103 protein-coding genes and 1 tRNA gene (2 of these 104 only partly in view) are annotated in these 115343 nt (G+C 45.1%); 61 read left to right on the top strand and 43 right to left on the bottom strand.

Annotation, left to right across the window (positions count from 1 at the left end; genetic code table 11):
* Positions 1–21, bottom strand: the 5' portion of a protein-coding gene (locus tag OZ660_RS17855) for a M13 family metallopeptidase (RefSeq protein ID WP_202262702.1). Its footprint begins 2046 nt before the window's first position; the window shows 21 of its 2067 coding nt (coding positions 1–21); it begins with the start codon at positions 19–21; its stop codon lies beyond the left edge, outside the window.
* A 226-nt stretch (positions 22–247) separates the two neighbouring features.
* On the opposite strand from OZ660_RS17855, the gene OZ660_RS17850 reads away from it, so the two are divergent.
* Positions 248–871, top strand: coding sequence for an RraA family protein (locus tag OZ660_RS17850; RefSeq protein WP_202262701.1), 624 nt, complete (start codon positions 248–250; stop codon positions 869–871).
* Positions 872–882: 11 nt separating this feature from the next.
* On the opposite strand, the gene OZ660_RS17845 is transcribed toward OZ660_RS17850, so the two are convergent.
* Positions 883–3348 carry a carbohydrate binding family 9 domain-containing protein gene (locus tag OZ660_RS17845; RefSeq protein ID WP_274741862.1) on the bottom strand — a complete coding sequence of 822 codons (2466 nt, stop codon included), beginning with the start codon at positions 3346–3348 and terminating at the stop codon, positions 883–885.
* Positions 3349–3710: 362 nt separating this feature from the next.
* On the opposite strand from OZ660_RS17845, the gene OZ660_RS17840 reads away from it, so the two are divergent.
* The 5 genes from OZ660_RS17840 (at position 3711) to OZ660_RS17820 (ending at position 9709) form a co-directional block, all read left to right on the top strand.
* Positions 3711–5552, top strand: coding sequence for an ABC transporter ATP-binding protein (locus OZ660_RS17840; protein WP_274741860.1), 1842 nt, complete (start codon positions 3711–3713; stop codon positions 5550–5552).
* A gap of 167 nt (positions 5553–5719) precedes the next feature.
* Positions 5720–5796, top strand: a tRNA-Trp gene (locus tag OZ660_RS17835).
* Between the two features lie 78 nt (positions 5797–5874).
* Complete coding sequence (gene secE / locus OZ660_RS17830) at positions 5875–6252, top strand: preprotein translocase subunit SecE (protein ID WP_159625690.1); 378 nt, start codon at positions 5875–5877, stop codon at positions 6250–6252.
* 3 nt (positions 6253–6255) lie between these two features.
* The gene (gene nusG / locus OZ660_RS17825; protein ID WP_014951044.1) at positions 6256–6807 is read left to right on the top strand and encodes a transcription termination/antitermination protein NusG; all 552 of its coding nucleotides are present in this window, start codon (positions 6256–6258) and stop codon (positions 6805–6807) included.
* 193 nt (positions 6808–7000) lie between these two features.
* Positions 7001–9709 carry an Ig-like domain-containing protein gene (locus OZ660_RS17820; protein ID WP_274741857.1) on the top strand — a complete coding sequence of 903 codons (2709 nt, stop codon included), beginning with the start codon at positions 7001–7003 and terminating at the stop codon, positions 9707–9709.
* A 124-nt stretch (positions 9710–9833) separates the two neighbouring features.
* On the opposite strand, the gene OZ660_RS17815 is transcribed toward OZ660_RS17820, so the two are convergent.
* Positions 9834–10025: a hypothetical protein gene (locus OZ660_RS17815; RefSeq protein ID WP_274741855.1), complete on the bottom strand. Its 192-nt coding sequence runs from the start codon at positions 10023–10025 to the stop codon at positions 9834–9836.
* A 257-nt stretch (positions 10026–10282) separates the two neighbouring features.
* On the opposite strand from OZ660_RS17815, the gene rplK reads away from it, so the two are divergent.
* From rplK to tuf, 10 genes are all read left to right on the top strand, one after another.
* Positions 10283–10711 (top strand): 50S ribosomal protein L11, encoded by a 429-nt coding sequence (gene rplK / locus OZ660_RS17810; protein WP_032097749.1) that lies wholly within the window; start codon positions 10283–10285, stop codon positions 10709–10711.
* A 4-nt stretch (positions 10712–10715) separates the two neighbouring features.
* Complete coding sequence (gene rplA / locus OZ660_RS17805; protein ID WP_159625692.1) at positions 10716–11411, top strand: 50S ribosomal protein L1; 696 nt, start codon at positions 10716–10718, stop codon at positions 11409–11411.
* A 305-nt stretch (positions 11412–11716) separates the two neighbouring features.
* Positions 11717–12235 carry a 50S ribosomal protein L10 gene (gene rplJ, locus OZ660_RS17800; RefSeq protein ID WP_274741852.1) on the top strand — a complete coding sequence of 173 codons (519 nt, stop codon included), beginning with the start codon at positions 11717–11719 and terminating at the stop codon, positions 12233–12235.
* A 57-nt stretch (positions 12236–12292) separates the two neighbouring features.
* Complete coding sequence (rplL, locus tag OZ660_RS17795) at positions 12293–12670, top strand: 50S ribosomal protein L7/L12 (RefSeq protein WP_015068303.1); 378 nt, start codon at positions 12293–12295, stop codon at positions 12668–12670.
* Between the two features lie 325 nt (positions 12671–12995).
* Positions 12996–17024 carry a DNA-directed RNA polymerase subunit beta gene (gene rpoB, locus OZ660_RS17790; RefSeq protein ID WP_274741851.1) on the top strand — a complete coding sequence of 1343 codons (4029 nt, stop codon included), beginning with the start codon at positions 12996–12998 and terminating at the stop codon, positions 17022–17024.
* Between the two features lie 81 nt (positions 17025–17105).
* On the top strand, positions 17106–21278 hold the full coding sequence (gene rpoC / locus OZ660_RS17785; protein WP_226432011.1) for a DNA-directed RNA polymerase subunit beta': 4173 nt from the start codon (positions 17106–17108) through the stop codon (positions 21276–21278).
* A gap of 310 nt (positions 21279–21588) precedes the next feature.
* Complete coding sequence (gene rpsL / locus OZ660_RS17780) at positions 21589–21963, top strand: 30S ribosomal protein S12 (protein ID WP_014951037.1); 375 nt, start codon at positions 21589–21591, stop codon at positions 21961–21963.
* Between the two features lie 75 nt (positions 21964–22038).
* Positions 22039–22509, top strand: coding sequence for a 30S ribosomal protein S7 (gene rpsG, locus OZ660_RS17775; protein WP_014951036.1), 471 nt, complete (start codon positions 22039–22041; stop codon positions 22507–22509).
* A 27-nt stretch (positions 22510–22536) separates the two neighbouring features.
* Entirely contained in the window at positions 22537–24639 is a 2103-nt protein-coding gene (gene fusA / locus OZ660_RS17770) for an elongation factor G (RefSeq protein WP_202262696.1), read from the top strand.
* Positions 24640–24702: 63 nt separating this feature from the next.
* Complete coding sequence (gene tuf / locus OZ660_RS17765; protein WP_202262561.1) at positions 24703–25887, top strand: elongation factor Tu; 1185 nt, start codon at positions 24703–24705, stop codon at positions 25885–25887.
* Between the two features lie 786 nt (positions 25888–26673).
* Here tuf and cadR read toward each other — a convergent pair.
* Positions 26674–27096, bottom strand: coding sequence for a Cd(II)/Pb(II)-responsive transcriptional regulator (cadR, locus tag OZ660_RS17760; protein ID WP_014951210.1), 423 nt, complete (start codon positions 27094–27096; stop codon positions 26674–26676).
* A 79-nt stretch (positions 27097–27175) separates the two neighbouring features.
* On the opposite strand from cadR, the gene OZ660_RS17755 reads away from it, so the two are divergent.
* The 7 genes from OZ660_RS17755 (at position 27176) to OZ660_RS17725 (ending at position 35007) form a co-directional block, all read left to right on the top strand.
* Positions 27176–27802: a cation transporter gene (locus OZ660_RS17755; RefSeq protein WP_274741850.1), complete on the top strand. Its 627-nt coding sequence runs from the start codon at positions 27176–27178 to the stop codon at positions 27800–27802.
* The gene (locus OZ660_RS17750; protein ID WP_014951212.1) at positions 27799–28164 is read left to right on the top strand and encodes a DUF3703 domain-containing protein; all 366 of its coding nucleotides are present in this window, start codon (positions 27799–27801) and stop codon (positions 28162–28164) included. The genes OZ660_RS17755 and OZ660_RS17750 overlap by 4 nt, the downstream gene beginning before the upstream one ends.
* The gene (locus tag OZ660_RS17745; RefSeq protein ID WP_014951213.1) at positions 28151–29050 is read left to right on the top strand and encodes a cation diffusion facilitator family transporter; all 900 of its coding nucleotides are present in this window, start codon (positions 28151–28153) and stop codon (positions 29048–29050) included. Before OZ660_RS17750 ends, OZ660_RS17745 begins: the two co-directional genes overlap by 14 nt.
* A gap of 19 nt (positions 29051–29069) precedes the next feature.
* The gene (locus OZ660_RS17740) at positions 29070–29447 is read left to right on the top strand and encodes a hypothetical protein (protein WP_014951214.1); all 378 of its coding nucleotides are present in this window, start codon (positions 29070–29072) and stop codon (positions 29445–29447) included.
* A gap of 72 nt (positions 29448–29519) precedes the next feature.
* Complete coding sequence (locus OZ660_RS17735) at positions 29520–30917, top strand: TolC family protein (RefSeq protein WP_274741849.1); 1398 nt, start codon at positions 29520–29522, stop codon at positions 30915–30917.
* A complete protein-coding gene (locus OZ660_RS17730; protein ID WP_014951216.1) occupies positions 30910–31839 on the top strand; it encodes an efflux RND transporter periplasmic adaptor subunit in 930 nt (309 codons plus the stop codon). The genes OZ660_RS17735 and OZ660_RS17730 overlap by 8 nt, the downstream gene beginning before the upstream one ends.
* Before the next feature lie 60 nt (positions 31840–31899).
* Positions 31900–35007, top strand: a complete 3108-nt coding sequence (locus tag OZ660_RS17725) for an efflux RND transporter permease subunit (RefSeq protein WP_032096159.1) — start codon at positions 31900–31902, stop codon at positions 35005–35007.
* Positions 35008–35445: 438 nt separating this feature from the next.
* On the opposite strand, the gene OZ660_RS17720 is transcribed toward OZ660_RS17725, so the two are convergent.
* Complete coding sequence (locus tag OZ660_RS17720) at positions 35446–36336, bottom strand: TraB/GumN family protein (RefSeq protein ID WP_274741848.1); 891 nt, start codon at positions 36334–36336, stop codon at positions 35446–35448.
* A 93-nt stretch (positions 36337–36429) separates the two neighbouring features.
* On the opposite strand from OZ660_RS17720, the gene OZ660_RS17715 reads away from it, so the two are divergent.
* From OZ660_RS17715 to OZ660_RS17665, 11 genes are all read left to right on the top strand, one after another.
* Positions 36430–37479 carry an alpha/beta hydrolase gene (locus tag OZ660_RS17715; protein WP_274741847.1) on the top strand — a complete coding sequence of 350 codons (1050 nt, stop codon included), beginning with the start codon at positions 36430–36432 and terminating at the stop codon, positions 37477–37479.
* Between the two features lie 125 nt (positions 37480–37604).
* Positions 37605–38375: a DUF3450 family protein gene (locus tag OZ660_RS17710; protein WP_274741846.1), complete on the top strand. Its 771-nt coding sequence runs from the start codon at positions 37605–37607 to the stop codon at positions 38373–38375.
* Positions 38372–39673 (top strand): MotA/TolQ/ExbB proton channel family protein, encoded by a 1302-nt coding sequence (locus OZ660_RS17705; RefSeq protein WP_274741845.1) that lies wholly within the window; start codon positions 38372–38374, stop codon positions 39671–39673. Before OZ660_RS17710 ends, OZ660_RS17705 begins: the two co-directional genes overlap by 4 nt.
* Positions 39670–40056 carry a MotA/TolQ/ExbB proton channel family protein gene (locus OZ660_RS17700; RefSeq protein ID WP_274741844.1) on the top strand — a complete coding sequence of 129 codons (387 nt, stop codon included), beginning with the start codon at positions 39670–39672 and terminating at the stop codon, positions 40054–40056. The genes OZ660_RS17705 and OZ660_RS17700 overlap by 4 nt, the downstream gene beginning before the upstream one ends.
* Positions 40057–40059: 3 nt before the next feature.
* Positions 40060–40467: an ExbD/TolR family protein gene (locus OZ660_RS17695; RefSeq protein ID WP_274741843.1), complete on the top strand. Its 408-nt coding sequence runs from the start codon at positions 40060–40062 to the stop codon at positions 40465–40467.
* Positions 40468–40484: 17 nt separating this feature from the next.
* Positions 40485–41105 (top strand): energy transducer TonB, encoded by a 621-nt coding sequence (locus OZ660_RS17690; RefSeq protein WP_274741842.1) that lies wholly within the window; start codon positions 40485–40487, stop codon positions 41103–41105.
* A gap of 18 nt (positions 41106–41123) precedes the next feature.
* Positions 41124–42515: a tetratricopeptide repeat protein gene (locus tag OZ660_RS17685; RefSeq protein WP_274741841.1), complete on the top strand. Its 1392-nt coding sequence runs from the start codon at positions 41124–41126 to the stop codon at positions 42513–42515.
* Between the two features lie 165 nt (positions 42516–42680).
* Complete coding sequence (locus tag OZ660_RS17680; RefSeq protein WP_274741840.1) at positions 42681–43283, top strand: PepSY-associated TM helix domain-containing protein; 603 nt, start codon at positions 42681–42683, stop codon at positions 43281–43283.
* A 104-nt stretch (positions 43284–43387) separates the two neighbouring features.
* Positions 43388–43921, top strand: a complete 534-nt coding sequence (locus OZ660_RS17675; RefSeq protein WP_202262686.1) for a DUF2271 domain-containing protein — start codon at positions 43388–43390, stop codon at positions 43919–43921.
* A 25-nt stretch (positions 43922–43946) separates the two neighbouring features.
* On the top strand, positions 43947–44777 hold the full coding sequence (locus OZ660_RS17670) for a DUF4198 domain-containing protein (protein WP_274741839.1): 831 nt from the start codon (positions 43947–43949) through the stop codon (positions 44775–44777).
* A 39-nt stretch (positions 44778–44816) separates the two neighbouring features.
* Positions 44817–46217 carry a flavodoxin domain-containing protein gene (locus OZ660_RS17665; protein WP_274741838.1) on the top strand — a complete coding sequence of 467 codons (1401 nt, stop codon included), beginning with the start codon at positions 44817–44819 and terminating at the stop codon, positions 46215–46217.
* A gap of 17 nt (positions 46218–46234) precedes the next feature.
* Here the strand turns inward: OZ660_RS17665 and OZ660_RS17660 are convergent, their stop codons facing one another.
* Positions 46235–46372, bottom strand: coding sequence for a hypothetical protein (locus OZ660_RS17660; RefSeq protein ID WP_274741837.1), 138 nt, complete (start codon positions 46370–46372; stop codon positions 46235–46237).
* A 93-nt stretch (positions 46373–46465) separates the two neighbouring features.
* Between OZ660_RS17660 and OZ660_RS17655 the strand changes: the two genes are divergently transcribed.
* From OZ660_RS17655 to OZ660_RS17640, 4 genes are all read left to right on the top strand, one after another.
* Positions 46466–48136 (top strand): carbon starvation CstA family protein, encoded by a 1671-nt coding sequence (locus tag OZ660_RS17655; RefSeq protein ID WP_159627631.1) that lies wholly within the window; start codon positions 46466–46468, stop codon positions 48134–48136.
* Positions 48137–48379: 243 nt separating this feature from the next.
* Positions 48380–49516 carry an SO_0444 family Cu/Zn efflux transporter gene (locus OZ660_RS17650; RefSeq protein ID WP_274741836.1) on the top strand — a complete coding sequence of 379 codons (1137 nt, stop codon included), beginning with the start codon at positions 48380–48382 and terminating at the stop codon, positions 49514–49516.
* Positions 49517–49638: 122 nt separating this feature from the next.
* Positions 49639–50721, top strand: a complete 1083-nt coding sequence (locus OZ660_RS17645; RefSeq protein ID WP_159627627.1) for a CNNM domain-containing protein — start codon at positions 49639–49641, stop codon at positions 50719–50721.
* Between the two features lie 66 nt (positions 50722–50787).
* On the top strand, positions 50788–51954 hold the full coding sequence (locus tag OZ660_RS17640) for an energy transducer TonB (RefSeq protein WP_274741835.1): 1167 nt from the start codon (positions 50788–50790) through the stop codon (positions 51952–51954).
* Here OZ660_RS17640 and OZ660_RS17635 read toward each other — a convergent pair.
* From OZ660_RS17635 to pdsR, 6 genes are all read right to left on the bottom strand, one after another.
* The gene (locus tag OZ660_RS17635) at positions 51951–53156 is read right to left on the bottom strand and encodes an outer membrane beta-barrel protein (RefSeq protein WP_274741834.1); all 1206 of its coding nucleotides are present in this window, start codon (positions 53154–53156) and stop codon (positions 51951–51953) included. The genes OZ660_RS17640 and OZ660_RS17635 overlap by 4 nt on opposite strands.
* Positions 53157–53179: 23 nt before the next feature.
* Positions 53180–53833, bottom strand: a complete 654-nt coding sequence (locus tag OZ660_RS17630; protein WP_202262679.1) for a methylamine utilization protein — start codon at positions 53831–53833, stop codon at positions 53180–53182.
* A 137-nt stretch (positions 53834–53970) separates the two neighbouring features.
* Positions 53971–54651 (bottom strand): Fe2+-dependent dioxygenase, encoded by a 681-nt coding sequence (locus OZ660_RS17625; RefSeq protein WP_274741833.1) that lies wholly within the window; start codon positions 54649–54651, stop codon positions 53971–53973.
* Between the two features lie 28 nt (positions 54652–54679).
* Entirely contained in the window at positions 54680–56986 is a 2307-nt protein-coding gene (locus OZ660_RS17620; protein ID WP_274741832.1) for a TonB-dependent receptor, read from the bottom strand.
* Between the two features lie 135 nt (positions 56987–57121).
* Positions 57122–59293 carry a proteobacterial dedicated sortase system histidine kinase gene (gene pdsS, locus OZ660_RS17615; RefSeq protein WP_202262677.1) on the bottom strand — a complete coding sequence of 724 codons (2172 nt, stop codon included), beginning with the start codon at positions 59291–59293 and terminating at the stop codon, positions 57122–57124.
* A 45-nt stretch (positions 59294–59338) separates the two neighbouring features.
* Entirely contained in the window at positions 59339–60028 is a 690-nt protein-coding gene (pdsR, locus tag OZ660_RS17610; protein ID WP_202262676.1) for a proteobacterial dedicated sortase system response regulator, read from the bottom strand.
* Positions 60029–60291: 263 nt separating this feature from the next.
* On the opposite strand from pdsR, the gene pdsO reads away from it, so the two are divergent.
* Positions 60292–61062 (top strand): sortase-associated OmpA-like protein PdsO, encoded by a 771-nt coding sequence (gene pdsO / locus OZ660_RS17605; RefSeq protein WP_274741831.1) that lies wholly within the window; start codon positions 60292–60294, stop codon positions 61060–61062.
* 31 nt (positions 61063–61093) lie between these two features.
* Here the strand turns inward: pdsO and OZ660_RS17600 are convergent, their stop codons facing one another.
* The gene (locus OZ660_RS17600; protein ID WP_274741830.1) at positions 61094–61696 is read right to left on the bottom strand and encodes a carboxymuconolactone decarboxylase family protein; all 603 of its coding nucleotides are present in this window, start codon (positions 61694–61696) and stop codon (positions 61094–61096) included.
* 266 nt (positions 61697–61962) lie between these two features.
* Between OZ660_RS17600 and OZ660_RS17595 the strand changes: the two genes are divergently transcribed.
* From OZ660_RS17595 to trmB, 3 genes are read left to right on the top strand one after another with little or no spacing between them, the layout of a single operon-like run.
* Positions 61963–62889, top strand: coding sequence for an ABC transporter ATP-binding protein (locus OZ660_RS17595; RefSeq protein WP_274741829.1), 927 nt, complete (start codon positions 61963–61965; stop codon positions 62887–62889).
* Positions 62890–62922: 33 nt separating this feature from the next.
* Positions 62923–63738: an ABC transporter permease gene (locus OZ660_RS17590; protein WP_226433994.1), complete on the top strand. Its 816-nt coding sequence runs from the start codon at positions 62923–62925 to the stop codon at positions 63736–63738.
* On the top strand, positions 63738–64406 hold the full coding sequence (gene trmB / locus OZ660_RS17585; protein WP_274741828.1) for a tRNA (guanine(46)-N(7))-methyltransferase TrmB: 669 nt from the start codon (positions 63738–63740) through the stop codon (positions 64404–64406). Before OZ660_RS17590 ends, trmB begins: the two co-directional genes overlap by 1 nt.
* Positions 64407–64463: 57 nt before the next feature.
* Here the strand turns inward: trmB and OZ660_RS17580 are convergent, their stop codons facing one another.
* Positions 64464–65195, bottom strand: a complete 732-nt coding sequence (locus OZ660_RS17580; protein WP_274741827.1) for an EAL domain-containing protein — start codon at positions 65193–65195, stop codon at positions 64464–64466.
* A gap of 376 nt (positions 65196–65571) precedes the next feature.
* Between OZ660_RS17580 and panP the strand changes: the two genes are divergently transcribed.
* Complete coding sequence (gene panP, locus OZ660_RS17575; RefSeq protein ID WP_274741826.1) at positions 65572–67209, top strand: pyridoxal-dependent aspartate 1-decarboxylase PanP; 1638 nt, start codon at positions 65572–65574, stop codon at positions 67207–67209.
* A 75-nt stretch (positions 67210–67284) separates the two neighbouring features.
* Here the strand turns inward: panP and panC are convergent, their stop codons facing one another.
* The 7 genes from panC to sfsA form a co-directional block, all read right to left on the bottom strand.
* A complete protein-coding gene (gene panC, locus OZ660_RS17570; RefSeq protein WP_226433996.1) occupies positions 67285–68136 on the bottom strand; it encodes a pantoate--beta-alanine ligase in 852 nt (283 codons plus the stop codon).
* 13 nt (positions 68137–68149) lie between these two features.
* Positions 68150–68944, bottom strand: coding sequence for a 3-methyl-2-oxobutanoate hydroxymethyltransferase (panB, locus tag OZ660_RS17565; protein ID WP_202262671.1), 795 nt, complete (start codon positions 68942–68944; stop codon positions 68150–68152).
* Positions 68945–69007: 63 nt separating this feature from the next.
* Complete coding sequence (gene folK, locus OZ660_RS17560) at positions 69008–69505, bottom strand: 2-amino-4-hydroxy-6-hydroxymethyldihydropteridine diphosphokinase (RefSeq protein ID WP_274741825.1); 498 nt, start codon at positions 69503–69505, stop codon at positions 69008–69010.
* On the bottom strand, positions 69498–70814 hold the full coding sequence (gene pcnB, locus OZ660_RS17555; protein ID WP_274741824.1) for a polynucleotide adenylyltransferase PcnB: 1317 nt from the start codon (positions 70812–70814) through the stop codon (positions 69498–69500). Before pcnB ends, folK begins: the two co-directional genes overlap by 8 nt.
* 98 nt (positions 70815–70912) lie before the next feature.
* Positions 70913–71830 (bottom strand): tRNA glutamyl-Q(34) synthetase GluQRS, encoded by a 918-nt coding sequence (gene gluQRS / locus OZ660_RS17550; RefSeq protein WP_274741823.1) that lies wholly within the window; start codon positions 71828–71830, stop codon positions 70913–70915.
* Between the two features lie 66 nt (positions 71831–71896).
* A complete protein-coding gene (dksA, locus tag OZ660_RS17545; RefSeq protein WP_159627589.1) occupies positions 71897–72346 on the bottom strand; it encodes an RNA polymerase-binding protein DksA in 450 nt (149 codons plus the stop codon).
* 274 nt (positions 72347–72620) lie between these two features.
* Positions 72621–73322, bottom strand: a complete 702-nt coding sequence (sfsA, locus tag OZ660_RS17540) for a DNA/RNA nuclease SfsA (RefSeq protein ID WP_274741822.1) — start codon at positions 73320–73322, stop codon at positions 72621–72623.
* A gap of 99 nt (positions 73323–73421) precedes the next feature.
* Here sfsA and pepB point away from each other — a divergent pair, with 99 nt between their 5' ends.
* A complete protein-coding gene (gene pepB, locus OZ660_RS17535) occupies positions 73422–74708 on the top strand; it encodes an aminopeptidase PepB (RefSeq protein WP_274741821.1) in 1287 nt (428 codons plus the stop codon).
* 82 nt (positions 74709–74790) lie between these two features.
* Here the strand turns inward: pepB and OZ660_RS17530 are convergent, their stop codons facing one another.
* Positions 74791–74973 carry a helix-turn-helix domain-containing protein gene (locus OZ660_RS17530; protein WP_159627583.1) on the bottom strand — a complete coding sequence of 61 codons (183 nt, stop codon included), beginning with the start codon at positions 74971–74973 and terminating at the stop codon, positions 74791–74793.
* Positions 74974–75320: 347 nt separating this feature from the next.
* Between OZ660_RS17530 and OZ660_RS17525 the strand changes: the two genes are divergently transcribed.
* A complete protein-coding gene (locus OZ660_RS17525; protein ID WP_159627581.1) occupies positions 75321–75923 on the top strand; it encodes a YhgN family NAAT transporter in 603 nt (200 codons plus the stop codon).
* The gene (locus OZ660_RS17520) at positions 75924–76502 is read left to right on the top strand and encodes a YjaG family protein (RefSeq protein WP_274741820.1); all 579 of its coding nucleotides are present in this window, start codon (positions 75924–75926) and stop codon (positions 76500–76502) included.
* A 9-nt stretch (positions 76503–76511) separates the two neighbouring features.
* Here OZ660_RS17520 and rsmD read toward each other — a convergent pair whose 3' ends face one another.
* The gene (gene rsmD, locus OZ660_RS17515) at positions 76512–77180 is read right to left on the bottom strand and encodes a 16S rRNA (guanine(966)-N(2))-methyltransferase RsmD (RefSeq protein WP_274741819.1); all 669 of its coding nucleotides are present in this window, start codon (positions 77178–77180) and stop codon (positions 76512–76514) included.
* Positions 77181–77246: 66 nt separating this feature from the next.
* Here rsmD and ftsY point away from each other — a divergent pair, with 66 nt between their 5' ends.
* From ftsY to ftsX, 3 genes are read left to right on the top strand one after another with little or no spacing between them, the layout of a single operon-like run.
* Positions 77247–78773, top strand: coding sequence for a signal recognition particle-docking protein FtsY (gene ftsY, locus OZ660_RS17510; RefSeq protein WP_274741818.1), 1527 nt, complete (start codon positions 77247–77249; stop codon positions 78771–78773).
* A 25-nt stretch (positions 78774–78798) separates the two neighbouring features.
* Entirely contained in the window at positions 78799–79500 is a 702-nt protein-coding gene (gene ftsE, locus OZ660_RS17505; protein WP_202262662.1) for a cell division ATP-binding protein FtsE, read from the top strand.
* On the top strand, positions 79497–80477 hold the full coding sequence (gene ftsX, locus OZ660_RS17500) for a permease-like cell division protein FtsX (protein WP_159627569.1): 981 nt from the start codon (positions 79497–79499) through the stop codon (positions 80475–80477). The genes ftsE and ftsX overlap by 4 nt, the downstream gene beginning before the upstream one ends.
* A gap of 107 nt (positions 80478–80584) precedes the next feature.
* Here the strand turns inward: ftsX and OZ660_RS17495 are convergent, their stop codons facing one another.
* Both OZ660_RS17495 and OZ660_RS17490 read right to left on the bottom strand, forming a co-directional pair.
* Positions 80585–81820 carry an EAL and HDOD domain-containing protein gene (locus OZ660_RS17495; RefSeq protein ID WP_202262661.1) on the bottom strand — a complete coding sequence of 412 codons (1236 nt, stop codon included), beginning with the start codon at positions 81818–81820 and terminating at the stop codon, positions 80585–80587.
* A gap of 177 nt (positions 81821–81997) precedes the next feature.
* Positions 81998–83230 carry an EAL and HDOD domain-containing protein gene (locus OZ660_RS17490; protein ID WP_274741817.1) on the bottom strand — a complete coding sequence of 411 codons (1233 nt, stop codon included), beginning with the start codon at positions 83228–83230 and terminating at the stop codon, positions 81998–82000.
* Between the two features lie 528 nt (positions 83231–83758).
* Here OZ660_RS17490 and rpoH point away from each other — a divergent pair.
* Positions 83759–84613, top strand: coding sequence for an RNA polymerase sigma factor RpoH (rpoH, locus tag OZ660_RS17485; RefSeq protein WP_159627563.1), 855 nt, complete (start codon positions 83759–83761; stop codon positions 84611–84613).
* Positions 84614–84726: 113 nt separating this feature from the next.
* Here rpoH and OZ660_RS17480 read toward each other — a convergent pair whose 3' ends face one another.
* The 3 genes from OZ660_RS17480 to pip all read right to left on the bottom strand — a co-directional run bounded on the left by OZ660_RS17480 (position 84727) and on the right by pip (position 87169).
* A complete protein-coding gene (locus tag OZ660_RS17480) occupies positions 84727–85641 on the bottom strand; it encodes a bifunctional GNAT family N-acetyltransferase/hotdog fold thioesterase (protein WP_159627561.1) in 915 nt (304 codons plus the stop codon).
* A 116-nt stretch (positions 85642–85757) separates the two neighbouring features.
* Entirely contained in the window at positions 85758–86195 is a 438-nt protein-coding gene (gene dtd / locus OZ660_RS17475; RefSeq protein ID WP_274741816.1) for a D-aminoacyl-tRNA deacylase, read from the bottom strand.
* Positions 86192–87169, bottom strand: coding sequence for a prolyl aminopeptidase (pip, locus tag OZ660_RS17470; protein WP_274741815.1), 978 nt, complete (start codon positions 87167–87169; stop codon positions 86192–86194). The genes dtd and pip overlap by 4 nt, the downstream gene beginning before the upstream one ends.
* A 188-nt stretch (positions 87170–87357) precedes the next feature.
* Here pip and OZ660_RS17465 point away from each other — a divergent pair, with 188 nt between their 5' ends.
* Entirely contained in the window at positions 87358–87594 is a 237-nt protein-coding gene (locus OZ660_RS17465; protein WP_159627555.1) for a hypothetical protein, read from the top strand.
* A 4-nt stretch (positions 87595–87598) separates the two neighbouring features.
* Positions 87599–88237: a DUF2959 domain-containing protein gene (locus OZ660_RS17460; protein ID WP_159627553.1), complete on the top strand. Its 639-nt coding sequence runs from the start codon at positions 87599–87601 to the stop codon at positions 88235–88237.
* An 80-nt stretch (positions 88238–88317) separates the two neighbouring features.
* Here OZ660_RS17460 and OZ660_RS17455 read toward each other — a convergent pair whose 3' ends face one another.
* Together OZ660_RS17455 and metF are read right to left on the bottom strand one after the other, a co-directional pair.
* Positions 88318–89202 (bottom strand): virulence factor BrkB family protein, encoded by an 885-nt coding sequence (locus OZ660_RS17455; RefSeq protein WP_202262656.1) that lies wholly within the window; start codon positions 89200–89202, stop codon positions 88318–88320.
* A 118-nt stretch (positions 89203–89320) separates the two neighbouring features.
* Positions 89321–90208 (bottom strand): methylenetetrahydrofolate reductase, encoded by an 888-nt coding sequence (metF, locus tag OZ660_RS17450; RefSeq protein WP_159627549.1) that lies wholly within the window; start codon positions 90206–90208, stop codon positions 89321–89323.
* Positions 90209–90369: 161 nt separating this feature from the next.
* Here metF and metJ point away from each other — a divergent pair, with 161 nt between their 5' ends.
* Entirely contained in the window at positions 90370–90702 is a 333-nt protein-coding gene (metJ, locus tag OZ660_RS17445) for a met regulon transcriptional regulator MetJ (RefSeq protein WP_274741814.1), read from the top strand.
* An 85-nt stretch (positions 90703–90787) separates the two neighbouring features.
* On the opposite strand, the gene OZ660_RS17440 is transcribed toward metJ, so the two are convergent.
* Positions 90788–92026, bottom strand: coding sequence for a malic enzyme-like NAD(P)-binding protein (locus tag OZ660_RS17440; protein ID WP_159627545.1), 1239 nt, complete (start codon positions 92024–92026; stop codon positions 90788–90790).
* Between the two features lie 423 nt (positions 92027–92449).
* On the opposite strand from OZ660_RS17440, the gene OZ660_RS17435 reads away from it, so the two are divergent.
* On the top strand, positions 92450–92764 hold the full coding sequence (locus tag OZ660_RS17435; RefSeq protein WP_274741813.1) for a hypothetical protein: 315 nt from the start codon (positions 92450–92452) through the stop codon (positions 92762–92764).
* A gap of 67 nt (positions 92765–92831) precedes the next feature.
* On the opposite strand, the gene rpmE is transcribed toward OZ660_RS17435, so the two are convergent.
* Positions 92832–93044 carry a 50S ribosomal protein L31 gene (rpmE, locus tag OZ660_RS17430; RefSeq protein ID WP_071816133.1) on the bottom strand — a complete coding sequence of 71 codons (213 nt, stop codon included), beginning with the start codon at positions 93042–93044 and terminating at the stop codon, positions 92832–92834.
* A 236-nt stretch (positions 93045–93280) separates the two neighbouring features.
* On the opposite strand from rpmE, the gene priA reads away from it, so the two are divergent.
* The 3 genes from priA (at position 93281) to OZ660_RS17415 (ending at position 97043) form a co-directional block, all read left to right on the top strand.
* Positions 93281–95464, top strand: coding sequence for a primosomal protein N' (priA, locus tag OZ660_RS17425; protein ID WP_274741812.1), 2184 nt, complete (start codon positions 93281–93283; stop codon positions 95462–95464).
* A gap of 144 nt (positions 95465–95608) precedes the next feature.
* Complete coding sequence (locus OZ660_RS17420) at positions 95609–96187, top strand: SPOR domain-containing protein (RefSeq protein ID WP_274741811.1); 579 nt, start codon at positions 95609–95611, stop codon at positions 96185–96187.
* 85 nt (positions 96188–96272) lie between these two features.
* On the top strand, positions 96273–97043 hold the full coding sequence (locus OZ660_RS17415; RefSeq protein ID WP_274741810.1) for a hypothetical protein: 771 nt from the start codon (positions 96273–96275) through the stop codon (positions 97041–97043).
* Positions 97044–97100: 57 nt separating this feature from the next.
* Here the strand turns inward: OZ660_RS17415 and OZ660_RS17410 are convergent, their stop codons facing one another.
* From OZ660_RS17410 to OZ660_RS17400, 3 genes are all read right to left on the bottom strand, one after another.
* Positions 97101–97868: a substrate-binding periplasmic protein gene (locus tag OZ660_RS17410; RefSeq protein WP_274741809.1), complete on the bottom strand. Its 768-nt coding sequence runs from the start codon at positions 97866–97868 to the stop codon at positions 97101–97103.
* Positions 97869–97984: 116 nt separating this feature from the next.
* The gene (locus OZ660_RS17405) at positions 97985–98653 is read right to left on the bottom strand and encodes a DUF4386 family protein (RefSeq protein ID WP_274741808.1); all 669 of its coding nucleotides are present in this window, start codon (positions 98651–98653) and stop codon (positions 97985–97987) included.
* A 110-nt stretch (positions 98654–98763) separates the two neighbouring features.
* The gene (locus OZ660_RS17400) at positions 98764–99405 is read right to left on the bottom strand and encodes a DUF1294 domain-containing protein (protein ID WP_274741806.1); all 642 of its coding nucleotides are present in this window, start codon (positions 99403–99405) and stop codon (positions 98764–98766) included.
* Positions 99406–99641: 236 nt separating this feature from the next.
* On the opposite strand from OZ660_RS17400, the gene hslV reads away from it, so the two are divergent.
* Together hslV and hslU are read left to right on the top strand one after the other, a co-directional pair.
* Positions 99642–100166: an ATP-dependent protease subunit HslV gene (hslV, locus tag OZ660_RS17395; RefSeq protein ID WP_159627529.1), complete on the top strand. Its 525-nt coding sequence runs from the start codon at positions 99642–99644 to the stop codon at positions 100164–100166.
* A gap of 105 nt (positions 100167–100271) precedes the next feature.
* Positions 100272–101600 (top strand): HslU--HslV peptidase ATPase subunit, encoded by a 1329-nt coding sequence (hslU, locus tag OZ660_RS17390; RefSeq protein WP_159627527.1) that lies wholly within the window; start codon positions 100272–100274, stop codon positions 101598–101600.
* Positions 101601–101649: 49 nt separating this feature from the next.
* On the opposite strand, the gene OZ660_RS17385 is transcribed toward hslU, so the two are convergent.
* The 5 genes from OZ660_RS17385 to OZ660_RS17365 all read right to left on the bottom strand — a co-directional run bounded on the left by OZ660_RS17385 (position 101650) and on the right by OZ660_RS17365 (position 106679).
* Positions 101650–102624, bottom strand: coding sequence for an ATP-grasp domain-containing protein (locus OZ660_RS17385; protein WP_274741804.1), 975 nt, complete (start codon positions 102622–102624; stop codon positions 101650–101652).
* A 78-nt stretch (positions 102625–102702) separates the two neighbouring features.
* Positions 102703–102885, bottom strand: a complete 183-nt coding sequence (locus tag OZ660_RS17380; protein ID WP_274741803.1) for a hypothetical protein — start codon at positions 102883–102885, stop codon at positions 102703–102705.
* A 52-nt stretch (positions 102886–102937) separates the two neighbouring features.
* On the bottom strand, positions 102938–103249 hold the full coding sequence (locus OZ660_RS17375) for a helix-turn-helix domain-containing protein (RefSeq protein WP_274741802.1): 312 nt from the start codon (positions 103247–103249) through the stop codon (positions 102938–102940).
* Positions 103246–105423 (bottom strand): peptidase domain-containing ABC transporter, encoded by a 2178-nt coding sequence (locus OZ660_RS17370; protein WP_274741801.1) that lies wholly within the window; start codon positions 105421–105423, stop codon positions 103246–103248. The genes OZ660_RS17375 and OZ660_RS17370 overlap by 4 nt, the downstream gene beginning before the upstream one ends.
* 2 nt (positions 105424–105425) lie before the next feature.
* Positions 105426–106679, bottom strand: a complete 1254-nt coding sequence (locus OZ660_RS17365; RefSeq protein WP_274741800.1) for an HlyD family secretion protein — start codon at positions 106677–106679, stop codon at positions 105426–105428.
* Between the two features lie 425 nt (positions 106680–107104).
* Here OZ660_RS17365 and OZ660_RS17360 point away from each other — a divergent pair, with 425 nt between their 5' ends.
* Positions 107105–108649, top strand: a complete 1545-nt coding sequence (locus OZ660_RS17360; protein ID WP_274741799.1) for a hydroxymethylglutaryl-CoA reductase — start codon at positions 107105–107107, stop codon at positions 108647–108649.
* A 76-nt stretch (positions 108650–108725) separates the two neighbouring features.
* Here OZ660_RS17360 and OZ660_RS17355 read toward each other — a convergent pair whose 3' ends face one another.
* On the bottom strand, positions 108726–109784 hold the full coding sequence (locus tag OZ660_RS17355) for a hypothetical protein (protein WP_274741798.1): 1059 nt from the start codon (positions 109782–109784) through the stop codon (positions 108726–108728).
* 217 nt (positions 109785–110001) lie between these two features.
* Positions 110002–113334, bottom strand: coding sequence for an amidohydrolase family protein (locus OZ660_RS17350; RefSeq protein WP_274741797.1), 3333 nt, complete (start codon positions 113332–113334; stop codon positions 110002–110004).
* Between the two features lie 274 nt (positions 113335–113608).
* On the opposite strand from OZ660_RS17350, the gene OZ660_RS17345 reads away from it, so the two are divergent.
* Entirely contained in the window at positions 113609–114775 is a 1167-nt protein-coding gene (locus OZ660_RS17345) for a response regulator (RefSeq protein ID WP_274741796.1), read from the top strand.
* 35 nt (positions 114776–114810) lie between these two features.
* Here the strand turns inward: OZ660_RS17345 and OZ660_RS17340 are convergent, their stop codons facing one another.
* A protein-coding gene (locus tag OZ660_RS17340) for an HD-GYP domain-containing protein (protein WP_274741795.1) crosses the window boundary here: on the bottom strand, positions 114811–115343 show its end. 685 nt of this gene lie beyond the right edge of the window; the window shows 533 of its 1218 coding nt (coding positions 686–1218); its start codon lies off the right edge, out of view; its stop codon occupies positions 114811–114813.

Genomic DNA, 115343 nt, shown 5'->3' with positions numbered 1-115343 from the left:
ACTTAAAACGCTTCGTAACATGGTGTTTTCCTTTTTCTCAATATTCGGCGACCTTGGATATAACCAAAGTTTATTATTTTAAGAGGGGGCGCGTGCATCAAGCAGGCATGGTCACTTTTTTAGCATGTGCGCAGTGATAGAAAAAGCGTTTATAGTGAAAATACACAGCTTGTAACAACTTGTAATACACAATTGGCTATAGTGGAAGCAGTTTGGATGCAGGTTATTCAGTTAAAAGGAGTGGTGTATGAAAACCAATGAAATTCCGTTTGATAGTGTTTCCCCGTGCGAGTATGCCGATGCTTTGCCCAAAGAGCAGTTTATTGACTATGCCATAAAGCCTCTGTGGCCAGGTATTCCGCGGATTGCCGGGCCAGCCTTTACCGTTAAGTGCGACCCAGGCGACCATCTCATGCTACATGCAGCTATTTATCGAGCGAATGCTGGCGACATAATCGTGGTTGAAGCCGATGATAAGTATGCCGTTGCTGGAGGCAATGTATGTGCAATTGCTCAATCACGCGGTATTAAGGGGTTCGTGATTGACGGCGTTATTCGCGATATTGCAGAAACTAGAGAAAATCAATTTCCTGTGTTTGCACGTGGTGTCGTGCCAAAACCCGGCGCAAAAAAATGTATTTCTCCACTCAATCAGCCAGTGCGTTGTGGCGGTGTCACCGTCAATGCAGGGGATATTATTGTGGCTGATGAAGAGGGTATAGCGGTTATTCCTCGAGAACAAGCGCAGCGTGCGTTTGAGATCGCCAAGGCAAGAGGTGATAAAGATGCGGCAATGTCACTCAGTGAATGGCAAGCGCAGCATCAAGACAAAGTAGAGGCTACGCTCGCAAAATTAGGGTTCACTGATTAAAAATAGACGTTTTAGTAAAGCCACGCATAGCTGAACTTCATAAAGACGGCTTGCTCGGTGCGCAATAGGCCTGGGTTTTCATCATCGGCAAACGCTGAATCGCCATAGCCAATGAATAGGCGCGAAAGTGGGTTTATCATGTAAGAATACACCACTTGCGTGCCTAGGCTTCTATCTCGAGCATCTACGCGCATTAGGTAATTATCGGTATTGCGCTTGATATCTGCGTAAACCAGTGCAACGCGGATAAACTGTTTTGCACTAAACTGATAACTTAGTCGCAAATCCGATAGGTTGGCTGTAAAGAGCATTTCATCGTTTACATCAATACGATTGTATTCATGACTCAGCGACGCTTCCAAATGCTGCCCCAAATTAAGGGTAATTGAAGGCTCTAGTAACACCTGATCGCCCAACCGGTCGTTTCTTAAGTCGATTCTGTCACCAATACGGGCAAAATTTTCAAAGTAGAGGGTACGGCTTGGCTGGGCTTCAAAATAGAAGGAATATTGTTCTTCGGTAAAGCGCGTGGCATTGCCATCTATGGCTAAACTAGCGCCATTATGGCGTAAACCAACAGTATCCCTTTTAATCCACTGAAAATTGAAATAAGACTGATAAGCAGCACTTAACTCCACTTGTGCCTGCATTTCGCGTTCAATAAGTTCACCGTCATCGTTGTGGGTGATATCCCAATCACCGCCGAACTCAAAGCGATTCCACCATGCATCTTCATTCCACCAGATATAGCCGCCGCCCAGCACACTTTTATGTCTATCTACGGTGCTTTCAAAGCCCAAGTCAGCACGAAAATCAGCTTGAGTACTTGTGCGATTGGCATAAACATACCAATCGCGAACCTCGTGACGGTAGTCAACCTTGTAGGTACTGCCCGAGAAAGTATCGCTTTTGCGCGTTCGTAGCGTGATCTCGTTAATATCATCATCGGCACTACAGTCATTACTGCAAAAATCAGAGAACAATGTTTGTGGATATTGCGTTTGTGAGCGAAGTACTTGCACACGTAACGTATCGCTTGGCGTTATTTGATAACGGCTATCTAGGCCAGTAACAATATTGTGGTAATCCTCTGAGTGACGACCAGTAATTATTGCGCCTACGGAAAGGTCCTCTGAAATATCATATCGGTATCGGGCGGCTATATTGGTACTTTCTTCGTTAAGCCTTGCTACACTAGAGCCCAGATTTCCAGGCACTAAAAACGTGGTGCTTTCGTCGTTAGCAGCCAAAATACCAAATGTATGGTTATTCACTCGCCCAGTTAGTTTTGTGCCAATGTCAGGTGCGCCGATATTGCGGGTATACACAAGATCGTATTGGGTACTGAAAAAATCGGCGTTTTCGAGAAAGAAGGGGCGCTGTTCAGGGAAAAATAGTGCAAACGGGTTGTTGATACCGAGTTGTCCAGCGTCGGCTTCAACTTGAGAAAAGTCAGGGTTAACTGTGGCTTGCAGTAGCATGTCAGATGATATGCCCCAGTTTATATCGACACCTATTTCTTGGTTATCTTGATACTGCCAGTCTGTCGCATTTTGCGAGGGTACAGCTTCACGGTTACGGGCATAACCCGCTACCGCATAGGGCGTTATGGATAAGTTTTGACCTTGCTTTGCCGTGGCGAAGCCCTCCATATCTCCCATTTGGCATAACCCGCATGCGTTATTCCTATCAACGGGCCTGTTAGAAATTCGAAGGTTATTTTCTCGTGGGTAGAAACGTACAAACTCAGCCCGCCATCTTTTTGGGCCATCACTATCGAGAAAGTTCATGATGCGAAAAGGCAACGCAATCTCAACGGTATAGCCGTCTTGTGTTATTTGTGCTTGTGCGTCCCAAATTGCATTCCAACTATCGCTTTCACTCAACGTCATTTGGTTTTCGATGGCATCAGACTGTATGCCGCGTGGATTAACAAAGAACTGATACGACAGACGACTGTCGCCAAACGTATCTATTTTTATTCCAACTAAGTCGTTATCCCATACGTTATCTCTATCTCGAAATAAGGCGCGTAATTGCGATGGGTCATCGTCTTGCGCAGTAAACGCAATATATATGTTTTCGCCGTTTTCAAATATGCGTGCGGTTGTGAGCACGGGAGGCGTGGTATTCTCAAAAGGGCGGGTAACAAAAGTAAGGGGTACTTTAGTTGCTTCTTCCCACACAGCCTCGTCGATAATGCCATCAAGTTCTACTGTGCCTGCGATGAAAGGAACAACCAGCGAATCGCCGATATTGTCATCAGACGTTTCTGTAATCGTATTTTCCGACCGCTCTGTAACGATAGTGGGAGGTGTGGAAGTTTCGGTTGCTTGAGGTTGCTCGTGTGGTGTTTCTTGGAGTGGTGTTGCAAAGGCAGAGCCCGCAGACAAACAACCCGCAAAGGCAAATGACGCAAAGATTATACATACGCGCTTAAGCACAGCATCGCCGCGCTTTACTAAAAAATTATCCATAATAATGTGTGTGATGTCGTTATTATTTTTTCCCGCGCAAAGTATGAATAAAAGCCAATGCGACAAAAAGCGGCTTAATCGCAAATAAACGGATGCTTAACGTGTTTTGCATTTTTACTTAAGTGAAGATGCGGCGAAAAAGGCGATGAAACAGGGAGATAATGTACAGCGAGTAAACGGCATAAAACAAACCAAGGTATCACCGACAAGGCGTGAACATTTAGTGTAGAATTGCGTACTTAATCTTAGCCCGTTGACCTTTGTATCAAAAACATACCGCAATGGTAAACGCGCTCAAGCCACGTTATTGCTATCTAGCGTTGGCAACACGCACTAGTCTTCTGTTAACAAACGAGTATTACATGTTTTCATTTTTTGAAAGGCTCACACAGCCCTTTCCTGATGCACAACCTACCCAGCCTCCTACGGGCATTATTGCGTTTTGTAAGTACTACACTAAAGGTATGTGGGGCGTCATACTGACTGTTTCTGTATTAAGTGCCATTGTTGCCATCTTAGAAGTTGCCCTATTTGGATTTTTAGGACAGTTAGTCGACTGGTTTTCAGAGCAAGATAGAAGTACGTTTTTAGCAGATCAAAAATTTACCCTTATCGGTATGGGTTTAACCGTACTGGTGTTTATTCCGCTCTTCATACTATTGCGTTCGCTGTTTTCTCGTCAGTCGCTGATGGGCAATTATCCAATGCGCATCAGGTGGCAAGCACACCGCTATTTGCTTGGACAAAGCCTGACGTTTTTTCACAATGAGTTTGCCGGTCGTGTTGCAACTAAAGTTATGCAAACAGCTCTTTCAGTGAGAGAAACGGTTACTAAAGTACTCGACTTATTGGTGTATATCAGCGTGTACTTTATTTCCATGGTGGTCCTTATTTTCAGTACAGATTGGCGTTTAGCTATGCCACTCATCGTTTGGTTTTTTGTCTACATTGGTATTTTGCGCGTATTGGTCCCCAAGCTCAAAGACGTGTCGCAACGACAGGCTGATGCGCGTTCGCTAATGACGGGACGAATTGTTGATAGCTATACCAATATCACAACGGTGAAATTATTTTCTCACAGCCGTCGCGAAGCTGATTACGCGAAGGAGAGTATGGACGGCTTTCTTCAAACCGTTTATCCGCAAATGCGCTTAGTCACAGTGCTAGAGTTTTGCGTAGAAATGGCAAATGCCATTCTTATTTTTACCATAGGTGCGCTGTCGGTTTACCTATGGATGGAAAATATAGCAACCCCAGGAGATATCGCTATTGCCATCAGTTTATGTTTGCGATTGAACGGTATGTCACATTGGGTAATGTGGGAAGTGTCAGGTTTATTCGAAAACCTTGGCACGGTGCAAGACGGCATGAACACACTGGCTCAACCCATCGCGGTCAAAGATAAACCCAAAGCTAATGCGCTTGAAGTAAGCGGTGGCGGGATAGATTTTAAACGCGTTAATTTCTCGTATTCGGGGGCGGACAATAAACCTATCGATGTATTCACCAACTTAGACTTGGCCATTAAACCCGGCGAGAAAGTAGGGCTAGTGGGACGTTCTGGCGCAGGGAAATCTACCTTGGTTAATTTGCTTATGCGCTTTTACGATACCCAAAGCGGCAAAATAATTATCGATGGGCAAGATATTACCGAAGTAGGACAGGAAACCTTGCGTGCCAAAATCAGTATGGTGACCCAAGACACTTCGTTAATGCATCGCTCTGTGCGAGACAACATACTGTACGGGCGAACTGACGCAACAGAACAAGACATGATCCGCGCCGCTAAGCAAGCTGAAGCCCATGAGTTCATTTTGACGTTGACCGATAGCCATGGACGCACAGGATATGACGCTCACGTCGGTGAGCGTGGCGTAAAGTTATCTGGTGGTCAAAGACAACGTATCGCCATTGCGCGTGTTTTGCTAAAAGATGCACCAGTACTTGTACTCGATGAGGCAACATCAGCACTCGACTCAGAAGTAGAGGCTGCCATTCAAACTTGCCTAGATAAAGTGATGGAAGGAAAGACGGTATTGGCGATTGCGCACAGACTATCAACTATCGCGCAAATGGACCGTTTACTTGTGCTCGACAAAGGTAAAATCGTAGAGCAAGGAACGCACGCCGAACTGATTGCCTATGACGGAATTTACGCCAAACTATGGGCGCATCAGACGGGTGGCTTTATCGGTATAGAATAGGGCGAGGATAATGTATTTGACATTCTTTACCGATACGAGATAAAGCGCTTGTATCTTAAAGGTGGTTAAGTATAATACGCGTCCCTCCCTTGCGATACCGCACTTTCCTAAGAAAAGACGCACCATTGACAAGGGTAGTGTAAGTAAAATTTGTCATTTGACACCACAGGGGTGTAGTTCGAATTGGTAGAACAGCGGTCTCCAAAACCGATGGTTGGGGGTTCGAGTCCCTCCACCCCTGCCATTTTACTTAACAACAAATTTTTTATTGCGCCCTCTTTGAGCGCGTAAGACAACGACGCTGTAGTGCTAGGATCGTAACATGAGCGAAAAGACGGAAAATCAGTCCAATGCATTGGACATGTTTAAATGGGTAGTGATTTTTGCACTACTTGCCGGTTTGGTAACCGCGAACACGGTTTACGGTGAGATTTCGGTACTATACCGTGCCATCGCTGCTGTTGTAGTAGTTGTTATTGCTGGTTTTATCGCAGCTTCAACTGAGAAAGGCAGCACTTTCTTGAGCTTTGCTAAAGAATCGCGCACAGAAGTTCGCAAGGTAGTTTGGCCAACGCGTCAAGAAGCAAACCAGACTACGCTTATCGTGCTAGCGGCAACGTTGATCATGGCACTGATTTTATGGGGACTAGACGGCATCATCGTTCGTGTAGTTGGCTTTATTACTGGAATAGGAGCATAACGTATGTCTGAAGAAGAAGCAGTAAAGAAAAGATGGTACGTAGTTCAAGCCTATTCGCAATACGAGTCTCGCGTTAAGAAGACCCTGCTTGAATACATCAAAATGCACAACATGGAAGACTACTTCGGTCAGGTGCTAGTGCCGACTGAAGAAGTTGTTGAAATGCGTGCAGGTCAAAAGCGTAAATCTGAGCGCAAATTTTACCCAGGTTACGTATTGGTTGAAATGGCGATGACAGAAGAGTCATGGCACTTAGTAAAAAGCGTTCCTCGTGTACTTGGTTTTATCGGTGGTACGTCTGATCGTCCTATGCCAATTACGCAGAAAGAAGCTGACGCTATCTTGAACCGTCTTGAAGAGAACGTTGATAAGCCAAGACCAAAAACACTGTTCGAGCCAGGCGAAGTTATTCGCGTTATCGACGGCCCGTTTGCAGACTTCAACGGCGTGGTGGAAGAAGTGGATTACGAAAAAAGCCGCGTAAAAGTGTCGGTACTTATTTTCGGTCGCTCTACACCAGTAGACCTAGAGTTTGGTCAGGTAGAAAAAGGCTAAGCCTTTATAAGTATTTAAAAAAAGACGGTTTATCCGTCTTTTTTATATGTGAAATTCACAAAAATAATTTGTAACAATTACTTCAGAAACAATTTAGCTTTCCTTGTTAACTCACGCCATCGCTATCTGGTATAACCCGCTACCTGTCATATCTTTTTGACACATAAACATAAATACAACAAATAAAGGATGTATGATGAAGCGAAGCGTGTTTATTGGTAGCGCAGTACTTGCGTTAAGTGCGTGTGGCGGCGGAGGTTCTGGCTCGAATAACACGCCTCCCGTTAATGTTGCTCCTAATGCCACCGGATTGTCTCTGACGTTATCTGAAGACAACAGTATCTCAATTGTGCTTAGCGGTACTGATTCTGATGGCAGCATAAGCCAATACGAAATCATGTCGCAAACCGAAAATGGCACCTTATCTGGCAGTGTGCCAAACCTCGAATACACACCACACGAGAACTATTTTGGAAGTGACGCCTTCACTTTTCGCGTTATAGATAACGATGGGGCCGCTTCTGAAGTTGCAACCGTCTCACTCGATGTCTCACCTGTCAATGATGCACCCGTCGTGCAAACTACCGTTATTGCCACGGTATTAGAGAACACTACCGCGACAAGTATTAATCTCGCCAGTTTAGTGACTGATGTTGATAGTGACGACGTAAGTATTGAATTGGTGGCACAAGCCGATAGTCCACTGTTCACTATTGAAGGTGAAGTCAGCGCGTTACGTTTTATAAACCCACCTGATTTTGAGGCGCCCGCTAGCGAAAGTGGAAACAATCTATATCGTGTAATTTTTAATGCAGTGGACGGTGAGGGTGCTGTAACTCAAGGAGTTGCAAATGTTGAGGTTACAGACGAATCGCAAATATCAATTAGTATTCATTATCCAACTGATGGCGCGAACCTAGGTGGTAATGCAACATCAGTAACGGTATCAGGCACGGTAGTAGACGACGAAGACAGCGAAGTGTTAGCCACGGATGTATCGTCAATTAATACAAATGATATTGCCGCAGTAGTAGATTTAGCAGCAGGGACATGGACCTCCACGCTACCTGTCGCATCAACTGACGTTGAGTTAGTTGCCGAAGTGAGTGTTGACGATAGCGTGGTTGCCCAAACCGCAGTGTCAGTCACAAACAGCGCGTTACTTTATACACTCGAGTCGCCATTAGGCGGCGTTGTCGATGAAGCAAATAATCGAATTATTGCTGTAGATGCGTCTTTAAATGCCGTGGTTGCGATTGACCTGACAACAGGAGAGATAACTGAAATTTCTGGCCCTAGTGTAGGCTCAGGCGTGCCCTTTGTTGTGCCGCGCAGTGTGGCATACGACAGTGTTCGCGATGTTATCTTTGTGACCGATACAACGGTAGATGCTGTGATTAAAGTAAATGTTGAAACTGGCGCACGAGAAATATTCATTGAAGAGAGTTTGCTAAATCCATCAGACTATTTTACGCCTAATGATATTACTTATGACCACACAAGCGATGCGCTATACCTGACGGCTAATTACGATACTATTTTAGAAAAGGTTAACCCGCAAACCGGGGCACGTACTGTCGTAACAGGGGGCGGTACTGGCTCTGGCGATACCATTTCAAATATAGACGCTGTGGCAGTGGATAGCGTCAACAATGTCGCTTATGTTACAGAGCGCTATGCAGAAAAGATTTTTCGTGTCGACCTAGCGACAGGTGAGCGGACACTTATTGCGTTTGGAAGCGCAGACAGTGGTGAGACGTTTAGTGATATTGTGAATATTGCAATTTCTAATTCAGGCAATACGCTTTTCTTCGTAGGGCGTACAAGTGACGCTGAGTTAAAGCCAGCAGTTTACGCGTTTAACTTAGTGACAAATCACATATCTCTCATTAACAGTGTCGATAATGCAACAGCAAGCAATATAGGCTCTCTTCAAGATATCATTCTAGGTGATGACGACCAAACATATTGGCTGCTAGATAGCCGAGCAGAAACTGTGTTTGAAGTTAATATGGCCACAGAAGTTACAACTAGTCTATCGCCTCAAGATGAGACAACTGTACTCACCGAACCAACAAGTGCGTTGTGGGATAGCGTAAGAGCGCGTTGGTTTATTGCAGATAGAACACAGATTTACGTTGCAGAAAAAGGGGAAGGGGCACCGCTGCTAGCGCCATTTTCAGTAAGTGAATTTACGGATATTGAGGCTGTTGAATTCAACGAGAAGACCAATCGCTTGTTTGCAGTTGACAGACTTTCCAGAACACGCAAAGTAATCGTAGAAGTTGATACAACAACTGGCGTAAGCAGTGTTGTGATGGACTCTGAGGTTATAGGTTCTGATTTTTACACTAATCAGCTTGTATTCGACGATGAAAATAATATCTTGTATTGGACTGATTATCGTTACGATGAGGTAGCGGGCTTCAATCTGACTACCGCTACGCCATTTACGGTAGCGAATAGTAGCATTGGCAGTGGAGCAAACTTATCTTTCGCGACGACTACCGTCGGTGACCTCGCTAATGGGCGTCTTTTTGTGTACGACAACGCTATGAAAGGTATTTTCAGCGTTGATATTTCAACCGGTGATAGGTTTGAAATTGCTTCAGTAACTAAAGGTAGTGGCGTTGAATTCGAAGATGTTTACAGTATGACCTACGATGACGCGAAGGAACGCCTTTTCATCGCTGATTCAAAACACGATTTACTTATAACAGTAGACGTTGCAACGGGCGATAGAGAAGTTCTATCCCAACCAAATGGCACCATACCCTTATACGGTGCAAGCGGTATGTCGTTTGACAGTGAGACAAATAATATATTTGTTGCAGACTTCAACAAAGAATCTGTGTATGTAATCGACGCTATTAGTGGTGAGCGGGCTATTTTGACGCGCTAAAATAAACACACATAGGGTGCTCGCTATTGAAGCACCCTATGTACTGTGCGACCTGTTTTATCTCGTTCGATGATAGAGTGCCTAACTGGAAAAGTAATTGATTACCCAGAGAGTGCCAATAACATCACAAATCGTGATATAGCACGATAAAAAGCGGTAAAAAAGAACCTGTAACCCATAATACGTCTAGTAAAAAAGCACGAGTCTTACTGATCTTGGTCGAATCACTAAACGCAGAGAAAAAACTAACGCCTATAGCGCGCTTAAGTAACCAATTAGCAATGCACACAACCGCAAGCCATATCACTATTTTCATGCAAGACTCTTTAATTTCTTAAAAACTAAAACTGAATGCCTTTGGTAACGAGCACGTTGAGATCACAACATACCAACCTAGCTAATCTGCCAATTCGAGAAAACTGGCCGTTAGACCGTTTTTTATTCTAATTAGCCCTTGCATAGTAATTAGTCACCTTATATAATGCGCGCCCTTTTAAATGGAAACGGGAAGCCGATTGAGCAAATAAACTCTGTATTTGCGAGGCGTTAGACCCAAACAAGAGAGCATGTAAAATGGCTAAAAAAGTAAGCGGTATTATCAAGCTTCAGGTTGCAGCTGGCGCTGCTAACCCAAGTCCACCGGTTGGTCCTGCACTAGGTCAGCACGGTGTAAACATCATGGAATTCTGTAAGGCTTTCAATGCGAAAACTGATAGCCTTGAGAAAGGTGCTCCGGTACCAGTAGAAATTACTGTATACGAAGACCGTTCTTTCACATTCGAAACTAAGACTCCTCCTGCGTCTTACCTGCTTAAGAAAGCAGCGGGCATCAAGAGTGGTTCTGGCCGTCCTAACACTGAAAAAGTGGGTAAAGTTACTCGCGCTCAGTTGGAAGAGATTGCTAAAACAAAAGAGCCAGATCTTACTGCAGCTGACCTAGATGCAGCGGTACGCACTATCGCGGGTTCTGCTCGCTCAATGGGCTTGAACGTAGAGGACTAATCGAATGGCTAAATTAACTAAACGCGCTCGCCTAATCCGCGAAAAAGTAGACTCGGGCAAAGAGTACGAAATCAACGAAGCTGTTGCGCTTCTTAAAGAACTAGCGACTGCTAAGTTCGCAGAGAGCGTTGACGTAGCAGTTAACCTTGGTATCGATGCGAAGAAATCTGACCAAAACGTTCGTGGTGCAACTGTACTACCTAACGGTACTGGTAAAGACGTTCGCGTTGCAGTATTCACTCAAGGTGCAAACGCTGAAGCAGCTAAAGAAGCTGGTGCTGACATCGTTGGTATGGAAGACCTAGCTGAGCAAGTTAAGAAAGGTGAAATGGACTTTGACGTAGTAGTTGCTAGCCCAGACGCGATGCGCGTTGTTGGTCAACTAGGTCAAATCCTAGGTCCACGTGGCCTTATGCCTAACCCTAAAACTGGTACTGTAACGCCTGACGTTGCAACAGCAGTTAAGAACGCGAAAGCTGGTCAGGTACGCTACCGTAACGATAAGAACGGTATCATCCACGCTAGCATCGGTAAGATTGCGTTCGAAGCGAACCAAATTCAAGAAAACCTTGAAGCGCTACTTGAAGCATTGAAGAAAGCTAAGCCTTCTTCTGCTAAAGGTACATACATCAAGAAGATCAGCCTAAGCACTACAATGGGTGCTGGCGTATCTCTAGATAAGGCTTCTGTAGGTCTTTAATTCCTTTGAGCGAAAGCTCGTTGGAATCTCTTAAAGGTTATGGGTTGGAGCTGTTCATTTAGCAGTGCTAATAAGCAGCTCCCGTCCTAGACCGCAGGTGCGGTGTGGTGAAAGAGGTAAGAGAACTTTCACAATCAACATACTGCTTAATACAACAACCTGCGCAGACGGTGGTTTGACTCAGACTCTCTGGGGTAACAAACACCGTAGAGCGGTATCAATCATGAGGATTGGTATCAATCTGTGAACCCTGACGGCGTAAGTAGGCGACTACATACAAAGTCAGATACAAAGAGGTGAACTCAGTGGCACTAGGTTTAGCAGCAAAAAAAGAGATCGTAGCAGAAATTTCTGATGTTGCGTCTCGCGCTCTATCCGTAGCCGTTGCTGAATACCGTGGGATGGAAGTTGGTGAACTGACTGAACTACGTGTTAAAGCTCGTGAGCAAGGCGTATACCTAAAGGTTGTACGTAACACTCTTGCAAAACGTGCTCTAGCAGGCAGTCAATTTGCAGACTTAGACAGCGCCTTAACTGGTCCGCTTATCTATGGTTTCTCTATCGACGCACCAGGCGGTGCGGCACGTCTTTTCAAAGACTTCGGTAAGACTAACGATAAGCTTAAAGTTACTGCACTTTCAATTGGTAGCGGTCTTCTTGGTCCAGAGAAATTGGACGCAGTTGCAGCACTACCTACCCGCGACGAAGCGCTTGCGAAACTACTTGCAACCTTCAAAGCACCAGTTGGGAAATTCGTTCAAACAATCAACGAAGTTCCTGGCAAGTTTGTGCGCGTATTGGCGGCGGTCAAAGACACCAAGTAATTGGCGTTTTTGGCATATTGATTTTTTTAACATTTTATACCCAGGAGTTTAGAGAAAATGGCTCTAACTAAAGAAGATATCTTAAACGCAATCGCTGAAATGCCAGTAATGGAACTGGTTGAACTAATCGAAGCGGCTGAAGAGAAATTCAACGTATCTGCTGCAGCTGCTGTTGCTGTTGCTGGTCCAGCTGCTGGCGGTGACGCTGCTGCTGCAGAAGAAAAGACTGAATTCGACGTTGTTATGACTTCATTCGGTGGCAACAAAGTTGCAGTTATCAAAGCAGTTCGCGGCGCGACTGGCCTAGGTCTTAAAGAAGCTAAAGAAGTAGTTGAGTCTGCTCCTAAAGCTATCAAAGAAGGCGTAAGCAAAGATGAAGCTGAAGCACTTAAGAAAGAGCTTGAAGAAGCTGGTGCAGAAGTAGAAATCAAGTAATTTGACATAGTCAAATTATTGCCTGAGACGGCAAGGCTGGTGGTTTTTTGAACCACCAGCCTTTTTGCGCTGTATAGCGTGTAGAATCTAACCCTTGGCTACACGACAAAAGGCGCCATTCGGACATACCCATAAAAAGCATAAAAATCCAACAAGTTAACTAATAATTGGTTAAATTTTGTTGTATGCTGGTGTATCTGCCCGAAAAAGGGTTGTGGAAGTTTGTTGCTTAGTGCGCCATTTGAAACGCAGCTTTTAGCCCATAGCACGCGTTTTAAAGCATTTTGCAGCAGGTTGGGTCAAAAATCAGCAGGCTGAGGAACCCATGGTTTACTCTTATAGCGAAAAGAAACGTATCCGTAAGGATTTTGGCAAACGCCCACAGGTATTGGAAATTCCATACCTTCTTTCAATTCAGCTTGATTCTTTCAAAAAGTTTATTGAGATCGATGCAGATGCTCAATACGGTTTGGAAGCAGCATTTCGTTCCGTTTTTCCAATTAAAAGCTACTCAGGTAGTTCAGAGCTTCAGTATGTAAGCTATCGCCTGGGAGAGCCGGTTTTCGACGTTAAAGAATGTCAAATTCGTGGCGTCACATTCTCTGCTCCGTTAAGAGTAAAACTACGGTTAGTGTTGTTCGATAAAGACGCTGCGCCAGGTACAGTAAAAGATATTAAAGAACAAGAAGTGTACATGGGCGAGATCCCGTTGATGACAGAGAACGGTACGTTCGTTATCAATGGTACTGAGCGTGTTATCGTGTCACAGCTACACCGTTCACCTGGTGTATTCTTTGATCACGACAAAGGTAAAACCCACTCGTCAGGTAAAGTGCTATATAACGCACGTGTAATTCCTTACCGTGGTTCGTGGTTAGACTTTGAGTTTGACCCGAAAGATAACCTATTCGTACGTATCGACCGTCGTCGTAAGTTGCCTGCAACTATTATCTTACGCGCGCTTGAAATGTCGTCTGAAGAAATCCTAGATACCTTCTTCGACAAAGTAGCGATCCGTATCGACAAAGACAAATTAATGATGGAAGTGGTTCCAGATCGCCTACGTGGTGAAACGGCAGCTTTTGACATTATTGACGGTGAAGGCAACGTAGTTGTTGAAACTGGTCGTCGTATTTCTGCGCGTCACACACGTGCACTGGAGAAAGCCGGACTTACTGAGCTTGAAGTGCCAGCTGATTACCTAATCGGCCGTGTTTATGCTGCAACTTACGTCAATGAAGATACAGGCGAAGTTATTGTTACAGCGAACGACGAGTTAACGCTTGAAAACCTAGCGGCGCTAAGCCAAGCGGGAATCAAAGAGTTCGAAACGCTTTACATTAACGAGCTAGATCACGGTTCATACATTTCAGATACACTACGTATCGACTCTTCAACTAACCGCCTAGAAGCGCTAGTTGAAATTTACCGTATGATGCGTCCTGGTGAGCCACCAACAAAAGATGCAGCAGAAACCCTTTTCGATAACTTGTTCTTCTCTGATGAGCGCTACGACCTATCTTCAGTTGGTCGTATGAAGTTCAACCGCCGTCTAGGCCGTGAAGAGCTAATTGGTGCTGGTACACTAGATAAAGAAGACATTATTGCTGTAATGAAGCAGCTAATAATGATTCGTGACGGTAAAGACGAAGTTGATGACATCGATCACCTAGGTAACCGTCGTATCCGTTCTGTGGGTGAAATGGCAGAGAACCAGTTCCGCGTTGGTCTTGTACGTGTAGAGCGTGCAGTTAAAGAGCGTCTAAGCTTAGGCGACCTAGACAACGTAATGCCACAAGATCTAATTAACGCTAAGCCTATCTCGGCAGCGGTTAAAGAGTTCTTCGGTTCATCACAGCTTTCTCAGTTCATGGACCAAAACAACCCGTTATCAGAAGTAACGCATAAGCGTCGTATTTCTGCATTAGGCCCGGGTGGTCTTACACGTGAACGTGCAGGCTTCGAAGTTCGAGACGTACACCCGACTCACTACGGTCGTCTATGTCCAATCGAAACGCCGGAAGGACCGAACATCGGTCTAATTAACTCATTGGCAAGCTTCGCGCGTACCAATGACTTTGGTTTCCTAGAAACGCCGTTCCGTCGCATCGTAGACGGTGTGGTAACTGACGAAATCGATTACTTATCTGCAATTGAAGAAGGTCAATTCGCAATCGCTCAGGCTAACATCGCGTTAACTGAAGCTGGCGAGTTGGTTGACGACCTAATTCCATGTCGTCACCGCGGTGAAACAACCTTGATGCCTAAAGAAGACATCAAGTACATGGACGTTTCACCTCAGCAAATCGTTTCAATTGCTGCAAGCATTATCCCATTCCTAGAGCACGATGATGCGAACCGTGCACTAATGGGTGCGAACATGCAACGTCAGGCAGTACCTACACTACGCGCTGATAAGCCGCTAGTTGGTACCGGTATGGAAAGAACTATCGCGGTTGACTCAGGTGTTACTGTAGTTGCTAAGCGCGGTGGTGTGGTTGATTACGTAGATGCCAGCCGTATCGTTATTAAAGTAGACGAAGATGAAATGCTTCCAGGTGAAGCAGGTATCGATATCTACAACCTGACTAAGTACACACGTTCTAACCAAAACACATGTATTAATCAGAAGCCTACTTGTAGTGTTGGCGACCCGATTGTTGCAGGTGACGTGCTAGCTGATGGTCCTTCAACAGACCTAGGTGACCTTGCACTTGGTCAGAACATGCGTATCGCGTTCATGCCGTGGAATGGTTACAACTTTGAGGATTCAATCCTTATTTCTGAGCGTGTAGCGCAGGAAGACCGTTTTACGACTATCCACATTCAAGAGCTTAGCTGTATCGCTCGTGATACTAAGCTTGGGCCAGAAGAAATTTCTTCTGATATCCCGAACGTGGGTGAGTCTGCACTGAGCAAGCTTGATGAATCAGGCGTTGTTTACATTGGTGCAGAAGTGAAAGGCGGTGACATCCTTGTAGGTAAAGTAACGCCTAAAGGTGAAACGCAGCTTACGCCAGAAGAGAAACTACTACGTGCAATCTTCGGTGAAAAAGCGTCTGACGTTAAAGACACGTCTCTACGTGTACCTAACTCTGTTCACGGTACCGTAATCGACGTTCAAGTATTTACCCGTGACGGTGTAGAGAAAGACAAGCGCGCGCTAGAAATTGAAGATATGCAACTACGTCAGGTTAAGAAAGACCTTACCGACGAGTTCGAAATTCTTGCAGACGGTATCTTTGCTCGTGCACAAACTGCACTTATCCGTGCTGGTGTTGACCAAGCTAAGCTGGACAGCCTACCGCGTGAAAAGTGGTTTGAAATTGCACTTAACAGCGAAGACGCACAGCTAGAGCTAGACCAAATTGCTGATCAGCACGCGGAAATCAAATTAGACTTCGATAAGAAGTTTGAAGCGAAGCGTCGCAAGATCACACAAGGCGATGACCTAGCACCTGGCGTACTTAAGATCGTTAAGGTTTACCTTGCGGTTAAGCGTCACATCCAACCGGGTGACAAAATGGCCGGTCGTCACGGTAACAAAGGTGTTATCTCGACTATCCAGCCTGTAGAAGACATGCCATACGATGCTAACGGTACGCCGGTAGATATCGTACTTAACCCACTAGGTGTACCGTCTCGTATGAACATCGGTCAGATCCTAGAAACGCACTTGGGTATGGCTGCACACGGTCTTGGTGTGAAGATTGATCGCATGATTAAAGAGCAGCGTGAGCTGGCTGAACTACGTGACTTCTTGAAGAAGGTGTACGAGCTTGGTGAGAATCACCAAGAAGTTGACATCGATAGCTTCACAGATCACGAAGTTCGTCGTCTAGCTGAAAACCTTCGTAAGGGTGTTCCAGTAGCAACACCTGTATTCGACGGTGCACGTGAATCTGAAATCAAAGAAATGCTGAAGCTTGCTGATATTCCAGAAAGCGGTCAGATTTCATTGTTCGACGGTCGTACCGGTCGCGAGTTTGAGCGTCCAGTTACGGTTGGTTACATGTACATGCTGAAACTGAACCACTTAGTAGACGACAAAATGCACGCGCGTTCTACTGGTTCTTACAGCCTTGTTACACAGCAGCCTCTTGGTGGTAAAGCACAGTTCGGTGGTCAGCGCTTCGGTGAGATGGAAGTGTGGGCACTTGAAGCATACGGTGCTGCATATACCCTTCAGGAAATGCTTACTGTTAAGTCAGATGACGTTAACGGCCGTACCAAGATGTACAAGAACATCGTCGATGGCGACCACAGAATGGAGCCTGGCATGCCAGAGTCATTCAACGTACTACTTAAAGAAATTCGCTCGTTGGGTATCAACATCGAGCTTGAAGAGAAGTAATACGGCAATCGCCGCGTAATGTTATGAGATGGCCCGGTGCTTGCGCCGGGCTCTAGAGACTGACTCCGCTGGGAGAGTAATGTGAAAGACTTATTAAAGTTTCTAAAGCAACAAAACAAGACTGAAGAATTCGATAATATTCGAATCGGTCTGTCTTCACCTGACATGATCCGTTCATGGTCATTCGGTGAAGTTAAAAAGCCTGAAACAATCAACTACCGTACGTTCAAGCCTGAGCGTGACGGTCTGTTCTGTGCGCGTATCTTTGGTCCGGTTAAAGACTATGAGTGTCTTTGCGGTAAGTACAAGCGCCTTAAGCACCGTGGTGTTATCTGTGAGAAGTGTGGCGTTGAAGTTACACTGACTAAAGTTCGTCGTGAGCGCATGGGTCACATCGAGCTAGCTAGCCCGGTTGCACACATTTGGTTCCTTAAATCACTTCCGTCTCGTATCGGCCTAATGCTAGATATGACACTTCGTGATATTGAACGTGTACTTTACTTTGAATCATACGTGGTAACAGAGCCAGGTATGACTACCCTTGAGCGCAGCCAGCTTCTTAACGAAGAAGAGTACTTGGATGCACTTGAAGAGCACGGTGATGAGTTTGAAGCGAAGATGGGTGCTGAAGCAGTATTCGATCTTCTTACTGCACTTAACGTAGACGCAGACGTTGCGGCTATGCGTGAAGAGCTGCCTTCAATCAACTCTGAAACTAAGCGTAAGAAAATTACTAAGCGTCTTAAGTTGCTTGAGTCATTCCAACAGTCTGGTAACAAGCCAGAGTGGATGATCATGACGGTACTTCCGGTACTTCCACCAGACCTACGTCCTCTAGTACCACTAGATGGCGGCCGTTTTGCAACGTCTGACCTTAACGACCTATACCGTCGTGTAATTAACCGTAACAACCGTCTTAAGCGTCTTCTAGACCTAGCTGCTCCAGACATCATCGTACGCAACGAAAAGCGTATGCTTCAAGAGTCTGTTGATGCGCTTCTAGATAACGGACGTCGTGGTCGTGCGATTACCGGTTCTAACAAGCGTCCGCTTAAGTCGCTTGCAGACATGATTAAAGGTAAGCAAGGTCGTTTCCGTCAAAACCTTCTTGGTAAGCGTGTTGACTACTCAGGTCGTTCTGTAATTACCGTTGGTCCTACACTACGTCTTCACCAGTGTGGTCTTCCTAAGAAGATGGCACTTGAGCTATTTAAGCCGTTTATCTACGGTAAGCTTGAAGGTCGTGGTCTTGCCACTACAATCAAAGCTGCTAAGAAGCTAGTAGAGCGCGAAGCACCAGAGGTTTGGGACGTACTAGATGACGTTATCCGTGAACACCCGGTACTACTTAACCGTGCACCTACACTTCACCGTTTGGGTATCCAAGCATTCGAACCAACACTAATCGAAGGTAAAGCGATTCAGCTTCACCCGCTAGTGTGTGCGGCGTACAACGCCGACTTCGATGGTGACCAAATGGCGGTACACGTTCCGTTGACAATCGAAGCACAGCTAGAAGCACGTGCACTTATGATGTCAACGAACAACATTCTGTCACCTGCGAATGGTGAGCCAATCATCGTACCTTCACAGGACGTTGTATTGGGTCTTTACTACCTAACGCGTGACAAAGTAAACGGCTTAGGCGAAGGCATGGTATTTACCAGCCCGAATGAAGCAGAAAAAGCATACCGCACAGGTAATGCTGAGCTTCACTCTCGCGTTAAAGTACGTATTACTGAATATGACATCGATGAAGATGGCAACAAAACTGAGAAAGTAACACTAACTGACACTACTGTTGGTCGTGCAATTTTCTCACTGATCCTTCCAAAGGGTCTGCCGTTTGAAATCATCAACCAAGCGATGGGCAAGAAGCAAATTTCAAAACTATTGAATGCTTGTTACCGTACGCTAGGTCTGAAAGACACAGTAATTGCTGCTGACCAAATCATGTATACCGGTTTCCACTACGCGATGATCGCGGGTGCGTCTGTTGGTATCGACGATATGGTTATCCCTGCTGCTAAGAAAGACATCATCGATGCAGCGGAAGCAGAAGTTATCGAAATTCAGGAACAGTTCCAAAACGGTCTTGTTACCGCGGGTGAGCGTTACAACAAAGTTATCGATATCTGGTCAAATGCTAACGAAAAAGTTGCTAAGGCCATGATGGATAACCTTAAGACTGACATCGTAATTAACCGCGATGGCGAAGAAGAAGAGCAATCATCATTTAACTCTGTTTACATGATGGCCGACTCGGGTGCTCGTGGTAGTGCCGCTCAGATTCGTCAGCTAGCAGGTATGCGTGGTCTGATGGCTAAGCCAGATGGCTCAATCATCGAAACCCCAATTACGGCGAACTTCCGTGAAGGTCTGAACGTACTACAGTACTTCATCTCGACTCACGGTGCTCGTAAAGGTCTAGCGGATACCGCACTTAAGACAGCTAACTCGGGTTACCTAACGCGTCGTCTAGTAGACGTTGCACAAGACTTGGTAATCACTAACGACGACTGTGGCACATTCGAAGGTGTTCAAATGACACCACTAATCGAAGGTGGTGACGTTGTTGAGCCACTACGCGAGCGTGTACTAGGTCGTGTGGTAGCAGAAGATGTACTTAAGCCAGGCACTAACGAAGTACTAGTAGAGCGTAACGTTCTTCTAGATGAAGCGTTAGTAGACATGCTTGAAGCTAACTCAGTTGACCAAATCATGGTTCGCTCGGTAATCACTTGTGACAACGACTTCGGTGTTTGTGCTAAGTGTTACGGCCGTGACCTTGCACGTGGTCACATGGTGGGTAGCGGTGAATCGGTTGGTGTTATTGCAGCACAGTCAATCGGTGAGCCAGGTACACAGCTTACCATGCGTACGTTCCACATCGGTGGTGCGGCATCAAGAGCGTCTGCTGAGAACAGCGTACAAGTTAAGACTGCGGGTAGCCTTAAGCTACACAACGCGAAATTCGTACGTAACTCTGACGGCAAAGTGGTTATCGTTTCTCGTTCAACAGAACTTACTGTTATCGACGAGCAAGGCCGTGAGAAAGAGCGCTATAAAGTACCTTACGGTGCTGTACTTAGCGTGGATGACGGTGCAACCATTGCAGCTGGCGACATTGTTGCTAACTGGGATCCGCATAGTCACCCAATCATCACTGAACGTGCAGCTAAGATTAGCTTCGCAGACATTGATGACTCTAACACTGAAATGCAGCAAGACGAGCTTACTGGTCTAACACGTATCGTTGTTAAAGACCTTGCGAAAGTTAACGCTAAAGAGCCTAAGCTAATTCTTGAAAGCGACGAGTTCGGCCTTCAAGAAATTCGTCTTCCAAGCTTCACCACTATCGAAGCGAAAGAAGGCAAAGTGGCTAACGAAGGTGACGTGTTAGCACGTATTCCTCAGGAAAGCTCGAAGACTCGTGATATCACGGGTGGTCTACCGCGCGTTGCGGATCTATTTGAAGCTCGTAAGCCTAAAGAGCCTGCAATTCTTGCAGAAATCTCAGGTACTATCGGCTTCGGTAAAGAGACCAAAGGTAAGAAGCGTCTTGTAATTACACCTGCTGAGGGTGACGCGTACGAAGAGATGATTCCTAAGTGGCGTCAGCTTAACGTATTCGAAGGTGAGAAAGTGGAAAAAGGCGAAGTTATCGCTGATGGTCCAGAGTCGCCGCACGATATCCTACGTCTACGTGGTATCTCAGCAGTAGCAAACTACATCGTGAACGAAGTTCAGGAAGTTTACCGTCTACAGGGTGTTAAGATTAACGATAAGCACATCGAAGTAGTTATCCGTCAGATGCTACGTAAGTGTATTATCACTAATCCAGGCGATACGCAGTTCCTTGAAGGCGAACAGGTTGAAGTATCGAACGTTAAAGTGGCTAACCGTGAAATTGAAAAACACGGCAAGATCCCAGCGCAGTATGAAACACAGCTGCTTGGTATCACTAAAGCGTCACTGTCTACTGAGTCATTTATCTCAGCAGCATCGTTCCAAGAAACAACACGTGTTCTAACTGAAGCTGCGGTTCAAGGTAAAGAAGATGACCTACGCGGTCTGAAAGAAAACGTAATCGTTGGTCGTCTAATTCCAGCGGGTACAGGTTTCGCTTACCACGAACGCCGCGCACAGCGCCGCAAAGAGCAAATCGAAGAAATGTCAGTTTCTGCTGCTGAAGCAGAACAGGCACTAACCGAAGCGCTTAACGCTGGTGCAGACGAAGATACTGCCGAATAAGGCATGATCATAGGAGTGCGTTAACGTACTCCTAACAAATTGGCAGGCAAGGCGTACAAAAAGCAGGAAAACTTCCTGTCTAACCTTTGTACACCTTGACAGTCAGGGCGATGATCATTAATATTCCGCGACCCGATTTTTGATAGCCTAAAAAAGGTACTAAAAACGGTCGCGGTTTTTTGTATTAGCGCTCAGTGAATATTGACGAGCACAATGTTCACATAAAAAGGGCGACGAATTTTAAAAGTCGCATAAATAGGACCCAATCATAGTGATTGGGTTTTCGTAGTTTTTAATCAGGAGCTAGTTAATGGCAACAGTTAACCAGTTAGTGCGCAAGCCGCGTAGAAAGCCCGTTGAAAAAAGCAACGTAGCTGCTCTACAAGCTTGTCCACAAAGACGTGGTGTATGTACTCGTGTATATACTACTACGCCTAAGAAACCAAACTCTGCACTACGTAAAGTATGTCGTGTACGTCTAACTAACGGTTTTGAAGTTTCTTCATACATCGGTGGTGAAGGTCACAACCTACAAGAGCACAGTGTAGTACTTATCCGTGGTGGTCGTGTTAAAGATCTACCAGGTGTTCGTTATCACACAGTTCGCGGTACTCTTGACTGCGCAGGTGTAAACGATCGTAAACAAGCCCGTTCTAAGTACGGCGCGAAGAAGCCTAAGTCTTAACGGTTCTCCGTTAGTAAGGCCAAACTGAAGTTTAAGAGTTTTGGGTTTTCCCTGAATTCATACGGAGAATAGAAAATGCCAAGAAGAAGAGTCGTAGGTCAACGTAAAATCCTACCAGAGCCAAAATTTGGTTCACAACTGCTTGCGAAATTCATGAATGTCGTAATGCTCGACGGCAAAAAGTCAGTCGCTGAAAAAATCGTTTACGGTGCGCTTGATATTGTTGCTGAAAAAACCGGCAAAGCACACCTAGATATCTTCGAGGAAGCGCTTGATAACATCCGCCCAACAGTAGAGGTTAAGTCTCGTCGTGTTGGTGGTTCAACTTATCAGGTTCCAGTTGAAGTACGTCCAGTTCGTCGTAACGCGCTAGGTATGCGTTGGATGGTTGAAGCTGCACGTAAACGTGGCGAAAAGTCTATGGCACAACGCCTAGCGGCTGAAATGCTAGACGCAGCAGATAACAAAGGTTCAGCGGTTAAGAAACGTGAAGACGTTCACCGTATGGCCGAAGCAAACAAAGCGTTTGCTCACTACCGTTGGTAATCAACGTTATTTAACTGAGAGAGATTTATGCCTCGTAAGACCTCGATTGAGCGTTATCGCAATATTGGTATTGTGGCTCACGTGGACGCGGGTAAAACCACGACCACAGAGCGTGTTCTGTTCTATACAGGACTGTCTCACAAAATCGGTGAAGTGCACGATGGTGCTGCTACCATGGACTGGATGGAGCAAGAGCAGGAGCGTGGTATTACTATCACGTCTGCTGCAACGACTTGTTTCTGGTCTGGTATGGAGCAACAGTTCGATCAACACAGGATCAACATCATCGACACCCCTGGACACGTAGACTTTACTATTGAAGTAGAGCGTTCATTACGTGTGCTAGACGGTGCGGTAGTGGTTTTCTGTGGGTCTTCTGGGGTAGAACCTCAATCAGAGACAGTCTGGCGACAGGCTGACAAATATCAAGTGCCACGCCTAGTGTTCGTTAATAAGATGGACCGGGCTGGCGCTGATTTTGAACGTGTTGTGGGTCAAATCCGCAAGCGTTTAGGCGCAAACTGTGTTCCGATTCAAATCAACATGGGCGCTGAAGAGAATTTCCATGGCGTCATCGACCTCGTGAAGATGAAAGCCATCAACTGGAATGAAGACGACATGGGTATGACATTTACCTATGAAGACATTCCGGCTGAATATTTAGATACCGCTGAGCAGTACCGCACCGAAATGATCGAAGCGGCTGCTGAAGCATCAGACGAGCTAATGGACAAGTACTTGGAAGGCGAAGAGCTGACCGAGGAAGAAATCCGTTTAGGCCTTCGTAAGCGTACACTGAACAACGAAATTGTTCTTGCCACTTGTGGCAGTGCCTTCAAAAACAAAGGTGTTCAGGCTGTACTAGACGCTGTTATTCAATATCTTCCTTCTCCTACTGAAGTTAAAGCCATTACAGGTGTGCTTGACGATAAAGATGAGACGGAAGCAGAGCGTCATTCAAGCGACGATGAGCCGTTCTCGGCACTTGCATTCAAAATAGCGACCGACCCGTTTGTAGGTACGTTAACGTTTTTCCGTTGTTATTCTGGTGTGGTTAACACCGGTGACACGGTTTATAACCCTGTTAAAGGCAAGCGCGAACGTTTTGGTCGTATCGTGCAAATGCACGCGAAAGACCGTGAAGAAATTAAAGAAGTACGCGCAGGTGACATCGCTGCGGCCATTGGCCTTAAAGATGTTACTACCGGTGATACGCTTTGTGATCCAAATCACGTTATCACATTGGAACGTATGGAATTCCCAGAGCCGGTAATTTCAATTGCGGTTGAGCCTAAGTCTCAAGCTGACCAAGAGAAGATGGGCATTGCCCTAAGTAAGCTTGCGGCAGAAGACCCGTCGTTTAAAGTGAAAACTGACGACGAGACTGGTCAAACGATTATCTCTGGTATGGGTGAACTTCACCTTGATATCATTGTCGACCGCATGAAGCGCGAATTCAAAGTTGAATGTAACGTAGGTAACCCTCAGGTTGCCTATCGCGAAACCCTTCGTAAAAACGTTGAAGTTGAAGGGAAGTTCGTTCGTCAGTCTGGCGGCCGTGGCCAATTTGGTCATGTATGGTTACGCATTGAGCCTCAAGAAGAAGGGGCTGGCTACGAATTTGTGAACGAAATCGTCGGTGGTGTGGTACCAAAAGAGTTCATTCCAGCGGTCGATAAAGGAATTCAGGAGCAGATGCGAAGTGGTGTTCTTGCAGGGTATCCGGTACTTGATGTTAAGGTTACGTTGTTTGATGGTTCATACCACGATGTTGACTCTTCTGAAATGGCGTTTAAGATCGCCGGCTCTATGGGTTTCAAAAAAGGCGCCGCAGAAGCAAATCCGGTGTTACTTGAACCCACAATGAAAGTTGAAGTGACTACTCCAGAGGATTGGATGGGTGACGTTGTTGGTGACCTTAACCGTCGTCGCGGCATGATCGAAGGTATGGAAGATGGCGTAGCAGGTGTTAAAATAATACGTGCAAAAGTGCCGCTTTCAGAAATGTTTGGGTACGCAACTGATTTGCGTTCACAAACACAAGGTCGTGCTTCATACTCTATGGAGTTCTTCAATTATTCTGAGGCGCCTAACAATGTGGCGCAGGCTATTATTGAATCTAGAATTTAATCTAAATGAAGGTTCGGTCCGGTCTATTTGTGGGTCGGACTTTTAACTTAGGAAACGAGAAAAATGGCAAAAGAAAAGTTTGAACGTACGAAACCCCACGTAAACGTGGGTACAATCGGCCACGTTGACCACGGTAAAACTACCCTAACTGCAGCAATCACTACAGTTCTTTCTAAGACTTACGGTGGTAACGCACAGGCTTTCGATCAAATCGATAACGCGCCTGAAGAAAAAGCACGTGGTATCACCATCTCTACTTCACACGTAGAATACGATACTCCTACTCGTCACTACGCACACGTAGACTGCCCAGGACACGCTGATTACGTTAAAAACATGATCACTGGTGCTGCTCAGATGGACGGTGGTATCCTAGTAGTTGCTGCGACTGATGGTCCTATGCCACAGACTCGTGAGCACATCCTACTTGGTCGTCAGGTTGGTATTCCTTACATCATCGTATTCATGAACAAGTGTGACATGGTTGACGATGAAGAGCTTCTAGAGCTAGTAGAAATGGAAGTTCGTGAACTTCTTAACGAATACGAATTCCCAGGTGATGACCTACCAGTTATCCAAGGTTCAGCTCTTAAGGCGCTTGAAGGCGACCCAGAGTGGGAAAAGAAAATCATCGAGCTTGGTGAAGCGCTTGATTCATACATCCCAGAGCCAGAGCGTGCAATCGACAAGCCGTTCATCCTTCCAATCGAAGACGTATTCTCAATCTCAGGCCGTGGTACTGTTGTAACTGGTCGTGTAGAGCAAGGTATCGTTAAAGTTGGTGAAGAAGTAGAAATCGTAGGTATCAAAGAAACTACTAAGACTACTTGTACTGGTGTTGAGATGTTCCGTAAGCTTCTTGACGAAGGCCGCGCGGGTGAGAACGTTGGTGTTCTTCTACGTGGTACTAAGCGTGACGAAGTTGAGCGTGGTCAAGTACTAGCTAAGCCTGGTTCAATCACTCCACACGTTAACTTCGAAGCAGAAGTATACGTACTATCTAAAGATGAAGGTGGCCGTCATACTCCATTCTTCAAAGGTTACCGTCCACAGTTCTACTTCCGTACAACTGACGTAACTGGTGCTGTAGAGCTTCCAGAAGGCGTAGAAATGGTAATGCCTGGTGACAACCTTAAATTCAAAGTTGAGCTAATTGCTCCGATCGCGATGGAAGAAGGTCTTCGTTTCGCAATCCGTGAAGGTGGTCGTACAGTAGGTGCTGGTGTTGTATCTAAGATCCTAGACTAATCTAGACTTAGCAACATAAGGTACAAAAAAGCGCACTTAGGTGCGCTTTTTTTATGCCTTTTTGAAAGTGCGTGAGTGTATGCCCTCTGAAACCCTACACCGCAAGGATGCGGTGTAGGAGCCCCCATGGATGGGTTTAGGGCGTGTTTCAGAGGGCATACACTCACTCCCTTCTTGAGGCCTAGCAAAAAGTTTGAGGGAGAGGAAGGAATACGCCGTGAACCCATCCGTGCTTTTGTATTAGCGGCTTCGCAGCTGCATCCATGCAGCTGAGAGTTCTAGTTTGAATAAGCGCCACCCCTTTAGCATCTATAAAGTTTGGGGGACAGGGAAACCACGTCGTGAGCCCGTCCCTGGGCGCTCCGCCACAGCATCCATGCTGTGGAAGGTTTGAAACGGCATATTGATTTCACTCACTCAGCAGTAGGAATAAGCTTGTGGGAGAGGAGAGAACACACGGTGAACCCAGTCTTTTAGTAGCAATAAAAAAGCCAGTGAAAAGTCACTGGCTTTGTATTGGGTAGAAGTTAGAGAATCAGTCTCAACTTGATCTGTCAGATTCGAATAATAGGACTCAACCAAATCTGACAGTCGCATTTGTGCCAATAGCAGCCGTTCGAATATTTGTAATTAAACGGCAGAAGAGTACGTGAAGCAGACCTTGGCTCATTAAGATTTTAATGACACGAATGAGGTAATCAACGGTCATGCTACTAATAAAAATTGAATGGCTGCTTTAGCCGAATACCTATGACAAAGCTCCAACATAAAACTGATAATTCGAGACTAATTCTCCGTACTAGAAGAACACACTTCTGCAATGCTATCTAATTGATGCAATACCCCGCACTCTTTAACCTTCTTATCATGATCGCAAGCAGAACGAATTGAAATCAGTGTTTCTTGTAGTACTTTTAATTCAGCTATCCGATGTTCGATATCGTCAACATGCTTATCTATTGTAGTATTAACGTTTTCGCAGCTATTCTCTGGGTTTGCTCGGGTTTCCAGTACTAATTTAATTTCCTCGATTGTCATATCTAATGCGCGACATTGCTTTATAAACAATAACTGCTTCAGTGCATCTTCAGAGTAGCTTCGATAATTCGATGCCGTTCGCTCAGGTGCAGCCAATAGTGATTTACGCTCATAAAAACGAATTGTCTGAATACTTAACCCTGTCTTAGCTGCCAGAAGCCCAATTTTCATTTTAACTTGCCTAAAGCTTGACTCTATACCAAGTATAGAGTTTACACTCGCGTTATAGGTGAGTAAAGCGAGTGTTTTTATGAGTGGTTGTGGGTGCGAAATTGAGATAAAAGACCAAGAACAAAAGGCAGTTCTCTACTGGCTATTGGGCATCAATGCTGTGATATTTATCATTGAAATGAGTGTAGGGTTACTCGCTGACTCAACAGCACTTATTGCAGACTCCCTTGATATGTTGGCTGACGCAGTCGTTTACGGTGTTGGTATATATGCAGTAGGGAAAACAATTGTTCACAAAGCCAATGCTGCAAAGGTAAGTGGATATTTTCAATTGGCATTAGGCCTATTAATTTTGTTTGACATAGCTCGTCGCGCAACCTTTGGAAGTGGGCCTGAATCTATGCTTATGATGGGCATGGGCGGTGTTGCACTTATCGCTAACGTTATATGTTTGGCGATAATCAGAAAACAAAAAAATGGCGAGGTGCATATGCGAGCAAGTTGGATATTCTCGGCAAACGACGTCATTGCAAACATAGGAGTGATATTGGCGGGTGTGATGGTTTATCTATTCGATACTCGTTGGCCTGATTTGGTCATAGGTTTTATTGTGTCTATCGTTGTGTTACGAGGCGCAGTCTTAATTCTAAAAGACGCCAGACAGGAATTCCGTGAAAACAGCTCGACGAATGGAGAGATCGTATGAATTTCACTCAAGCAGCAAAACCTTACATACTTCAAAAACTGAGCGCCGCGCATCAATCCCTTTCGAACAATGACAATAAAGCAGGATTTAAGGCCTTAGAGGATGCTCATGTCATCGGTCAGCACTCAACATACCACCACACACGAGTGCATTATGAAATGCTTAAATTTGGAATAGAACGCCGCGACCTTAAAGAGATATTTGGACAAATTTTTAGAATGCTAGGTGCGCTGACTAAAACTCCAATTGGCTTATTGCCTGAGGGCAATACTGGTGGGGCAAACGTGAGTCCATTCAAGTCAATGTCTATTTCACCCGAAAACAAAGCCATATTGGAAAAAATTAGAAATGCACAGTCATAACCATTCACACTCGCAAGAGAATTCAACCGACGCGTCTAAACGTATTGGATGGGCGTTTTTCTTAAATGTGGTGTTCACTGTTATTGAATTCATTGGTGGATGGCTTACCAACAGCACCGCTATTATGGCTGACGCAGTGCACGATTTGGGTGATAGTCTTTCCATTGGTACAGCGTGGGGATTAAACAAGCTTAGCGATAAAGATTCTAATCAAACATTCTCATACGGCTACAAAAGATTTTCCTTACTCGGTGCATTGATTAACGGTATTGTGCTGACGGTAGGCTCCATTTGGATATTGCTTGAAGCGATACCTCGTTTGGCTGAGCCTGAAATGCCCCAAGTTGAAGGGATGGTTTTATTGTCTATCTTTGGGATGGCAGTAAACGGCTTTGCGGCTTATAAACTGAGTGAGGGAGACTCATTAAATGAGCGAGTCCTCAACTGGCATTTGCTGGAAGATGTGCTTGGTTGGGTAGCAGTATTTATCGTGTCCATCGTCTTAATGTTTAAGCCTTGGCCTATTTTAGATCCAATCTTATCCATTGGCTTTACTTTGTTCATCCTTTTCAATGTGTTCCGCAATCTCAAAGAAACCCTAATGCTGTTTTTGCAAGCAACGCCCGATGAAGAACAGCTTTCAAAGATTCGAAGCGATTTACTGGCAAACGATAAGGTAAGTGATCTTCATCATTTTCATATTTGGTCTCTAGACGGTGAGCGTAACGTAATGACGGTCCATCTTGTTCTTGATGAAGATGTCAGTCTTGAGCACCTCCAATCACTCAAAGAAAACATACACAGTTCGTTAGAAAAGTATAAATTTGAACATACGACAGTTGAGCTGGAGTTTGCTAATGAACAATGTCGTGACGAAGTGAATTAGGCTTGGTAACCTTTCATACATGAAAAATCTAAAACGCATAAGTTACATCGTGATCTCGCTGATACTCTTTCAGTCGTTTTCTGCTGTGGCGAATTCGTTAGATTTTCATGCAATAGACATTCAGCACTTGCAACACGAGCATAAGCATTCTGAGCACGAGCAAGTGCAGTCTGAGCTGTCTGCCAATGAAACCAGTGATAAAGTAAGTACAGAGCACCACAATCCTGCTGATTGTCACCATTGCGGCCACTGCCATGGCACACATGCACAATGGGTCAGTCAGAGTCATATCAACAGTCTGAAAACAGTGGTTTCAGTCCACAATTTCAACTATTTAGATGCGGTAATTGACGCACCTATTAACCGCTTACTTCGCCCCCCCAAAATTACTTCCTAGTACGTTTTTTCGATAGCACCGCGCTGATAACACTCGCGATGCTAAATATTGATAAATTATTAGGATATTCCAATGAAAATGTTTCCTATTTTCGGGCATGCATCTGCCATTGTGTGCAGTTGCATACTGGGCTTATTACTCAGTCCACCGACCGCTCATGCGGCGAAAACCAACAGATTTGTAGACAAAAGTGTCCAAGCGCCCATACGAGAAACGCTGACTCTTGAGGACGCTATTAGACTAACACTTGCCAATAATCCAAGTCTGTATGAGTTTAAATTTAAACAACGTGTTATAGACGGAGAGTCAAAAACGGCGGCGCTTAAACCCGCATTGAATGCAGGGGTTGAATTAGAGAACTTTTTGGGAACTGGCGAGGTATCAGGTCTCAAAGAGCTTGAAGTTACCTTGACATTATCATCAGTGTTACAGCTCAATGATAAGCCAGCAGCAAGGTTGAATGTACTCTCTGAACGAAGAATACAGCAAGATGTTGAAAAGCGAATACTCACCTTAGATATCCTCGGTGAGCTTAATCGTCGTTACATCAAAGTACTCGTATTGCAGGCGAACTTAGACGTCATAAAAGATGCAGAGGCACTTGCACTTTATACATTGAATGCCGTAACGAAACGCGTTGAAGCAGGCGCGTCCCCCTTGTTAGAACAAAAACGTGCCCAAGCTGCGCTGGCCCAAGCAAAGCTCGATGTTAATCTAGCTCAACAGGACCTAACGTTTGCCTTGCGCAGTTTATCCATCATGTGGGGGGAGCAGGTACCGAGCTTTAAGCGTGTGGAAGGCGATCTTTTTGCTTTTAATAAGATTGAGTCGTTTGATGCGCTGGCAGTCGCAATCCAAAATAGCCCTCACATTGACCTATACGCTAAACAAAGCCGTGTGCAAGCGGCGCAGCTTCGTTTAGTGCAAGCGAATAACCGCGCTGATATTGAGTGGTCAGCGGGGCTTCGCAGAATGCAAGGTATTGATGAAACAGCACTGGTTGCCGGAGTAAGCGTTCCATTGTTTCAAAAAGAACGAAACCTTGGTGAATATGAAGCAAACAGGGCACGTCTTGACGCAATAGAGCAGCAAAGACAAAGCAACGTTCGAAGCCTATTACATTCAGTTAATCAAGCGTTAGGCGAACATACACGAGCATTGCTAGAGATTGACACACTTCAGCGCAAGGTGATTCCTCCGTTAAAGGGCGCGTTAGATTTAGTCGAGAACGCCTATTTGGAGGGCCGTTTCAGCTACTTGGAATGGGTAACTACTCGACAAAAATTTCTGACAACCCGGCTGACATTAATAGAGGCAGCGTCTCAAGTTCACTTAAGCAAAACAGAAATTGAAACACTCACAGGTCTCGCGCTGACGAATGAGCACAATGATGACTCATTTCACCCAAGTCACAAAAGCAATTGGCAGCAGTCATCTAACATTTCGATAAGAAGTCATGATTATGAATAAATTCACAATACAAAAAGTACTTATTTCTATCTTCACCCTTAGCCTTTATAGCCTAACCGCAATCGCAGGAGGTAAACACAGTGATGTAAGTTCCAGCGATCAAGACAATCACGCAGGTGAAGTCGTAAGAATGAGCAATGAAACAGCAATTCAGAATGGTATTTCTGCAACTCCCGTGCTCGCACGCGATATTGCGTTAACGAGTACGCTTTATGGGCGAATTAGTGCAGACCCCGCCTCATTAAGTCATATAAGAGCACGGTTTGACGGTGTTATTAAAGATGTAAAAGTCAACATTGGCGATTCCGTTAAGAAAGGTGATATTTTAGCGGTTGTTGAGTCCAATGAGAGTTTAAAAAGTTATTCCATCACGTCACCTTTTGATGGCAATGTGATTGCGCGACATGCGAATAATGGTGAGTTATCAAACGGGCAAGTACTTTTTTCGTTAGCTAACTATAAAAACGTATGGGCACAGCTGACCGTTTTTTCACAAATGCTTAGCAGCATCAAGGTTGGACAGTCAGTTGAACTAAGCCACGCAGGTTTCAACCAAACCTCCAAGATTGCATATATTACGCCTTCAGCTGATGGCAATCCACACTCTCTTGCCAATGTAGCTGTCGATAATAGTACTGGATATTGGCCACTCGGTACGCTGGTCAAAGCACAAGTTACGACGTCAACTAAGTCAGTAAGTCATTCGGTTCCTCTATCTTCTGTGCAAGAGTATGAAGCCAAACAAGTTGTTTTTGTGGTTGAGGGTGATGAGTATGCGCCCAGAGCGGTAGAGCTTGGTGTCTCAGATGGTCACTATATCGAGGTTATCAGTGGCCTTGAAGCAGGCGAACGCGTCGTGGCTTCCAATAGCTACATAATTAAAGCAGATTTGGAAAAATCGGAGGCAGGCCATGATCATTAATGCCTCACTACAACTGATATTTCCCTGTCAAATGGCGTGTAGTTCTAAGGGAGGTTTAAGATGCTAGTTTCCATTATTCGTACCGCAATCGAAAAGCGCGGTATTTTTCTGATGCTTTCCTTTTTGGTGATTGGATTAGGCCTATTCAGTTATCAAAAGCTGCCTATTGATGCCGTACCCGATATCACCAACGTTCAGGTACAAATCAACACACAAGCAGAAGGTTATTCACCGCTTGAAACTGAACAACGTATCACCTTTTTGGTAGAAAACGCTTTGGCAGGATTACCAAACTTGGACTACACACGTTCACTATCGCGCTATGGCTTATCACAAGTGACGGCCGTTTTTGAAGAAGGCACGGATCTCTATTTTGCCAGAAACCTCATAAACGAACGGCTAGGCATTATCAAAAGCCAATTGCCCGATGGTATTGAGCCTAAGATGGGGCCGATTGCCACAGGTTTGGGTGAAATTTACATGTACACGCTTAGCGCGAAGCCCGGCACAGTAACTGTCGATGGCAGAAAATTTGATGCAATGGCGCTTCGAGAGTTACACGATTGGGTGGTGAAACCTCAACTGGCCTTGGTGAAAGGGGTAACAGAGGTTAATGCTATTGGGGGGTTTACCAAACAGTATCATGTGAAGCCTAATCCTCAACTTATGCTTAATTACGGCGTTAGTACTGACGATTTATTGCGGGCATTAAATCGAAATAACGCTAATCAGGGCGCTGGGTACATTGAACGCAACGGCCAGCAAATACTAGTACGTTCACAAGCGAGACTTTCGAGCGTTGAGGACATCGGTAACGTGGTGGTAACGCTTACAAACCGATCTCCCGTCACGGTAAGTGACATTGCAGAGGTCGCCATCGGTAAGGAGCTTAGAACGGGCGCTGCAACACGAGAAGGTCAAGAGACGGTGTTGGGCACAGCTATGATGCTAATAGGCGAAAATAGCCGAGCTGTTGCGCTAGACGTGGCTGATAAAGTGGATGAAATCCAAGCAAGCCTGCCAGAGGGCGTAATTATCCAAAGTGTATACGATCGCACTACGCTCGTGGATAAAGCCATCAATACAGTACAAAAAAACCTTGTTGAAGGCGCACTACTCGTTATTGTTGTCTTATTTTTATTGCTGGGCAATATACGGGCAGCAATTATCACCGCCGCTGTCATCCCACTTGCCATGCTTGCCACAATAATAGGCATGGTACAAACGGGCGTTAGCGCGAACCTAATGAGCTTAGGTGCGTTAGACTTTGGACTGATTGTTGACGGAGCGGTTATTATCGTCGAGAACTGTATTAGGCGATTAAGTGAATCGCAGCGGCGAACGGGTGCAATACTGCCTCTTAAAGAACGGCTGGAAGTCGTATTTGAGGCAACGAATGAGGTGATACGCCCAAGTCTATTTGGCGTGATGATAATCACGATTGTGTACATTCCTATCTTTAGCTTAACAGGTGTCGAAGGGAAGATGTTTCACCCAATGGCGGCTACCGTAATATTGGCATTGCTAGCGGCAATGGTATTTTCAATCACCATTGTGCCCGCAGCTGTTGCTATGTTTATGTCAGGCAAAGTCAGTGAAAAAGCGAGTCCAATAATCACTGGGGCTAAATCAGTTTACCGCCCTGTACTGGAGTGGGCATTAAAATTACGATGGTTGGTAGTAGGTGCAGCAACATTACTCGTAGTTATCAGTGTTTGGTTTGGGATGCGCCTAGGTTCTGAATTTGTGCCGCAACTAGATGAGGGTGACATAGCCCTTCATGCAATGAGAGTGCCCGGCACAGGAATTGAACAAGCTGTCGATATGCAAAAACGGCTTGAACAGGTCATTATGCAATACCCACAGGTAAACACCGTATTTGCTAAAACGGGTACTGCTGAGGTGGCTACTGATGCTATGCCACCCAACGTCACTGACACTTTTGTAATGCTAAAACCAATTGATGAATGGCCAAACCCTGCATTATCGAAAACGGAATTTGTCGAGCAATTGGAGAGGGATCTTCAAAATGTACCCGGCAATAACTATGAGTTTACGCAACCTATACAGATGCGCTTTAACGAATTAATTAGTGGCGTTAGGGCAGATTTAGGGATCAAGATATATGGTGATGATCTGGATAAGCTGCGGGATTCAGCTGGTGATGTTTTATCCGTATTACAAGATATTCCGGGCGCTGCTGATGCACGAGTAGAACAAGTAGATGAGATCCCCATCTTCACGGTGAACCCGAAGCCTTATGCGCTGGCGCGTTACAACTTAGACGTAACTGACTTGCAAACGTGGTTAAGTGCATCAGTTGGCGGCAAAGAAGCTGGTTTGGTATTTGAAGGCGACAGACGCTTTGAGATTGTTGTTCGTTATCCTGAAGAGATTCGCAATGATTTAGAAGCGCTGGGAAATATACCCATCATGACCAATGATGGTGAGTATGTGCCAATCGCCGAGGTGGCTGAGCTTGAATATACCAATATACCCAGTCAAATAAGTCGAGAAAACGCAAAACGCCGTATCGTCGTCACAGCAAATGTGAGAGATCGTGATTTAGGCTCTTTTGTCAATGATGCTAAAGAGCAAATCGCAGCCAATGTGGCACTGCCGAGTGGTTATTGGATAAGTTATGGTGGAACGTTTGAGCAATTGGAAAGTGCAAGTCAACGACTGAGCTTGGTTGTGCCCGCAACGCTTTTCCTGATCCTTGCATTACTTGTGATTGCATTTGGCTCAGTCAAAGACGCCTTGATAATTTTCACAGGCGTCCCTTTGGCATTAACTGGCGGCATCTTTGCTCTTTGGATCAGAGATATGCCTCTTTCAATATCGGCAGGGATTGGTTTTATCGCGCTCTCTGGTATTGCTGTATTGAATGGTCTGGTAATGCTGTCTTTTATCAGGCAGAGGATGGAAGAGACTGGCGAGTTGGTAAACTCGATTATTGATGGTGCAATGACTCGCTTGCGGCCAGTGCTGATGACAGCGTTAGTGGCGAGTCTTGGTTTCGTGCCCATGGCGCTTAACGTAGGTACTGGCGCAGAGGTGCAGCGACCTCTGGCAACGGTGGTCATTGGTGGGATCATATCCTCTACCTTGTTAACTCTGGTTGTACTACCTGTACTCTATAGACTCGTTCACTATAAGGTGAATTAGCAGCACTGGGGCATTTGGGTTTATAAATCAATGCCCCGGATTTACTTACCCCCATGACGATCATTCGACTTCTTTTGACAAAATGGGGAGGTGGCTCGTAAATCGCTTTGTAATAAAAATTTGGAGTTGTAGGGTTGGTTATCAATTGTAATATTCAACATTCGGCTTTTGGAGGCGCATCCTGTGGACTATTGTGGTCTGAATAACTGCTTTATGCCACTGAAGAGTCAGTCAGAATAAAGCATATTAACTTCCGCTTATGGTAAATATCGGAATCAAGAGCAGAGAGCCCTGAACGTCTGCTGTTTGTCTGAAGCGGACCAGCGCATTTGCTGTGGTCAAGGTCCGCTTTACGCTCATAGCTGCCTGTCAGGTAGAGTCTAAACCTATTCATCGAAACTGTCAGATCAGGTATGAGCTACTACAGTTTAGAGCAATTTATAACTGTACGACTCTGTAGCCTTTTTCTTGTAACAGGGTAAGTACGTTGTCCTCTCCTACTAAGTGTCCCGCGCCTACCAGAACAAATTCAAGATCATCGTCACCAAACATGGCTTCGATAAGCGGTACCCAGTTTTGATTGCGATGTGTAAACAGCTCATCAAACGATGCCGGTGATTCTTGCTTGAAGGTTTCTATTACCAGTTCGTTTAACTGGGTTGTATTCCCAACGCGCCAAGCGTTAATGGTGTCTTGCAGCGTTGAATTAAGCTCAGGTAGGGTCTCTAAGGTCTGAGCAATGAAGCGGTCTTCTTCGCCTTCTCCCATGTTGGCAAGCATTTGAATTTGAAATTCTACTGACTCTAAGTATTCACTTGGCTTTCCGTCGCGCTTTGCGAGTCGGGTAAAATAGGCATCCACTCCTTCTCCAGCCAGTTGATTGCGCTGAGCCTCCATTGCAACTAACATCGTTGCCACCATCCCCGGCTTTAAGCCCGCTAACTGGTCAGCTGTTGCGCCAAACGTGCTCAGGTACTTGTCCAATGCTGCGTAGGTTTCTGCCGACAACTCATCCTTAAGTGTTTGCCCATTGCGGTATGCCACAGCAGCTATCATCTTTTGTTGTGCTACAAGGTCAGTCGGGTCTGGTAATTGTGCTTCAAACACCACAGTGTCAGCGTTTTCGTATGTTGCCGTAAATACGTCAGGTAAAGGGAACTCTGACGCAGGCAGTAAGTGTATTGTGCCACCGATATACACAATGTCCTCGCCCTTCGACACCTGCCATACAGACGTAGTTGCGCTATTAACGTCGTTGGCCATTAGTGATGACGATGTTAACGCAACACTCAAAGCGAGTACCATGTTGCGCAAAGAAAAGCGTTTCATTGTTAACTTCCCTATTAGCGTGTGTAGACCTTTATGCAGGCATAAGGTTTGTAGTAGATTGAACAATCACATATTTGCAGGGATTCGGCAATCATGAAATACCTAATGTACGTAGCATTTCTTTCTGTCGTTATTTCACTCTCATCAGTTGCTAACGAGATTACAATGCCCAAAACAGCACTTCCCCCTCCAAATGATACCAGCAGTCAGTTTAAACATGCGATCACTCAATTTCCTGTACCAACGGTTGAAGAAGCGATTGCAGCGACACCGCAAACTGTCGAGCAGTGGCGAGACTACATACAACAGCGAAACGCCGACCAGAAAAAAAAGATTAAGAAAATGCGCAAGCAGTTCAACGTGCACGTTGAGTTACTCGATATTGCAGGAGTGACAGTACGTAAAATTACACCTGAATCCTTATCTGAAGAATTTAAAGATAAGGTCTACATTGACGTACATGGCGGTGCCTATGTACTTTTTGGCGGATTGCCGAGTATAGAAGAAGGCATTCTAATCGCTCATAGGCTGGGTATTGTCGTATTAAGTGTAGATTATCGCATGCCTCCTTCGTCACCGGCTCCCGCTGCATTACACGACGTCGTTGCTGTGTATAAAGACGTGCTTACTTCATATAGTGCCGATAATATTTTTGTCGGTGGCACTTCAGCAGGTGGAGGTTTGATTCTAGTTGTAACTCAGCAACTCATTAAAGATGACATAGCACCACCACGTGCACTTTATGCCGGCACACCATGGGCTGACCTAACGAAAACGGGTGATACGTTATTTACTAATGAAGGTGTCGATCGCATTTTAGTGACTTATGACGGGCAGTTAGCCTCTGCTGCAAAACTTTATGCATCAGGTAAACCGCTTGATGACGCAAGCATATCGCCGCTTTATGGCAGCTTTGAAGGATTTCCTCCTACCTTTCTCCTCAGTGGAACTCGGGATATGTTCTTAAGCGATACGGTAAGAGTTAATCGCAAAATTCGTGATGCAGGTGGTGATACCGTGCTGGAGGTCTTCGAGGGCATGTCACATGCTGACTATCTTATTGCTTATGAAACACCTGAATCCATAGCGGCCTATCGCGCCATCAAGCAGTTTTTTAGTCAGCACACAGCATTAAGCAAATAATACAATATTGCAAATGATAACGATTATCGTTAAGATTGATTGGCGTCGCGTTATCATTTGCGTTTTAGCAACGCAATAGACACGGCCAAAAACCCTTTCCTTGTTTCGTAAAGAAGGTTTTCTTGATGTTGAATCGTTGCTACCTGTTTGCAATGTTTGTTTTTGCTTCTGCGGCGAGTTTTTGCCTAAGTGCAAGTAGCTTGCCCGAGCAAGTTGATAGCCTAACCGAGCAGTGGCTGCGCATAGAAAGACAAACGCGCGAGTTAGAAAATGATTGGCGACAAACAGAGCCAACACTTAAGCAGCGCATTGCACTCTTACAAGCTGAAAAAGCGCAGCTTTCCGAGATACTGTCACAAAGTAAGCAAACTGGCACTGATGTAGAAGAGAAACGCGAGGCATTGCTTGCACAACAGAATACGCTAGAAGCTGAACAATACGCATTAGAACAAACACTCGCGCCTTTGTATTCTGTGTTAAATAGCATTTATCCTACTTTGCCAGAACTTATTCAACAGCGCTGGGACAGTGAAAGCGAAGTGCTGACAAGCGACGCCACTTCTTCACAACAACTTCAAGTCGCATTGGCGCAGCTTTCTTCTCTTCAAACCTTCAATTCGGCCATTACCGTTCATGAAAGCATCATGAAAACTCCTGATAACAAAATGGTAATGATGAAGCAGCTTTACTTGGGCAGCCAATATGCTTGGTTTTCAAATAGCGATGGTCAATATCAGGGGTGGGGAAGTAGTCTCTCTGGGCAATGGCAGTGGACATTCAGCGCCTCAAAAGACGGTCAACTAGATGATATTTTGACCGCCATTTCAATTTATGAAAAGCAGCATCAGCCCGACTATGTCACGCTTCCATTGGATTTAAATAGGGCCGAATTATGAGATGCCTCAACCTATTAGTCATGCTGTGTTTGGCAACCTATACATTATCAGGTCATGCAACAAATGCGCAGTCGCCCAATGGTGAAATGCTCAAAAAAATCGAGCAAGCCAAGGTTAGGTTGGCGCAGACAGAATCGAGTATTAGTAAGGCGCGTGTATCATTGTCGAATACGCTTAACGCACTAGAGCAAGACGTTATAGCGCTGAGAGAGGCAACGTCTGTAGCCCGTCGTAAGACAGACGAAAAAACGCTGGGACTTGTGCAATTGGAAGAGCGCCTTGCCCGATGGCAGGAGCAGTACGTATTTCAAGAAGATGTTATCAATCGCTTTCTACGGCAGGTAAAAAGTGGGAAAGCGGAACTGAAATCTATGACGCTTTCTGAAAAAGTACAGTCTGTTTTACCGATAGCAAAAAGCTATTATGATGCACAGTTTCCGCAGTTCCAAGCTAAGCCCTTGGTACTATCAAATGGAGAGTTGGTCGATGCACAGTTGCTCTCTTTAGGGCCTGTCACTTGGTATCTCACTCATGCGCCGCAAGTGTCTGGCCTAGCGACATTTCAAAATTCACACTGGCATGCTGACACACAGTTTAGTCGTGCACGCACACAACAGTTATTTGATTTACTGAATGTTGATTCAGGAGCAGTTGTTTTTGACCCCACACTAGGACGAGCCGCCACACAATCAGAGAGCAGTGAAAGCTTGCACGAACACGTAATTAAAGGCGGGCTTTGGGTTATCCCCATTGTATTGTTCGGCATTCTTGCGCTGAGTATCGCACTATTTAAAGTCGTCCAATTATGGCGATTACCTACTGTTAAGCCCGTCACATCAGCAAAAGCGCTGTCATCGTTGCTACATCAATCTTCTATCAATCACTTTTCTGGAATGCAGCGCGAGCTTATCGATATCGCACAAGGCGCACGCACGCCGTTTGAGCGTGACGATGAACTCTTTGCTAAGTTGCAGGCATTTAAGTACAAACTAGAGAAATACAATGGCGCCATTTCAATTACTGCGGCTGTCGCACCGTTACTTGGATTGTTAGGTACAGTGAGCGGCATGATAGAAACGTTTAGAATGATGACCGCATTTGGTTCGAGTGACCCCGAAATTATTTCAGGAGGAATCGCAAAAGCGCTAGTCACCACTGAGCTTGGATTAGTCGTTGCTATCCCCGCACTTATCCTCAATGCCATTTTATCTCGCAAAGCGAAAACGTATTACGATTCACTCGAGTCATTCGCACTGGTGATTAGCAGCGACAGCGAAGAGGCGAGGGCAGCGTCTTGATATCACAACTCATTGAAACTCCGTTGTGCTGGGTGATGGTGGTTACGGCCTGGTTTACCTATCAATCTATTTTTATTTCGTTGGGAAAGCAGAGACGAGACAGTATGGATACCCAAGACAGCGCGTCGAATGAAATGATACCCAGTGTTCTTGTTGGTGCGCTGCCTTTGATGGGGCTACTCGGCACCATCTCGGGGTTACAGTTAAGCTTTACAGGCATGATGTCACAAGGCATAGACAGTCAGTTGGTAACAAAAGGCATTGCGGATGCGTTGTTTACCACTCAGTTAGGTTTAGTGTTAGCCATTCCCGGCTGGTTACTTATGGCCCTTGCAAAACGTAAGCGGTCGCCTTCGCTTTTGCAAAATAGACAAGGAGCCTAGCCCTTGAGTCTTCGCCTTCAACGCCGAATTGAATTGCAGAATACGCAAGGTATTGATATGTCACCGCTCCTTGATGTGGTGTTTATCTTGCTGATCTTCTTTATTGTCTCAACCGTGTTTGTAAAAGAGACCGGGGTGGAAGTAGACAAACCGCAGGCCATATCGGCAAAACAGCTAGAGCAAAATACCATTATGCTTGCCATAACCCACGACAACCGTGTGGTGTACGACGGCGCTAATATCGGGCTTACTGGTGTGCGTACTGTGATTGAGCAGATTCTAAGTAGTGAACCGCGCCCTGTGGTAATTCAAGTTGATAAATCGGTGCGCTCAGAATTATTGGTTAGTGTTATCGACGAAGCGAAACTGGCGGGTGCACAGTCGGTCAATATTGCCACGTTAAAGCAGTAAAATAAGGTTAGCTATCAATGGTAACTCGTACATCTTCGTTTTTATTGTCAGGGCTGGTACTTGCCTTTGCGCTAGGAACTATGTGGCTTGGTCAGCTACTGGCAGAAAGTAGTGATACTACAGTCATTGTGCGTAATGTGGATATGCTTGTTACAACGCCGCCGCCTCCACCTCCTGTTAGTCAATCATCGCAAACAGCCCCTACCCTTGATATTCAAGTAAAGGGGGCGGGTGCGCAATTGATGGTGTCTGAAATAGTCGTATCGCCCACACTTGATATTTATATGCCGACCATGCCGGAAATCGACACCACTTTTTTACAATGGTCACTTTCCGATATCGATACCAGTGCATTTGCCCTTAATGAACTTGATAGCACGCCTACCTTGTTAACGCCGATAAAAGTCCACTTTCCCAAAAGGCTTAAAAAGCAAGGGGTGAGTAAAGTACTGGTCAAGCTTGATGTGCTGATAGATGAACAGGGTCATGTCGAGTTGGTGGATATTGTTGAAAATCCTCACCATGAATTAAACAAAGAAATTGTACGCTTCGTTAAAAATAGCCGGTTCACCTCTCCATCTAAAGAAGATGCCGCAGTGAAAGCGCGCTTTATATGGCCGGTGCTAATAGAAGCCTAATAGGAGTTTGTTGCCATAATGAAGAACGGTATAGGTATACGGGGTCAATTATTTAAGGTCATCTTTTCGAACGTCGTGTTTTTCGCATCATCATGTTTTGGTTATGCAGCGTCAGCGATAGATGTAGAACTTGATGTCCCAAGTTGGCAATTCGTAGTGGGTCACCTTCCAGCAAGCCCCTCTACAATGTCGATTACCGCAGATGAGCGCACATTTGCCAAGCAAGTAATGCCATTAGTTGAGCAAAAGGCGTTTGATAAAGCGCTGCGTTTATTCGATAAGCAAGATATATCGGCAATGAGTGCAAAGTTGAGAGAGCTTTATGGGCAAATTTTATTGAGTAACAAACGCTATGACAAAGCACGTGATGTACTAAGCAGCGTAATTGAAGAAGAACCTGAATTAGGTTCTGCCCATCGTGCATTGAGTCTTGCCTACTTGATGCAAGACGCGTTACCTCAGGCCCGTCATCACCTTACGCGCTGTATTGAGCTGGGCATTAATGACCCACAGGTGTTTGGTCAACTTGCTTACACAAACTTACAAATGGGCAAAGCGGTTACCGCCATAAGCGGCTATCAACAAGCGCTTTTGTTAGAACCAGACAACGAGCAGTGGTATCAGGGGCTACTCTACGCGCTTATTCAAAGTAACAGCTTGGCGCAAGCAGAAAGCTTGCTAACACAAATGCTGGCGCAGTCGCCAGAAGACAAGCAACTTTGGCTTCAACGCTCGCAATTAGCGCTAAAACAGGGAAATACGACTAAAGCTATTGGTAGCTTAGAAACCGCCTTGTCGTTGGGGAATAACACAGTAGCTAATCTAGTGACATTAGCCAAGCTTCATATTAAAGCTGGTAGTACAACAAGAGCCACCCATTTACTCGCCGAGCACAGTGATATTCTGCTTCAAGATACAACCGGTGAAGGAGTGAGTGCTTATGTAGATATTGCTACGCATCTGGTGAACACTCAGCAGTGGCAGCTTTTAGCCACATCACTTGAGCACTTAAGTCATAAAACGCAGAGATTAAGCACAGAACACAAATCGCAATTTGATGTGCTTCATGCGCAGTTAGCGATCTCGAAGGGGCAAAATAAACAAGCATTGACGCGATTATGCAGTGCACTGGATGCCGTTCCTGACAACGGCGAGGCGTTATTGTTGTTAGCCCAAATTTATCGCAAGCAACATCGGCTAGATCACGCAAAAATGCTATACATACGCGCACAGGCGCTTGAGGAAACCAAACAGCGCGCTATGTTAGCGCGAGCGCAAATGGCCATAGAGCAGCAAGACTACGTTGAGGCGCTTTCATTATTACGTGATGTATATAGTCAATATCCATCGCGAACTGACTTACTACACAATATTACGGCTTTAGAAAAAATCATCAAACACGCCGCGTAGCCATACATTTTTAATCAACATGACTACCCGTTTACACCATTACTTAAAGGGCTTTTTCTATTAGGTTAAAGATGATAATAAATCTCATTTGCATTGATTGTTGTCATAAAATCTGTATCATCTAGCCCGATAAAACGCAGAAGTAAATAAGAGTTAAACAAGTCAGTGAAGAGTTTTTCGATAGGCACAGTGCGACAGTGGCACTGGATAAGCGGCGCAGTGTGCTTAGTGGGCATGTGCTTATTCGCGCTCACTGGGATCACGCTTAATCATGCAGCCGACATACCTGCAAACAGAGTTGTTAACGCGGTAGAGGCTGAAGCCTCACAAGAGGTCGTTGATGCTTTTCGTGCCCTTGCACCTGATGAGATAACCATACCTCAACAATTGGTGGCTCATATGGCGAGTATGCACGATGTTGCTATTCCTCGTTCACTTCAGGGTGAATGGGATGGGATCGAATTTTATGCTGCGTGGCCTGGCCCTGGTGCTGATAGTTGGGTAGCGCTTGATGTTGAGCTTGGCATCATTACTTATGAGAACGTGGATAGAGGCTGGATTGCCTACTTTAATGATCTGCATAAAGGTCGCAATACCGCGACGGCATGGCGTTGGTTTATCGATGCATTCGCGCTAGCGTGTGTTGTGTTTAGTGTAACCGGCCTTTTGTTACTCATGCGCCATTCTGCTCACAGAGCTTCAACCTGGCCGATTACCGCGCTAGGCGTGCTCATCCCATTTGTTATTTTGCTGCTTTTTGTTCACTAGAGAAACAGTAAAACGCCGTTGTAAATGATGTTATTCGCCACGTTACCTAATAACCATCGAGGCTTTAGCCTAGGGCGACAATTTCTAGAGTTAGGAGTGTATTAATGAAAGTTCTGCATAGTTTGGCCATGGTAGCTGGCGCCTTGGCGTTGACAGTGTCTTCTAATGCCGTGAATGCACAAGATGAAGCCACATTAAATGTTGGTTTGCCACAGCTCGATGTAGCCGAGTATCACAAACCTTATGTGGCAGTGTGGATTGAAGATGCAAAGCGCAAAGCAACGCACGTAGCGGTGTGGTATGACGTAGATAAACGCGAACACAAGGGTAAAGAGTGGTTGAAAGATTTGCGCCAATGGTGGCGTCGTGGCGGAAGAAGCTTAGATTTGCCATATGATGGGCTTACCAGCGCAACTAAAGGACCAGGTGAGTACTCCATTGATGAACAGTTAAATGAGGCTATTGATGGCTTGACGGCAGGTGACTATACCTTGCGTGTTGAGGTATCGCGCGAGGTTGGTGGTCGCGAAGTTGTATCTATACCTTTCTCACTTCCCCTGTCTAAAAATGCGCTACCCATTGAAGCGTCTGGCTCATCTGAAGTGGGTACTGTGGTACTTAGCGTAAAAAGCAACTAAGCGAAATACAAAATAAGGAAACAACATGAAAGCGACGTTTAACCGTGCCATAGTCCTCGCTACCGCAACCCTTGCGTTATCGTTCTCGGCCAGTGCTCACCGTGCATGGCTATTGCCAAGCTCCACAGTATTATCTTCAGAAGAAGCGTATGTAACCGTAGACGGTGCTATCTCTAATACGTTGTTTCACCCAGACCACGTTGCCATGAGCATGAATAACCTGACGATAATGTCCCCGCAAGGCAATAATGTTGAAGCGCTCAATATGGCGAAAGGCAAATACCGAACAACGTTTGATGTAAAACTAGACCAAGAAGGCACTTACAAACTCGCATCGGCAAGCGCAGGACTACGTGCATTTTGGCGAGACGAAGACGGCAACAGAAAAATGTGGCCAGGTCGAGGGCAGCCTTTTGACGCGACTAAATTTGACGCCGAAGTGCCAAAAGACGCAAGTGAACTTCGCGTAATTCAAAGTGCTCGTCGTGTTGAAACGTTCGTCACGCTTGGTGCACCGTCAAATAAGGTATTTGCACCAACAAATGTGGGATTAGAGCTTGTTCCTGTTACTCACCCCAACGATTTGTTCGCTCAAGAAACCGCAACATTCTCATTGTTAATTGATGGCGAGCCTGCCGCTGGCGCACAAATAGAAGTTGTTAGAGGTGGCATGCGTTATCGCAACGACCAACAACTTATCGCGGTTAAATCAGACAGCAGCGGGAAATTCACTGTTACATGGCCAGAAGCCGGGATGTACTTCGTCGAAATTAGCTACGAAGATGACAAGGCTTCAGCGCCAGCTTCAGTAAGAAGCGCAAGCTATTCGGCCACACTAGAAGTACTGCCGCTGTAACAATTAACGCGCTTTAGCAATCAAAATATAAGAAGCACCATGACAGAAACGCACCGCTACCTGTTGGCCTTCCTAGCGACCACGCTTTACGTACTGTGGGTAGCAGTGCTTTATTACAAGCATAAGAAAGTGAGTGACCGCACACTCGCACATTCACTCACCAGCGACAGTACGCTGGTGGTGTATGCTAGCCAAACAGGCACAGCAGAGAAAATAGCAAGGGTAAAAGCGGCGCAACTACAACTGCCAGAACCCGCACCCGTGATATCTATGGCGTCGTTGTCGTTGCAATCGCTTCAGCGAGTATCGAAGGTGATTTTTGTGGTTAGCACCTACGGCGAAGGCGAGCCTCCTGACATGGGACGTAAATTCAATCGCGCTATTGCGCAGGCTGCTACCACGGGCTCTACCACACTATCTCATCTTCATTTCGAGGTTGTAGGGGTTGGCGATCGTCAATATGCGCGATTTTGTCAGTTTGCAGATACGCTTTTTGACAGCATAAAGCAATTAGGTGGTAATGCTACACAGCCAGTGCAAAAGTTAGATGCAGGAAGTGGTGAACACCTTGCTTTACTCAATACATCGGGAGACGTTCACTATCAACAACCTTCGATAACGCTAACCCTAACCAAACGAAACCAATTAAACGGCGACTCACCGCAATCGCAAAAGCTATGCGCGCTGTCGTTTGACTACAATAGTCACTTGTCTAATGCCCACTGGCAGGCGGGCGATGTGTTGGATGTTCTTATCGAGCAAAACAATGAAGACGCTGGGCTTAACCTGCCAGCTCCAAACGTGTCTCAACATCAATCTTCTCATCAGATACCAAAAGTCATTCGCACCTATACCATTGCCTCTGTGCCGGAAGAAAAAAATATCAAGCTGGTCGTTAGGCAGTTAGTGAAAGACGAAGGTGAGCTTGGTATTGGCTCAGGCTTTTTAACTGACACTTTGCAAAACGAGCAGCCCATCAAGGGCTACATTAGACAGCATGCCAATGCTTTCATCACAGATACCCAATCTCCCTTATTACTGATTGGAGCTGGAAGCGGTGTGGCTGGGGTAAGGGCACAGCTTGCTAAGCGCGCTCTGCTCAAAGATGCGGGCCCTGTGTGGATTTTATTTGGCGAACGCCATCCTACATTTGACGATGTGCTTGATAAAACATTGTCACCTTTTCATTTATCGTCATGCTTAATACGTAAACACACTATTTTTTCTCAGGCAACTCATGGCAGTGGATACGTTCAACAACTGCTACTTCAGCAAAGCAGTGATATACGCAGCTTCTTAGGACAGACTGGGCAAGTGTATGTATGTGGACGCTACGAGGGTATGGGCAAGGGTGTAGATGACGCACTTCGTTCAATTTTAGGTGACAGCGGGCATAAGACATTGGCTGAGCACAAGCGTTATCATCGCGACCTCTACTAATAGGGTTAGACTTTAGTCTAATGCCTGCCGACTAAGCTATTTACATGTTTAAATACGCGACCGAAGTAACCTGCGTCGATGCCAACTACATAGCATGAGTCGCTATCACTACCACCTACTGTGGTTTCTCTTTTTTGAATCAATCTGATTCCCATGTAAGTTACTGAGGTATTTGCAGTTTGCAGGTAAGACCTTTAGGCACTATAAAGTGGTGTAGTGTTTAGAAAAACAACAAATAGGACGACAGTATGCAGTCTATTGCCATTGTAATACTGGGCATTATTGGAATGATGTTCGGTTGGTTTGTGTATTCGAAATTTATCGCAAATCGCATTTTCAAATTGGATGATAGCTTTGTAACGCCAGCGCACACCGAGCGCGATGGCGTTGATTATGTACCTACCAACAAGGTGGTATTGTGGGGGCACCATTTTACCTCTGTAGCCGGAGCTGCACCTATTGTGGGTCCCGCTATTGCAGTGTATTGGGGGTGGGTGCCCGCAGTCTTATGGGTAGTGTTTGGCACCATATTATTTGCTGGTGTGCATGATATGGGGGCGCTCTGGGCCAGTGCCCGTCATAAAGGAAAGTCAATGGGCGCACTATCTGAGAGTGTCATTGGCAAACGTTCTCGCGCCCTATTCATGATTGTTGTATTTCTTGTACTGCTAATGGTAAACGCGGTGTTTGGTGTGGTTATTGCCAATTCCTTTGTGTCTCAACCTAACGCGGTATTCCCAGCATGGACCGCCATTCTTGTGGCGTTGGTAATAGGTCAGTTGTTAAAGCGCAACTTCAGTTTAATTCCTTTGTGTATTGTAGGAATTGTAGTGCTTTACGCATCGGTATACGCAGGCAGCTATATTCCATTAAGCCTACCAGAAACCCTATTTGGTTTAGGCGATAAGGCAAACTGGATCATCATTTTGTTTGTCTATGCCGCTATTGCATCATTGCTGCCAGTATGGATGCTTCTACAACCACGCGACTTTATTAACGGTATGCAACTGTTAGTTGGGCTCTTCTTGCTATATGGGGCGGTTTTCTTCTCGTTACCTGATATCACCGCGCCGGCATTTAATATGCAAACGGCGGTGGATACACCCAGTATTATACCGTTACTCTTTGTAACTATAGCATGTGGCGCAGTATCAGGCTTCCACGGCATTGTTTCCTCGGGGACAAGCTCTAAGCAGTTAGATAAAGAAACCGATGCACGTTTTGTTGGCTATTTGGGTGCTATTGGTGAAGGTTCTTTGGCACTTATTACCATAGTCGCAGTGAGCGGCGTAGCCTTTGCTGCTTCACCTGAAGAATGGCATGAAGTCTACAGTCATTTAGGTGCTGGTAGTGTAGGGGCGTTTATTACCGGTGGTGCCAACTTAATTCAACAAGGGTGGGGCTTGCCGGTTGATTTTTCTTCAACCATACTGGCTGTAATGGTCGTGCTTTTTGCTGGTACGACGATGGATTCTGGCGTGCGTCTTCAGCGTTACATCATTCAGGAGTGGGGTGATATCTACTCAATAAGCGCGTTGAAAAATGGCGTCGTTGCCACGTTAGTTGCAGTGGGATGTTGTTTGCTGCTTGCGTTTGGCGCTGGTGGTTCATCTGGTAGCGGCGGCATGATCATCTGGCCATTGTTTGGTTCGACTAATCAAATACTGGCAAGTCTAACCTTACTTGTTATCTCGGTTATGCTGATCAAGCTTGGACGCCCTGCGCGTTACACCCTTATTCCAATGGTGTTTGTGTTAGTCATGGCGTTCTTCGCTGGGCTTATAAAGTTAAAAGAGTATTACCTTGCTGAAAACTATCTATTGGTCTTTTTAGATGCAGTGGTATTAATTGTGTCTGTGTTGGTCATGCTAGAAGCGTTTTCAGTTGTATCAAAGCTCAAGAAAGAGAAAGACGCATAAACCGCTTTACTGTTTTCATGGTTGGCCTCGTTATTTGAACATCATTTCGAGTAAGTCAACATTCGGCCAGCGCATCTGCGCTGGCTTTTTTATATGAAGGTTATGTCGTTCAGTCAGTAGAAGAGACTTCACGCTAGCAATTTAAGTATGCGGGTTTTTCGCATGGAGTATAATCTGGTAGTATCAAATCAACACTGGCAAGTGAACAAGTAATGTCACTTAATTTAGCCGCTACGAGGTAATATGTCGGAGATTTTTTTGTTAGGTCAAAACTTCTTGGCGCTTTTCATTGAGTCGGCGCCCTGGCTTCTTTTGGGGTTGCTTGTGGCTGGCGTTATGCACGAACTTGTTCCAGTGTCATTCCTTGAAAAGCATATGGGCAATGAGTCATTTTCCTCTATCAGTAAAGCGGCGATTATAGGGGCTCCTCTCCCGCTTTGCTCTTGTGGTGTTATTCCCGCAGCGCTTGGATTGCGCCGAAGTGGCGCATCAAAGCCATCAACCATCTCTTTTTTAGTATCTACACCAGAAACCGGTGTTGATAGCGTGTCGGTGTCATATGCGCTTCTCGGCCCGCTTTACGCCATAATGAGACCAATAACGGCAGTCTTAAGTGCAATTTATGCTGGTGTCATGGTCAGACTCTTTGACAGCGAAGTAAAAGGTGTATCAACAGGCCACTCAACTGAGAGTAGCTGCTGCGCCAGTCACACAAAAGCGCCAGAGCCGACGACAAGTTGCTGTGCAAGTGACAAGGGGCACCAACATCAGGTGGCTCCCACGCCGAGCGTTTCAACAAAACTAAGTCGCGTGGTGAGTTTCGCAAGCGGCAAGTTATTAGAAGATATTGTTGTATGGTTACTAATAGGGTTAGGGTTAGCGGCGGCAATTAAAACTTGGGTGCCTACCGATTTCTTAACGCAGTGGGGAGACGGCCTACTCGCGATGGTGGTCATGGCCGTTATTGGTATTCCAATGTACATTTGTGCCACTGCATCAACCCCGTTAGCAGTAGGCTTTTTGGCCGCAGGGTTATCACCTGGTGCCGTATTGGTATTCTTAATGGCGGGACCTGCTACTAACGTATCGACGATGGGCATGATCAAACAAGAAATGGGCAGCCGCACATTGATGTTGTATCTCTTTAGCGTGATGTCTGCCAGTATCGGGTTTGGCTATGGCTTGAACTATATGGTGAATGCGTTTTCGCTTTCCCACCTCATCAATACACAAAGTCACTTGCACGAGCATGGTGGAAATGTGCAAGCCCTGTATGCTGTGTGTGCCATTGTGCTGGCTGCACTTATGTTACGACTGGGCTGGAAAAAGTGGCGTCAAGCACGAGAGCATAAACATGCGCAATCAGCGTGTTGCGGGTAATGTGCTGCAAGTTCTTGTAACACTTTATTGCTCAGTGCCCTTGTATATTATGTGCTGTCACTCATAATAGCTCTTTGCATTTTTTAACAAAACACGCTTTTTAGTGGGTTCGGAAACCATTCATGTTTTTACTTGTTGTGTACGTTTTTATTGCATTGGGCTTTTCATTTCTTTGCTCAATTGCTGAAGCGGTTATTCTTAGTGTTTCATCGGCTTACATCTCGGTGTTAGAAAAAGAAGGGAAGCCAAGTGGTTCGCTGTTACGCGCACAAACTGACAACATCAATACCCCACTTTCAGCCATTTTAACGTTAAACACCATTGCCCACACCATGGGGGCGGCGGGCGCTGGTGCACAAGCGGCGGCGGTGTTCGGAGAAGCCTATTTAGGGGTTATTTCAGCCGTTCTTACCTTACTGATATTAGTATTTTCTGAGATCATCCCGAAAACGCTGGGGGCGACATACTGGCGTTCGCTAGCGCCTGCAACGGCTTACTTCTTAAAGTATCTGTCGATGGTACTTAAACCATTTGTGAAAATGTCAGAGCTTTTAACCCGAAGCTTTAAAGAAGATAGTCCACTTCGTGGCCTAAGCCGAAGCGAACTACACGCAATGGCAGAGTTGTCGGGTCAAGAAGGCCAATTGGCCAATCACGAAGCAGCATTCTTACAGAGTTTACTAAGTTTGCATGAGCTGAAAGTAAAAGACGCAATTACCCACAGAACAGCGCTTTTTTCAGTGTCAGAATCAACAACGGTGGAAGCCTTTTTCCACAAGCACGCTAATATTGAGTTTTCACGTATTCCTGTTTATGAAGATAACGACTCAGAAAACATAACGGGTTTTGTCATGCGATCCGATTTACTGGTCGCCCAGGCGCGAGGCAATACTGACAAGCCGCTATCTGAATATGCGAAAGACATGGTAACGGTACTTAATACCATGCCGCTAAGTGTGACTTTCGATCATTTCATCAACAAGCATGTTCATATGTTATTGGTGGTGGATGAGTATGGTGGTTTAGAAGGGGTTTTAACCTTAGAAGATTTGCTAGAAAGGTTACTGGGTGTAGACATTGTAGATGAGAAAGACACCACAGTGAGTATGCGACGTTTAGCGAAAATGATGACTAAACGCAAAGAGCAAATGATGATTAAAAACGTACCCGATGCATCTTTTGAACAACAGAGTAAAAAGCGTTAAATTAACACTATAATTTCACGATGGGTAAGTGACTACCCTGTCGGTATTTATTAAGGACAATACGCCATGAAAGAAAATACACCTCACTCGTTACACAAACACAACACGCCTCGTCGTCGGTTGTTTGCCCCTTCACTGCTATTCACAAGCCTGCTGCTTTCGGGTTTAGCTAGCGCACAAGAATTAAGCGTGCCGTGCGATGAGTTAGAAGAAAAAGTTAAAGCGAACACATCAGATGATGAAGTGAAGCGTATAACGGCATTTCAGCCTGCAAAAACGCTTAAGCGCATAAACCCTGAATACCCAGTAGAGGCTGCAAGGCGAGGCCAAGAAGGTTGGGTCAAAATGAGCTATGTGATTGACGAAGAAGGGCATGTACAAGACCCTGTCGTCGATGACTTTAGTGGTAACCGTGCCTTTAAGCGCAAAGCGCTAAACGCTATTAAACGTTGGACTTTTGAGCCTGCGATGAAAAATGGCAAACCAACTCAGCAATGTCATCAAGCGGTACAATTTGATTTTTTGATGGGCGGAAAACCCGGTGCAACGCGCGATTTTATTAGAGCGTATAAAGACGTTGATGCTATATACCAGCAAGGAAAATACGCAGAAGCCAACGCAGCTATTGAAGACTTGCACAATCAAGATAATCTAAATCGCTATGAAAATGCATGGTTATGGAATATGGATGCGCTTATAGCCAGTGGTTTAGAAGATTGGCAGCGCGAGCTAAATAGTTTCGCGCGTATGCTGCCTAGCAATAGAAGCGTTGACGGCAAACACAGTGTGTTTAGTGACAATCATATTGCTTTTGTGCATCAACGAATGGTGATATTAGCCAGCAAGTTAGGGTTGTATGCTGATGCGCAAACATACTACGAGCGCCTTCAAGAGATGGACAATCAACAAGAGCGTTTAAGTGAAATTACGCCGCTTATTGCTAAAGTGCGCGAACATATCGATTCAGACAGCGCTATTCAAGTTGAAGTAACCATCGACGAACGCGGAAATTGGTTTCACACCCTTGTTAGAAATCAATTCGCGTTTGACAGCATTGAAGGTGAGTTAGACACAGTTGAAGTACGATGTGAATCGCACCGCGAAAGGTTCACCGTAGCAGAAAATCACATTTGGAACATTCCGGAAAGTTGGGGGCAGTGTAGGGTACTTGTTGAAGGGCAAGAGAACGCTGCCTTTAACCTTATTGAAGTCGCGCAGTCGACGTCTTCCTAGAATTTTAATGTTAAGGCAACCTGAAGCAAATTTTCGGTGTAAGTGGTTTGACTTTGAAAGAATGCCAGGTTGTCTTGCTTACCTTTGTTGGTTTGCCATTCCCCAGTAACAGTAATGTGTTCGCTCAGGTCGTAGCGGGCACTTAGTGTCAATGCGTAACCACTGCTGTCGTTCGGGTCGTACATTGTGTCGTCGCGATCAATCACTTGATACCAGTCTGCGCGTCCGGCGAAGGTAAATTGTTCAAAGGCATAAGCGACAGCGGCATAAGCACTAACAAAATCGTTGTTAACAATATTGTTCCCCATCAGTGTGTTGCCATACAAAAATTGTGAGAACAGCGTTAGATCGCGATTGGCCATATAACGAAGCGTGAGTGAGTGAAAGCGGGTGTGCCACGCATAAATTCTATCTGGATCTAATTGCGTTGGATCAGCATTATTATCGTAGTAGTAGTATTTCAGCTCGGCATTGCGCTTATGCGCAATATGCGCCCCTACATAGTACCCAAAGCGAGTATCAATCTCGCGAAAAGGATCTGTCCAAGCGGGGGCATTAAGTCCACTGTCATTGACCACCCAAGGGATTGGGGCAAAGTTAACACGGTCATTTAGCAACGATTGTCGATCATGCAATGCGAATCCGCGCCATGACAGTAAAGTACCCGTAGTATCATTGCCCTTAAAAATACTGCCAAGTACTTTCCACGACCAGTTACTGCGCACCTGTCTGCCATTTTGTCGAAGACTTACTTCAATGCCGCCAGTGCGAAGCTCTTCGCCAATCCAGCTATTAATCGCAGAATTAGTCAAAAAATGAGGTGAAAGCCATCCACTATCCGTGTTCTCAGCGGATAATGACGGATAGAACATGCCTATTTTCACTTCTGGTTTAATACTGGAAGCACTTAGGGGGCGATACTTTGCATACAATTGTGAAATGCCTGCACGTCGCTCACCATCGCTGTAAGCGTTCAGAACACCGGCAATAAACCAGTCATTCGTCAATTGATGTTCAGTTGAAAGCATTGCTTGAGACAGGTGTATGCCGTCACCGTCAAATCGCTGGTGGCTTACACCATGCTGCTGAAAGCTTGCGGTATTGTCTTGCGCGCTTAAGGTAGTGCGCAGCAGCACGTCTGTTTTGGCAAACGCTGTCACCGAATACGTTGTAAACACAATTCCCGCAACCAGCTTAATCACGTTAAATCTCGCCTTAAAACGCATTAATAGTCGCCAAAACCTGAGTCAAATCCGTCGTCAACGGGAATAGATTGGTTCAGTTGCCATGTCACTGTGCTTGTTTCGGTTATTGAAAGACGTTGAGCCGGAAGTGCCTTTTCGCCATCAATTAACGGATGCCAAAAACGCACACGGTATTCACCTTTAGGAAGTTGTACCGATACCATCCCCGACGCATCTGTTTTACCGAAAAACGGGGAATCTGAAACCACAATATAGCCCAACATCCAATCGTGGATGTTACAGCCAATATCGACAACACCCGCGGAGTCAAACCTAAGCGGCTCGGCATTAAACTCTTTGTACAGTTTTAGTTCGAACTGCTTGGCAGGAGAAAACGAGTAAACGTGATGAAATAGGTTATCCGCATTGGGAAAAGATATATCGGTACCCGCTTTTACCACTAGCACGTGGGGCACAAACTGCTTGTTAATTTGATTCATAACAGCCGGTGGCTGTTTCGGAATATATTTCGCGTCTACTTGAAACTGAGGTTCAAAAATGAACACGCCATCATTAACGTCTAACGATGCACTGTCAGTGAGTTTGATTGTTAACGCTGCACTGTCGTTGGCTATTGTAGTCTTACTAAAACAAGCAAGTACGCTAAAAATAATTATTATTAAACGCTTATTCATTTCATCGCCATATTAGAATAGTGAATTAGGTGCATTTACAGACACACCCTAAGACTAACCTACATTCTATAAAAAGACCTTAACTGGCGACGAATAATTTCATGTAATGCGAACGGGCGCTTATTTCACTGTCTTGGCTACACCACAGAAAACTTTCGGATAAGATTATGATAAACGTGATGAAGGTTATCTAGTTGCTCGCGATTCGCATTGCTCTCGTTGATGAGCGACTGAATACTTTGGTCAAGTTGAAATAGCGTTTCCCGTATCTGCTGGTCGCTGACCATACTTTGCATCCATGTGATTGCTGCAATGCGCTCACCTTTCGTAACAGGAGTGACTTTGTGTAGGCTAGAAGAGGGATACAAAATGGCGCTGCCTGCCTCGCAACGAATACGCTGTTCGCCAAATCCGGTTTGGATAACAAGTTCACCGCCTTCGTATTCATCAAGGTGCGACAAAAACACCGTCATTGACATATCACTGCGCAAAACATCGGCTGAGTTAGGTAGGCGCATAATGGCTGCATCGACATGGTAGCCATAGGTTTGCGTTTCGCTGTAGCGATTAAAGCAAGGTGGAAAAATGCGTTGAGGCAGCGCGCCAGCAACCACTTTTGGGTGGTTGCCGAGCTTGCCCAAAAGCACATTAGCAAGTTGCATAACGCGCGGGTGTTGGGCGTCTGCCTGACCGTTATTTTTGACACTTGCCGCCATACCCATCGCGGTTTCTTTACCGTCGTTAAATGGCACTTCAGCTAAGTTTGCACGAAACTGTGCGACCTCATCAACTGACAATAGGTTTTCAATAACAATCATTTTTCAACGCTTCTTGTTGCTGTGTTAATTAAAACTCGTAGCTCAATGTACCAGTGATATTTCTACCATCACCGATATACATGAACGAGCCCGAGCGATACGCTGCAGTCCAATACTCTTTATCAAACAGGTTGCCAACGTTTACGCGGAAAGTCAGCGATTCAGAGTAATAGTAATTTGCAAACAGGTTCACTACTTCATAGTCAGGAACCACAATTGAGTACTCGCCTGTCTCAGCATTAAAGCCTGCCGCCGTATCAGGTTGACCACCAAACATTTCTGACTGATAACTGTAGTCACCACCAAACGCGAATTTCTCGCTTGGCTGGTAGCGCATTTGAATATAGAAGCTTTCGTCAGCAAAGTTACTCAGTGCTAGACCAATGTTGTCTTCGTTGTAAGACTCAAGGATTTCAGAGTCCATAAATGCAGCTGATGCTTGAATGCTAAGCTTATCAGTAATATCGCCACTTAATCCAAATTCAATACCTTCAACGCGGTTTTCACCGGTATTAAGCGTCCCAAGCGTTGAGTACGAATCGCCCACACTTTCATGTACATCACTTTTAGTAATTCTAAATAGCGCAGCATTGGCGACTAACTTTTCATCGAATAAAGACCACTTGGTACCTAGTTCAAGGTTTTCTACCTGCTCTGGGTCGGCTTGTGCTGCTTGCTCAGGCGTTCCACAAAGACCGCCGTAGCCACAGTTTGCACCAAGATCTGATTCACCACCGTTGATATTGGTTGCTGTGCTGTATGAGGCGTAAAGGTTACCGTGTTCAGTAAGTTCATATACCAAACCGATATGACCGTTGTATAGATCATCTTCAAATGCATAAAGCTGATCGCCGCCACGACCTGAAGTTGCATTGGTATAGTCGTAGCTGTCTGCGCGAAGACCAAAGAATACGTCAAACTTATCGGTAAGCTCAAACATATCCATTACGTAAAAGGAGTAGGTTTCAATATCGTAAAGCGCATCGGCATCGCCACGGGTATAACTTCTACCCATTAGACCGCCAATGTTGTCAACGGCATCGCCATTGCCATCAAGAATACAGTAGCTTTCAGAAACACCGCGACGCCCGCCTACAAGGCAATTTGTGGGGTTGTTATTTTGTACACTGAAAACGCCGTTATCTACCGACTCGTCGGTGTACTCAAAGCCAAATACCAAGCGGTGGTCAACACCTAAGAACGGCGTATCCCAGAATAAATTGAATTGGGTGGTCACATAGTCTACATCCTGCCAGCCTTGGTGGGTGCTAAGAGATAACGTGTAAGCACCAGGCGCATCAGGATCGGTTGCGTCACGATTAGTACCACGCATTCCCGTTGTAATATATTCGTTTTCCGTTTTGCCAAAGCGCGTCGCATTGTAAAAACGCAAATTATCACTGATATCGTATTCGGTGCGCAGCGTAAACGTAGTGACTTCTGAATTCAGGAAGTCTTCGTCTTGTGCATATACCGGAATATCTTCAAGTGGATGGCCTGCATCACGGTCGTAGTAGCTGCCTAAATCTGGCTTGTCTTCAGCGTTTAGGTAGTAAATGTCGCCCGTAAATGACAAACGATCTGTAGGTTGATTTACATATGAAAGCTGAATACCGTCGCGGTCACGCTCAATGCCCTCGCGGCCCGGTTTGTCTTCTGAAGAGGTCAGCGCATTTAGGCGTACTGCACTGGTTTCTGTGAGGGTTTTATTCAAGTCAACGGTTAGGCGTGTGTGCTCGTCTGTACCGACTGCGGCATCGACACGCCCAAAGTTGTACGCTGTTGAAGCTTTCTTTGTTATTGAGTTTACCGCGCCACCTGATGAACCGCGCCCTGCAAAGGTTGAACTTGGGCCTTTAGTAATTTCAACGCGCTCTGTTGCAAAGCTCTCTCGAGTAGTCATACCTGGGTCGCGAAGTCCATCTACAAACACGTCACTACGCGCCTCGTGGCCACGAATAATGTAGCGGTCACCAAAAGCATTACCATTCTCACCTGTACCTAGGGTTACACCCGCTTGTGCTTGTAAGATGTCTTTTAAATCGGTTCTTCCACTTTCTTGGATTTGGTCTTGGGTAAGAACGCTAATGGTTTGTGGTGTATCTACAAGATCGGCCAATCGACGAGGATCGCCAGACTTGTTGTAACGGTAAATAGACTGCTGAACACCGTGAATACGAATTAGCTCAATGGCCTCATCGGTTGTTGCTTCGCATTGTGCCGCAGTAGACTCGGTGCACTTGTCTGTGGTTTCTTGCGCAAATACTGCCGTATTGCCAAACGCCAAAGCAGCAGCAATAGTTTGTGCTCCCATGGTTAGTTTTCTGTTTTTCATTGTGTCTTCCTGAGTGTGTGTAAGGACGACGAAGTGTAGGGAAAGAATAAATTAATGTAAATATAAATGATAACCGTTCTCATTTATATTAAATGAAAGGACCTTTCATAATTGCTTAAGGTTGATGAAATTTTGCTAAATAGCTGGAAAGGACGCAGTAACCACGACGCCCGATTTGTCACTTTTATCATCGAGCGATAACGTGCCCTTGTGGAATACCATGATTATATTGGCTATATAAAGACCAAGGCCTAAATGTGGAGATTGCGCTGCATTTTGTACATCATTTTCTTTCCTCACAGAAACCATCGACTGCAATAATTGCGTCTTCATGCCCTGTGGAAGAAGTGGGCCGGGATTACTCACACGTAACACAACACGCTTGTCTTTTTTCTCAACACAGACATCAATAGTGTCGCTATCTCGGCTAAAGTCCACGGCGTTTGAAATGATTTTATCGAATAGCTGGGCAACAAGTTCAGGTGACCCGTTTATATTCAGTGCAGATTCTGGCGCCTGAAAAGTCCATTGTCTGTGCGCATAAGTATGACGGTAGCCTTCAATGCAACCACCAATGACCTTTACCAAATTAAATGGCTCTAGGTCTTCCTGTGCAATAGCGTGTTCCAATCGTGTGGCTTCACTCATGCTATTTAAAATGGTACTTAGCCGATTTACGCCTGACTGCGCACGCTCTACAAAAATGGCTTGTTGCTGTGAATCATCAACGTGAGAGAGCATATCAAGTGATGACTTCACTACTGCAATGGGAGTGCGAAGTTCGTGAGACAATCGCGAGGCCATATTTTCTAAATATGAATTGTATTGTTGTAGTCGAGAGAGCACATCCGAGAATGAGCGTGACAGATCGCCAATTTCATCACGCTGGGTAGAAGTGGGTAGCGTTCCGACTATCTTGCCATTGTCATCGATAACGGCTTCGGTATTGTCGCGCAGTGCACGGATTCGACTTGAAATACGGCTAGCAAAAAGAAGTAGGCCCAGTGTGCCAAGTAGCATCACTGCCAATATAACGTGGAATAGCTGTTCGAGGGCGCGATTACGCAGGGTGCGGATGCCATTGGTAGTTTGCTCTACAATGACGGCGCCCATCACATTACCGTCAATAAATATGGGGTAAGCCGCTGACAAAATGATGGCTTTATTGTCAGGAGATAAACGCCACAATGAATCCGGCTGGCCGTTAAGTGCGGTGCCTAAATCTTGCCCCACTAGGGCATAAGCGTCGTCAAGTTCGTCAATGAAATCAGCTGGGGGGCGGGTTAATATCTGGTAATAAATAGGAAGTAACCACTCACTTTCAAACCACTCCCATGCAGCAATGGTCGATGTTTCTTGTGGGGTTACTTCAATGCCCGTTGCAGATTGGATATCACCAGCACGGGCGAGCACACGCTTGTGCTTATCAACTACCCATACCCGTGAGTCTGCGTATTTTAACCCAGCAAGAATACGCTCAATTTCTGGTGAAGGGGTAATGACTGTGCCTAACTCTTTCAGTGCCTTTGTATTGGCTGTACCAATGGCATATTGAGTTTGGCGTGAGACAGGGTCATCCACATCGACAATCGAAAACGCTAAGCCACCTGTGGTCATCGACAGTGGAAATCGCAGTTCAATATTGTAGCCGTTTGCCGTTTCTTGCCAGCGGCCTTGAATAGATAATGCATTCTCCACTGCCCGTGTTGTATTTGTTGAGCTTGCAAGTTTGTAAGCATTCACCCATCCGCTTTCGTAGGGGGCCACAACATAGCGAGCAAGTGTACCTTGCGCTGTCTCCATGCCAATAAGAAGGTGATCGCCCGTTTCAACGCTTAGGCTGTTGGGTTCACGCCATAACAGCGTATCGTCAGAGACTTCAAACATGGCATAGAGAAATTGACCGTATCGCCCAACCATGTGCTGAAAAGAAAGACTAACGGGTTCGCCTTGATTACCTTGATAGTATTCAATCACTTCTTGGCTGCCGTAAGTGCCGATGAGTTCGTTCACTTGCTGCCAATCGTTTAGCTCTCCGTCCAAACGAATAGGAGAGGGAATGGGCGGCGCGTATAAATCGGTTCCTGGCCTTACGTCTTGCAAATAGGCCGATTGACTGTCAAAAAGAGCAGGGCGTTCATGAAGTGCTGTGGCAACGGCACGCGCCGTGCCAATCATGGTTTGCTCTTGACCGTTTCTTAAGTACTGTTCCAACTCCCACACATACTTGTAACCCAAATATGGAATGGTAAATAAAAATAACGACAGCACTAACAGCTGCAAGCGTATGGAAAAGCGAAACCGCATTACAGAGTCCTAATCACTGAACACCCATTCTATTGCATTTAAACGCTATAGCTGCCAACGATAACCCATACCATAAACAGTATCGATGTGGTCAAAACGCGGGTCCAGTTGAACAAACTTCTTGCGCATACGCTTAATGTGCGACGTAATGGTGGTATCGTCCACCACCATCCGAGACTCGTCCATTAATTGTTGTCGACTTTTTACGTGCCCCGGTCGTTTGATAAGCGCATGTAGCATCCAAAACTCAGTTACCGTCAGTAAGACAGGTTGATTTTGCCAGCTCACTGTCATTCTCGAGACATCCACTTTTAGATCACCCACTTTCAATTCATCTTTTTGATCTGTAGGAGCCGACAATAAATCAGTGCGACGAAACAGCGCGGCAATACGCGCTAAAAGATGTGCCATGCTAATGTCTTTGGTGAGGTAGTCATCTGCCCCCATGCGCAAACCACTAATGGTATCGACATCATTGTCTCGTGCAGTAAAGAAAATGATGGGTAAGGTTTGCGACAATCCGCGAAGCTGTTGGCACAGCATAAAGCCGCCTTCAATTTCGTCTTTCAGGCCAATATCGATAATCGCTAAATCGGGTAGCGTGTGGCTAAATGCCTGCGCCGCAGATGGTCTATCTTCATAGGCGTTTACGCTATAGCCCTGTGCTTTGAGCGCCATAATGTAGTTTTCTCTTATAGCCGCGTCATCTTCTACAAGTGCGATGGTTTTAGGCATACCTGTATCCGTCTTTCATTTTCTGTCTTGGTGCACACTATACCTATGAACCGTCTACTTTGCTTAAGTTCGACATAAAATCCTCAAGAGTGCCTCATTTGCGCCATATTTGGCGTTTTGCATCACGACATTTCCCCGATTGCACGCTTTTTTTGCCACTTGTAATTGGTTTACTAACGCTACTGAACGCAAACAACGACTTACCCTTTGCGCTGTGCGTTACCCCAACGACGCACAGCGCCTTTTTAAAAAGAGGAATCACGATGAGAAACAATAAAGCACTAGCCTCAGCAGTACTAATTGCGATGACTACCTTATCAATAAACGCAGCGGCTGCCTCGCGTATGGCATCGAGTGATAGAACGCCTGTCAACATGCAAGCCCAGAAAGAAAAAGAGTCAAAGGCCGCGGCAGTTGGCCTTGGTAGTGGTGTTGTCGTAGGGGCTATCATTGCAGGGCCCGCAGGTGCCGCAGTAGCAGGAATTTTAGGGGCGCTTATTGGGGAAAATACGGCTCAGGAGACAGCCCTTAACGAATCGCATGCTGAGCTCGCCGAGCTTGCATACGTTCAACAGGAAAACTCAACATTGCGTGAAGAGAATCACGCTATGCAACAGCAATTGATGCTTACTAAGGTTGCCTATGAGGAAGAGTTAAGCCATGCGCCTGCCCCAACATTGAAAAGTAGTATTCAGTTTAAATCCGGCTCTGTTATTGTTGAGCCTGTTTATGGTGACCAGCTCGCCCTCGTAGCCAGTGCGTTAAAAGGCAACGAGAAACTCACTGTTCGTCTTACGGGTCAAGCCGACAAGCGCGGTGACTCGCAATTTAATCAAGCGTTGTCGATGCAAAGAGCCCTTAGTGTGAAAAAATATCTAACGGAGCTTGGCGTGGCCAGTGAGCAAATTATGACGGTCGCAGTAGGGGAGTCGCAAAGCATGCAAACTGAACATGAAGGGATATTCTTTGACCGCAAAGTAGAAATGGAAATTGCAGAGCGAGCCCCTGTTTTGATGAGTCAAAACGCTCAATAGCGCTGCAACGTCCAAGTCTTATCAAGGCGGTTTATTTAACGTGTTTACCGCCCGTCCAGCCCCCTTTCGCTAGCACATCGTCACCTAAGGTTTTGGGTGACGATTCTATTTCTGTCGCCATGGAATCATTCCAACGGTTTAGAAAGCCATAGAGGCTGACGGCACCTAAAATTTCGACAATCTCTTGCTCACCCCAGTGTTCACGCATTGCCGCCATCAATTGTGCATCAACAGCGTTAGGTACACTACCTGCAGCCAGCGCAAAATCAAGCGCTACACGTTCTGCTTCAGTATATAGCGGACTCGTTTTATATTCCCACACTGCTGCCACTTTTTCGTCGCTGATACCGTGAATACCGGCCGCTATAAGTGAGTGTGCTTCACAGTACTGACATCCTGCGGCACGGCTGGCGAAGTGAGCGATAAGGCGTTTAAAGCCGCCATCCACAACACTGCCCTCACCCATAACGCCCTTGGTTAATGCAGCAAAGCCCTTTACCATTTCGGGTTTGCGTTGCATGGTCAAAAGACTGTTTGGGATAAACCCCAAAATATCGATAAACACAGCAAAGTCATCGGCTAGTTCAGGTGTAGTCTCAGGTGGAAGTGGAGATAAAAGTGGGTCCAGTGACATTGGCAATTCCTTCGTTGTTATTCTACTAGGGGGCTTGAAAAGCACACTTTTTGTACCCACATACCTTGCTGTATTTAATCGTTAAAAACAATCGCTAGATCGCGCGCGTATTCTATAAGCAGTAAGTTTTACGTTACACTTAAACGCTTAAAACACGAACCGTAAAGATCAACACAGTCCTACCTCATCGCTAGGGTAATGGCTGTCGACGTCGCGATAGTATCTCACCACGGCTAACAGGCTGTGACCAATAACACAGGCAAATCATGAAAGCGTTGGATATTAAAGGGTTAACGAAAACCTATAAGGGTGGCGTTCAGGCACTTAAAGGTGTCGACTTGTCGGTAGAACAAGGCGATTTCTTCGCATTACTGGGTCCCAATGGAGCGGGGAAGTCGACCACTATAGGCATTATCAGCTCGTTGGTGAATCAGTCGCAAGGGAGCGTCTCTGTTTTTGGTTACGATCTAACTTCACAAAAAGAACTCGCCAAAGCCTGTATTGGCCTTGTCCCTCAAGAATTTAATTTCAACCAGTTCGAAACGGTTCTGCAAATTGTGCTTAATCAAGCGGGTTATTATGGTGTGCCTCGAAATATCGCGAAAGAGCGTGCGAAAAAATATCTGGCACAATTAGACTTGTGGGAAAAACGCGATGCACGAGCACGAGAATTGTCAGGGGGCATGAAACGCCGATTAATGATTGCACGTGCGCTTATGCATGAGCCGAAACTGCTGATTCTTGATGAGCCAACAGCAGGTGTTGATATTGAAATTCGCCGCTCGATGTGGGGATTTTTAGAAGAGATAAACCGTCAAGGTATTACCATTATTCTTACCACGCATTATCTTGAAGAAGCTGAAATGCTGTGCCGCAACATTGCCATTATCAACAAGGGTACTATTGTGGAAAATACCAGTATGAAGGCGTTGCTTGCCAAACTGAGCTTAGAAACCTTTGTGCTCGATATCAAAGTACCTGAAGGCACGAGAGCCCCTGAACTTTCAGGCTTTGAGTATCGCTTATTAGACGACCATACGCTGGAAGTTGATGTGGAAAAAACGGAAGGGCTCAACCCTGTCTTTACCCAATTAAGTGAGCAAGGCATACAAGTAATGAGTATGCGAAACAAATCCAACCGATTAGAAGAGCTGTTTGTACGTCTCGTAGAGTCTGCTAAACAAGCGGGCTAGGCCTGATGTGAATAACAAATACGGTAAATGACAGTGAAAACAGAAACCACAGACATGAATACACAAGACAATACAAGCTGGATAAAGCAAAACTATGTCGCTTTAACCACTATTTGGATAAAAGAATGCACGCGCTTTTTGCGCATTTGGGTGCAAACTCTGGTGCCGCCGGCTATCACAATGAGCCTTTATTTCGTCATCTTCGGTAGCCTTATCGGCAACCGAATTGGCGAGATGGGGGGCTTTACTTATATGGAGTTTATCGTACCTGGTCTCATTATGATGTCAGTGATCACAAACTCGTATGCCAATGTGTCATCTTCATTTTTCAGTGCTAAATTTCAACGCAACATTGAAGAGTTACTCGTATCGCCAGTACCTACCTCGGTTATCATCCTTGGTTACGTGGGCGGTGGCGTAGCACGCGCTATCTTGATAGGAATCATTGTGACGCTGGTGTCGCTATTCTTTGTTGATGTCACCATCCATAACCTTGGCATTATTGCGTTAACACTGCTCCTTACTTCTACACTTTTTGCTACCGCAGGTTTAATTAATGCGGTGTTTGCGAAAACCTTTGATGATATTAGCGTTGTGCCTACCTTTGTATTAACCCCACTTACTTACCTTGGCGGTGTGTTCTACTCGCTGTCTTTGTTGCCTGAATTTTGGCAATGGGTAAGTAAAGCTAATCCGGTAGTTTACATGGTTAACGGCTTCCGTTACGGTTTTTTGGGCGTCTCTGATGTTAATGTAACCCTGTCTTTAGGTTTGCTAGTTGGCTTTAACGCATTACTTTTCAGCGTGGCGTATTACCTCCTGAAAACGGGTAAAGGTATACGCAGTTAATGGCTAGTGGAAATTCACGAGAAATCACCACCTCTCAGGTAGGTGTGCACGATAAACTTGATGAGCTTGTTACAAAATACCGTACAAGCGAAAACAAACGTCCAGTAAGTGAGCATACACAACGGGCATTTGACGAGGTGAACGACTGGCTTGAAGGCTACGATGGCGAGATTATTCTTGATTCCTGCTGTGGTGTAGGAGAAAGCACGGCTAACCTAGCGCAAGCCAACCCTCGCGCTCGTATTATCGGTATTGATAAATCAGCATTACGCGTCGATAAGCACGAGCACTACCGTGCACAACAAAACAACTATCGCGTTATTCGCGCTGATGTGAACGATTTCTGGCGTTTGGTTCAGCAGTCAAGTTGGAAGGTTACTCAGCACTTTTTGCTGTATCCCAACCCTTATCCTAAGAAAACACAAGTGCAAAAGCGCTGGCATGGCAGTGCCGCTATGGTCGATTTAATGGCAATTACGCCTAATATTGAAGTACGTAGTAACTGGCTCATTTACCTTATGGAGTTCGCGCAGGCCGCAAAGCATTATGGTTTGATATCTGACCTTAAAGAGGTAACAGGCGAGTTTCATATGACGCCTTTTGAGCGAAAATACCGCGCCAGCGGACAAGCGTGTTGGCAACTTAATTGCCGAAGCGAAGAAGACTGATAAGTTTAGCGCGAGTCAGTTTGACGGTGGATAGCGCAACAATGTAACTCAATGCATTTAGTGACGTTGTTGTGCTTGTCTCACATTCGCCATCGGAGGACTAAATACGTAGCCTTGCGCGTAACGAATAGGCAAGCGTTTTACTCGCTCCAGCAATAGTTCATCTTCCACATGCTCCGCAATAACGTTGATACTGTGTTGCTCACACATACCAAGCAAATAGTCGACATACTCTCTCACAGCATCTTGCTCATCGTAGTGACGTATCAATCCGCCCGCCAGTTTTATGCCCCTTACTGGCACACTCATTAATGCGCGAATATTGCCAGGGCATGACCCGACATTATCGATAAATACGCCAAGTCCAGCATGCATACTCTTGTCTATAAAGGTCATAAGTTGCTTGGGGTTAGATAAGGCTGTTGATGCGGTAACTTCGATACTCACACGCTCAGGGTTTGGGTAGCTAGCTAAGTGCGTTATCAGCGTGTGGATGAGTTCTTCGTTGTGTAAGTCATTGGCGGTTATGTTGATATTCCACGGAATATTTACGTCGCGAAAGTAACTGGCACATTGCACAAACATATTGGCTGCAAGGGTATTTACGTGATGCTCGCGCTCGAGTAAATACAAAAATTCGCTGGGCAAAAAGGTTTTATCGCCCTGAGTGATCAGGCGGGCCAAACACTCATATCGCCACACCCCTTGGCTGTGTAAATCGACAATGGGTTGGAAGTAAGGCACGATGTCATCAATTGTGAATGCTTCAGATATTTCACGTATGGGCATAAACTACCACCCTCGCTTTTTCGTATTTATTCATAAATAAAATATAGCAGCAATGCACGGCGATGCCTGTATAAACGTGAAATAGAATTAAATAGCCTGTCTAGATAGACAAATGCGGGTGCCAAGCACTTGGCGAGAATTGCATTCTGATGTAAAGTGCGTCACCCTGAAAGTATTGTGATAAGTTTTCAGGTTTGGCAACGAATGGACCATGTCAATGCTAAGCTGTCTTGTCTGATTGAACAGAAGTTAACTCGCAGATAAGACAACGCTAGCGCAAAAGGAAAGTAAGTGTCAGGCCGGTCTCCGACTAAACCGCCTGTTAATTCTGCTGATAGGCAGAATATGTGTATGTTAGATGAGTGAGGTGTGTTGAGTGGGTGAAGCGCAAGTTAGTTTAGAGCACTTGTTTAGGGTCTTTACCAAGCCTGAACACAAAGACTCAAAGCTGGCTCAAATTGAGCAGCATTTATCTGACAACATTCTGGACTTTTTGTCGCAGCATGTTGTTACGAAAAAGACATCGCTTGAAGAAATTGAAAAAGACTTCTCAGACTCGAAAGTGCCTGAGTCGCCTGAGTTTGTTTCTACGCATGCAGAAAGCCTTTTGGATAAACTGGTCGCTCACTCGGTAAATACATACTCGCCAACCTTTATTGGTCACATGACCTCTGCACTACCGTATTTTCACCTACCACTGTCTAAGTTGATGGTAGGGCTAAACCAAAACCTTGTTAAAATTGAAACATCGAAGGCCTTTACGCCGCTAGAACGCCAAGTTCTGGGGATGATGCATAACTTGGTGTACGACCAATCTCACGCTTTTTATGAAAAGCACCTTCATAGCGCAGCTCACTCATTAGGCGCGTTTTGTTCTGGAGGTACTATTGCTAACATTACTGCGCTTTGGGTTGCGCGTAATAAGTTGCTAGGCCCTCAAAAAGGGTTTGCAGGTGTCGCTAAAGCAGGGCTTGCGGCAGCTTATCGTTTTCACGATATTAATAATTTAGGAGTAATGTGCAGTAAGCGTGGACATTACTCATTGTCAAAAGCGGTCGATGTACTGGGCTTAGGACGTGAGCAGCTCATTACGCTACCCGCCCCGCAACAAACACTCGACCCAGCCAAAGCGCTGCGCACAGGCAAGCGCTATCAAGAAGAAGGCAATAAGCTACTAGCCATAGTGGGCGTTGGCGGTACGACCGAAACAGGTCATGTGGACCCCCTTGATGAACTTGCCGATGTTGCTAAAGAACTTGGTTGTTGGTTCCATGTCGATGCCGCATGGGGTGGTGCAACTTTGTTTTCGTCGCGCTACCGTGACAGGCTCAAGGGAATTGAACGGGCAGACTCTGTCACCATAGATGCACATAAACAAATGTATGTGCCGATGGGGGCTGGTATGGCGCTGTTCAAAGATCCGCAAAACGCCAATGCCGTAAGACATCACGCTCAGTACATATTGCGTGCTGGCTCTAAAGACCTAGGCGCTACTACACTGGAAGGTTCGCGCAATGGTATGGCGATGATGGTGTATTCAGCGCTGCATATCTTTGGTCGCAAAGGTTACGAACTACTGATTGATAGAAGCATCGATAAAGCCAAAGACTTTGCGCATATGATTGATAAAGCGCAAGACTTTGAGCTTACTACGTCTCCTACATTGTCACTGCTTACTTACCGTGTTTGTCCTATCGAAGTGCAACAAAAACTTAAGCATGTGAATGCAAAAACGCGCAACGCCATTAATGAAAAAATTGATGCATTGGTTGTAGCGGTGCAAAAGCAACAGCGTGAAGCGGGTAAGTCGTTTGTTTCGCGTACACGTTTAGAAGCGCCAGACTACCCGTCGCAATGTATTACTGTATTTCGTGTTGTCCTTGCCAATCCACTGACCAGTCATAACGACCTAGCCGCTATTTTGGCAGAACAGCACCTTATCGCTAAAGAGACGAAAGCGTGGCAAGAGCTTATCGATTTTGTCTCAGACGAGCACATACTGGCGTCTGCCTGAACGTCATAAAGCAAAAAATAAAAAAAAGCCCGCTACGCTAATTGTCGTGCGGGCTTTTTTGTATACATAGCGTTATTACACGCGATGTATCTGTAGGTTATCGATAAGACGTGTTTTACCCATGAAGAGGGCTACAACAATGACGATATGTGCGTCGTTGGGCATGGCAGGCATAAAGGTTTGCGCATTGACTACTTTAACGTAATCGTTTTTAAAGCCGTGCTGCTCAAGCTCAGAAACTGCAGCGTTTTCAATCGCCAAAAAGTCGGTGTTACCTTCATCAATCGCCGTTTTCATTTGCTGCATCGCTTTATATATTAAGCTTGCAGTGGCCTTTTCTTCAGCGGTTAAATAACCATTGCGCGAACTCATAGCAAGCCCTGATTCTTCTCGCTCAGTGGGGACGCCATGAACCGTTACCGCCATCGAAAGATCGCGCACCATAGTGCGGATAACTTGCAACTGCTGATAGTCTTTTTCACCAAAAAACGCATCGTCTGGCTGCACCATGTTAAATAGCTTACTGACTACTGTTGCAACGCCTCTAAAGTGGCCGGGGCGACTTGCACCGCATAGTACATCTGAAATACCAGGGACTTCTACATAGGTTTGTACGTCAAGGCCTGCGGGGTACATGTCACTCACGCTGGGAAGAAATACCGCGTCAGCACCATCTGCAATCAACTTAGCCTTATCTTCTTCAATTGTACGCGGGTAGGCATCAAGATCTTCGTTTGCACCAAATTGCATTGGATTAACAAAAATACTCACAATGACTTTGTCGTTGTGTGCTTTTGCGCGCTTTACCAACTTCAAATGGCCATCATGTAAGTTGCCCATTGTGGGGACAAAACCTACGGTTTGCCCGCTGCGCTTCCACTGGGTAATTAATTCGCGCAATGATGCAATGCTATCGACAACCTGCATAGTAAAAACCTCGTTACTCAAAGCTGTGTTCTGGTGACGGAAACACGCCGCTTTCGACTTCTTCAATGTACTGGGCAACCGCTTTGCGCATGTCCCCGGTTTCAAGCAAATAATTTTTTGAAAACTTCGGCATATAGTTCGCGCTAATACCAAACATATCGTGCATCACGAGAATTTGGCCATCGGTATCTTTGCCTGCACCAATACCAATAACCGGAATAGTGAGAGCTTCGCTTACGGCTTTACCTAGCGATGATGGCACGCACTCAAGAACAAGAAGCTGAATACCCGCTGCTTCAAGGGCCTTTGCTTCCTGTAGGAGCTTTTCTGCTTGGCTGGCTTCGCGTCCTTGTACTTTAAAGCCGCCGAATACATGTACTGATTGCGGTGTTAACCCCAAATGACCACATACTGGCACGCCACGTAAGTTAAGACCCTTAATGGTGTCACATAGCCAACTACCACCTTCCATCTTAACCATACTTGCGCCTGCGGCCATTAGTTTAGCCGCATTTTCATAAGACTGAGCTTCAGTGGCATATGACATAAATGGCATATCGGCGAGTACAAACGCGCGCTGAGTGCCTTTGCGCACACTGCGCGTATGATAGGCAATATCGTCAATCGTTACCGGCAGCGTATCGTCTTCACCTTGCAGTACCATGCCAAGCGAGTCACCAATAAGAAGGGCGTCAATACCTTGCTCATCGAACATCTTGGCAAAGCTAGCGTCGTAAGCTGTTAGCGAGGTAATTTTCTCACCTGCTTGCTTTTTCTTTAGCAAGCCTGAAACCGTAACTTTCTTCATGACATGATCCCGATAATGTAAGGAAATAGAGATAATATGAGGCGAACTATACGGATTTTGTCGCTAATTGGAAGAGCGCAGGCGACGAAGACCGTCTAGAGAACAATTGGCGACCCATTGTGAAATTGGTTTCCCATCAGGCATTACCATTGTGGGGGCTATTTCAAACAATGGCACCATTACAAACTCACGTTCTGCCATGCCATAGTGAGGCACAACAAGGTCAGCGGTATCAATAGTTTCACTACCATAGAGTAAGATATCTAAATCAAGCGTACGTGGACCCCAGCGTTCGCCCTTGCGCTCGCGACCCTCTTCAAGTTCAATACGTTGTAGCTGCTTGAGTAAACCATGGGGTTTCAATGCTGTTTCAATCAAACATACTGCATTGATATAGTCCGGTTGGTCTTGAGGTCCCATTGGTTTACTTGAATACAGCGAAGATGTCTTAAGTAACCGAGTATCTTCAATCTTGGCAATCGCATCAAAGGCATTGCGCGCTTTACTTTGGCTGTCACCAAGGTTGCTACCTACACCAATATAAACATGTTCTTTATGCATCTGAGTCTCTTTTGGCTGGACGGCGCTTACGCTTTCTAGGCGCACTCTTCGAGCCTTCCGTTTTTCTAAGCGCGTTTAACATGCCTTTTTGCTTGCCATTTTCGGCATGCTGGAAGTGGGTCCACCACTGTGCAAGTTCAAGTAAATCGCCACCCTCTGTCTGCCCTCGGGCAAGCAAGAAATCGTAGCCCGCTCTGAATTTAGGATGGCTTAATAACTGAAAAGCACGTCGACCAAATCGTTTGGGTAAACGCTGTTGTAATATCCAAATATCGCGCACCACAGTTGAAAAGCGCTTGGGTATCATGATGCGCTGCGTTTGGCGTGCGATAACCTCGCCTGAAGCAATGTTAAAGGCATCATGTGCATTTAGACCAGACTCTGCTTGTAAGCGCTGAGATTGTTCCTCTACTGGGTACCATAAAAGTGCAGCATACAAAAACGCTGGTGTAACGCGCTGATTACTGTTAATTCGCTCATCGGTATTGGCTAACACACGGCGAACAAACTGCATTTCCCGGCTGTTTTCATCTTTTAAAAATGGTGCAAGCTGAGGAAACAATGGTTCTATCAGACCGTATTCATGCAACATCAAAAACGTTGCTTCGCCTTTGCCAGATAAAAAGAGCTTCAACGTCTCTTCAAATAAACGGGCAGGGGGAATATTTTGCAGTAAGTTTGCCAGTGACTTGATGGGCGCAGCGGTGTGTTTTTCAATTTGCATCGAAAGTTTCACAGCAAATCGAACAGCACGAAGCATTCGCACAGGGTCTTCGCGATAGCGAGTTTCTGGGTCACCTATCAGTGCAACCTCGCGCTTTTCAATGGCTTCAAGTCCGTTGGCAAAGTCTTTGACTGTGAAATCTGCCACGCTGTAGTACATGGCGTTAAAGGTGAAGTCGCGGCGTTCAGCATCTTCTTCTATCGAGCCAAACACATTGTCGCGAACGAGCTGGCCGTGGGCGTCGCGTTTAGCAATTGCTTTGCCTTTAGGTATGGTGTCATCGTCATCGGATTCTTGGTGGTGCCCACGAAACGTGGCAACTTCAATGATTTCTCGACCAAAAACAATATGTGCAAGCCTGAAACGGCGACCAATCAAACGACAATTTTTAAATAGCCCTTTAATTTGCTCTGGTGTGGCATTGGTTACCACATCGAAGTCTTTCGGTTCATGTCCCATCAAAATATCGCGTACACAGCCGCCAACTAGATACGACTCAAAACCGGCTCCGTTAAGGCGATACATCACCTTTAACGCATTCGCACTGATATCTTCACGAGATATACCGTGCTCACCACGTGTCATAGTTCTAGGCTTTAATTTGTTATCTGACGAGCTCTCTTTTGAAAAAGCGCGTTTAACAGATTTAAAAACACGATGAATGATGATGGTATCTCCGCAGACTATAAAGGTTCGCTATAATAAGTGGATTCATGTTGTGGAACAATAATTTCGGGCGTTTTAACGACTTTTTTCCTGTCCCACACAGAAATAGCATAGTTTAACAATACTGACACATTTTCAAACGCTGTAGCATCAGGGAATGAAAAACCGAAAAAGCGCATTGCTCTTACAAGGTTTTCAAGCGGTGTTAGATTGTTGATGGGAGTAGCTCGATTTTGCTTGCTAAGTTTTCTACCGGGGGCGACAGAGGCAACAGGTACATGACCGTACGTTGGTATGCTAAACCCGAGTTCACCGTAAACTGCGCGTTGTAAAGCTGTAACGTCAATAAGATCACAGCCGCGAATAATGTGAGTTACATGTTGAAAAACATCATCAAGCACAACAACTAAATTGTAAGAAAATAACCCATCTCGACGTTTAAGCACTACATCTTCCACGCGACTGGTTTGAAGTGGAACTGCAACGTGGCCCATAATGACATCGTTAAAGCCTTCAAGTGATTTATCGAGTTTCAACCTTATGGCAGTGCCTTCTGTGGAAACTGTATAGCCCTTATCGCGGCAATGGCCATTGTATTGCCCCCCCATAGCTTTGATTTGCTTGCGGGTACACGTACAAAAGTAAGCTCGCTGCTGTGAGACAAGCTCATCGAGTTTGTCTTGGTATCGAGCATGTTGCTGGCTTTGATAAATAACCTCGTCATCCCAATGCAAACCATGCTTTTCTAAGGTGGTAAGAATATCCTTGTCGACACCTGAAATACAACGTGGCTCGTCAATATCTTCCATGCGCACAAGCCATTTACCGTTGTGATGCCTAGCGTCTAAATAGCTGGCCACAGCGGTAACGAGTGAACCGAAATGAAGTTGGCCTGAAGGAGAGGGAGCAAAACGCCCTACATAGTTTTCATGCATAATAACAAAAAGCCCCATCGTTTCGGGATGAGGCTTTCACAATGACTCTAGCTAGGTGCGTTGCGCTTAGCCTTGAAGTTGTTTTTCTTTGATTTCAGCCATTGTCTTACAGTCGATACAAAGGTCAGCTGTAGGACGAGCTTCTAGACGACGAATACCAATTTCAATTCCACAAGAATCGCAGAAACCGAAATCGTCTTCTTCGATGCGCTTAAGCGTTTTTTCAATTTTCTTTATTAGCTTACGCTCACGGTCACGTGTACGTAACTCTAGACTGAACTCTTCTTCTTGCGCGGCGCGGTCCACTGGGTCAGGGAAGTTTGCTGCTTCGTCCTTCATGTGGGTTACCGTGCGATCAACTTCTTCGCGAAGCTGGTTACGCCATGCTTTTAGCAATAGACGGAAGTGCTCCATTTGGGGCTCGCCCATGTACTCTTCGTCTGGTTTTGCTTCGTATGGCTGCAAACCTGCCAGCGCTAATAGTCCTAGGGATTTTGTTTCTTTTCCTGTTGGCATATGCCACATCTCCTACACTACGACATCCATCTTGTCCTGATTGGACCGATATCTATATCAGACTCGACAGCTTCAGGCAATCAATCGTGTCTATGTAATTATTATGCTGGTAATTAGCGTCTGTTGAACTTTGCTCTAAAAAGTCAAGAAAAGGCCAACAGACACTAACTCTTTTTACACAAGCCTTGCGGCTTCCAGCTAACGCAATTAATGCGTTCTCCCATTAAAACAAGGCGCAAATATGGCGTCGAAATGAAAAAAATCAACCTATTTTTTACAAAATAACTGGGAGTGATTGATTTAAAATAAGTTTTTGTTCATCAATTGTACAGCCAGCTGCCACTATCTTTACGCCTGCATTCGCCGCAGCTTTTACGCTTTTTGCATAGGTTGGATCAATATGCGACGCAATGCGTACACTTTCTATTGCCGTATGTTGCACACAAAAAAGTAAATACGTTGGTATACCAGACTCGGCCAGTCGCGCAAGCTCTAAACAGTGCTTTGCTCCTCGCTGTGTAACTGCATCAGGGAAGTAACCTTTATTAGCTTCAGCCAGTGTTACCGATTTTACTTCCATGTAGGCAATATCATTGTGGCGGGTTAATGCGAAATCGAATCGACTATTTGCATTAGGTGGTGTTACTTCCGCTTTAAATGATGTTACGTCAGAAAAAATGCTAAGCACCTTGTTATTCAATGCTTGTGCCACCAACTTATTAGCATTGTGGGTATTAATACCAATAAAATGGCCGCTAAACGTTTGTGCCAGTTCCCAAGTGTATTTGAGTTTTCGCTTAGGGTTGGTAGATTCACTTAAATATACGGTGTATCCGGGTTCTGCGCAGCCTGTCATCGCACCAGTGTTAGGGCAATGCGCGGTTACTATAGTACCGTCAGCAAGTTCAACGTCGGCCAAAAATCGTTTGTATCTTTTTATAAGCGTGCCGCGTATGAGTGAAGATGAAAATTCCATGATTCTCCTTAATTGTGAGAACAAGCGCGCAGAATAACAGACATTTATGCAAGCCAGAATGTGCTTGCGAATTATTAGGACATAAAGGAGCCACATCTAATGGCAATATTTACCGTTAGCCTATCGACAGAAACCGCTCAAAGTACATGGGGCGAAGGCGCTAAACTTTCGTTTACCGAGTCTGGCGCGGTTATTCATTTACCCGATGAGTCACTCAACGAGCGCATAATTCAACAAGCAGCAAGAAAGCTCGACGGTCTGAACTTGCCGGAAGTCTCTTTAGCGGGTGAGTGGCACAAAGAGCAGCAATGGGCGTTCGCCATGAGCTTTACGCGTGCGCGCAAGCCTGGCGCAATTACTTGGGTCGACAATGCTGATAAATCGGAATTAGAGCAAGAGTACGCAGCATTACTGTTTACTCGACAACTGGTTAACGATACACCCGAAGACTTAAGCCCAGAGACATTAGCCGAACGTGCGGCAAAGTGGCTTGCGTCACTTGGCGGTGACAAGGTTTCTTATACGATGACCGTTGGAGAAGACCTGAAAGAGCAGGGGTGGATTGGCATTTACAACGTAGGTCGCGGTAGTGAGCGCCCGCCTGCCATGCTAGTACTAGATTACAATCCTACTGGAAACGACAGCGCTCCAGTAGATGCAGTGCTAGTGGGTAAAGGTATCACTTTCGACAGTGGTGGTTATAGCATTAAATCAAGTGAAGGCATGCTTGATATGAAATGCGATATGGGTGGTGCCGCTACGGTAACAGGGGCACTCGGCTTAGCGATTACGCAAGGTATTGAAAAGCGTATTCAGTTGATTTTGTGTTGCGCTGAAAACTTAATTAGTGGACATGCTTACAAACTGGGCGATGTACTCACATACAAAAACGGGGTAACCGTTGAAGTGGTGAATACCGACGCTGAAGGTCGCTTGGTACTTGCAGATGGTTTGATGGCCGCAACTGACACCGGCGCTCCGCTTATTATCGATGCTGCGACGCTCACAGGCGCTGCGGTAGTAGCACTAGGCTCTGATTACCATGGAATTTTTTCACTAGATGAAAATGCACAGGCACAAATGTTAGCGGCGGCAAAAGCAGAAAACGAGCGCTTCTGGCCACTACCGTTAGAAGCATTTCATGCAGAGCGCTGCCCATCAGCCTTCGCTGATACTGCCAATAGCCGTCCAATGAAAGGTGGCGGTGGCGGCGGTGCCTCAAATGCAGCGGGCTTTTTGTCTCGATTCGTAAAACATGAAGGCTGGGTTCATTTAGACTTGGCGGCTGCTTATCACGGCGGTGCAACAGCTGAAATGCCGGTTGGCGCAACAGCTAAGGGTATTCGTTCGATTGCACGCATGCTAAAAGATTATAAGGCTTCTTAATCTTTATAAGTGGCGCACATTAATGAAAAAGGCACAATCGCAGGATTGTGCCTTTTTTCAATTTTATAGGGCATGAATCAGGCTAGATGCCGCCTAAGCGCTCTGCTAGTTGCTTATAACGCTCAACATCGCCACTATCAAAAAGTGGGTTGCCGTCGGTATCTTTGTCCTTCGACACTAAAAGGCTCTCACGCTCCAAACGCTCAACGCGAACTTCTTGTACACCTAGAAACGCGGCTACCTCTTTGACTGTCATTAAACTCATTGTATTTATCCACTTGTTGTATTTTTGGTTATTCTTATTCTTGAAGTTAAAAGTCACGAACAAAAACGTCGGAACCTGTCATTACATCAAAAGCCATGCAGTTAAGACATTATCCAAAAGGTGTAGATAGTCAATACCCTTTGCCTTAAAACGTTCAAGCATCTATACCATGACTAAGAAAATTAGGTAATGTTCCGTCGTTACCTTATTATTTAAGCGTATATTTATTATTTTTCGAGTAATTTTCGCTTTCAATGCGAGATTGGTGTTTTTAACTTGCGTAGCTTGGTTTACCATTGCGCGCCAATACCGCCTTGCGTTTTATCACACTCTGGAGAGTACTATTAATGGATACTTGGTCTGCTGCAATTATGCTTTTTTTGATCATGGATCCACTCGGTAATCTGCCTGTGTTTATGTCGGTGCTCAAGTCAATCGAGCCTAAACGACGTCAATTTATTATGATTCGCGAGTTGCTCTTTGCGTTAGGCATCTTGTTTTTGTTTCTGTTCAGTGGGCAGTCGGTGCTTAACTTTTTGAATGTCGAACAAGAAACGGTGAGCATTGCTGGTGGTATCATTTTATTTTTAATCGCACTAAAAATGATTTTTCCTTCTTCGGGTAACCCCAGTGGACTCGCCGTGGGTGAAGAGCCGTTTTTAGTTCCTCTTGCTATTCCCATGATTGCAGGCCCATCAACGCTGGCTGCACTTATTCTCTTGGCCAACCAAGCGCCAGATAGAATGACAGATTGGTCTATCGCGCTTGCCGCATCGTGGTCAATTAGCGCCGTAATATTGATGTTCTCAAACGTATTTCACAAAATTCTCGGTGAGCGGGGCCTAGTGGCAATGGAGCGCTTAATGGGGATGATCTTAGTTATGATAGCTATTCAAATGTTATTGGATGGTGTGTCTCAATACTTTATGCATGCCACTGGAGCACTATAAATGGCGAAGCAAAAACTCAATACATTTGGTCGTGTTCGCGCACTTGAAGGTTGGAAAGCGGTTGCGTTTGGCGCAGCATTGCTTGAACGCATGTTGCCGAACTATGCGCTTTTCTGTGAAGTCACAGAAACAGGCGATGCTACTGGTCTTCGCAACTGCCTTAACTTGGTGTGGGAGTCGCTGAAGTCGCCTAAAAGCAAATTCAACGTTGCTGTTCAGTTGGAAAAGGTCGAAGTTGCCACACCTGATACGAGTGAATTTGATAATTACGGCGTTTACCCTGCAATTGATGCCGCTATTGGTTTGGCCGGACTGCTCAATTTAGTTGCGGGTGATGATCCTCAAGGTGCGGTGGTTATTAGCAAACTGTCGCAAGGCAGCGTGGAAGCATACCTTTTAGCGACAGATGAAGCGGACGATGAAAGTGTGAAATCGCACCCGCTTATGGAATTTGAAGTGGAAGTGCAAAACGAGCTTTTAGACTATGTTGAACAAGCCAAGTATCCGGCTAAAGCTGTTGATGAAATGAAACAGCTTGCGTTAGAGGCCGGTATCTCGAATATAGGGCTTGAACTGTAGCCTAGTGTGTTAACTAACAACTTCTATTAGCATGTAGACTAGCGCATTTGTGCGCTTTTCTTTAGTAATTTGCCAGTTATCCGGTAACGGCGGCGTTGACAAGCTGCTTTCGTGCTCTAGATAAATAACACTCCCCACTTGTACATTGTTTACCAGAGCATTGAGCGCTGGCTCAACCAAGTTTTGATTAAAGGGTGGGTCGACAAAAACAATGTCATAAGGCGTTTGTGCAAGAGAATTCACTATGTTCAGCGCATCGCCATTATGGACACGGGCAGTAGCAGATGGTTCGACTTTCAGCGTTGCTAAATTTGCTTTCAATTGCGCACTGGCTTGCTTATCTAATTCAATAAAGTCACAGTGCGTGGCATAACGAGAAAGCGCTTCTAGTCCCAAGCCTCCTGAGCCTGCAAAAAGATCGAGGCAACGAGCGCCGTTAACACGCTGCATAAGCCAGTTAAATAGCGTTTCTTTATTTCTATCTGTGGTAGGTCGTAACCCTTGTGCATCCAGCACGGGGAGCTTGCGTCCTCGCCATTGGCCCCCAATTATACGTATTTGACCCGGTTGTCCGCGTTGCGGTGCATGCGCATTTTTTGCGGTCTGACGTTTTTTTGCGGAAGATGGTGCCCGAGATGGGCGAGAAACTCGCTTCATAGTGGCTGACAATGGTATCATGCGTTCATACAATAGGCGGCAAGTGTAGCCGAATTTGCTCAGAATTTATAAGGATTTGTCCTAACAATGTCGAAACTTTTTGGCTGGTTCAGCAAGAATAAAAAAGCAGAGAAAGAAAAAGCGCAACAGGCGCAAGAGCTAGCGCAACAACAAGCGCAAGAAAAAGCCGCAGCAGAAAAACGAGCGCAAGCTGAGGCGGAAGCACAGGCGAAGGCGCAAGCTGAGGCGGAAGCACAGGCTAAAGCGCAAGCTGAGGCAGAAGCACAGGCGAAGGCGCAAGCTGAGGCAGAAGCACAGGCGAAGGCGCAAGCTGAGGCAGAAGCACAGGCTAAAGCGCAAGCTGAGGCAGAAGCACAGGCAAAAGCGCAAGCTGAAGCAGAAGCACAGGCAAAGGCACAAGCTGAAGCAGAAGCACAGGCAAAGGCGCAAGCTGAAGCAGAAGAAAAGGCAAAGGCGCAAGCTGAGGCAGAAGCACAGGCAAAAGCCCAAGCTGAGGCAGAAGCACAGGCAAAGGCGCAAGCTGAGGCAGAAGCACAGGCAAAAGCGCAAGCTGAAGCAGAGGCACAGGCAAAGGCACAAGCTGAGGCAGAAGCACAGGCGAAGGCGCAAGCTGAGGCAGAAGCACAGGCTGAACCAAAAGAGAAAAAGTCTCTTTTTGCGCGATTAAAAGACAGTTTGTCACGTACGAAAGAAAACTTAGGTAGTGGCATCGTTAGCTTGTTTAAAGGCAAGGCTATAGACGATGAGCTATATGAAGATCTTGAAACACAGTTACTTGTTGCCGACGTGGGCATGGATACCACACAAAAGATAATCAATCACCTTACCGACAGTGCCTCGCGCAAACAGCTTAAAGATGCTGAAGCCTTATTAGACATTCTTAAGCAACAAATGGCAGGCATGCTGTCAAAAGTGAACCAACCGTTACCTGAAGTTATGCAAGCGCACGACGCAGCTGAAGGGCCTTTCGTTATCCTTATGGTGGGCGTAAACGGCGTAGGTAAAACCACAACTATCGGCAAGCTAGCTAAGCAGTTCCAGCAGCAAGGCAAAAAAGTCATGCTTGCTGCGGGCGATACCTTTAGGGCGGCAGCGGTGGAGCAGCTGCAGGTGTGGGGTGAGCGCAATGATATTCCGGTTATTGCTCAGCATACAGGTGCTGACAGTGCATCGGTACTGTACGATGCACTTGAAGCGGCGAAATCTCGTGGTACTGATGTGCTGATTGCCGATACTGCAGGCCGTTTGCAAAACAAAAACAATTTGATGGAAGAGCTCAAAAAAGTGGTTAGGGTAATGAAAAAGCTTAACCCCAATGCGCCTCATGAAGTCATGTTGACATTAGATGCTGGAACAGGACAGAACGCTGTTAGTCAGGCTAAATTGTTTAATGAAGCAGTTGGTTTAACGGGGATCACATTGACCAAGTTAGATGGCACAGCAAAAGGTGGCGTTATATTCTCTATTGCTGATCAGTTTAACATTCCGATAAGGTATATAGGTGTCGGCGAGAGCATTGACGATTTACGTCAATTCGATGGCCAAGAATTTATAGATGCCTTGTTTAGCGAAATGGAAACACCACAAAGCTAATCTAACGCGGCAGTAGGGAACAATAATGATAAAGTTTGAGCAGGTAAGCAAAACCTACCCTGGCGGCCAGCGCGCCTTAAGTAAGGTGAATTTCCATATCGCCCCAGGGGAAATGGCCTTTCTAACGGGCCACTCTGGTGCGGGTAAAAGCACGTTGCTCAAACTTATCAGTATTATGGAGCGACCTACTGTAGGTAGAGTGCTTATTAATGGGCATGATCTAAACAGTATTACTCGCCGTGACATTGCTTATATCCGTCGTGATATCGGCATGATTTTTCAAAGTCATCAGCTGCTTATGGATAAAACAGTTTTTGACAATGTTGCATTGCCGTTAGTTATTGAAGGGTATACTCACAAAGAAATACGCAAGCGTGTTGAAGCTGCACTTGAAATGGTGGGTCTACGAGACAAGGTCAGATGCTTGCCTATTACGCTTTCTGGTGGTGAGCAACAGCGCGTTGGCATAGCTCGAGCCGTTGTGAATAAACCTCCTTTGTTATTGGCCGACGAACCAACTGGTAACCTTGACCCTAAACTGTCGATGGAAATCATTCGCCTTTTTGAAGATTTCAATCAAGCCGGTGTGTCAGTGCTTATTGCCACTCACGATTTAGGACTCATTGCTCGTATGCGCTACCGCACGCTAACGCTTAAGAATGGACAAATGATTACCGATGGATTGACCGAAGAGTTAGACACCACTGTCGATGGAGACTGGTCATGAGTATTTTGTTCAAAGGCCGAGCCCAAGGTGCTTCATCGTCAAAGGTTGGATTACTGCAAACCATTGTGATGTTTTTTGTGAGCCATGTCAGACAAGCGCTTTCAAGCCTAGGTGAATTATGGCGACAGCCCATGGCATCGCTCATGACCATAGGTGTTTTGGGACTAAGTATCACATTGCCAAGCACCTTGTATATTATGGTCAAAAACACCGAAAAAATTACCGCAGGGTGGGACCAGGCATCGGAGATATCCTTGTTTCTAAAGCCCAATGTGTCGGCGACTAGTTCACAACAACTGGTTGCTCGGCTCAACACCTGGTCGGAAATCGACAGTGTGGTATACATTCCAGCTGATGACGCATTAAAAGAGTTTCAGCATTTATCAGGACTCGGTGATGCCATTGCCTACCTAGAAAAAAATCCGCTACCCGATGTCGTACTGGTTACACCAAATGAAAAACACGCGTCGCCTACCGCAGCGCAAGCATTGTTAGATAAATTAAGGCAACAGCGAGAAGTTGATATAGGTAAGCTAGATATTGAGTGGCTTGAGCGTCTCTATGCGGTCATTGATATCGCCAGAGACTTGGTCACGTTAATTGGTCTATTGTTATTTATTGCAGTGGTACTAATTATCGGTAACACCATTCGCCTTAATATCCTCAATAAGTATGATGAAATCGTCGTAATGAAATTGGTTGGCGCGACAGATGCATTTATCCATCGTCCGTTTTTGTACACGGGCTTTTGGTATGGGCTGCTTGGTGGCTTAATGGCCTGGTTTGCGGTGATCATTATTTTATGGTGGATGGATAGCAGTATTACAACATTTGCTTCTATGTATCAAAAAGAGTTCAACATCACAGGGTTAACCGGAAGTGCGTTACTGACTATGTTGGGGTTATCTATATTACTCGGATTGTTAGGCTCTCTGATTTCAGTGCAGCGTCACGTGCGACAAATTGAGCCCAAATAATTTTCGAACACAGAATTTTAGGAAATATAATTTAAGTAGATATAGCTTAAAAAACAGCGTAATTAAAAAAGGCCCTTGTAGGGCCTTTTTCCGTTTTATAACAAATGCTAAGCAATCGCGCGGGGGTAATGTGATGAAATGGCACTTCTTACGCCGTTACCCCATACAATGGCCTGATTGTACAAAACGTGAAGCTGCTTTTGGTCAATATCCAATAGCTTTGCTTGCTTGATAACATTCATCCAAAGGGCACTTTCAAAAGCTCTTACTAATGTCATGTAACTATTTAATTCAACATTCTTACCCAGCAAGGCGTCGTTTACCTCTTCTGATAGTGGAAGCTGCTTTAGTATGTCTGTCATTGATTGGTCGAGCAGACCTTCTAGCAATGAAAACAAACCAACCAAAAATGAAATAGGCGGGTTGTTTTTGAGTCCCCGGCGTTCAGCAAGCAAGTCGAAGAACTTGGCGCGAACCAAAGACATATGGATAATTTCAAGCGGCTTTTCGTCACCTAAATTCGTTAGGCTTAGTAGCGCGATAAACTTCTTAATTTCTACTTCTCCCATGTAATTCAATGCATGGCGAAGTGAAGTGATTTTGTATCGCTTATTGATAGTTGGGTTATTGATAAACTTCAGCAGTAAAAAGCTTAATGTTGCATCGCGCTCAATAATTTGACTGATGCGGGCAATGTCAAAGTCAGCATTAGCGCTTTCGCCCATCAAGTCCACGACATTCATTTTCGATGCTGGCAATTGTCGAAGAATTCGCGCTTCTGGCTGAGAGAAAAAATACCCTTGGAAGAAGTCAAAGCCTAAGTCAACGCACGTTGAAAAATTGTCCTGAGTGTTAACTTGCTCAGCGACCAATTGTACATTGGCATCGTGATAACGGGGGATCTGCTTCTCAATGGTCTCAAAGCGACCCTTTGTAACGTCAACTTTAACGATATCAATAAGTGGAAAAATGTCGTGTTTTGAGCCCACCATCATAGGATCGTCAATGGCCAGCTTAAACCCCAATTGCTTTATGTGCTGACACGCTTCAAACAAACCACTACTTGTGTCGGTAGGGTCAGCAAGCTCTACCACGACAGAGTCGGGGTTCAAATTTGTAGGGAAGCGAGAAATAAGTGTGTCTGAAGAAAATGTGATGAATGACTTTTTCTCACCACAGATGTCGTCTAAACCCAGAGGGTGAAACTGCTCGGTAATAAACTTCGATTTTTCTTCGCTATGCTCTGGATAAGATCCACTCTTACCGTCGCGAAAAAGCAGTTCGTATGCAAAAACACTTTTGCTTTTATCTAATATGGGCTGACGGGCAATAAACGCGAACATAATTCTTTCCTGATTCAACATGGTAGCGCGTGCCTAATAAGATTTGATTGCCTATCCTTTGGCGCCAAACCGGCTCAAACGCATTACTTAACTCTATGAGCCTGCTTAAAAAATAGCAGCTCTTTTTGTAGTCTAAGATATGTAAACGCAAACTAACAACTATTGTTGTTATTAATTCTACTCATTATTGTCGTTAAGCGCTGCGTTGTGCATATGTTTCGCCCATTTTATTGCTTCATTGTAGTAGCTATGAAGTAGGCTTTGTTTTATATCGTACTTTCCTGCAAACTGCTGAATACCAGCCCATTTTGCGCGTTCGAAGTACTGCGACAGTGTGAGGCAGTTGCGCAGCAAACCCGGTTTTCCACACAAAGCATCTTTTACCTCATCGCTTATTGGCACTTTACTCACCAGATCTTCAATACTTTGTTCCATCATGGCATCAAGTAGCGATAGTAATCCGGTCAAAAAGCCTGTCATTGGGTCGTCATTGCTATGAATTTTGGTGTACACCAATTCACAAAATTTAGCGCGAACCAGTGCCATTTGCATGAGTTCGGTTGGTTGACCATCATTCAAATTCGCAAGCGCAAGCAACGAAATAAACTTCTTCACTTCTAGCTCGCCCATAAAGGTTAAAGCGTGTTTAAGCGAAGTGATCTTGTGACGTTTGTTGACTAAGGGGTTATTGATAAAGCGCAGTAGCAAATAGGTTAATGATGGATCGCGCTCAATAATTTTGTTCACTTCATCAAAGTTGAGTTTGCTTTGACTACTCAATGTCATTAGCTGCATCATTGTTAAGCTGCTCGGGCCTAGCTTTCGATGCCGAACAATTTCTGGTCGAGCTAAAAAATAACCCTGAAAATAGTCAAAACCCATTTCTTTGAACTTTCGAAACTCTTCGTAGGTTTCGATTCGCTCAGCGACGAGTTTTATTTTTTTCGATTTAAAGCGTTCTACAAGGGCGGGAATTTTGTCGTGAGGGATTTCTGTAATATCGATTTTGACAACGCTAGTGAAAGGGATGAAGTCCTCCCATTTCCCTTTCATATCATAGTCGTCTAGTGCAATCGGGTAACCTAACCCTCTGATGTGCTTGCATGCCGCGACAAGTGCATCATCCACCTCAACTGTCTCGACCACTTCTATGACGACTTTGCTTGCATCAAGCGATGTGGGAAAGCGAAACATGAGGGTGTCACGGTGAAAATTAATAAACGCCTTCTTATCACCTGTGATTTCTTCTATACCCAAACTCAGGTGAGTGGAGGTAAGAATTTTCGACGTTGCCTCATCAGGAGGAATATCAGGGAAGCAGTTTTCTTCGCCAATTCTAAAAAGTAATTCGTAGGCGTAAACTTCGCGATTTACATCGAATATAGGTTGTCTAGCGACATAAGCAAACATCAAATCCCTCTTTGCTGCATGAATGGCATCCCTTATACATCGACTTATTTTTTATAGTTTGTGTCTAAAGAAAAGCGCTGCAGCGGTAGTAGTGCAAAAAATCGATTACATCAATCTATTATTTTCAGTTTCCATTGCGAAAAGCAAGACATATCATGTGTTGCAACAAATCAAATAGCCTAATTGATACTAATTGATACTAATTGATAAGTTAAGCGAGCGAATACGGCAGTTTTCATCACGCTGAGATTAGCGGTAAACAAAAATTTATTCGCGTCCGTATAATACTACTGTAATAAAAAGTCGTATTATTAAGTTCCACTCTCGCACTTTATAAGCGTTCTTGTGACCAAGTTAGTTTATAGGTGGGAGTATCTACAGAAATTTGAACTTTTTTTCTACATGTAGGTCTTGATATTGTGTGAAAAGTCACTATACCTACATATCGGTTAGACTTCATATCTTAATTAGGTCTCGCGCGGCTTCAGTTACTTTGCTAATATGAAGCGGCAATAAATGAGGTGAACAATGAGCAATAATTTGCAATCTATGGCCCTGTCAGTGCCACACAGCGGTAGCATCGAAGGCTACATTCAAGCTGTAAGCAGCATTGATATGCTTAGCGCTGAGGAAGAGCGCGAGTTGGCAGTGCGCCTTCGCGAAGACGAAGACTTACAAGCCGCTCGAAAGCTAGTAATGTCACATCTTCGTTTTGTTGTGCACATTGCAAAGTCTTATTCAGGTTACGGCTTGCCACAAGCTGATCTAATTCAAGAAGGTAATATCGGTCTGATGAAAGCCGTTAAGCGTTTTGACCCTACAGTGGGCGTTCGCTTGGTTTCTTTTGCGGTACATTGGATTAAAGCCGAAATTCACGAGTTTGTACTTAAAAACTGGCGAATCGTTAAAGTCGCGACCACGAAGGCACAGCGTAAGTTGTTCTTTAATTTACGTAAAGCGAAGAAACGTCTTGGCTGGTTTACGCATGATGAAGTACAGACGGTTGCTGACGAATTGGGTGTGAGTACAAAAGAAGTGCTTCAAATGGAAGCGCGTATGAGCAGCCAAGACCAAGCGTTTGATTTAACGGCAGATGAAGACGAAACGGGTAATTTTGCACCTGTTCAATACTTAGAAGATAAATCTTCTGACGTAGAAACTGATGTTATCAACAACGATTGGGATAAAGCCGCAAGTAAGCGCCTATATTCAGCCATTAAAACGCTTGATGAGCGCAGTCAAGATATCATCGAGACGCGTTGGTTGGCAGATAACAAGATTACGCTGCAAGACTTAGCTGACAAGTACCAAGTGTCTGCAGAGCGCGTTCGTCAAATTGAAAAGAATGCGATGAAGAAGCTGCAAGCAGCAATGGTTGCGTAAAGCTAATTTTGAGATACAAAAAAGCGCCTGAACGGCGCTTTTTTATTATCTGTTGAATCTGTCTTAAATAGCGTTGAGCTGACTACCACAGCTATTAAGCCTGGATTTAACGCTCACTCTTCTTCGTTCTTGGACGGGGGAAGTACCCAAAATACACCTTCAAACTCCGCAACAGGGTTATCTCCATCAAGGATCGCCACACTCAGCTCAAAGCGTGCTTTATGGTTCTTCTCTAAAGGCTTAAACTTCCCTGACAGCGTTTCGATATTGCAGATTGCACGTGGCTTCATGGTAATGGGTTTGTGATAGTGAATGTCACCGTCGCCAAGCACGATGTCACCGTCTAACCCGCGCTCTTTTAACTGCAGGTAAATCATGCCCCATCCCGTAAGGGTGGCCAATGAAAAAATACTGCCAGCAAACATAGTACCGTGAATATTGATGTTTTTATTCAGTGAAGCGCGGGTCTCTAAGGTTCTGCCAGTATACTGATAAAGCTTAATACCCATGTGCTCAGTGATAGGTATAGTTTCTGTCCACGTATCTTGTAGCGTCTTACACCATTTAGGGTGCAGCACAAGGGTGTTGTTTTCAGAAAACTTCTTCACCATTTGCTGACGTTTAAGCATACCCAATTCGTTAGGCGCTTCTCTCTCAATCTCAAAGCCACAGGCACTGAAAAAATCGATAGAGATTTCTCGGCTATTGGTTACTGCGCGAATTGCCCCTAAGTCTTTAGCGACGTTCTCAAGTGCTGCCATCATCATTTGCCCTAACCCTTTTCTAAGATGTTCGGGGTGTACGGCAATATGGCGAATTTGCGCTTCTTCAGCCGTGTTTAAATGCACGCGACCGCAGGCAACAATGTCGCCGTTACGGTTAGTAATAATGCGGTGTTCGGCAACTTGTTCATATTCATCTTTTTCCGACCCAGGAGGGAAGTTCCAAGGCTGGCGTAAATGCTCCCAGCGAAAATGAAAGTAAGCGTCAAACTCGGCATCGCTCTTTGGCGTTACAACCTTGTACACAATAAACCGACCTTTTTGTAAAAGTGAATTGCTATTTAAACGTAACCGTTATCTTGGCACAAGTTTAAATATGTAAGCAGAAATACGTTGAAGCAATGGTGTAACACTATCGTGAGTTACACCTGAAAATGAAATGTCACGGGTCCATCGTTGATAAGGCCCACTTGCATATCAGCACCAAATTGCCCTGAAGCAACGCGCATTCCTTTTTTATTGAGTGCTTCGATGAACTTATGATAAATCGCCTCGCCATGCTGTGGAGTGGCGCCCCTGGAAAAGCCTGGACGGTTGCCTTTTTGAGTATCGGCAACTAGCGTAAACTGCGACACAACTAAAATTTCACCATCAATTTGCTCGACATTTAAGTTCATCTTACCGTCTTCATCACTAAACATGCGATAACGGCATAATTTGTTAGCGAGCTTTTCAATTTGCGCGTCGCCATCGTCTTTTTCAACACCAAGTAACACCAGCATGCCTTTACCAATTTCACCCACAATTTCGCCGGCTACTGTGACATTAGCTTGTGAAACGCGTTGGATTAGTCCTATCACTTCTTTGACTCCCGAAGAAAACGCGACATATCACGGGTTGCTCTGCACAAAGCGTACCCAATACTGGGCTCAGATGTGCTGTGTCCCGCATCTGGAATAATCTGCAATTGACTTTGAGGCCATGCTTTGTGAAGCATTTCTGCGGCTTCTGTCTTGCAGATCATGTCGTATCGACCGTGAATTATAGTGGCGGGAATATGGCGTATTTTGTCTATATTATCAAGGATATAGTTCTCGGGGATAAAGCATTTATTTGAAAGGAAATGGCATTCTAGCGTCGCTAGGCAGGTGACTAACTGCATGGGATACTGAGAAGTACAATCGCCAACGCCAGGCGGTAGCGTAATACGCGATAGACGTTCTTCCCATTGATACCACCGTTTTAGTGCGGCATGACGCAACACTTCATTGTTTGAATGCACGGCTTGGCTGTAGAAATCGCAAACCGCGGCGGTAGTGATAGGCTCTGGAATATCTTTAGTGAATTTCCTGTAGTACTCAGGGAACAGTTGTGCTGCGCAACCTTGAGGAGAAAGAAACCAATCTCTATCTTGCTGTCTTGCCAGAAATACACCGCGTAATATTAACCCTGTCACCTTTTGAGGATATTTAATCGCATAAAGCAACGCTAGGGTAGAGCCCCACGACCCACCAAACAGCAATAGCTGAGAAATGCCTAAGTGCTCGCGCAATACATTAATATCGTTGACGTTGTTTGCCGTGTCGTTATTTGATGTTGAGGCTAAAGGGGTAGAGCGGCCACAGCCACGCTGCTCGTAGCCTATAATGCGATACTTGTTGCTGTCGAAAAAACACTTATAGTTGGGTGGCAGACCTGCACCGGGTCCACCGTGAACAAACAATACAGGTATCCCGTTAGGGTTACCACTTTGCTCGAAGTAGAGCGAGTGCCCGCTTCCTACGTCTATAAATCCATTTTGATAGCAGGTGACATCGGGGTAAAGTCGTTTCATTTTGTTTCTGCGCGTTGTGCGAGTGCCTGTTTTAGTTTAATTTATCATTATAAAGACTTACGCGAGCTTACCGCTTTCACCTTCCTAACGCTGAATCTTGTTGGTTGTTTCACAAAAAGATAAACGCTAGAAAAAGTGTTATGCGTACTAGCTAATCACATTATAGTCATAAATGCGAGGATGTTTATATGGCAGGTCAAGGATCAGGTGGTAACGTTATTGCCGCTATCTGTAATTTTTTTATCCCTGGTTTAGGGCATTTAGTACAAGGCCGCATTTTAGGGGCGTTGTTTTACTTCGTTGCGGTAGGTGTGTCTTATGCACTTGCGGCCACCGTGGTGTTAGCCGTTGTATTTTGGCCCCTAGGTGTCATTTTACATTTGATTTGTATTATCAGCGCAGCGCGCTACAAAGGTGGAGATTAGCTTAATGAAACTCATAGCATCAGTCTTTGTGGCAATGGTCGCCCTTAGCGGCTGTCAGTCTGCTTACTATGCGGCATGGGAAAAGGTTGGCGTAGAAAAGCGCGATATCTTAGTAGACCGTGTTGAAAATGCCAAAGAGTCACAAGAAGACGCGCAAGAGCAGTTTAGTTCTGCACTTGAAGCATTTAGTGCTGCGGTTGCCTTTGATGGCGGTGAACTTGAAGATGTATATGACCGTTTAAACGGCCAGTACGAAGATAGTGTAGCGGCTGCCGAAGAGGTGAGTGCTCGTATCGATAAGGTGGAAAGTGTTGCCGAAGCGCTCTTCGATGAATGGCAGGAAGAGTTAGAAAAGTACCAAAATGCATCGCTTAAGCGTGATAGTGCTGCGAAGTTGCGTGAAACGCAGCGTCGTTATAAGTCGCTCATGAGCGCTATGCGAAATGCTGAAAGCAAAATGCCGCCAGTATTAACGGCCTTACAAGACAATGTGTTGTATTTAAAACACAACCTAAATGCGAGTGCAATTGGTGCACTGCAAGGTGAATTATCGACTATTGAGAACAATGTTGCTCAGCTTATTCGCCAAATGAACTCAGCCATTGCCGAGTCTGATGCGTTTATTGCGTCAATGAAAAACTAATAGCAGATCTATGTGGAAAGGGAGCAGTAGCTCCCTTTTTTGTGCGTAATTCACGCGCTAGATAGCTTCTATCCTCACACCTATTCTTGAGGGACCTTTCTGGGCTCGTGTTCCGCTTTTCTATTCTCAAATGCTTCACCCAAACTACACGTGAATTCGGCACCAAATAGCACGATGATCCACGACAAATAAACCCAGAAAAACAAGATGGGTATAACCGCAAGTGCACCGTAAATTAACTCATAAGAGGGAAAGTTGGTGACGTAAAGTGCAAAACCTGACTTTGTCATTTCAAATGCGATAGTGGCAACTAACGCACCCGCGAAGGCGTGGCGCGCAAATACCCGTCTGTTTGGCACTACCATATACAAAATAGCGAACGCGATCATGGCGGCGCCGCTAGGCACTAAACTGAGCAAGAAAGTGCCAAGGCCTGGTGTATATTCTTCGGTGAATGCAGCAAGCCCTGTTAGATATGAACTTACGATAACACTCGAGCCAATAAGCATGGGGCCAAGCGTTATAACCATCCAATAAATCGCAAAGGTATAGATGATGGGTCTGTCACTTTGCGTACGCCAGATTCGATTAAGGGTTTTATCGACATTTGAAATAAGCAAAAGTGCAACGACGAGCAGTGACAAAATACCAATGGCACTCATTTGTGACGCATTTCCCACAAAGTCAGTCATGTATTTGTGAACAACATCACTTGCGGTTGGCACAAAGTTACTAAAAATAAAGTGCTCGAGCTTGCTGCGTACCGATGCGAATGCGGGAAACGCTGACATTATGGTAAACGTCACCATTATAAAAGGGACAAGAGAGAGTAAAGTGACATAAGCCAAATGCCCAGCGGACACCGCAATATTGTCTTCTTTGCAGCGCTTAATAAAGATATCAAAGAGATCTTTGACCTGCGGGGCAACATCCCTATATATGGCTTTTACCCTGTCTAAATCCACGCTAGCTCTCCTGACAACACTCAATGACTTAAGATAAGAATAAGGTGCACCTTAGCGCACCTTATGAAATGTTAACTGTGAGAAGACGTTGTAGCAAAACTTTTGTGTAAAAAGCTATTTATCCGTTTCCGCGCACTCCAAGCATGTGACAAATGGCATAGCTCAACTCACTGCGATTAAGCGTGTAGAAGTGAAAATGTTTAACGCCTTCTTTTGCCAACACTTTAACTTGGTCCATGGCAATGTTGGCACCAATAAGGTTACGTGTTGCTTGGTCGTCCTCATCTAATCCGTCGAACATTTTATGTAGCCAACCTGGTACATGCACATTGGTAAACCCGGCAAACTTCACCAAAGTTTGGTAATTGGTAACAGGCAATATACCTGGCACTAGGTCTAGGTCTACACCTGCTGCGGCGGCACGGTCCCTAAAGCGTAAGAATACGCTGGTATCAAAAAAGAACTGTGAAATGGCTTCAGTGGCACCCGCTTCAGCTTTGCGCTTCAAATTCAGTAGGTCGAATTGAGCGTTAGGTGCTTCAGGGTGTTTTTCAGGATACGCTGCAACTGAAATGTCAAAATCAGCCACGTCTTTTAGCAAGGCGACTAAGTCTGACGCGTACATTTCTGTTTTATCGACACCCGGTGGTAAGTCACCACGCAGGGCAACAATACGGCGAATGCCTGAGTCCCAGTAATCTTGTGCAATTTGCTTTAATTCTTCACGGCTTGCATCAACACAGGTTAAATGCGGCACAGCAGCTACGCCTGTTTGTTGTTGAATGCGCTTTACCACATCGTGTGTTCTATCGCGCTCGCCACTGTTTGCACCATAGGTTACTGACATATAACTTGGTTTTAGCGGCGCAAGACGCTCAACTGATTTCCAGAGTGTTTTTTCCATGGCTTCGGTTTTCGGTGGGAAAAACTCAAAAGACACATCAATATCACGCAGCTCTGATAGTGACTGATTTAATGCATCGATACCCTGTGCGTAAGAAACCATGGCTTATTCTCTCAAAATAGTAATCATATAGACGTTTAGACGTCTAAATTAAAGAATATATGTCTAGACGTCAAGAGGTTTACACTGCTCAATTGACCTTTTCGTGAACTTGTTTAGAATTTCTATTCATAACATAAATAAGAGTAGACCGAGTTAGTACAATGGCAGAATGGAACGGTAAATATATTCACCCCTACGCAGAGCATGGTAAAAAGAGCGAACAGGTTAAGAAAGTCACTGTTTCTATACCCATTAATGTGCTTAAAGCGTTGACAGACGAACGCACTCGTCGGCAGATAAACAATTTACGACACGCAACCAATTCAGAGTTGCTGTGCGAAGCATTTCTACATGCATTTACAGGGCAACCCCTGCCCAATGATGATGATTTGAAAAAAGACAATCCTAATCGCGTGCCGGCAGAAGCTAGACGTATTATGGAAGAGATGGGTATTGACCCTAGTTTCGAGAATGACGTGACAGAAGACGCGTAAGCGAATACTCAACAATTGTTGGCCATAGATAATGAAAAACGGCGCTTAAGATAAGCGCCGTTTTTATTAGAGTACGAGTAAATTGTTATTCAGCATTTGGTGTTTGCACGATGCGCGCTACACCAGACTCAATTGCGGCTTTTGATACCGCAGACGCGATACGTTCACACAAGCGAGGGTCCATAGGCTTCGGGATAATATAGTCCTTACCAAACGTTAAACTCTCACTTTTACTTGCCGCAAGTACTTCTGCTGGCACTTCTTCTTTAGTGATAGCGCGCAGCGCTTCAACCGCGGCCACTTTCATCTCATCGTTAATGGCTTTAGCACGCACATCCAGTGCACCACGGAAGATGAATGGGAAGCACAGTACGTTGTTTACCTGGTTCGGGTAGTCCGAACGGCCAGTGGCCATAATTAAGTCTTTGCGTACTTCGTGCGCAAGTTCAGGCTTTATTTCAGGGTCTGGGTTTGAACAAGCAAACACAATTGGGTTTTCAGCCATTAATGCTAACGTTTCTGGAGGCAGTACATCTGGACCAGAAACGCCTACAAATATATCAGCGCCTTCCATTACGTCTTCAAGGGTGCGCTTGTCGGTATTATTTGCAAAGAGCTTTTTATGTTCGGTTAAATCCTCGCGACGAGTGTGAATAACCCCTTTTCTATCGAGCATGTAAATACGCTCGCGCTGCGCGCCGCACTTAATAAGCAGCTCCATGCATGCAACAGCCGCTGCGCCTGCGCCCATACATACAATCTTGGCGCTCTCTATCGACTTACCTTGAATTTCAAGGGCATTAAGCATACCCGCTGCGGTAACAATAGCTGTTCCGTGTTGATCGTCATGGAACACAGGGATATTACAGCGCTTGATAAGTTCTTGTTCTATTTCAAAACATTCTGGTGCTTTGATATCTTCTAAGTTGATACCGCCAAACGTGTCTGCAATGTTGGCTACCGTATTAATAAACTCTTCGGTAGTTCTGTGCTTAACTTCAATATCAATGGCATCGAGTCCAGCGAAGCGTTTAAACAAAAGCGCTTTACCTTCCATTACAGGTTTAGATGCTAAAGGTCCAAGATTACCCAGTCCTAAAATAGCAGTACCGTTACTAATAACAGCAACCATATTGCCTTTCGCTGTATACTTATAGGCATTATCAGGATCTTCAGCTATTTCTCTGACAGGCTCGGCAACGCCGGGACTATAGGCGAGTGCAAGATCGTCAACGCTATCAGCCGGGGTAGAAAGCTCCACGCGAATTTTTCCCGGCGTGGGTTTAGCATGGTAATCAAGTGCGCGTTGTCTAAAATCTGACATGTAAAATGGTATCCTTAGATGTAGGGTTCATCGGTGTCTTCGCTCACGCCTTGTACGCATTTTTATCGTTGTTATTGTTAATGTTACAGCAAGGGTTACACGACGTTTTTGTTAGAATTAATCCAGCCTTAGCTGATGCACAGGCAATAGTAAGGTATTATTCACAAAATTAATACTCACTATATCGCTTGTTGATCGCAACTCTAACACAGCCTTTCACTGTGTACATATCTGATCAGAATTCTCATGTACCAATGTAGGTGACGCGTACTTATTAGACCAGTAATATAGCGCTATAATTGCCATTCATATGATTTATTAATGGCATCGACCTCATACGTATACTGTATTTTTAAATGTGGGGGAGGTGGGTAACAAAAACAGTTTGATGCAGTTGGCTGTAATTGTTCAGGAGAAATATTTGTGACTGATAGAAAGCTTGTTAACGTGCTTACCGATGTGTGCGAAGCGGCCAAGAAAGACGGTGTCGGCTTTGTGTGGCTTACCCACACTGGACACTGGCGTGCGCCTCATGTCGTTGCGGTGTTTCAAACTGAGTCGCAGCGCAACGCGGCAATTACCTCGCAGTGGAATATGGACTTTATAAACAGTGTGAATATTGCTTTAGAGAGTATTAAGTCTCAGGCTGCTTCAATACGTTTTGATAGCGAGGAAAAATGTAAACGGTTGAGCGGTGGTAATTGGGACAGGCATTTGCAAACTCATCACTTGCATTAATGTCTAGGCAATAAAAAAGCGCCATATAGGCGCTTTTTTAATATCGATACCGATAAAGGTCATGGGCTTATTTTTTGCCCAATGCACCGAAACGCTTCTTGAAGCGATCAACACGACCACCAGTATCAACGTTACGTTGCTTACCAGTGTAGAATGGGTGACAAGAAGAACATACGTCTAGGTTGATGTCTTTACCCATTGTTGAACGGATTTTCATTACGTTACCGCAAGAGCAAGTTGCAGTGATTTCAGCGTAGTCTGGGTGGATACCTTGTTTCATGGGATTACCTCACATAATAAGGCCGTATCGCTATACAACCCGAAGTTGCACACCATACGTAACTTTATATTCAAATGATAAGTCGTTCAAAGAACAGCCTATCGCAAAAGAGCGGCGCATAATAAAGGAAGGCCGTGTATTGATCAAGCGGTTTTTGTATGGCGAATGAGCAGGGCAACCTGTATCATCAGCGGTTGCTTGCAACACGTGTTTCAAAAGGCTGACAAAAATCCACTATGGCATTTATTCAAGTCGCAGTACCTGCGCCATTAAGACAACTATTCACTTACACGCATATCGCATCACTAGATAAAGGCGTGCGGGTGATGGTGCCCTTTGGGCCACGTAAACTCGTTGGTGTGGTTGTAGGTACAGTGCAAGAAGCGCATGTGGAAAATGTTGAAAAATTAAAGCCTATTGAAGATGTCATTGATGATAAGCCCATCATTGATGATGTACTGCTTAAAATGGCGCAGTGGCTATGGCAATACTATCATCACGCGCCGGGCGAAGTATTACATGCCATGCTACCGGTACTGTTGCGAAAAGGTGAATCTCCAGACCCTACAGCACAGGAAATGTTGGTATTAAGCGAACAAGGGCGTGCTGAGAGTGCAGATACACTATCCCGAGCCCCTAAGCAAAAAGCATGTTTTGAAGCGCTTCTAAAGTCTCAACTACACGCTTCTCAAGCTAGAAAGTTATATGGCGCGCCCGCGGTAAAGGCACTAATTGATAAAGGAATGGTGACGCTTGCTGCCATGGTTCCCACCTTCATCGAGCATGGATGGCTTTCTACACTGCACATAGGTGAGAAGCCTGTGCCTGATACCGAACAGTCGGTTGCTATTGCGGCGCTCAATCGTCAGCACGGCAGTTTTGCTGTTAGCTTACTTGAAGGTGTGACCGGAAGTGGTAAAACGGAAGTGTACTTGCAGGCCATTGAGCCATTGTTAAAAGAGGGCAAGCAAGTACTCATACTGGTGCCAGAAATTGGGTTGACCCCGCAAACGGTTGCGCGTTTTGAAAAACGTTTTGGTATTGAAGTGGGCGTATTGCATTCACAAGTACCTGATAAAGCGCGTTTGCATGTTTGGCAGCGCGCAAGAGCGGGCGAACTGGGTATTATTATAGGTACGCGGTCTGCCATTTTTACGCCGCTTAAACACCCAGGCATGATCATTGTAGACGAAGAGCATGATGAATCGTTTAAGCAGCAGGATGGTCTGCGCTATCACGCCCGCGACCTTGCAGCGATGCGTGCAAAACAGCATAACATACCGTTATTGTTAGGCAGTGCAACACCAGCGCTTGAAACCCTCAATAATGCGCTTAGTAATCGCTACGCACATCTTCAGCTAACGAAACGAGCAGGTGGTGCATCAAGTACGCATCAACATGTGCTTGATGCGCGCGACCAACCCATTCATTACGGCATTTCGCAAGGTCTACTTACCATTATGCGTCAGCACATAACAACGGGAAACCAAGTGTTGGTGTTTGTAAACAGGCGAGGCTATGCCCCAGCAATGCTTTGTCACCATTGCGGTGAGACGGTAATGTGTAAGCGATGCGACAGGCCCTATACTGTGCACAAGGCGCAGAATCGTTTGCAGTGCCACCACTGTAGCAGCACTCGCGCAATGCCAAATAATTGCGAAGCGTGTCATAGCAGTGAGCTAGTCACTGCAGGTACGGGCACAGAGCAGGTTGAGCAAGGTTTAGCCTCACTGTTTCCTGGGGTAAAACAAGTACGCATAGACAGCGATACTGTTCGGGGCAAAGATAAACTTCATCAAACGCTAGACGCGATAAACAAGCGCGAGTACCAACTATTAATAGGTACTCAAATCTTGTCTAAAGGACATCACTTTCCTCACGTTACTTTGGTGGCTGTGCTTGATTGTGATGGCGCTTTATTTAGCGCAGATTTTCGTGCGCCTGAAAAACTTGCGCAGTTAGTAACCCAGCTGGCGGGTAGAGCAGGGCGTGCCAGTAAACCGGGAGAAATGTGGTTACAGACCCATAACCCTCAACATCCGTTACTGCAAGACTTGGTGCACAATGGTTACGGGCATTTCGCGCGTCATGCATTGATGGAGCGTAAAGCGGCTAGGCTGCCGCCTTTTATCAGCCAGTTTGTTATTCGAGCGGAAGCAACTGACAGCGCATTGGCGTATCGTTTCTTGCAAGACAGCAAAGCGATTTTCTCACAACAGCACGCAATTGAAATGAATGGTCCGTTTCCTTGCTTAATTGAGAAACGACAAGGGCGTTTTCGATTTATGTTGGTGTGCAGCCATGAAAAACGCGCGCCACTGCACAGTGCATTAAGACTCGCGCTGCCCTTTTTACAGGCGTTGCCACAGGCGACGAAAGTACGCTGGTCAGTTGATATCGATCCAACTGATTTCAGTTAGCTTGTTGCGCAGCAATGCGATAGAATTTTTATCAGCGATAGTGCGCATCGCTTGTATAGCTAACTTCGTTTTACATTATTTTAATTGGTATACGACGTTTCTTACGACAACGAAAAACGATAACAAGTAGGAATTTTGCCAACTATGGCCCAACGCGATTATGTCTCTCGTGGACGCTCTACACAAAAAAAGAAACCTGCAAGCCAAGGTAAAAAAACTGCGGCTAACGCACAGATGAATTCGTCTGCTTCTCCCAAACTACCTATTATCCGTTTAGTTGGCGTGTTTGCGCTTGTTATTGGTTTTGGCGCATTCTTATGGTCTATCAAAGACAATGTGGAAGAAGACGTTGATACACAAGCAGCTCGCCCTGTTGCACCTACAGAAGAAGCTCTGCCAGAGTTACCTGAAGAAGAATGGGAATACATTAAAACCCTACCTGGCTACGAGGTGGAGGTTGAAGTAAAAGAGCAAGAAAAGTCAGACAAACGCTACTTAATGCAGTGCGCATCATTTAGAACCCGTGCACAGGCTGAAGAAATGAAAGCGAAAATTGCGTTTCAAGGGTTAGAAGCGCTAATACGTCACAGTACAGGAAGCAATGGCGATTGGTTTAGAGTGATATTAGGTCCGTTTGAATCTAAACGTGACGCTGAAAAAGCAAAACATAGCCTGCGCAAAGTGAATATAGCAACTTGCCAGATTTGGTACTGGAATTTATAGGTCACTGTTCACCTAAATAAGCCGGCAGAAACGCCCCCCAAAGCAAAAAGGACTAGCAAGAAGGAATAATAAAAAGGACGTAAAAATGAATAGCCGTACGCACAATGCCGGCAGTGTCGAGCAAGGTCCTGACTATTCGCGTTATAGTGTAGAGGACCTTGAAGATGTGCTGGAGAATATCGATCAACGCACTTATCCAGACCGTTACGCGGCGGCGCAAGCTGCACTTGCACAAAAGAAATCATCCGCAGAAATGCATAAGGGCGAACAGATTGAAGGTGAGGATAGCGACAAACCTCTAGTCAAGCCAAAATGGTCAGAGCGACATGTTGTTGCTCGATGCTGTGACATCGTAATGCTTGTGTTATTCCTCGGGCCAATAATGACGCTTTTCGCCGACTTTAGTGTGGCAAATCGTTGGCTGGATAACTCCTCGTGGGCAATATATACACTAACCCTATTGGTAGGGTGGCTGTGGTACACCTCGCTTTATGTCGATAAGCTGAAACTGCAGCATTTAAATAGCAGTGTGCGCGGTAAAATATCCATAGTGACAATGCCCTTACTAGGTGCGCTCTTGAGTTTATTCTTAGTGGATGATACGTTGCCCTATGTACTACACAGCGTTTCTACTTCTCATGTGGCAGAGCATAAAGTGAAGTATCGAAAAGGTGATGCTGCAAAGCATTGTCGCTACAAAGTGCTACTTGAAGATACCAAAACACTGTCTCATGACAGACTGTGCCTAGCCGCAGAAGAATTCAAACGCTTGCCTCGAAAAGGTACGTTAGTGCTAAAAGGTGCCGAAAGCGCTTACGGGTTTACTATTGAATCTTATCAACTTTCATATCGTTAATTGACGTTGTGAACTGTTATTCCCAGCTCTTTAGTCGCAGCTCTTTAGTCCTATTTCTTAGTCGATGCCGCTTGGAGTAAGTACTGCAAACTCAGCTAACCCTGAGCGGTCATAATGCGAACCATATATTTCTTCGAGTTTGCCGCTATCTCTTAAAAGTGGCATTGTGGCGTCAAAGTGCGCAGCAAGCGCCTTACCGCGTGGGGTATTCTTAAATGCCAAATATAACTTGTCTCCTTCTCGTATGGCTTTGTGGTGAATTCGGCCATGATACGCCTCCAAGTAATTAATGTCGTAATCGAGCATATAATCGAGACGCCGATTTAACACAAGTTCAAACCCTGCTTCTATTGTGTCTAGTGGGTACGCGCTTTCAATATTAGGAAATAGCGAGTCAAAGCCGTAGCCCTTTCGCCAAGCAACTTGCTTCCCAATAAAAATCTCGTTGAGATTATCTGAAGGTGGCGAATCGGGTCGATAAAAAATATGAATAGGCAGGTCAGTATCTAAAATCCACGTGGCATAAACCGCATCGGGTAAGTCGTGTTGATATACACCAACCATAACATCGGCTTTATGCTGTTTGAACTGATTCAGTGCGCGGGGGTAAGTACTGGTTTGATAGTGAATTGTATAACCGTCGAATACCTCGTCAAGCAGTTCGAAGTACACGCCGGTGTTGTCTCTGTTGGTAAACTCTTTCCAGTAAGCCGCTGAGACTACAATGGGGCGTTCATTCGTATTCGCACATGCGGTGCTGCTAAATAAACATGCCGCCCCATAAAGGCTGGAAATAAATACCGAGAAAAATACGAAGTAACGCAATACAGTGCTGCCTATAATTTTTGGTATCCGTATTTTTTAGTATAGACAGTAATGCTTCGCAACCCCAATTAGTCAATAGGTGCAAAGCACCTTTATATCGTTGTTGCGCACAGTGCTTATTGCTTAGCGTTGACCATTGCAATACCCAACCACACAAACCAGACTATCTGTCCTAAACCAAAAATGGCCGTAGAGGCTTCAAATACCATGTTTCCAGTTAGCGAAGACAAACCTGAAAACAGGGTTAATATACCGGCAATACCTACTGCAACACCAATGACGTGAAGTACTTTTGTATAAACATTGGCCTTAATACCCATAAAGCTTAATATCAGCACCCATATGGCGCCGAGTAATTCTATGCCACCGCCAAGTGCATCAACCACGATATCCACGCTCTTAAGTACCACTACCGCGCTGTCTTCGTTGGTATCGGCGAAGTTGGCTAAAAACGGCAAGCTAACTAAGAAAATAAATGTGCTTGCCAGCACAAAGGTAGCCCAAATGAGACCTAGCGCGCCGGTATATTTCGCAAAATTAGGCATACTCGATTTAAAACGCGCCTCAAGAGATTGATTAAGTAGTAGCAAACTTAAACTAAAAACTATGCCTATCACAATATACCCAAGGAAGAAGGTATCTCGTTGTGAGATTAAAAAGTGAAGGTGACCTTTGTTAGAGCTATCTGAAGGCGCATCTAGCAGCCCAAAGAAAAGTACAAAGCCAAAAAGATAAGTGAGGGCGCATATAATTGCAGCTATGCCACCGGCGCGTTGAAGTTGCATACTATTAATCTCAAGGTGAACTGTAAATGTTTGCTATTACGCGATATAACAACGCTGGCGGCAACTATGATTTGTAACAAGTGTTGTCACCGCCTATGCGCTATTTACCGTTAGCGATTAAACAGTGACGTTAACGCGCCGTTAGGTAATGCAGGGATATCGATGATGTTAAAAGCAACAAGTCCAAGGGCAGTAAGGTTTAGCAGTACAAGGGCCCAATAGACTCGCATAAACTCAGCTTTACTGCGCTTGTGCTTAAATACGTGTTGCGCCACTAGTGCGCCTGGCCAGCCGCCGATAAAGCCGAAAAAATGCAGCTTTGCTTCAGATATTCGCCAGCGGTTTTTCTCTGCCGCTGACTTGTCGATGGCATAGAGCAAAAACGTTACACCGCTTATTGCACAATACGCAAAAACTAGGGTGGCGGGTAACCTATTGAAGAAGGTCAAAAGTGCAAGCGCTATGGCGAAACACGTTAGAAAGACAATAGTAAACTTGTTTTTAGCCGTGTGCTTAGCAGACGTTACCCGCTTGGCCTTATAATCTTTTAATAAGTTGATATTGTGTGCTTGATAACTACCTTTGTTGTCTTTTTTCAGCTCATACACAATGATATCGCCATTGACGGGCCGTCTTGAGCGGTTGGAAAACGCCTTTATATGGGCAAAAGCGCGGGTGCCACCTCCGTTGGGCTCGACAAAACCAAACCCTTTAGCATCGTCCCAATGCTGAATTCGTCCTTGATACTTCATTACTACTCCATGTGTTTTTGAACGGTTATTCACGCTGGAGTATGCGCGTTATGCGTTACCTGTTCAATGTGTTTTACCGCACATACGCTTTTTTACTGTTTACGCGGTATGCACTTAATTAGGTAATACCCTTGAAATTAACCAGCCTTACCCCACTTTAATTGTTATTGAATTTATACGCTGTTGCCTTTAAAGCAATTTAAACGCGGCAGCGCCCAGCTAAACGGGGAATTAACGTGACAACGATTGTATCTGTACGACGTGGAAATCAAGTAGTGATGGCGGGCGATGGCCAAGTATCACTAGGCAATACCGTAATGAAAGGTAATGCACGCAAAGTGCGCCGTTTATACCACGACAAAATACTGGCTGGCTTTGCTGGTGGCACTGCCGATGCCTTCACGCTATTTGAACGTTTTGAAGCTAAGCTTGAAGCGCACCAAGGGCATTTGACCAAAGCCGCCGTTGAACTTGCCAAAGACTGGCGAACCGATCGCATGCTTCGAAAGCTCGAAGCTTTACTGGCTGTGGCCGATGAAACGGCATCATTTATTATTACCGGAAACGGCGATGTAGTGCAGCCAGAGCAAGACCTTATTGCCATTGGCTCAGGTGGTAATTACGCACAAGCTGCCGCTACTGCCTTGCTTAATAACACTGAGTTAAGTGCAAAAGAAATTGCTGAAAAATCGTTAACTATTGCTGGTGATATTTGCGTATTTACCAACCATAGCCAAACTATTGATGTACTAGATTACTAAGTAACGGCGCTTGAGAAACATCAAGAAGTCGTTATCTGCTGTGTGCGCTCGCATTCTTGTTATTAACTTACGCGCACAATGCACTTGTTAGAAAAGGGTTTATTCATGTCTGAAATGACACCAAGAGAAATTGTTCACGAGCTAGACCGCCATATTATTGGTCAGCAAGATGCAAAGCGTGCGGTATCTATTGCACTGCGTAACCGCTGGCGTCGCATGCAGCTTGAGCCAGAGCTGCGCCAAGAAGTCACACCTAAAAACATTCTTATGATTGGTCCTACGGGTGTGGGTAAAACCGAAATTGCACGTCGTCTTGCCAAGCTGGCTAATGCACCCTTTATTAAGGTAGAAGCCACTAAGTTCACCGAAGTGGGCTATGTGGGCAAAGAAGTTGAAACCATCATTCGTGATTTGGCCGATATTGCCGTAAAAATGACGAAAGAAAACGAAATGAAGAAAGTAAAATTTCGCGCTGAAGAAGCTGCGGAAGATCGCATTCTTGACGTGCTTATTCCACCGCCAGAAGATGCGTGGGGAAATAAAGAAGACGTTGAAGATCGCGGCACGCGCCAAGCATTTCGTAAAAAGCTTCGTCAGGGTGACCTAGACGACAAAGAAATTGAAATTGATGTGGCACAGCCGCAGGTGGGCGTTGAAATTATGGCGCCTCCAGGCATGGAAGAAATGACTAATCAGCTTCAGGGCATGTTCCAAAACTTGTCTGGTTCGCAAAAGAAAAAGAAGAAGCTGAAAATTAAAGATGCGTTTAAGCTATTGGTTGAAGAAGAGGCTGCACGCCTAGTAAATCAAGAAGACTTAAAAGAAAAAGCCATTGAGTCGGTAGAGCAGCACGGTATTGTGTTTATCGATGAAATTGACAAAATTTGTAAGCGCGAAGGCAATACGTCGGGTGATGTATCGCGTGAAGGCGTTCAGCGCGACTTACTGCCTTTGGTAGAAGGTTCGACGGTGTCGACAAAACACGGTATGGTGAAAACCGACCACATCTTGTTTATTGCATCAGGCGCATTCCAAATGAGTAAGCCGTCTGATCTTATTCCAGAACTACAAGGTCGTTTACCTATTCGCGTTGAACTTGCAGCACTTAAAGTTGGCGACTTCAAGCGCATTCTTACCGAGCCAAATGCGTCGCTTACGCAGCAATACATTGCACTAATGAAAACCGAGGGTGTGGACATTAGCTTCGATGATTCAGGTATTCAGCGCATTGCTGAAGCTGCATGGCAAGTAAATGAACGTACTGAGAATATTGGTGCTCGTCGTTTGCACACGGTGCTAGAGCGCTTAATGGAAGATATTTCGTTTGATGCTTCTGAAAAAAGCGGCGAGAGCTTTGTGATTGACGCTAACTATGTGAATTCTCATTTAGAAACGCTGGTAGACAACGAAGACCTATCGCGCTTTATTTTGTAATTAACGACTTATGCATTTTCAAAGCCCAGCTATATGCTGGGCTTTTTTGTTACGCCGTTAACAAGCGAACAAGCCTGCCTGTAATGTCATGACCAGTTTCTTTTTCTACTTTTAAATAGAATGGACAGGGATTAGCTTCAAGAAAAAAGAATGTTCCTTTCGCACTTTTTCGCCAGTCGATTGCACACCAGTGCATACCAAGTGTTTTGCAAATACGAATAGCGAGTTGCTTTATGGGTTTCGCTATGATGGTTGTATGGAGTTTTGCGTCTGGATCGTTTCGATAATCCAGTTCGTGACTATCAATTTGAACGCTAAGTACATCTTCACCAAGAACATAACTGCGCACATTGGTACCGGCAATATATTTCTGTAGTGTAACGGGGCGCTGTGCTAAAACGGTTGAAAAAAGCGCGCGCATGTTGGGTTGTTTAGTTACGCGTTGCGCGGTTTTTCCGCCACGTACAGGTTTATAAATAACGCGTTTCATATTGCTACAGAACTGGGCTGCAACCGTTGGCGAGTTACCGATAAATGAGTAGGGAATGTTCGCGCCAAGGTTAGCAACTTTGCGCAGCTGTATTGCTTTACATTGGTGTGAGCGTACTGCGTCAATGGAGTTCACCCATTTTATCGAGTCATAGTAAAACCAGCATTGTAGTGCACTACTTCTTTCCTGTTCTAACCATTGAGTATCGCCAGATAAAGCAGGGCTACTGGCGATATTCAAACACTTATTCTCTTCTTCGTTATCTACCGGTGCCGTCATAGCACGGTACTCGTGCCAATAGGCAGAGTAGATAGTGCTAAAGGCAACCCGTGTTAATTCTCCTGCGTTCACCCGAGATTCTTCATCGTCAAAATGGATGAGGCCATCATCGAAATCGGGGTCGTAACTCAGTGACCACTTATTACCAAAGTAAGCGGTATCTGCAATAAAAAAACTCACACCTTCGCTCTTTAGCGCGTTAGCAAGGTGTCTGATTTGTGGATCGTTTGCACTTCCAAGTAAAGCAGTAAGCATGTAGCGTCCTTTGCCTTATGCACATAGGGGTAAATAAGGTGTTCTCTAGTAGGGCGCAACGAGATGCGCCCTATTTTTTTACGACAAGTTATCGGGGAGTTTTCCACCACCTTCACCTATGGCTAATGTGATATAAACGGGTTCTTTTGGTGTTTCAATAACGCCATTATCTGGCAAGGTAAGTTGTGTACCTGCTCCTCCAGAAACTTGAAATAGTTGGCTTTCTGCTAGTTGAACATCATGTTGTTGCTGTTGTTTCATGTTTTACGCTCCTTGTATTAGCGTTATGGTTAAAGAAACGATACTTCGCTTTTTATGAAGATACCGCTTCTTGGTAAAGGGTTCTAAAGCAACCCGCGATAAGCGCGGTGCGACTCGTTATGTTGAGTTTCTTGTAGATATTGGCGCAATGGAATTTTACGGTGCGCTCGCTGATAAATAGCTCAAGTGCGATGGCTTTATTTGAATGGCCTTCCATTATTTTGTGGGCCACCTGAAGTTCTCGTTTAGACAAGCAGTCAATTGGCATCACTAATTCACTTGATGTAATGCCTGTCGCTGTAACATGCCGGCGTTCTTCCGCCGTCATTAATACAGACTTTTCTCGTATTTCATGAGTTCTCATCGGTTTTCTCCTGACATCTGTTGTAGTGTTATCTCCCGTACATCAGAGGGAGAGAGTTGATTAAGGGTGCTATTTGCAAGATGGTAGACGGTGTCTGCGATTGCTATGGTTTGAGGACGGTGTGCAATCATTATCCGCGTAATGTTAAGCGCCTTAAGGTGTACGTTAATTTGCTTCTCGCTGGCAAGATCAAGATGGCTGCTTGCTTCATCGAGAAACAATATATCTGGTGATTGATATAGCGCGCGGGCAAGTAATAGTCGTTGTTTTTGACCACCGCTTAAACTGCTACCCATGTCACCGATTAACGATTGATACTGCATGGGCATGGCTAGAATATCGCGATGCACACAAGCAAGTTGCGCAGCGTAGGCTATTTTCTCGAGGTCTGGTTTATCGTCAAAACAGCTAATGTTTTGAATGATTGTGCCACTTAAGCACATGTCATCTTGCAGTACACTGGCAATTCGTGCTGGCCTACTTTTTCCATTAGGTGCATGTATTGTGACCTTGCCGGAAGTGAGAGGGTAAAGCCCCATTAAGCATTTCATTAGCGTGCTTTTACCACTGCCGCTAGCGCCAACAATAGCCACAATTTCGCCGCTTGTTACTGACATCGAAAGTTGTCTAAATATGAAGTCACTGGTGCGGGAAAAGCGGTAGTGTATCTTATCAACTTCAATAGCAAGATGAGCTGCTTGCTGTGGATCACGAGCCGCTAACAGAGGTAACGGCGATGAATTAACGGCTTTAGGAGCGCTAGGTGTACGTATAATGTCGCTTAGCCTTTCAATATGCACACCGAGCATCTTCAGCTCTATTAATTGAGTCGTGAAATTATCGATAGCATTTACAAAACGCGACTTGTAAGCAATAAAGGCAAGCAGCATTCCAATAGTCAATGCACCCTTCATTACCAGCAATGCCCCAATGTACACAATAGTTAAGTTTTCAATTCCAAATAGCAGGTGGTTTGCAGTCGTACTTCCAATGTTTAGTTTGCCCAGTTGAATGTCTTTATTAAGCGCGTCAACAAACTTGTTTTGCCAGTCACCTTGGCGCTTGGCCTCTTGTTTGTAAATTCGAATTGGCGAAATAGCCCTAACACTTTCCATAAAATGGCTTTGCTCGTGGGCGGCTAAACTGATTTTTTCCGCGGTCAGACGTTTCATCCAAGGCACAAGACCAAGTTTGATGCACAGATAGACCGTTATGATGAATAGCACGAGCAATGCGAGTTTCAATGAGTAAATAGCCATTACGACAAGGGTCGTTATTGCCATTAATCCATCAAGTAGGGCAGACACTACACCACTGGTGAGGAACTCCCTAATGTGCGACAGTGAATTAAATCGCGAGACCACATCGCCAATGTGTCGTTTAGCAAAATAGTCTAGCGATAGCGACATTAAGTGTTTAAATACAGAGGCTGACATCTGCAGTTGAAGTCGACTTGATATGTTCAGAATTAATAATCTGCGCAAGACACTGGTTAAGGTTTCAATAAGTAACAAGAAACCAAAGCCAATAACGAGGGCTCTCAGTAGAGACGCATTGTGATAAACCAATACATCATCGACCACCGTTTGCATGTAATAGGGAGAGGCTAGCGCAAAGACTTGTAATAAGACCGACAGCGTGAACAACGTGAGTAAGCTGCGCTTAAATCCCACAGTTTGTTTGAGAAATTGCATAACCGTTGTGTTGCCGGTGGAAGTGACAGGGGCAAATGTACTACTGGGCGAAATTTCGAGCGCAATTCCAGAAATGTGTTTGGCAGCTTCTTTAAACGAGTAAGTGTGCTTACCTAATGCAGGGTCAAGTATGGTAATGGTGTTTTTGGTTACTTTTGAAAGAACAACAAAATGGTTCATGTCCCAATGCAGTATTGCAGGAGTAGTAAGCGCATTGAGATCTGTCATTTCAATTTTAACTGCACGACTTTGCAGCCCAAAGTGCAGAGCGATATCCATGATATCTTTTAGCGTAGTCCCCCTTATCGAAAGTGAAGTGTTTTGCCTAAAAGCACTTAGGTCGCGCTTATCGCCGTAAAATTTCGCAATCATAGCAACACAGGCCAAGCCACATTCAGCGGCCTCACTTTGAAGCACAAGTGGTACGGAGCGTTTGAAAAATGTTCGGGTGTGAAGTGGGGTGCGCGCTACTGTTTGCATTATCATATACTCCCTTTAATGCTATAAAGGGGTTCTAATAGCCATTCTAATAACGTGCGCTGACTTAAGTGGACGTCGGCTGAAAATGTCATTCCCGCTTTAAGCGCTATTTCTTTGCCATAAGCAACTATGGCGTCATTGTCTAAGGTGGCAGTGACAAGGTAGGCAGGCTCATCTATAGCCACTGGAGAGTTGATAACTTCGCCTGGCAGTACAATACTGCTCGATACCTTAACCACTCTACCCGGTTGCAATCCAAATTTTTGATAGGGAAAAGCATCGTAGCGAATATGCAGTGGTTGCCCTTCACTAATAAAACCAGATGAACGAATGGGTACAACTATTCGCGCTAATACTGATGCGTCTTGAGGCAATAGAGTGAGTAGCAATGCGGCACTATTTATCAGGTGGCCTTGCTTAATTTGAAGGCCGGATACAACGCCATCGTGTGGAGCATACAAGACTTGTGTGTTATTGCTGTTATGCGTGACTATTTGCTGGTTCAAATCGCTCAGCGTATTTTCAAGCAATGACTTTTCGTTAGCATAGTGCTCGGGAAGGGCAGCGATCTCTTGCTGAAGATCCGCTATTACCGCCTCTTGGCTTTCTGCTTCTTGTTGCGCTTTTATGTGCTGCTGTTTGGCCGAGAGCAGTTGCAGTTGATGGTTTTCAACTTCCGATTCTGTGACAAACCCCTGCTCCAAAAGTACCTTAGCGGTTGCCAAGTGTTCTTCTGCCATCTCCTGTTGTGTCGCCGCGAGTGACAGAATATCCAGCATGTCCTGATGAATATCTTTACTGCGCGTGAGCTTTGCTGTTATTCGCCCTAATTCATTTGAGTGTAGCGAAGCAAGTCGTTCAAGGCTCTGCTTTGTCCTTGTCTGTTTAGCGCTCAGCTCTTCTAAAATCAAAGAGGTGATACTATTACCACGCGTATCGCTCTGACCGTAGTCTATATGCGCAAGTGGTTCACCTTTTTTAACTTCATCACCGTCTTCTACAAATAAACGTACAACTTTGCCGCTGCGCGCCTCGCTGTATAGCTTAAATACGCCACTATTAGGCTCTAACCAACCTTTAACGGGCGCTTTTCTCGCATAGTTGTTTGAACTTAGATAAGCAACAACCGCAACTACCCACAACGTTATCATGCAAGCCCCAACCGAATAGAAAGGTCTTGGCGCCATTAACAATGTACCTAAAGCAGTTTGCGTTTGTTGATCAATCGCTTCCTTGCGAAATAATTCCTTTCTCATTACTCACCTTCAAACTTATGCTACGTTGAATGTCACATCTTTATTTTTATAAAGATGACAAACTAAAAACGTGGTATCTGGATGCTGCTTCCATGCAGGCTGACTCATCCTTGGCATCACACTCCTTGACACCTCCTTTGTTACTGCCAGATACCACTTGTTATCGCCACCTCAGTGACGTAATCAACACTAGAGCTCTAGCGAATAGAGCGGTGGAAAGGCTAAGTCTTAAAATTTGGTGGGTTTTGAACACAAAGGGCTTGGCGCAATTGTGAAAGTGGTTGGCTCAAAAACGATAGTTGATTTATCACAACTAAAATAAACACGGTTGATAAATAGTCATAGAAGTGTCTAAAGAATGTGCTATAAAAAGCAAAGGAATGTGAAAAAAAACGGTAAGAATGCACTAATAAGAAGGAAGATACATGTTTGTACCCAGCATACTCTTAAAACAACTATACACTAGAGCAAGTCTTTCAAAGACTGATAAAGGGGTGTCATTTTCTCTTAAAAACAGATTAAAAGACGCCACAATAAAAGAGTTGAAATGGATTTCATTGGATGGAGAAAAAATTCCAGACCATAAAATATCGCTACAACTTTCAAGCGATACGTGCATTTCCGTAGAAGAACTTAACAAGTCTGAAGGTAAGCCATTTGGTCTACGTCAAACTATTACGGTGCATCTTAATATTGATGAAGCGCCGTGCCCTGAAAAGCGCAAGCTTGGTATTTGCTTCTCAGCCTCACCGTTCGGAAAATTAAAGTTTGAAGTAGAAGATAATATTACCGCGGCGGGTGAGCGCAGTGCGTTTATTCCTCGTGATGATATGGATGACTATGGCGAGTCAATTATAAAAACACGTCAAGAATATTTCGAAAGCGCGACCGACAAGAAAATTAATCATGTGGGTCAATACTCTATCGATCCACAAGAACTTAAAGGCAACATTGAACATTTTATCGGTGTCGCGCAGGTGCCAATTGGTATTGCAGGGCCCCTGAAAATTAACGGTGAGCATGCAAATGGTGAGTTTGTTGTACCATTAGCCACCACTGAAGGCACCTTGGTTGCGTCTTACAATCGCGGCATGAAATTGCTTAACATGAGCGGCGGTGTTACGGCCACCGTAGTAGACGATGCCATGCAGCGAGCTCCAGTTTTCATTTTTGATAATGCCCGTGGCGCTCGTGACTTTGTGAAATGGGTAAAAGAGAACTTCGATAAGATAAAAGAGGAGGCGGAAGCAACGTCAAGCGTGGCAAAGCTCACTTATATTGACCACTTCCTTTCTAATAAATTTGCGTTCTTACGTTTTAACTTTAGAACGGGTGATGCCGCGGGTCAAAACATGGTTGGACGTGCAACATTTGCAGCCTGTGGCTGGATTTTAGACCATTACGAAGGTATCGAGAATTTCTACCTAGAGTCTAACTTTGCAACCGACAAAAAAGCATCGCAAATTAATATTATGCGTACACGCGGTAAACGCGTTACTGCAGAAGCGACCATTAAGCGCGAGCACCTCCTTGAAGTTATGCGGGTGGAGCCAAAGCAAATTGACTACCACGGACGTGTAGCGGGTGTGGGCTCATTTTTGTCTGGTGTAAATAATACCGGTTTACATTCACCAAATGGTATTACTGCCATGTTCATTGCTACAGGACAAGACGTTGCAAACGTGTCTGAATCGTCTGCCGCTATGATGTACTCAGAGTTAACAGAAGAGGGCGATTTGTATGTATCTATTACTATTCCATCACTCATTGTTGCAACGTATGGTGGCGGTACAGGAATAGGTACGCAGCGCGAGTGTCTTGAGTTACTTGACTGTTATGGGCGTGACCGCGTTTATAAATTTGCAGAAATTGTGGCTTCAGTTGTGTTAGCAGGTGAGATCTCGTTAGCATCGGCTATCAGTTCATCTGACTGGGTATCATCGCACGAGCAGTACGGTAGAAACCGTTAAGTCATTCATATTGTAACGTAGCTGTATAAAGGGCCTTTGGATAAAGGCCCTTTTTCGTGTTTGAATTCACTTAAGGTTAATCTTGTTTGCTATGTTCTAGGGCTGCAATAAAGCGCTCTGGTGCATCTACTCCTAGATAATATTCAGTAATTTTTTGGCCTTTATCTTTTAGCGAAATTTTTACGTTAGGGACGCCAGAATAATTAAAGCGCTTAATATGTGCTGCGCGCTTTACATAGGTATTATGTAGCGAAATGCTTGCGATCTCACTCACTGGCAAGGTAATAGGGTTGCTAAGGCCATAGCGAATAACCAATTGGGGTGAGTGCTGTTTGCTATGTAACAAAAGCGAAATAGGTCTTAACTTCATGGCGTTACGCTCTGCTATTACAAAAATTAAGCTAAATACAGACAAAGCAGTGACAACATTTGCCGCAAAGGGTGACCATATGAAATGTAGTAGCACATGCACAACTGGGATCTCAATTGCGATAACGAAAATAAACCCCAGTGCATTGGTGTGCGTACCGTCTTTTTGCCAGTAGGAAAAGTGCTGGTCGCCTTTTAATGGCAGTGATGCCAGCGTTTTTGACATAAGCAGGCATGCCCACATTCTGCCTTCAAACCACATTATTTTTTGCACCACACCTTCAGGAATAAACGACGAAATACCCTTTAAAATTGCGCTATCTAAATCAGTGCCAGCGTTAAACTCGGTGCGAATAAGGGTAAGTACGCTAATTACGGTAATAACTTCAAGTGCTACCATTAGTCCAAGCACGACAAATCGCACATCCATTAAAGCAGGAAGCCAGTGTTGTTGTTCGTTAGGCAATAAATAACTGCCTACAACAAGCGCTAGCGAAGCTAGTAATACGCCTTTGATAAGCGCCTTTTTCTTGTCTTTTATTAACAACAAACAACCAAGGGGAAGGGTAATAAGTGCGTCAAGTAGAAACAGCCACTCGTTATTGCTCGCTGTGTTGCTAGGTTGTGTTATTGATAAAAAAGGTGAGTAATGTAAAAACGCCCACCAGGCCGTTAGCATCACCAACAGCACTGAAACAGGTGCGATACTTTCTCGCCAAAGCGCGCTGTGGTTTTTGTGTTCAGAGCGAAGGGAGTTTGCGTTCATTGTGCGTGTTACATCCTATTAGTAGCTACATGAAGTTAAGTTTCATTAAGCAACACACAAAGAGCTGGCGGGCCAGTTAAGTGACAACAGATTGCAGCATTAATATACCAAAATAGCGGTTTGATAGTACAAAAAAGCCAGTAGAAAGTGCTTTCCACTGGCTATTATTTGTTACAAGTTGCAACACCGTTATACGATGCCGTGGCTTGTCACTTATTTAGTGTTCCCAATGGTAATGATGGGCTTTCGCTTCTACATCGTCAGCAGTTTGCTGCGGCATAAACGTAGCATTGTCTTGCTCGAAAAAGAACGGCTGACGCTGCTTTTTACTGCCCACCTCATTCATAGTGGCCGTTTCGTATACGCGACCGTTGAGCACGGTGTATTCAACAAACTCACTTTTTCTGATGTCACTTAGTACGTCACCATCAATAACCACAAGGTCGGCAAGTTTACCTTTCTCGATACTGCCAATATCCTTGCCCATACCCAGGTGCTTCGCGCCGTCGATTGTGCCGCCTCGCAATGCTTCCCATGGTGTAAAGCCGCCTTGGGCCATTATCCAAAGTTCCCAATGCGCCGCTAAACCTTCTCGTTGTCCGTGCGCACCTATATGCACGCTTACACCATTATCGCGAAGTTCCTTCGCATAGCTGGCAACGTTTTGATGGTTGTATTGATCTTCCGGTGCGCTAGGTCTGCGAATGGCACGCTTGTCCAAAATGGTCGACGGGGTATAACGAAGCAAGCGCGGGTTTTTCCATACTTCGGTTTTATCGTACCAGTACTCTTCACCCATCATACCGCCATACGACACAACGAAAGTGGGCGTGTAACCAAACTCTGTGGCTTTCCACAATTGCGTAACGTCACTGTAGCCCTTTTCAACAGGAATGCTATGTTCTAGTCCGGTATGTCCGTCTACAAGCATGGTTAAATTCTGCTGAAGCTTGCCGCCACCTTCTGGCACTACCATCATGCCTTGATTCTTCGCAGCCCATAATACTTGCTGGCGTTGGTCTCGGCGAGGTTGGTTATAGCTTTTAACAGAAATGGCACCTGCTTCTTTTAATCGTTCTACATGGAAATAAGCATCGTCATAGTCTTTGATAATAGCTTTGTATCCCAAGCCTTCGGCACCGTACAAAATAGTGCCTGTAGAATAGATGCGTGGCGCAACAATTTTACCTTTGCGCTGTAATTCTGAAGCGGCAAAAATTTCAGTGGTGTCGTTTGATGGGTCATGAATAGTGGTCACGCCAAACGACACATTTGAATACTGTGTCCAGTTTTGCTGAGGAATGATTTCGTTACGTCCTTGCGAACCGTGCGCGTGCGCATCCACTAAGCCAGGAATGATCGTTTTGCCGCTGGTATCAATCTGCATAGTGTCATCTGGAATACGAATGTCACCCCGCTTACCTACGGCTTCAATTCGGTTGTCTTTAATTAGCACTACGCCGTCTTCGATAATTTCTTGGGTATTATCGGCGTCGCGCATGGTCACAACTGTGCCTCCGACCAATGCTTTATAGCCTGATGGCTTATCTGCAGCTGTCGAGAAAGACAAATCAATGCCCTGTGTTACAGGCTCTGGCAAGACTTCAGGCGCGCCATCAACAAAAGCGAATGCCTCTTCAAGGCTGCGCATAAAGAGCGTAGGTCCATTAAACCAGCTAAGGCGCGTATTATCAGGCGACCATGTAAGATACTCACCCGCTCTGTTTGAAAGTTGAGTGACTGGCAATGACTTCATTTTAGGCCCAATGGTTATTTTCTTGCCATTTTCGACAAAGGGCGCGACATAGGTCTTAAATTGATAAACAAATGCGACCCATTTCTTATCATGAGATAGCTTGTACTCGCTTACTTTATCTTTCCCATAAAGGTGAGTTCGCTTGTCATTGCCGTTTAGGTTAACGCTGGACAATTGTGTTTCATAATAATCTTTGCCATTGGCAGATTCTGTAAAATACACGCGCTGATCATCGCCTGCGAAGTGGGCGTTGTAGCCGCCATCTGATACTTTGCTGACTTTTGATGTTTTCAGGTTGGCAACGTAGATACCGGGTTCCATTGAGTATTTTGGATCAAGTAAGTAACCACCTGTGAATTTACGGAATACCACTTTTTCACCGTCTACGGAAAACGCGGGCTCGATGTAATGTCCCGGTTGTGTAGAAATTACTTTCCCTTTTCCACCTCGTGCTGATACAACGCGCACGCTGCCTAGGTCTTTATCATTCCACGTGGTATACACAATGGACTTACCGTCGTTTGAAAAACGCGGATAAAACTCATCGTGTTCATTTTGTTTGGTTAATCGGCTCACCTTACCTGATTTCATATCGCGCACGTAAAGCTTACCAAGTGCTTGGAATAGCGCGGTTTTACCGTCTGGCGACAGTTGCGACCAGCGTATCATTCTCACGTCAAATTCATCAGGGGCGACATCAACATCAAAGCGAAGGGCATCGGCATATTGTACGGTGGCTTCAACGTTAATATTGATTGTGGATGTGCTCTTATCTTTGATATCGATAACGTTAAATTTACCACCGGTCCAATACACAATCTTTGAGCTATCTGGCATCCAGTCAAAATAGGCAAAGTAGCCCTCAGAACCAAAGCCTTCTTGCATATCGCGTTCAAGCTCAAGGGTAAGTGGCGTTTCAACACCGGTTGCAATGTCTTTCAAAAATAGTGCGGTTTTATCTTTTACCCTGCGGATAAAAGCGATGTATTTACCATCTGGAGACGGTGTAGGAACAACTGCGCCACCCGTACCACTGATATAGCGTGTTTCTTTACCTGTTTCTCGCTCGTAGCGTGTTATAGCGAAAATGCCTTCAAGCGGGTCACGGTTATACTCAAAGCGGCTGCCTGGTACCGTGTTTTCAGTAAAGTAGATGTATTTGCCGTCATGGGAAAAAACAGGGTCGGCAATGTTTTGCTGATCCCGCTTACCATGTTTGCGCTCTTTAATTTTAAGGCCCTCACCACCACCGTGGTGATACATCCAAATTTCCCCTGCCGGAATACTGCGGCTAGACATGATGCCCTTGGTTACAACAAGGTATTCGCCGTCTGGGCTCCATTTGGGTGAGTGAATAAGGTTACTTTTTTCTTGCGTTATTTGGCGAAGATTCGTGCCATCGATGTTCATCACCCATACGTTACTAAGCCCATTTCGGTCAGAAACAAAGGCTACTTTTTTCCCATCGGGAGAAATGGCAGGGTGAATATTCCACGCGAAGTCTTGGGTAAGTGGCGTAGCATTACCGCCTTTGATATCGACTTTATATAAATCGCCCAACATATCAAACACCATGAAATCGCCACTGGGCGCTACATCTAAGCTAGACCACGTAGTTTCGTTAGTGTTAATAGTAACTTCGTTTAATTTATAGGGTGGGTTAGTAACATCCCACGCATTATTCGCTTCTGTATTATTTTCAGTTGATGATTGTGACAGAGCGCCTGGCGAGGCACAAAGATACAAAGCCCCCGTTATCGCAGCAGCGACGAGGCGTTTTGACGTAGTAAACATGGTTTTCCCTGAATGTAATTATTGTTTGACTGTTTTTTACACATTATTTGTTATGGCATAACAACTCAATGATTGTGACATATTGTTAAGATTTATTGCGTAAAGCTAATCGCACGACCGCGCGGTCTGGCGCTAAAACATTAAATTTATGGCGCTCGTCTATTTTTAACTTGTACAAATTAGCATTTCAGATTAAATCAGCTAGCTTTTTAATAGGCGTACGCAACACAGGTTGCGACGTAATGTTTTAACCTATATTGAGTGGATGATCGACATGGACTTGTTAATTGTTGAACAAGACAGTACCCAAACGGAAATATACGAGCTAGCGTTTGGAGAACACTTCACCGTGCACACTGCCTCAAATATGCTAGAAGCAGTGACCAACATACAAGAGCACGACATTAGTATTGTTATAACTGATTGGAAAATCGGAAAAACGAAAGCCTCAATTTTTTGCGAGCAGCTGGATGCCTCGCAACCTATGGCATTACCTGTGGTGATAGTGGTGTCTGATGAAGGCAGTGACGATACGTTGCGAGAAGCCTTTAACGCTGGCGTATCGCATTACATAACGAAGCCCTACAACGTTCTATCTTTCACCGAAACTGTGATTGGCGTTAAGCATCAAATAGAAATAATGAAACAGATGCGGGCTGATAACGCCGATACGCGAGAAGTGGCGCAAACTGCGCTCAGCCAAGCGGCTATCTACGGTACGGGAATGGAAATTGTTTCAGCGTTAAATGCCTGTAACGACATTCATGCTATGTCGAAAAACATCTTAACGACGTTGCGTTTTAATGGCGTACATGCCGCCATTCAATATCGCGATGAAAATGGCACCACAAGCTATGACACCGACATGTCATTTTGTGATGAAACCACCGAAAAGGTCTTCACAGTATTACACGACCAAGGCCGTATTTATCGCTTTGGTAAGCGTTTAATGCTCAACGATACCGACGTGTCATTACTTATTAAACACGTAGCCCGTGAAGACCCTGTTATTCATGATGCAATACTGGATATGGGCGCGAAACTTGTACCCGCAATCAATGCACGCTTTAACACCTTAAGGCAGCAGCAAGCGCTTAGTGCAACACATGCTGACATTAGCAGCGTTATTAACCAAATTCGTCAGATCGTGATTAGTCAAGCGCAAGAAAAAGTGAGGGTAGCAAAGCACGTCTCTGAATCTATTCAAGACAGTTTCCACATGCTCGAAATGACTGAAGCGCAAGAAGCCTTCTTCATGCAGTTAATTGAAAGTCAATTAGAGGCGCGAGATGAAGTGGCAGAAATTCAGACCGTAGACGATACCTTGCAGGCGGTGCTTGCTCGATTAGGGCCGCAACTAGAATCGCAAGCCGATTCCAAAACACAAAGCAATAACGCCCAAGACGACGACCCAATTTATCAGGATGTGGAGTTTTTTTAAGGTGCGCTAAAACGCAACGCTGCCTGAACTTATCGTTATCTGTACCTATCAATAATAAGACGGTTGATAATTGCGTTTATGTCCAGTTGATAATCAGCAGGGTTGACGATTTTAACTATTGAATCGTTTTCTCTTGCTGATTGCAGAGTAATGATTTTGGGCTCAATGTGATGTTTGAATTTAGTGTGGTAAAACGCAGTAAGTTGAGGTTTTAATGGCTCGTCGTAGTTGGTATCAGTCACAATAGCCAGTTTGTGACTTTTCATTAGTACAACAGTGCCAATCGAATATAAGCCAATGGCCCGAACAAAACTGTTCAATAGTTTCCCATCGTATTCAGCACTACTAGAATCTCGCAATATTTTTAATGCTTCAACAGAGGTTAAGGCTGGTTTATACACGCGCTCGGCGGTTATGGCATCGAAGGAGTCAGCAATACTGCTCATTCTTACATACTGGTTTAGTTGATGGGCAATTAAACCATGTGGATAGCCTTTTCCAGATAATCGTTCGTGATGCTGTAATGCTATTTGCTTTGTGAGATCGTCCACATCCATCGATTCAAGTA

Origin of the sequence: Alteromonas sp. 009811495 (assembly GCF_028865455.1) — a bacterium.
Taxonomy (GTDB): Bacteria; Pseudomonadota; Gammaproteobacteria; order Enterobacterales; family Alteromonadaceae; genus Alteromonas.
The sequence above is the reverse complement of the archived record's forward strand: the minus strand, read 5'-3'. Positions and strand labels throughout refer to the sequence as shown.

Bases quoted from the DNA above. Each gene is read 5' to 3' on its own strand.
- OZ660_RS17850 (WP_202262701.1), top strand. From the start codon at position 248: ATGAAAACCAATGAAATTCCGTTTGATAGTGTTTCCCCGTGCGAGTAT.
- OZ660_RS17845 (WP_274741862.1), bottom strand. From the start codon at position 3,348: ATGGATAATTTTTTAGTAAAGCGCGGCGATGCTGTGCTTAAGCGCGTA.
- OZ660_RS17840 (WP_274741860.1), top strand. From the start codon at position 3,711: ATGTTTTCATTTTTTGAAAGGCTCACACAGCCCTTTCCTGATGCACAA.
- secE (WP_159625690.1), top strand. From the start codon at position 5,875: ATGAGCGAAAAGACGGAAAATCAGTCCAATGCATTGGACATGTTTAAA.
- nusG (WP_014951044.1), top strand. From the start codon at position 6,256: ATGTCTGAAGAAGAAGCAGTAAAGAAAAGATGGTACGTAGTTCAAGCC.
- OZ660_RS17820 (WP_274741857.1), top strand. From the start codon at position 7,001: ATGATGAAGCGAAGCGTGTTTATTGGTAGCGCAGTACTTGCGTTAAGT.
- OZ660_RS17815 (WP_274741855.1), bottom strand. From the start codon at position 10,025: ATGAAAATAGTGATATGGCTTGCGGTTGTGTGCATTGCTAATTGGTTA.
- rplK (WP_032097749.1), top strand. From the start codon at position 10,283: ATGGCTAAAAAAGTAAGCGGTATTATCAAGCTTCAGGTTGCAGCTGGC.
- rplA (WP_159625692.1), top strand. From the start codon at position 10,716: ATGGCTAAATTAACTAAACGCGCTCGCCTAATCCGCGAAAAAGTAGAC.
- rplL (WP_015068303.1), top strand. From the start codon at position 12,293: ATGGCTCTAACTAAAGAAGATATCTTAAACGCAATCGCTGAAATGCCA.
- rpoB (WP_274741851.1), top strand. From the start codon at position 12,996: ATGGTTTACTCTTATAGCGAAAAGAAACGTATCCGTAAGGATTTTGGC.
- rpsL (WP_014951037.1), top strand. From the start codon at position 21,589: ATGGCAACAGTTAACCAGTTAGTGCGCAAGCCGCGTAGAAAGCCCGTT.
- rpsG (WP_014951036.1), top strand. From the start codon at position 22,039: ATGCCAAGAAGAAGAGTCGTAGGTCAACGTAAAATCCTACCAGAGCCA.
- fusA (WP_202262696.1), top strand. From the start codon at position 22,537: ATGCCTCGTAAGACCTCGATTGAGCGTTATCGCAATATTGGTATTGTG.
- tuf (WP_202262561.1), top strand. From the start codon at position 24,703: ATGGCAAAAGAAAAGTTTGAACGTACGAAACCCCACGTAAACGTGGGT.
- cadR (WP_014951210.1), bottom strand. From the start codon at position 27,096: ATGAAAATTGGGCTTCTGGCAGCTAAGACAGGGTTAAGTATTCAGACA.
- OZ660_RS17755 (WP_274741850.1), top strand. From the start codon at position 27,176: ATGAGTGGTTGTGGGTGCGAAATTGAGATAAAAGACCAAGAACAAAAG.
- OZ660_RS17750 (WP_014951212.1), top strand. From the start codon at position 27,799: ATGAATTTCACTCAAGCAGCAAAACCTTACATACTTCAAAAACTGAGC.
- OZ660_RS17745 (WP_014951213.1), top strand. From the start codon at position 28,151: ATGCACAGTCATAACCATTCACACTCGCAAGAGAATTCAACCGACGCG.
- OZ660_RS17740 (WP_014951214.1), top strand. From the start codon at position 29,070: ATGAAAAATCTAAAACGCATAAGTTACATCGTGATCTCGCTGATACTC.
- OZ660_RS17735 (WP_274741849.1), top strand. From the start codon at position 29,520: ATGAAAATGTTTCCTATTTTCGGGCATGCATCTGCCATTGTGTGCAGT.
- OZ660_RS17730 (WP_014951216.1), top strand. From the start codon at position 30,910: ATGAATAAATTCACAATACAAAAAGTACTTATTTCTATCTTCACCCTT.
- OZ660_RS17725 (WP_032096159.1), top strand. From the start codon at position 31,900: ATGCTAGTTTCCATTATTCGTACCGCAATCGAAAAGCGCGGTATTTTT.
- OZ660_RS17720 (WP_274741848.1), bottom strand. From the start codon at position 36,336: ATGAAACGCTTTTCTTTGCGCAACATGGTACTCGCTTTGAGTGTTGCG.
- OZ660_RS17715 (WP_274741847.1), top strand. From the start codon at position 36,430: ATGAAATACCTAATGTACGTAGCATTTCTTTCTGTCGTTATTTCACTC.
- OZ660_RS17710 (WP_274741846.1), top strand. From the start codon at position 37,605: ATGTTGAATCGTTGCTACCTGTTTGCAATGTTTGTTTTTGCTTCTGCG.
- OZ660_RS17705 (WP_274741845.1), top strand. From the start codon at position 38,372: ATGAGATGCCTCAACCTATTAGTCATGCTGTGTTTGGCAACCTATACA.
- OZ660_RS17690 (WP_274741842.1), top strand. From the start codon at position 40,485: ATGGTAACTCGTACATCTTCGTTTTTATTGTCAGGGCTGGTACTTGCC.
- OZ660_RS17685 (WP_274741841.1), top strand. From the start codon at position 41,124: ATGAAGAACGGTATAGGTATACGGGGTCAATTATTTAAGGTCATCTTT.
- OZ660_RS17675 (WP_202262686.1), top strand. From the start codon at position 43,388: ATGAAAGTTCTGCATAGTTTGGCCATGGTAGCTGGCGCCTTGGCGTTG.
- OZ660_RS17670 (WP_274741839.1), top strand. From the start codon at position 43,947: ATGAAAGCGACGTTTAACCGTGCCATAGTCCTCGCTACCGCAACCCTT.
- OZ660_RS17665 (WP_274741838.1), top strand. From the start codon at position 44,817: ATGACAGAAACGCACCGCTACCTGTTGGCCTTCCTAGCGACCACGCTT.
- OZ660_RS17660 (WP_274741837.1), bottom strand. From the start codon at position 46,372: ATGGGAATCAGATTGATTCAAAAAAGAGAAACCACAGTAGGTGGTAGT.
- OZ660_RS17655 (WP_159627631.1), top strand. From the start codon at position 46,466: ATGCAGTCTATTGCCATTGTAATACTGGGCATTATTGGAATGATGTTC.
- OZ660_RS17650 (WP_274741836.1), top strand. From the start codon at position 48,380: ATGTCGGAGATTTTTTTGTTAGGTCAAAACTTCTTGGCGCTTTTCATT.
- OZ660_RS17645 (WP_159627627.1), top strand. From the start codon at position 49,639: ATGTTTTTACTTGTTGTGTACGTTTTTATTGCATTGGGCTTTTCATTT.
- OZ660_RS17640 (WP_274741835.1), top strand. From the start codon at position 50,788: ATGAAAGAAAATACACCTCACTCGTTACACAAACACAACACGCCTCGT.
- OZ660_RS17630 (WP_202262679.1), bottom strand. From the start codon at position 53,833: ATGAATAAGCGTTTAATAATAATTATTTTTAGCGTACTTGCTTGTTTT.
- OZ660_RS17625 (WP_274741833.1), bottom strand. From the start codon at position 54,651: ATGATTGTTATTGAAAACCTATTGTCAGTTGATGAGGTCGCACAGTTT.
- OZ660_RS17620 (WP_274741832.1), bottom strand. From the start codon at position 56,986: ATGAAAAACAGAAAACTAACCATGGGAGCACAAACTATTGCTGCTGCT.
- pdsS (WP_202262677.1), bottom strand. From the start codon at position 59,293: ATGCGGTTTCGCTTTTCCATACGCTTGCAGCTGTTAGTGCTGTCGTTA.
- pdsR (WP_202262676.1), bottom strand. From the start codon at position 60,028: ATGCCTAAAACCATCGCACTTGTAGAAGATGACGCGGCTATAAGAGAA.
- pdsO (WP_274741831.1), top strand. From the start codon at position 60,292: ATGAGAAACAATAAAGCACTAGCCTCAGCAGTACTAATTGCGATGACT.
- OZ660_RS17600 (WP_274741830.1), bottom strand. From the start codon at position 61,696: ATGTCACTGGACCCACTTTTATCTCCACTTCCACCTGAGACTACACCT.
- OZ660_RS17595 (WP_274741829.1), top strand. From the start codon at position 61,963: ATGAAAGCGTTGGATATTAAAGGGTTAACGAAAACCTATAAGGGTGGC.
- trmB (WP_274741828.1), top strand. From the start codon at position 63,738: ATGGCTAGTGGAAATTCACGAGAAATCACCACCTCTCAGGTAGGTGTG.
- OZ660_RS17580 (WP_274741827.1), bottom strand. From the start codon at position 65,195: ATGCCCATACGTGAAATATCTGAAGCATTCACAATTGATGACATCGTG.
- panC (WP_226433996.1), bottom strand. From the start codon at position 68,136: ATGCAGGTTGTCGATAGCATTGCATCATTGCGCGAATTAATTACCCAG.
- panB (WP_202262671.1), bottom strand. From the start codon at position 68,944: ATGAAGAAAGTTACGGTTTCAGGCTTGCTAAAGAAAAAGCAAGCAGGT.
- folK (WP_274741825.1), bottom strand. From the start codon at position 69,505: ATGCATAAAGAACATGTTTATATTGGTGTAGGTAGCAACCTTGGTGAC.
- pcnB (WP_274741824.1), bottom strand. From the start codon at position 70,814: ATGACACGTGGTGAGCACGGTATATCTCGTGAAGATATCAGTGCGAAT.
- gluQRS (WP_274741823.1), bottom strand. From the start codon at position 71,830: ATGCATGAAAACTATGTAGGGCGTTTTGCTCCCTCTCCTTCAGGCCAA.
- dksA (WP_159627589.1), bottom strand. From the start codon at position 72,346: ATGCCAACAGGAAAAGAAACAAAATCCCTAGGACTATTAGCGCTGGCA.
- sfsA (WP_274741822.1), bottom strand. From the start codon at position 73,322: ATGGAATTTTCATCTTCACTCATACGCGGCACGCTTATAAAAAGATAC.
- pepB (WP_274741821.1), top strand. From the start codon at position 73,422: ATGGCAATATTTACCGTTAGCCTATCGACAGAAACCGCTCAAAGTACA.
- OZ660_RS17530 (WP_159627583.1), bottom strand. From the start codon at position 74,973: ATGAGTTTAATGACAGTCAAAGAGGTAGCCGCGTTTCTAGGTGTACAA.
- OZ660_RS17525 (WP_159627581.1), top strand. From the start codon at position 75,321: ATGGATACTTGGTCTGCTGCAATTATGCTTTTTTTGATCATGGATCCA.
- OZ660_RS17520 (WP_274741820.1), top strand. From the start codon at position 75,924: ATGGCGAAGCAAAAACTCAATACATTTGGTCGTGTTCGCGCACTTGAA.
- rsmD (WP_274741819.1), bottom strand. From the start codon at position 77,180: ATGATACCATTGTCAGCCACTATGAAGCGAGTTTCTCGCCCATCTCGG.
- ftsY (WP_274741818.1), top strand. From the start codon at position 77,247: ATGTCGAAACTTTTTGGCTGGTTCAGCAAGAATAAAAAAGCAGAGAAA.
- ftsE (WP_202262662.1), top strand. From the start codon at position 78,799: ATGATAAAGTTTGAGCAGGTAAGCAAAACCTACCCTGGCGGCCAGCGC.
- ftsX (WP_159627569.1), top strand. From the start codon at position 79,497: ATGAGTATTTTGTTCAAAGGCCGAGCCCAAGGTGCTTCATCGTCAAAG.
- OZ660_RS17495 (WP_202262661.1), bottom strand. From the start codon at position 81,820: ATGTTCGCGTTTATTGCCCGTCAGCCCATATTAGATAAAAGCAAAAGT.
- OZ660_RS17490 (WP_274741817.1), bottom strand. From the start codon at position 83,230: ATGTTTGCTTATGTCGCTAGACAACCTATATTCGATGTAAATCGCGAA.
- rpoH (WP_159627563.1), top strand. From the start codon at position 83,759: ATGAGCAATAATTTGCAATCTATGGCCCTGTCAGTGCCACACAGCGGT.
- pip (WP_274741815.1), bottom strand. From the start codon at position 87,169: ATGAAACGACTTTACCCCGATGTCACCTGCTATCAAAATGGATTTATA.
- OZ660_RS17465 (WP_159627555.1), top strand. From the start codon at position 87,358: ATGGCAGGTCAAGGATCAGGTGGTAACGTTATTGCCGCTATCTGTAAT.
- OZ660_RS17460 (WP_159627553.1), top strand. From the start codon at position 87,599: ATGAAACTCATAGCATCAGTCTTTGTGGCAATGGTCGCCCTTAGCGGC.
- metF (WP_159627549.1), bottom strand. From the start codon at position 90,208: ATGGTTTCTTACGCACAGGGTATCGATGCATTAAATCAGTCACTATCA.
- metJ (WP_274741814.1), top strand. From the start codon at position 90,370: ATGGCAGAATGGAACGGTAAATATATTCACCCCTACGCAGAGCATGGT.
- OZ660_RS17440 (WP_159627545.1), bottom strand. From the start codon at position 92,026: ATGTCAGATTTTAGACAACGCGCACTTGATTACCATGCTAAACCCACG.
- rpmE (WP_071816133.1), bottom strand. From the start codon at position 93,044: ATGAAACAAGGTATCCACCCAGACTACGCTGAAATCACTGCAACTTGC.
- priA (WP_274741812.1), top strand. From the start codon at position 93,281: ATGGCATTTATTCAAGTCGCAGTACCTGCGCCATTAAGACAACTATTC.
- OZ660_RS17420 (WP_274741811.1), top strand. From the start codon at position 95,609: ATGGCCCAACGCGATTATGTCTCTCGTGGACGCTCTACACAAAAAAAG.
- OZ660_RS17415 (WP_274741810.1), top strand. From the start codon at position 96,273: ATGAATAGCCGTACGCACAATGCCGGCAGTGTCGAGCAAGGTCCTGAC.
- OZ660_RS17405 (WP_274741808.1), bottom strand. From the start codon at position 98,653: ATGCAACTTCAACGCGCCGGTGGCATAGCTGCAATTATATGCGCCCTC.
- OZ660_RS17400 (WP_274741806.1), bottom strand. From the start codon at position 99,405: ATGAAGTATCAAGGACGAATTCAGCATTGGGACGATGCTAAAGGGTTT.
- hslU (WP_159627527.1), top strand. From the start codon at position 100,272: ATGTCTGAAATGACACCAAGAGAAATTGTTCACGAGCTAGACCGCCAT.
- OZ660_RS17385 (WP_274741804.1), bottom strand. From the start codon at position 102,624: ATGCTTACTGCTTTACTTGGAAGTGCAAACGATCCACAAATCAGACAC.
- OZ660_RS17380 (WP_274741803.1), bottom strand. From the start codon at position 102,885: ATGAAACAACAGCAACAACATGATGTTCAACTAGCAGAAAGCCAACTA.
- OZ660_RS17375 (WP_274741802.1), bottom strand. From the start codon at position 103,249: ATGAGAACTCATGAAATACGAGAAAAGTCTGTATTAATGACGGCGGAA.
- OZ660_RS17370 (WP_274741801.1), bottom strand. From the start codon at position 105,423: ATGCAAACAGTAGCGCGCACCCCACTTCACACCCGAACATTTTTCAAA.
- OZ660_RS17365 (WP_274741800.1), bottom strand. From the start codon at position 106,679: ATGAGAAAGGAATTATTTCGCAAGGAAGCGATTGATCAACAAACGCAA.
- OZ660_RS17360 (WP_274741799.1), top strand. From the start codon at position 107,105: ATGTTTGTACCCAGCATACTCTTAAAACAACTATACACTAGAGCAAGT.
- OZ660_RS17355 (WP_274741798.1), bottom strand. From the start codon at position 109,784: ATGAACGCAAACTCCCTTCGCTCTGAACACAAAAACCACAGCGCGCTT.
- OZ660_RS17350 (WP_274741797.1), bottom strand. From the start codon at position 113,334: ATGTTTACTACGTCAAAACGCCTCGTCGCTGCTGCGATAACGGGGGCT.
- OZ660_RS17345 (WP_274741796.1), top strand. From the start codon at position 113,609: ATGGACTTGTTAATTGTTGAACAAGACAGTACCCAAACGGAAATATAC.